Here is a 111,909-nt window from a genome sequence, read left to right on the forward strand (position 1 = left end):
GCTATGTCGGACTGGCCAAGGCCGCAGCCCAAGTGACGATGGCAGCGATCGCCTTCAACATGCGCCGATGGGCCGCCATCACGCCATAGGTGCGTCCAGCATCCGGCCTAAGGCCGCATCGCCACCCTCAAACTCCACCCCAAGAGCCAAAACAGAGCGAGACCTCACGGCCAAACCGCTCCGCGCGCTAGGTCGCGATGACTGCGCAACAGGCCCCTTGTGGGAGAAAGGTGGCCGCGAAGCGGCCGGATGAGGGGTGCTGGAAGGAACGAGGCGACGGCGGTTTGCCTGATGCACCGCTTGTAGCGAGCGTCTTCGCCAGGCTGGAGCACCCCTCATCCGTCTCGGCGCTGCGCGCCGAGCCACCTTCTCCCACAAGGGAGAAGGGAAAGCCTGCCCATCCTCTCAGCTTGACGCCCCTCTCACCGCCGCCCTAGCCTCGTCTCCACGCCAACAGGAGACCCACCCAAATGGCAGGCACGGTCGAAAGCGAGAAAATCGCCGTTTCCTTCAGCGGCAAGCGCTGCATCCATTCGCGCAATTGCGTGCTCGGCAACCCGCATGTCTTCGTGCCCAACGCGCCGGGCGAGTGGATCCACCCGGAAGCGGCCAGCGTCGAGCAGGTCGTGGCGCTGGCGGAGAACTGCCCGTCGGGCGCGATCACCTATCGTCGCAAGGATGGCGGGCCGCAGGAGAAGCCGCCGGTCGTCAACACGGTGCGTCTCAGGGAAAACGGCCCGCTGGCGGTGCATGCCGAGATCGTGCTCGGCGACGAGACCTTCTTCCGCGCCACGCTCTGCCGCTGCGGCCTGTCGCAGAACAAGCCGTTCTGCGACAACAGCCACATCAAGGCCGGCTTTTCCGCCACCGGCGAGCCGCCGCTGAAGGAAGCGCAGGTGCTGGAGGCCCGTGACGGCCCGCTGAAGGTCACGCCCACCGTCAACGGCCCGCTCAAGGTCGAAGGCAATGCCGAGATCGTCACCGGCACCGGACATACCATCGCGCGCACGACCAAGGTGTTTCTGTGCCGCTGTGGGCATTCGGCCAACAAGCCGTTCTGTGATGGGAGCCATAAGCGGGTGGGGTTTGTGGGGTAATCGAGGAGGCTGGCGCGACGGCCCCCTCTCTGCCCTGCCGGGCATCTCCCCCTCAAGGGGGGAGATTGGCAGTTTCGGCGCCGGCGACTCTTCTGCAACATTGGCGATTGGCGAAAGCCGGCGTGAATTTCGATCTCCCCCCTTGAGGGGGAGATGGCCGGCAGGCCAGAGAGGGGGGCCTCGTGCCGACGTCTCAATGAACGCCCCGACGCCCCCTGGCCCATCCCTCCCGTCTTTATCCGCCAGCCCGTATCGGCTAAGGGCACGCATCAAACTCTTTGCCCGGATCGCCGCCCAAAAATGACCGCCAAGCCTCACCCTCTCTTCCTCGGCATCGACACCGGCGGCACCTACACCGATGCGGTGCTGTGGTCGGAAGAGGGCAGCCCGAAGGGCAAGGTCTTGGCCAAGGCCAAGTCGCTCACCACGCGCCACGACCTTGCCGTCGGCATTTCCGGCGCGGTCGACGCGGTGCTGGAGACATCCGCCACCGATCCGGCCGCGATCAAGCTGGTCTCGATGTCGACGACTTTAGCCACCAACGCGCTGGTCGAAGGCCAGGGCGGGCGCGTGGCACTCATCATGATCGGCTTTTCCGAGGCCGACCTTGCCCGCGACGGGCTGAAGATGGCGCTCGGCACCGATCCGGTGGTGTTCTGCCCCGGCGGCCATGACGTGCACGGCAATGCGGCCAAGCTCGACCTCTCCGGCTTCGAGGCAGCGCTGCCGGAGCTTGGGCGTTCAGTGTCGGGCTTTGCCGTCTGCGCCTATTTCGCCACGCGCAATCCTGCGCATGAGCTCGCCGCCCGCGACCTGATCCGCGAAAAGACCGGCCTGCCGGTCACGGCCAGTCACGAATTGTCGGCCAAGCTCGGCGGCCCGCGCCGCGCGCTCACCACCTTGCTCAACGCCCGCCTCATCTCGATGATCGACCGTCTGGTCGCGGCCACCGAAGGCTTTCTCGCCAGGCGCGGCATCGCGGCGCCCCTGATGGTGGTGCGCGGCGACGGTGCGCTGGTCTCGGCGGCCTTCGCTCGCCAGCGGCCGATCGAGACCATTTTGTCCGGCCCGGCCGCCTCTCTTGTCGGCGCCCGCCACATGACCGGGCTGGACGACGCCATGGTGTCGGACATCGGCGGCACCACGACCGATGTCGCCGTGCTCGATGGCGGCCGGCCGCGGCTCGATCCGGAAGGCGCCACAGTGGGCGGCTTCCGCACCATGGTCGAGGCCGTCGCCATGCGCACCTTCGGCCTTGGCGGCGATTCCGAAGTGGCGCTGGAGGACGGGGCGCTCGACCCGAAAATCCTGCTCGGACCGCGCCGCCTGGTGCCGCTGGCGCTGGCCGGCATGGTGCATGGCGAGGCGATAATTGTCGAACTGGAAAGACAACTCCGCGCGAATAATCCCGGCCGCATGGATGGGCGCTTTGCCGTGCGCACCGGCGTGCCGGATCGCCTCGCCGCCGGCCTCACCGCGCCGGAAGCGAAGCTCTACGAGGCGATCGGCGCCACGCCGCTGGCGCTCGACCGGCTGCTTACCTCCAACGCCCAGAATGCCACGCTGAACCGGCTGGTCGCGCGCGGTCTCGTGCATATCTGCGGCTTCACGCCATCGGACGCCGCCCATGTCGTAGGAAAACAGTCGAACTGGGACGCCGCGACGGCCAGGCTCGGCGCCGAGCTGTTCTCGCGCCGCCGCGACGGCCGCGGCCAGGCGATTGCCGCGACGCCGGAAGCGATCGCGGAGCGCGTGCTCGTCACGCTGACCCGCTGGTCGGCCGAATACATCCTTGAAACCGCTTTCGCCGAGGACGGACTGGATGGCGCGGCGACAGTCGCGCATGCGCTGGTGCAGCGCGCCGTCGATGCCCATCCCGGCATCGCCCGCTTCACCGTCGCGCTCGATCGCCCGGTCATCGGCCTCGGCGCCTCGGCGCCGCTGCATTATGCCGGCCTGCCGCCGCTGATCGGCAATGGCTGCATCGTGCCGGAAGACACCGACGTCGCCAACGCGCTCGGCGCCGTGGTCGGCCAGGTGCGCGTCTCGGCCGAGGCCCGCGTCAGCCAGCCCAAGGAAGGCCTGTTCCGCCTCGCCTCGGGCCAGACGGTGCGCGACTTCACCGACGAGGCGAAGGCGATCGAGGCGGCGGAGACCGATGTGCGCGCGCTCGCCGCCCAGCGCGCGAAAGACGCCGGCACCGACAGCGCCGAGATCGACGTCGCCACCGAGTTCAAGGTCTCGACCATCGAAGGCCAGCGCATGTTCATCGAGGCGCATGTGGTTGCAGTGGCGTCGGGACGGCCGCGGATTGCGGTGTAGCACAGCCTCCCCCTTCCCCCCTTGTGGGGGAAGGTGTCGCCGAAGGCGACGGATGAGGGGTGTTCCAGGGAAAGCCAGCGTCTCACTCCGCTGGCACACCCCTCATCCGTCTCGGCGCTTGCGCGCCGATCCACCTTCTCCCACAAGGGGAGAAGGAGAAGGCCGCGCTCCCTACACCCTAAGCCGAATTGACCCCGCAACCCCAAACATGCCAAAGGCCCGGCGAGCTACCTATCTGGAGACGTGCTGATGACCGACCGCATCGAGATCGCCGGGTTGCGGATTGCCCGGGAGCTCCATGACTTCGTGGCCAAGGAAGCCGCGCCCGGCACCGGCATCGATCCGGAAAAATTCTGGGAGGGCGTTTCGGCGATCGTCCACGACCTAGCGCCGAAGAACCGCGCGCTGCTCGCCAAACGCGATGTTATGCAGGAAAAGCTCGACGGCTGGTATCGCGAAAACGGCGCGCCGATCGACATGGAGGCTTACAAGACCTTCCTGACAGAGATCGGCTATCTGGTGCCGGAAGGGCCGGCCTTCAGCGTCTCGACGGAGCATGTCGATCCCGAGATCGCCGTCGTGGCCGGGCCGCAGCTGGTCGTGCCGGTGATGAACGCGCGCTATGCGCTCAATGCCGCCAACGCCCGCTGGGGTTCGCTCTATGACGCGCTCTACGGCACCGACGCCATTCCCGAGACGGGCGGCGCCGAGAAGGGCAAGGGTTTCAACCCCGCGCGCGGCGCCAAGGTCATCGTCTGGGCAAAGGATTTCCTCGACCAGTCCGTGCCGCTCACCACCGGCAAATGGGCGGGGGTCAACGGGCTTTCGGTCGCCAATGGCGCGCTGAAACTCGGCGAGGGCGCCGGCGCCACGACGCTGGCCGACCCAAAACAGTTCGCCGGCTATCGCGGCGATGCCGAGAATCCCGAAGCCGTGCTGCTGGTCAAGAACGGCCTGCATATCGAGATCGTGATCGACCGTGCCAATCAGATCGGCAAGACCGATCCGGCCGGCATCGCCGATGTCATCCTGGAATCTGCCTTGACCACCATTCAGGACTGCGAGGATTCGGTCGCGGCCGTGGATGCCGAGGACAAGGTCGTCGTCTACCGCAACTGGCTCGGCCTGATGAAGGGCGACCTCGCGGAAGAAATCACCAAGGGCGGCAAGACCTTTGTCCGCAAGCTCAATTCGGACCGCCGCTACACGGCGCCGAATGGCGGCCAGCTGCTTTTGCCTGGCCGCTCACTGATGCTGGTCAGGAATGTCGGCCACCTCATGACCAACCCGGCGATCACCGACCGCGACGGAAACGAGGTGCCGGAAGGCATTATGGATGCCGCCATCACCGCGCTGATCGCGCTGCACGATGTCGGCGAGGGCGGCCGTGGCGCCAATTCCCGTGCCGGCTCGATGTATGTGGTGAAGCCGAAGATGCACGGGCCGGAAGAGGTCGCCTTCGCCGTCGAGATTTTCGACCGTGTCGAAGCCCTGCTCGGTATGGCGAAGAACACCATCAAGATGGGCATCATGGACGAGGAACGGCGCACCACCGTCAACCTCAAGGAGGCGATCCGCGCGGCGAGAGAACGCGTGGTGTTCATCAACACCGGCTTCCTCGACCGCACCGGCGATGAGATCCATACCTCGATGGAAGCCGGCCCGATGATCCGCAAGGGCGACATGAAGCAGGCCGCGTGGATCTCCGCCTATGAAGCCTGGAATGTCGATACGGGGCTGGAATGCGGGCTCGCCGGCCACGCCCAGATCGGCAAGGGCATGTGGGCGATGCCGGATCTGATGGCGGCGATGCTGGTTGAGAAGATCGCGCATCCCAAGGCCGGCGCCAACACCGCCTGGGTGCCGTCGCCGACGGCCGCCACGCTGCATGCCACGCATTATCACAAGGTCGATGTGCACGCCGTGCAGGCAGCGCTGAAGAGCCGGCCGAAGGCCAAGCTCGACGACATATTATCGGTACCGGTCGCGGTGCGGCCGAACTGGACGCCGGACGAGATCCAGCGCGAGCTCGACAACAATGCGCAGGGCATACTGGGCTATGTCGTGCGCTGGATCGACCAGGGCGTCGGCTGCTCGAAAGTGCCCGATATCAACGATGTCGGCCTGATGGAGGATCGCGCCACGCTGCGCATCTCCTCGCAGCACATCGCCAACTGGCTGCGCCACAAGGTGTGCTCGGAGATCCAGGTCAGGGATTCGCTGCAGCGCATGGCGGCGATCGTCGACCGCCAGAATGTCGGCGATCCGCTCTATAAGCCGATGGCGCCCAACTTCGACAATTCCATCGCCTTCCAGGCCGCCTGCGACCTGGTGTTCAAGGGGACCGCGCAGCCCAACGGCTATACGGAGCCGGTGCTGCATGCGCGGCGGCTGGAGCTGAAGGCGCGGGACAGGCAGGGCTCTGCCTGAGTCTGCCGGCTGGTCGACGGCTGCGGCCCTTACGCGCCTTTGACCGCCCGCGACAGGAAGACATCCGTGTGCCTGACATGCGGCGGGGTGTCGCGAAACGGCGCGCAGGGCCTGAAGCCGAATGCCTCGTACACGGTGATCGCGCTTTCCATATAAAAGGTGGTGTGGATCAGCACCGTGCGGGCCGGGCCTTTGTCGATCTCAGCCAGGACGGTGCCCATCAGCGCACGGCCTATGCCTTGCCCCCGGAAGGAAGCGTCGACGAAGAACCTGTGAAGCTCCACCGTGCCTTCGCCGAACGGATCGAAGGCGAGGCAGCCCGCCGGCAAGTCTCCGGAGCGGGCAACGAACGCCATGGCATCCGGCGCGCCGAATTGCGCGGCCAGCTTGGAGCCGCTGGTTTCGGGGTGAAAGAGGGCTCTCACATCCGCCGCCGAGACGCCGTGCGGCGCCGAAGCGTCGACATCCCACTGGGCGAGCTTGCGGCAGAGCCCTGCCAAGGTCTCGAAATCTTCGGCGCTGCGTGCCGGCAGAACTGAAATCATCCCTCGCCCCCGCGCGGATCCGCTCCATTCATACCACGCAGCTTTTCGGGGTGCGAATGCGAACGTGGTCAAAGATTCAAAGAGGAGCGGACGCCCATGCCTCGCCCCACAAATTTCTTGACGGATTGTGATATACCTACTAGTAGGTAGGCAACAACATCAAAGAAAGGTTGTCCGTCATGTCTGCACAAACAAGCTTTGAAAGCCCCGCGCGATCCTCAAACGCCTGGCTCAAAAGCTATTACTATCTGCGGTTCGCCGTATCGGCGGCCTGGGTCCTGGCGGCCTTCACCGTCGCCAAGACTGTGTCACCGCTCGCCGCCGTCATGCTGGTCGCCTACCCCTTGTGGGACGCGCTTGCGAATTATGTCGACGCGCAGCGCAGCGGCGGGCTCGGCCGCAACAGGTCGCAGCTGCTCAATTTCGTCGTCAGCATCATCACCGCGATTGCGGTCGCCATCGCGCTTGGCCACAGCATGAACGCGGTGCTCGCGGTCTATGGTGTCTGGGCCGCGATGTCCGGCGCGTTTCAGCTCCTGACGGCGGTTCGTCGCTGGAAGACCAACGGCGCTCAGTGGGCGATGATCCTGAGCGGTGCCCAATCGGCGCTGGCCGGCCTGTTCTTCGTCAAGATGGCCGGCGACACGGAGGCCATAAGCATCGCCAACGTGGCGCCTTATGCCGCTTTCGGCGCCTTCTACTTCCTCGTATCCGCCGTGTGGCTGTCGGTAAGCGATATCCTCCGCAAGTCGCCGCAGGCCGCGCGTTGAGATTTTCTCAGCCGGAGGTTAGGCAGGCCTATGGACAAGCCCTCGAACACCGCCGACGACATCCTGGCCGCCGCGCGACGCTTCATCGTCGCCGGCGGCTATAACGGCTTCAGCTACGCCGATATCGCCGAAGTGGTCGGTATCCGCAAGGCGAGCATCCATCATCATTTCCCGAGCAAGGTCGACCTCGTGCAAACCCTGGTCAGGCGCTACCTCGAGGAGGCCGTCACGGGCATGACGGAGCTGGAGCGCAATGTGCCCGAGCCGCCCGAGCTGCTTAGAACCTATGCCGGCTTCTGGGCCCAGTGCATCGAGGACGCGAGCCGGCCGTTTTGCGTGTGCGCGTTGCTGGCGAGCGAGCTTCCGGTCCTGCCGCCGGAAGTTGCCGCCGGAGTCCGGGCCTATTTCCAGTTTCTGTCGGGCTGGCTGACAGGCGTCATCGAGCGGGGCGCCGCGCAAGGCACGTTGACGATCGCCGCCGCGCCGCGCGTCGAGGCGGAGGCCTTCATGGCGACCGTGCACGGGGCGATGCTTTCCGCGCGGGCCTATGGCGATGTCTTGACCTTCGGCATGATCCTTGCGCCGACCCTGCAGAAGCTGATCCCGGCAACCGATTGACGTGAAATCGGTCAGGGCGGATCCGGCGTGCCTTCGGGCTCACGCCGCCTGCGCCATCCGCTCGGCGCTCATTCGGTAGGAGATCGCCTCGGCGAGATGGATGCGGCCGACGGTCTCGCTGGCGTCCAGATCGGCCAGCGTGCGCGCCACTTTGAGCACCCGGTGATAGGCTCGCGCCGAAAAGCCGAGCTTCTCGCTGGCGTCCTTGAGCAGTGTCAGGCCGGCCGTATCGGGCTTTGCGATCTCCTCGATGATCGAAGGCGGGCAATGCGCGTTGGTGGTGGCGCCGGCGCCGAGCTTTTCCAGCCGCTCGCGCTGCATGGCCCGCGCCCGGGCCACACGCTGCGCCACCGAAGCACTTGTCTCGGCCTTGTCCGGCCGGATCAGGTCGCCCGCCGAGACCGCCGGCACCTCGATCCGAAGGTCGATGCGGTCGAGCAGCGGACCGGAAATCCGCGCCTGGTATTCGGTGCGGCAGCGGTCGCCGCGCAGGCAGCGATAGCCGGGCTCTCCCGACATGCCGCAGCGGCACGGATTCATCGCCGCCACCAGCTGGATGCGCGCCGGATAGGTGACGCGGTGGTTGGCGCGCGCGATCATGCAGTCGCCCGTCTCTAGCGGCTGGCGCAATGCGTCTAGCGTCTGCGGCGAGAATTCCGGAAACTCGTCGAGGAACAGCACGCCGTGATGGGCGAGCGACACCTCGCCCGGCCGGACCCTCAGGCCTCCGCCGACCATCGCCGCCATCGAGGCGGAATGATGCGGGGCGCGGAACGGCCGCCGGTCGGTCAGCTTGCCCTCGCCGAGCTCGCCCGCCACGGAAGCGATCATGGAGACTTCCAAGAGTTCCTTCGGCGCCAGCGGCGGCAGGATCGAGGGCAGGCGCTGCGCCAGCATCGACTTGCCCGAACCCGGCGGCCCGACCATCAGCAGATTGTGGCCGCCGGCGGCCGCCACTTCCAGCGCCCGCTTGGCGCTTTCCTGGCCCTTGATGTCGGCGAGGTCCGGCAGGTCGCGCGCTGCCAGCTGGATGCCGGCTTCGGGCCGCGACAGCACTTGCGTGCCGCGAAAATGGTTGGCGATGGCGATCAGACTGCGCGGCGCCAATATGTCGAAATCCTTGCCCGCCCAGGCCGCTTCCGGTCCGCAGGCGAAGGGGCAGATCAGGCCCTTGCCTTCGGCATTGGCGCCGATCGCAGCCGGTAGCGCGCCGGCGACACCGGCGATGGTTCCGTCGAGCGACAATTCGCCGAGCACCACATAGCCGGTGAGCATATCGCCCGGTATGGCGCCGAGCGCCGCCATCAGCCCGAGCGCGATCGGCAGGTCGTAATGGCTGCCCTCCTTGGGAAGATCGGCCGGCGCAAGGTTCACCGTCACCTTCTTCGACGGCATCGAAAGGCCCGATGCATGCAGCGCCGCCTGCACGCGCTCGCGGCTCTCGGCCACCGCCTTGTCCGGCAGGCCGACGATCTGCATGCCGACTTTGCCCGGCCCGACCATCACCTGGACATCGACCGGTAAGGCCTCGATGCCCTGGAAAGCCACCGTGCGAACCCGCGCCACCATTTGTCCAAAACCCCCGGATACCGGCTCGCATGACCCTGCGATCAGGCCGCGAATGAAATCACGCTAGACAACCACAGATTTTCGCTTTGGGCAAGAACATTACGAGAACGTAGGCAACTCTGCGTCTCGTTCCCGCACGGCAGTCGAATGCTGCGGCGCCGACGGAATCTTCGAGAACATCCTACCCAGGCCTCGCAGGTGCGGCTTGGTAAATCGACGGCGATAGTAGTGAGTCGCCAGGGCGGAGGACCAGTATTTTCTGCGCAGGCCCATAAGGCCAAGGATCATCTTGCGCCTCCGGGCGGATTTCAAAATCAGCGTCCCCTCCGGGATATCCAATCCCGACAGGGTTCTGTAGAAATTGAAAACATCCGCAAAAGGCACGCGCCTGTAGCGCCAGGGCTTGGCCGATCCCGCATAGTGGATCACCTTGGGAAGCCGCCGTTCGATTTCCACATACCGCTCTGAAAAGAAATTCCATTCCCGGCCGAGGAAAAGAACGCGTCCGCGCACCACAGTATTCAAGGCTGTCTGATCTAGATATCGCGGCTTGGCGGTTTCGCGAAGCTTTGCGAAGACCCTGTCCGCAATGCCTTCCCTGCGCCAGGCGACGAGGTTCATCGCCAGAACGCCGGCATTTATATATTCATTCCGGGACGTTTCGGTGTCGTCGAGTTCCTCCTGCTCGACGAAGCCGTCAATCACGCCGGCGACCAGATTGTCGCCCAAGTCCGCCGACCAGAGCGCACTGAGATCGGATACCACCAGCGTATCTGCATCCATGTAGATGGCCTTGTCGCAACCAGGCAATATCTCGGGAATGAGTATTCGGGCATATGTGGCAGTCGTCAGCAGCTTGCCTCTTGTCGGCAGGTCGGAAATCCGCTTGGCGTCAGCTTGGATGAGCTGACAGTCAATTCCATTTCGTTCACAAAAACGGCGAAGCTCTGTCACGCTCGCAGGCTCTATTCCTGCGTCGATGACGACGAATTTCGCCTCGCGATTGTGAATCCAAGCAGAGAAGATGAATAAAAAAAGTCCGGGCACAAAGTTATTGTCGCTTGCCGTAACGATTATCACGAAACTGCGACTCCTCGAAAACGAGGGGCCAGGCCCTGCCGTGGCGGGTAGAGGGCAAGAGCGGTCCCGGTCATAGCCTGCACGTTGGCATTTCACCCCTCAAAATAGCCCATCGTCCACTCAATGCGCGGGCTCACCGTTGCCTCATCCGGCGACATCGAGGGCGCGATGCACGGAGCGCCACCTGCACTATGGAGAGAATTACCCCCGCTTGCCTTCCACGCAATCCCAGAACAGGCTGGCGATATCCGCGCCGCCGAAACGCTGCACTTCGCGCACGCCGGTGGGCGAGGTGACGTTGATCTCGGTCATGTAATCGCCGATCACGTCGATGCCGACGAGGATGAAGCCGCGTTCCCTGAGCGCCGGTCCGATGCGGGCGCAGATCTCGCGTTCGCGCTCGGTCAGCTCGGTTTTTTCGGCGCGACCGCCGACATGCATGTTGGAGCGGGAATCGTGCTCGGCCGGTACGCGGTTGATGGCGCCCACCGGCTCGCCGTCAATCAGGATGATGCGCTTGTCGCCCTTGCGCACGTCCTTGAGGTAGCGCTGCACGATATAGGGCTCGCGGAACAGCTGGCCGAACATCTCGAGCAGCGAGGCAAGGTTGCGGTCGGCCTCGTGCAGGTGGAAGATGCCGGCGCCGCCATTGCCGTAGAGCGGCTTGACGATGATGTCGCCGAATTGCTTGCGGAAGGCCGCCACTTCCTGGGGGTCCTTGGTGATCAGCGTCTCCGGCATCAGGTCCGGAAATTCGGTGACGAAGATCTTTTCCGGGCTGTTGCGCACCCAGGCCGGGTCGTTGACCACCAGCGTCTTCGGATGGATGCGCTCGAGGATATGCGTGGTGGTGATGTAGTTCATGTCGAAGGGCGGGTCCTGCCTGAGCAGCACCACGTCCATCTCGGAGAGATCGGTGCGCACCTTCTCGCCGAGCGAATAGTGGTTGCCCTTTTCGTCGCGCACCTGCATCTCCTCGACGCGCGCGAACACCTTGCCGCCCAGCATCGACAGGCGGTCGGGCGTGTAGTGGAACAGCTTGTGGCCGCGCCGCTGCGCCTCCAGCGACAGCGCGAAAGAGGTGTCGCCGGCAATCGACACGGTGGAGACATGATCCATCTGGACGGCGATTTTCAGCGGCATTTTCCTCTCCGGCGAACTCAGCCGCCGATATAAGGAAAACGAGGGCGTCTGCCAATCGTGCTTTGCTTGGTGCAGAAGCTCAGCGGTCGAAGACCAGCCTGGAATAGCCCAGAAACGAGAGCGCCATGGCGGCGGTCGAGGCGGCGGCTAGCGCCACGAGCGGCGGCAGGGTCGGCAGCGCGAACAGCACGGCGCAATAGACCAGGTAGTTGACGATGCCGGTGGCGATGCCGACCCCGCCATAGCGCGCGCCTTCCTGCGCCATGCCCCGGCTCGACGGCGCGAAGGTGAGATTGCGGTTGATCTGCCAGGTGACGCAGAGCGCGAACCCGATCGACAGCACGCGCGCCGAGAGCGCGCCGAGCGGCGTGGTGGACAACAGCAGCCAGAGCGCCGCAGCGTCGGCGACGAAGCCGACGCCGCCGGTAAGGGCGAAGCGGACGAGGCGGCTCACTATGCCGCTCGCGAGGCCTTGCCAGGCTCGCTCTTCGGTAGGGTCGGCCCTGATGCAGCGCGCTCGGCCCGGCCCGACGAGATCGACAGATAGAAGATACGCTTCTGCTCGGCCCGGCCGCGCGATACCGAATCGAGGATGAACCCGGTCATCATCGAGAGCATCGCCAGAAGCAGCATGCCGATCGACAGCACCCAGGTCGGCATGCGCGGCACCAGTCCCGTCTCGGCGAACTCCACCAGCACCGGGATCATCAGGCCGATGCTTGCCGCCAGGAAGAACAGCGCGAACGTACCGAAGAAGCGCAGCGGCTGCGTCTCCTTCACCAGCATGGCAAACATCCACAGGATCCTGGCCCCGTCGCGGAAGGTCGACAGCTTCGACGACGAGCCCTTCGGGCGGCGGCCGTAATCGAGCGCCATCTCGCTCACCGGCAGCTTGAGCTGCGAGGCATGCACCGACATCTCGGTCTCGATCTCGAAGCCGCTGGAGACAGCCGGGAAGCTCTTGACGAAGCGGCGCGAAAAGACCCGGTAGCCGGAGAAGATATCGGTGAAATCGGTTCCGAACAGGCCCTTGTAGAGCCGGTTGAAGATGCGGTTGCCGAAGGCGTGGCCGTTGCGGCCGGCATCGTCGGTCACGCCGCGCCTGGTGCCGACCACCATGTCGCAGCGCTCGGTCTGCAGCACGTTGATCAGCTGCGGCGCATCCTCCGGCGCATAGGTGCCGTCGCCATCGGCCATCACATAGATGTCGGCGTCGATGTCGGCGAACATGCGCCGCACCACATTGCCCTTGCCCTGGCGCGGCTCGCGCACCACGATCGCGCCGGCGGCGCGGGCTTTCAGCGCCGTGAGATCCTTGGAATTGTTGTCGTAAACATAGATCGCGGCCGACGGCAGGGTCTCGCGGAAGCGCTGCACGGCCTCGCCGATCGTCAGCTCTTCATTGTAGCAAGGCAGGAGCACGGCGATGACCGGCTCGTGGCGGACTGCATGCGGCATGTCTGGTCTCCGGACGCCCGACCAGCCTCAGGCCGTCCTTACGCCGGCCCCGTCGAGCCGTTTTACTATTTATTGAAGCCGTTAAGGCTAGGTTTAAGCCCATCCTTTCCCTTCAAAGGCCACGGCAATGGGCACAGCTGAGACCGGCGTCGCCACCTGGAAGTCCGACCTCATACTGGCGCTGCTGGCTGCCTTGCTCGCTCTTGCCATCGATGCTTGGTCCGGTTTTGGCCAACTGACCGATCCCGGCGGCGACAACGACAACATGCTGCGCCTTGTTGAGGTCCGCGACCTGCTTGCCGGCCAGGGTTGGTTCGACCTGCACCAATACCGCATGGGGCTGGAAGGCGGCTTCGTGATGCACTGGTCGAGGCTGGTCGACGCGCCGATCGCGGCCATCGTGCTTGTCGCCTCGGCGCTCACCGGCAGCAAGCAGCTTGGCGAGGACGTGGCGCAGGTGCTGTGGCCGGCGCTGCTCCTTTGGTCGACGTTGTTCTTCACCGCCCGCGCCGCGCGCAGCTTCGGCGGCGGCAGCGCGGTGCTGCCCGCCATCCTGATCGGTGGCGCCGGCTGTTATTTCATCGGCATCTACGATCCCGGCGCGCTCGATCACCACAACGTTCAGCTAATGCTCACCATGGCGAGCCTCGCTCTGCTGCTCGAGGCGCCTTCCCGGCGCTGGGCCGCGCTGTTTTCCGGCCTATGCGCCGCGCTGACGCTCGCCATCGGCATGGAGACCGTTCCTTATGTCGCCACCATCGGTGTTTGCGTGACGCTGCTGTTCGTCGCCGATGCGGATGGCGAGCGGGCGATCGCCTGGGATTTTGGCCTCGGCTTCGCTAGCGTCGCGGCGCTTGTCTTCGTCGCCACCATCCCGCCTTCCGCTTGGGGCGCTGCGCAATGCGACGCCTTCTCGGTCGCGCAATTCGCCGTCGCGGCCATCGCCGGCATCGGTTTGGCGGCGATTGCCTCCATCGAGCCCGCGGCCGGCAGCTGGCAGCGCAGGCTGGCGTCGGTGGCCGCGCTGGGCGTCATCCTCGGCGTGGTTGTAGTGGCGCTGTTCCCGCAATGCCTCGCCGCGCCTTATGCCTCCCTCGACCCGCGTCTCAAGGAATTGTGGCTCGACCACATCGACGAGGCCCAGTCGCTATTCACATTGCTTGTGCGCGATCCGACGCGCGTGGCGGCGCGTTACGCGACGCCGCTGGTGGCGATCATCCTGATGGCGCTGCGCTTCCGGCGCGGCGGCTGGCGCCGGCAGGACAGCCTCGTCGCGGCGCTGCTCATCGTCGCTTTCGTGGTCGCCGCCTGGCAGGTGCGCGGCACCACCTTCTCGATCGCCTTCGCGGTCATTCCGCTCGCGGCGTGGATCGCGAAATGGCGCGCCCGGGCCGAAGCCAGCCCGTCGCTCGGCGTGGCGCTGCGCCTGGCGGCCGTCTGGCTGGTCTCGATCAACCCGGTCTGGACCGGCGTTGCCGCCGCCGCCTCGGTGGCGTTCGATGAAGGCAAGGCTGTCGCCGACGGCGGCGCCATGGACAAGACCTGCGAGAAGAAGGCCACCTTCGCGCCGCTCGGCGCCATGGCCGGCACCACCGTGCTGACGATCTCCAATCTCGGGGCGCCGGTCCTCCTCTATGGCGGCCATCGCGTCTTTGCCGGCCCTTATCACCGCAACGTCGACGGCAACCTCATGGCGCTCGACGCCTTTCTCGGCTCGGCCGATGACGCGCGCGCGATCGTCGAGGCGCATCGTGTCGGCCTGGTCGCCATCTGCCCCGGCAATGTCGAAAGCCAGATCCTGACCCGGAAGGCGCCGCAAGGCTTCCTCGCCGGCCTGTTGCGCGGCAGCGTGCCGGACTGGCTCGAGCCGGTCAGCGCGACCAGGGGCGGCCCGCTCGAGCTCTACCGCGTCAGGCTAGCCGGCTGAAAGCAAATCTGAAGAACAGTGTCAGCGACTTATTGCGCGCGATTGCGCAAACGGAAATCAACTTCCAGGAAATGCGGTTCGACATTTCCATTAGAAATTGTGCATAAACGAAATATTTGGGGTAGATCAGCGATCCTCTTGAGAGCTGATCCGGCACCAGTGATGCGAGCAACCTTCAGGCCGAAGGAAAATCGTTTTTCCGATACTTTTCCTAAACGCTTTGATGCCAGTCTGGCCGAAAATACCGACATAAGAACAGAGGCATGATGCAAACGACGTTTGGCACCGGTCAGCCAGGCAAGGAAAACACGGATCTGGCCCTCACGGATTCGTTGACCGGGCTCGGCAACCATCGTCGCTTCTTCGACAAGGTCGATCGCCTGATCAGCGACCGCGCCGACGATCCCGCGCCCTTCACTGTCGGTATCCTCGACCTCGACGGCTTCAAGCCGATCAACGACTTGTTCGGCCATAAGGCCGGCGACGACATCCTGATCCAGGTGGCGATGCGGCTGCGCGCCTCGATGGACGGCTATTCCACCGTCTGCCGCATCGGCGCCGACGAGTTTGCCTATCTGTACCCGATGGTGTTCTCGGAGGAGCAGGCGGCCGAGAAATCGCGCATGCTGATCGAGATTCTGTCGGCGCCCTATGATGTCGGCGAGCGCACGGCGAGATTATCGGCCTCGGTCGGCTGCTCGCTGTTCTATTCCGGCGACGAGACCACCGAGATCCTGGTCAACAAGGCCGAGACCGCGCTCTACCATGCCAAGCGTTCGGGCCGCGGCCGCGTCGTCGTCTACACCCGCGAGATGGAAGAGGCGGCCAAACGCGTCACCCGCATCGAGCAGGCGCTGCGCCGCGCCGTCTCGGCCGGCGAGGTCGAGCCGCATTTCCAGCCCATCGTCGATTTGAACAGCCGCCGCACCATCGGCTTCGAGACCCTGGCGCGCTGGACCGACCGCGACCTCGGCGTCGTGCCGCCATCAGTCTTCATCCCGATCGCCGAGGAGCGCGGCATCATCGGCCCGCTGTCACAGCTGGTGCTGCGCAAGGCGACCGAAGCGGCGCGCAGCTGGCCGAAGGAGCTGTTCCTGTCCTTCAACCTTTCGCCGTCGCAGCTCGTCGACCAGAACACCGGCCTCCACATCCTCGCGATCCTCGACCGCACCGGTTTCGATCCGCGCCGGCTGGAGATCGAGATCACCGAGACCGGCCTGATGAACGATCCGGCCTCGGCCGAGAAGATCGTCGAGGATTTGCGCCGCGTCGGCATCCGCGTCTCGCTCGACGATTTCGGCACCGGCCAGTCCTCGCTCGGCCGGCTGCGCGAATTTCATTTCGACAAGCTCAAGATCGACCGCGCCTTCGTCTCCTCCATCCTCGACGACCGCCCGTCGGAGCACATCATCCGCGCCATCCTTGCCATGTGCGAGGGATTGGGCATGGATGTCGTCGCCGAAGGCATCGAGGACGAAGCGCAGGCCGATCGTCTCGTCCAGTTCGGTTGCGCCGGCGGGCAGGGCTACCTGTTCGGCAAGCCGGCCGATGCCGACGCCACGCTCGGCTATCTGCGCGATTCCTATCGTGGCGCGCTGCACGCCAAGGCGATCTGACAAGGTCTGTTGATATTCAGGCGAGGCCGGTCTGCGTGCAGACCTCATTTGTCGGACATAAGCTGCCAAAATCCGACGTTTCTCCCTTGCCCCCGCGCTTTGTCTGGCTAGGATGCGCGCCGGCCAAAGGGAGAGAAATCATGATGCCATCGGCGCGTTTCGCCGACCTCGACGGCGCCTCGGTGCTGATCACTGGCGGCGGCTCCGGCATCGGCGCGGCGCTGACCGAAGGCTTTATGCGGCAGGGGGCCAGGGTCGCTTTCATCGACATCGCCGAGAAGGCGAGCACGGCTCTTGCCGACCGGCTGGAGAAAGAGCTTGGCCGCCGCCCGCTTTACCTCAAGGCCGATCTGCGCGACATCGAGGCGTTGCGCGTCGCCGTGGCAAAGGCGGCCGAAGCGCATGGCGACGTCACGACGCTGGTCAACAATGCCGCGCTCGACGACCGCCACGCGGTCGAAGACGTCACGGTCGAGTACTGGGACCACAATCTCGCCATCAATCTGCGGCCGCATTTCTTCACCGCCCAGGCCGTGGCGCCCGGCATGAAGCGCGCCGGCGGCGGCTCGATCATCAACTTCACCTCGACCTCCTACCTGATCAACCACCCTGACATGCCGGCCTACACGGCGGCCAAGGCGGGCATACTCGGCCTGACCAAGGGCTTGGCCGGCAAGCTCGGCGACGATCGCATCCGCGTTAACGCGGTGGCGCCAGGCTGGGTCATCACCGATCGGCAGCGCGAGCTCTGGGTCACCGATCAAGGGCTCGCCGCCCATGTCGCCAAGCAGTGCATCAAGGACGTCATGCAGCCCGACGACATGGTGGGTACCGTGCTGTTCCTGGCGTCGGACGCCTCGCGCATGCTGACCGCCCAGATGCTGATCGTCGATGGAGGTTTCCTGTGAGCCCGGCACCAGCGGTCGCCGCGCTCGACTGGGGCACGACCAGGCTCAGGGCCTGGCTGCTCGACGCCAGCGGCAACGTGCTTGCCGAGCGGCGCGGCGACGACGGGCTGATCACCGCCCGCGAAAAAGGTTTTTCAAACGTGCTGGAAGGCCATCTGGCGGCCATGGGCGCGCCGGAAACGCTGCCGGTGATCATCTGCGGCATGGCCGGCTCTCGTCAGGGCTGGATCGAGGCGCCCTACGTCACCGTGCCGGCGCCGATCGGCGCCATTTTGCGCGGCGCTGCCCGCATCGAGGGATCGAGCCGCGACATCCGCATCGTGCCCGGCCTTGCCCAGCGCCTTGCCGACGCGCCCGATGTCATGCGCGGCGAGGAGACCCAGCTCGCCGGCGCCGGTTTGCCGGCAAAGGGGCGCCACCTCGTCTGCATGCCGGGCACGCATTCGAAATGGGTTTCGGTCGAGGATGGCGCGGTCGCGGGCTTTGGCACCTGGCCGACCGGCGAGCTCTATTCGGTGCTCGCCGCGCACTCGATCCTGAAACATTCGCTCGGCGAACATCCGGCACCGGTCGCCGCCGACAGCCCGTTCTTCCGCCAATGGTGCCAGCGTGCGCTGAGCGAGGGCGGCGACGTCACCTCAAAACTGTTCGCCATCCGCGCCGCCGGGTTATTGCAGGATTTGAAGCCGAACGAAGCGGCGGCATGCCTGTCCGGGCTGCTGATCGGCGGCGAGATCGCCTCGGCAAAGCGCCGCTATGGCGCAAGCGATGCGCCGGTGGTGCTGGTTGCCTCCGGCGCGCTGGCCGCGCTTTATGGCGCGGCGCTTGGCTTTGCCGGTCTTGCCTTCCGCACCGTCGACGCCGATGAAGCGGTGCGTGCCGGCCTCGTCGAGGCTGCACGCGAGAACGGCATGATTGGAGACGCCCAGTGAGCCAGACTGCACCCTTCCCGAAGCTCAAGCGCGGCCTTGTCGCCATCCTGCGCGGCCTGAAGCCGGCGGAAGCGATCTCAATGGGCCAGGCGCTGTTCGATGCCGGGATCGAGGCAATCGAGGTGCCGCTCAATTCTCCGGAGCCGTTTTCGTCGATCGCCAGGATCGTCGAGGTCCTTCCAAAGACCGCACTGATCGGCGCCGGCACGGTGCTGACCGCCACCGATGTCGATGCCTTGCATAGGGCCGGCGGGCGTTTGCTTGTCAGCCCCAACATCGATGCCGAGGTCATGGGCCGCGCGATGCAGCACGGCATGGTGACGATGCCCGGCGTGTTCACGCCCACCGAGGCTTTTCAGGCGATCCGACTCGGCGCTTCGGCGCTCAAATTCTTCCCGGCAAGCGTGCTTGGCGCCAGCGGCATTGCGGCGATCCGCGCGGTGTTGCCGGCAACGACGCCGATCGGCGCCGTCGGCGGCGTTTCCGACAAGGATTTTGCCGGCTACAAAGCCGTCGGTGTCAGCGTTTTCGGCCTGGGGTCGAGCCTCTACAAGCCGGGCGCCAGCGTTGAGGACGTGGCGCAACGCGCCCGCGCCGCGGTCGCGGCCTGGGACGAAGCCTTCGGAGGATGAGCATGGACGGCGTTTCGGTTTTTTCCGACCATATTTGCGAACTCGGCGAAGGCCCGAGCTATGATCCCGCCACCGACACGCTGTTCTGGTTCGACATCGTCAACGGCAAGCTCCTGGAAAAGCCGCTTGCCGGCGCGCTGAAGGTGCACGATCTCGGCGTCATGGCAAGCGCCATCGCCGTCATCGATGACGACCGCCAGCTCATCGCCACCGATATCGGCCTGCAGGTCCGGGACGTGAAAACCGGCAGGCTGACGCTGCACACGCCGATCGAGGCCGACAATCCGCTGACGCGCTCCAACGATTCCCGCGTCCATCCCTGCGGCGCGCTGTGGACCGGCACGATGGGCAAGGGCGAGGAGAAGGGCGCGGGTTCGATCTACTGGTTCTTCAAGGGCGAATTGCGCCGGCTATTTTCCGGCATCACCGTCTCGAATTCGATCTGTTTTTCCGAGGACGGCACGGTCGCCTACTACACCGACACAGCGACCGGGCTTCTGATGCGCGTCGCCTGCGATCCGGCGACCGGGTTGCCGGCAGGCGAAGTCAAAGTGTTCGTCGATCATCGCGCCTCGAAGGGCTATATCGACGGTTCGGTCGTCGACCGCGACGGGGTTCTGTGGAACGCCGTCTGGGGTGGCAAGGCGGTGAAGGCCTATGCGCCGGATGGCACGCTGCTGCGCGAGATCGCCGTGCCGGTGACGCAACCGTCCTGCCCGGCTTTTGTCGGCGCCAAGGGCGACCGCCTGGCCGTGACTTCGGCCTGGAGCGGCAAGGACGAAAAACAGCGCGCTCTCGATCCGCAGGCCGGCATGACTTTCCTGCTCGATATCCTGGTCAAAGGCCGCTTCGAGCCGCGCGTGCTGATCGCATAAGGCACTATCAGACAATCGCCTTAGTCCGGTCGATTTCCCGCAAGCCGGCCGCGGCGGCCATGCGATGGTAGCGCCTGATTTCGCCCGGAGCATTTGATGCCGCACAACACGCCGACGCTGGTTCTGGTCTACGAGCCGGAAAAGGCCTGTCTCGACCGCCTATCCGCCGATGGATACACCGCGGATCGTGCCCTGGAAATTTCGTCCTATCTGGCGCAGTCAACCGACCTTGCGCCCGAATTCAACCTGCTCGCCGCCGCCTGCGAGAAGCGAGGCCTCGCTTTCAAGCCTGTCGAGCTCGACGACGCGGCGCCGGTTCTGGCAAAGGCCGATCCCGCAACAACGCTGGTCTGGACGCTGACCGACGGCGTCGCCTATTTCCGTGGCGGCGCCTCGCCGGCACTTGCCCGCCTCAATGGGCTGCGCACCGTCGGCGCCGACGATTCCCTGTTCGCGCTCTGCCAGGACAAGCTGCGCTCGGGCGCGGTCTTGGGCGCGCTCGGCCTGCCGGTGCCGCAGGCCGGCCTGGCTCGCAATGGCGAATGGCTGGTCGAACCGCCGGGCTCGCTCAAGGGCTGGTTCGTCAAACCCAACCGGCTCGGCGCCAAGATCGGCATCTGGCCGGATTCGCGCATCACCGATCTCGGTCATGCGCTACAGCTTAGCCGGCGCGTCTTTTCCCACTACCGCGACGACGTCGTCGTCCAGCCCTATGTCGCAGGCCGCAACGTGCGCGCGAGTTTCCTTGGGCTGAAGCCCGAAACCGGCGTCGAGGCGCTCGGCATTTTCTTCGTCGATTCCGGCGGCGATTTTCAGACCATGGCCGACTCGATGGCGCTCTATGGCGAAACCGGCCAGGCGGCGAGGGATGCGGGCACCTATATGGAACCGGAGCTGGAGCAGGTCGGCGCCAGCCAGCCACACGCCGACCGGAAAATCCGCGTCATCGCGCAGAAGCTGATCAATGGTCTCGGCTTGCGGGACGTTTTTTCCGTCGATTTCAGGGTCGAGGCCGACGACACCGTCCACCTCATTGAATTCGAAGTCTGCCCTGGCCTGCCCTGCTTCGACTTTCGCGACTATTGCCGAAAACAGTGGGGGATGAGCCTTGCCGATGCGATCGCGCAGACGGCAGCCAACAGATTGCTCCGTTAGATTCCCTCGACCAGCACGATCTCGCCGTCGGCCACCTTCTGGCGGATGGCGGCGGCGCGCTGGTATTCCGGCGAGTGGTAGCAGTCATGCGCCGCCGCCAGCGATTCGAATTCGATGATGACGTTGCGGGCGCGGCCCGGCCCTTCGGCCTTCTCATGCTCGCCGCCGCGCGCCAGGAACTTCGCGCCGAAGCGGTCGAAGGCGAGCTTCGCGGCGGCGACATAGTCCTTGTAGCCCTCGGCATCGCGCACATCGACGCGGGCGATCCAATATCCCTTTGGCATTTTTCTTCTCCTTTTTTGTTGCCCCAACGAGGATTGGTCCTCAGGCCGATCGCATTTCAGCGAGGATCGCCTCGGCCGCGGCGCGGCGGTCCGGCGCCTTGACGATCGGCCGGCCGACGACGAGATGGCTGGACCCGTTGCGGATCGCTTGCGCGGGCGTCACCACGCGTTTCTGGTCGCCATGGTCGCTGCCCGACGGGCGGATGCCCGGCGTCACCACCGCCATGTCGGGGCCGACGATCCGGCGCACCGCTTCTGCCTCCTCCGCCGAGCAGACGATGCCGCCCATCCCGGCATGCAGCGCCTGCTCGGAGCGTCTGAGCACCAGCGTGTGCGGGTCGTATTCATAGCCGGCGTCGATCACGTCCTGCTCGTCCATCGAGGTCAGCACCGTCACGGCGAGCAGGCATAGCTCGCTGCCCTTGGCCGCCTCGACAGCCGCTCTCATGGTTTTGGGATAGGCGTGCAGCGTCAGCATCGAGACACCCATCTTGACGATGTTCTCCACGCCCTTGGCCACCGTGTTGTCGATGTCGAGCAGCTTCATGTCGAGGAACACTTTTGTGCCGCCGCTCGCCAATTCCCGCGCGAAATCGAGCCCGCCGGCGAAGGCGAGCTGGTAGCCGATCTTGTAAAAGGAAACGGCGCCTTCGAGCTCGCGCACGGCTCTCTCGGCTTCCTTCAGCGTCGGCAGATCCAGCCCGACGATCAGCCTGTCTCGCATCGTGTCGGCTTCCGCGAAATGCATCACGCCTCGATCCGGGTCGACAGCATGCGCGAGGTTTCGATCAGTGTACGGCATAGGCGCTCCATCGATTGGTGTAGTCTGTCGTCCCTGAATTGTCCGTCCTCGGCGAAGGCTTCGTCGGCCCCGGAGACCGAGCATTCCGGCGTGATCACCTCCATCTGGCAGCGCACCAGCACCGCGCGCAAATGGTTGATGCAGCGTATGCCGGCGAACTTGCCTTCCGAGGACGAGCAGAGCCCGACCGGCTTGCCGGCCAGGGGCCTGAACGTGCGGCTGCCCTCCCGGCGTATCCGGCTCACCCAGTCGATCGCGTTCTTGAGCAGCGGCGGGATCGAGCCGTTATATTCGGGTGTCGCGATCAAGAGCCCGTCATGCGCGGCGATTTGATGGCCAAGCCTGAGCGCGTTCTCGGGGATGCCTTTTTCCTTTTCGAGGTCCTCGTCCATGATCGGCAGCGGATAGTCGCCGAGCGAGATGCGCGTCACCTCCGCGCCCTGCATGGCGAGCTCCTTCTGCGCCACATCGGCGGTCCGGCCGCTGAAGGCGCCCGTCCGGACCGAACCGGCAAAGACGAGGATTCTTGGGATTACTGCCATCGGCCTGCTTCGCTAAGGGAGTAGGGGAGTAAGGGAATAGGGCAGTAGGGATAGTGCGGAAACTGAACGTTCATTCCCTATTCCCCTACTGCCTTACTCCCCTACTCCCTTATCCCTAATGCGCGCGCCGGTAGATCCACAGCTGCGTCGGCGGGATGTTGCGGATGATGAAATCGAAATGCTCGACCGTGTAGTCGCCGCGCCCGGCCGGGATCGGCGACAGCGGGCCGTAGGTCAGCTGCACGATCGGCCGTCCGTGCGGAATGCGGTCGAGCAGGCTTTCTATATAGGCGATGCGCTGGGCGACCGGGAAATTGAGCAACGGCACGCCGGACACGACCGAATCGAACACCATGTCGCGCTTGTCGCCGAGCGTGGCGTCGAGATTGAAGGCGTCGCCCTCGATGACGTTGACGCCCGGATAGAGCCCGCGCAGATGGCGTACGAAATCGGTCGAATATTCGACCGCGTAGAGGTCTTCCGGCTTCACGCCCAGGGCGAGGATAGCGCGGGTGATGACGCCGGTGCCGGGCCCGACTTCCAAGACCGGCAGGCCCGATTTCGGATTGACGATCGACGCCATCTTGCGTGCGGTGATGGAACTCGTGGGAACGATCGAGCCGACGGTTTTCGGCTTGTCGATCCAGCCTTTGAAGAACTTCAGCTCGTCGTCGAATTTTTCGGCCAGCGCTTTGCGCAACCCGGGACTACGTGCCATGCGAGCTCTCCTCAATGCTCCGCCCCCGATCCGCTACTTAGCAGGTGGGTGGGACAAGGCAAGGCGTCAAGCTGGCATAAGGTGTTGATGACGCTTGGGAAGCGTCCGCACCTCCCGATGCCGGTGCGAAATACGGGCACGGTCATCAGCCTTCGCCGAACGACTCGAAAAAGTCCTTCATGCGGGCGAAAAAGCCGCTCGATTGGGGCGAGTTGTCTTTCGAGGACAGCTGCTCGAACTCTTCCAGAAGCTCGCGCTGGCGGCGCGAAAGGTTCTGCGGCGTCTCGACCGCCGTCTGGATGTAGAGATCGCCGACATTGGGCTGGCGCAGCACCGGCATGCCCTTGCCCTTCAGCCGGAACTGGCGGCCGTTCTGCGTGCCTTCCGGCACTTTCACCTTGGTCTGGGTGCCGTCCAGCGTGGTGACCTCGAAGGAACCGCCTAGGGCGGCCGTCGTCATCGAGATCGGCACCTTGCAGTAGAGATCGGCGCCGTCGCGCTGGAAGAACTCGTGCGGCTTGACCGCCAGGAAAATGTAAAGGTCGCCGGACGGTCCGCCGCGCAGGCCGGCCTCGCCCTCATTGGCCAGCCGGATGCGGGTGCCGTCTTCGATGCCGGCCGGGATGTTGACCGACAGCGAGCGCTCCTCGGTGACGCGGCCCTGGCCGGCGCATTTCGGGCAGGGATCCTTGATCGTCTGGCCGCGGCCCTGGCATTGCGGGCAGGTGCGCTCGATGGAGAAGAAGCCTTGCGTGGCGCGCACCTTGCCATGGCCGTGGCACATCGAGCAGGTCACGGGCTGCGTGCCGGGCTTGGCGCCGCTGCCGGAGCATTCCGAGCAGGAGATCGAGGCAGGCACGCGGATCTGCGCCGTCTTGCCGGAGAAGGCTTCCTCCAGCGTGATTTCCATGTTGTAGCGCAGGTCGGCGCCGCGTTCGCGTCCGCCCGACGAGCGGCGCTGGCGACCGCCCATCATGTCGCCGAAAATATCCTCGAAGATGTCGGCGAAGCCGCCGGCGCCAAAGCCGTGCGCCGCGCCGTTCATGCCGCCCTGCTCGAAGGCGGCGTGGCCGAAACGGTCATAGGCGGCGCGCTTCTGCGGGTCCTTCAGCGTCTCGTACGCTTCGTTGATTTCCTTGAACTTGTGCTCGCAGGCATGGTCGCCGGGATTGCGGTCGGGATGGAACTGCATGGCGAGCTTGCGGAAAGCGCTCTTGAGTTCCTTGTCGTCGGCGCCTTTTTGCACGCCCAGCGTTTCGTAGAAATCAGCTTTCATTTTTTCCCGCTGTCCGGATGCTCAATGTCTTCAAGCATTGTTGGCGACGTTTGCCGGCATGGTCTTGGATTTAGGAGTGATGTTTCCCGGATGCTAGTGGCAAGCCGGGCCCGGTCCAGGTTTTTCCGTCACATTTTCGTCGGGGGTTGCAAAAAAGCCCGGCTTTGCGCCGGGCTTTTCGCATAATTTGCCGTCAGCCGGCTCAGGCCGACTTCTTCTTGTCGTCGTCTTCGTCGATTTCCTCGAAGTCGGCGTCGACCACGTCCGAATCCTTGGCGGCATCCGCCTTGGCGTCGGCTTCGGCCGCTTCCTTCTGCGAGGCTTCGTACATCGCCTGGCCGAGCTTCATCGAAGCTTCCGCGAGCGACTGCGACTTGGCCTCGATATCGGCCGCATCGTCGCCTTCCGCGGCGCTCTTCAGCGCGGCAATGGCGTCGGCGATCGCGGTGCGGTCAGCCTCCGAGACCTTGTCACCATACTCCTTGAGCGACTTCTCGGACGAATGCACCAGCGCTTCCGCCTGGTTGCGGGCCTCGACGAGGCCACGGCGCTTCTTGTCCGCCTCGGCATTGGCCTCGGCGTCTTTCACCATCTTCTCGATGTCGGCGTCGGACAGACCGCCCGAAGCCTGGATGCGGATCTGGTGCTCCTTGCCGGTGCCCTTGTCCTTGGCCGAGACGTTGACGATGCCGTTGGCGTCGATGTCGAAGGTGACCTCGATCTGCGGCACGCCGCGCGGGGCCGGCGGGATGCCGACCAGGTCGAACTGGCCGAGCAGCTTGTTGTCGGCCGCCATTTCGCGCTCGCCCTGGAAGACGCGGATCGTCACCGCCGACTGCGAATCCTCGGCAGTCGAGAAGGTCTGGCTCTTCTTGGTCGGGATCGTCGTGTTGCGCTCGATCAGTCGGGTGAACACGCCACCCAGCGTCTCGATGCCCAGCGACAGCGGCGTCACGTCGAGCAAGAGCACATCCTTGACGTCGCCCTGGAGCACGCCGGCCTGGATGGCGGCGCCGAGAGCGACGACCTCATCCGGATTGACGCCCTTGTGCGGCTCCTTGCCGAAGAACTGCTTCACGATCTCCTGGATCTTGGGCATGCGGGTCATGCCGCCGACCAGAACCACTTCGTCGATCTCGCCCGCCTTCAGGCCGGCATCCTTGAGCGCCGCCTTGCAGGGCTCGATCGTGCGCTGCACGAGGTCCTCGACCAGGCTTTCGAACTTCGCCCGGGTGAGCTTCATCGTCAGGTGCTTCGGACCGCTGGCGTCGGCAGTGATGAAGGGCAGGTTGATCTCGGTCTGCGTCGTCGACGACAGCTCGATCTTGGCCTTTTCCGCGGCTTCCTTGAGGCGCTGCAGGGCAAGCTTGTCGTTCTTCAGGTCGATGCCCTGTTCCTTCTTGAACTCCGCCGCCAGATATTCGACCAGGCGCATGTCGAAGTCCTCGCCGCCGAGGAAGGTGTCGCCATTGGTCGACTTCACCTCGAACACGCCGTCGCCGATTTCCAGCACCGAAATATCGAAGGTGCCGCCGCCAAGGTCATAGACGGCGATGGTCTTGCCGTCCTTCTTCTCCAGGCCATAGGCAAGTGCCGCGGCCGTCGGCTCGTTGATGATGCGCAGCACCTCGAGGCCGGCGATCCTGCCGGCGTCCTTGGTCGCCTGGCGCTGGGCGTCGTTGAAATAGGCCGGAACGGTGATGACCGCCTTCTCGACCTTCTCGCCGAGATAGGCTTCCGCCGTTTCCTTCATCTTCTGCAGGATCATGGCCGAGATCTGGCTGGGCGACTGCTTCTTGCCGCCGGCCTCGACCCACGCGTCGCCATTGTCGCCCTTGACGATCTTGTAGGGGACAAGCTTCTTGTCCTTCTCCGTCACCGGGTCGTCATAGCGGCGGCCGATCAGGCGCTTGACCGCGAAGATGGTGTTTTCCGGATTGGTGACCGCCTGGCGCTTGGCCGGCTGGCCGACGAGACGTTCGCCGTCATTCGAGATGGCGACGATGGAAGGCGTCGTGCGCGCGCCTTCAGCGTTCTCAATCACCTTGGGGTCCTTGCCATCCATGATGGCGATGCAGGAATTGGTGGTGCCGAGATCGATACCGATAACTTTTGCCATTGTTCTAGTCTCTCCTCTAAGCAGGCTCTCAGGACCCTTCAAAAGGCGTTCCGACGAAAGCCCCTGTTCACAAGAAATCCCGCCCCGGTCCCCGCTTTTCGGGGTCGGACGGCTTGGCGCGTATATAAGAACAGCCGACACGGGGCGCAAGCATTCTGCGCAAGGTGTCCATTGTCTCGACAGCGGCAGGGAGGCGACCCGCCGCATTTTGCGGCAGGGTCGGCGGGAGATCGCACTAACGCATTGTTCCGAATGACTTTTTTGGAATCGATGCCGCTGGCGCCGCACAGGTCGGGCATTTGGCGGGGGCAAGGCATGCCTTGGCGGGCGTGACTTTCGGTCGCGAAAGCGGCGGAAAATCAGGCTGCCGCCAGTATTTGGAATCTGGCGGCAGGCTGTTCAGATTGCCCGGCGCTCGGGCAAAACCTCTGCCGGCGCGTTCGCCTCGCAGGGGCTCCGGGCCTAGAGCCCGTTGTCCTTGAGGATCTTGGCGGCATTCTCCTTGGTGATCTTCTCCGTCGGCAGCGTGATGGTCTTCTCGACCTTCTCGCCGTTCAGGAACTTGATCGCCTGGCGCAGGCCCTCGGCCCCCGGCGTGACATAGGTGAAGGTCGCCGTCAGCTCGCCCTTGTTCACCATCTGCACGCCTTCATTGGGCAGGCCGTCGATGCCGATGAACTTGATGTCCTTTTCGCGGCCGACGTCCTTGGCCGCGAGATAGGCGCCATAGGCCATCGGATCGTTGTGGCCGTAGACGAGGTCGATCTTTTCGTTGGTCTTCAGCGCATTGGCCATGATGTTGTAGGCCTGGTCCTGCTTCCAGTCGCCCGACTGCTGGTCGAGCAGGTACTTGATGCCCGGCTCCTTGTCGGTGAATTCATGGAAGCCGTCATGGCGGTCATGCGCCGGCTGCGTGCCCATGCCGCCCCAGATCTCGACGACATTGCCGGCGGCCTTGCCCTTGCCGCCCAGGAGCTCGACAGCATATTCGCCGGCCGCCCGGCCGATCAGCTTGTTGTCGCCGCCGACGAACTGCGTGTAGTCCTTGGTGTCGACATTGCGGTCGAGCACGAAGACCGGAATCTTGGCGTCGATCGCCTGCTGCACCACGCCGGTGAGACCAGCCGATTCCTTCGGCGACACCAGCAGCGCGTCGACCTCCTGGCGGATCAGGTTCTCGACGTCGGCGACCTGCTTTTCGGTCTTGTCCTCGCCATCGGTGATGATCAGCTCGACTTCCGGATGCTTGGCGGCTTCGGCGATGATGTCCTTGTTGAACTGGGCGCGCCAGGGTTCGATTGTCGTCACCTGCGAGAAGCCGATCTTCCACTTCTTGTCCTGGGCAACGGCATGGTTGCCGGAAAAGAGCGCGGTGGTCGTAAGAAGTGCCGCCGCGAAAGTGGCGAGCTTCAGCATATCACGTCGTTTCATGGTCCTGTTTCCTCCAGATTATAGAGACGAGGTCTCCTGTGACGGCCGCTTGGCCGCGGCCGTTTCCTTTTGCGCCGCCCGTCTGCCGGGCAGGCGCAGATAGCTTAATATGTCGCCGGCATTGCGCTCCTGTACGAGCACGGTGCCGATGATGATCGCCCCCTTCAGCACCAGCTGAAGGTTCGAATTGATGTTGTGCAGCTGCAGGATGTTGGACAGCAGGCCGAAGATCAGCACGCCGCAGAAGGTGCCGATCAGGCTGCCGCGCCCGCCCATCAGGCTGGTGCCGCCGATGACCACGGCGGCGATGGCGTCGAGCTCCAGCCCGGCGCCGGCATCCGGCTTGCCTTGCCGGTATTGCGCCACGTAGAGCACCGCCGCGACGCCGGCGAGCAGGCCCGACACGGCATAGGTGGCAATCTTGACGCGCCCGGCCGCGATACCCGAAAGCCGCGCCGCCTCTTCATTGCCGCCGATGGCGTAGACATAACGGCCGAAGGGCGTGAAGCGCAGCACCGCGCCGTAGATCACAACCGCGCCGAGGAAGAAGAGGCCCGGCATCGGCACGACGCCGAATACCGGCGAGCGCAGGATCTCGAAGTCCTCGGTGGCGTTGGAGCCGGTATAGACCGGCAGCACGGCATTGTTCTGCCCGGCAGTCAGCCTGGCGATGCCGAGCGCCGTCACCATCATCGCCAGCGTCACGATGAAAGGCTGCAGGCGGCCGGCGACGATGATGAAGCCGTTGATGGTACCGAACAGGAGGCCGACGCAAGGCGCCACCAGAAGCACGCCGAGCACGCCGAACTTGGTCTCGACCTGCGGCAGCAAGTACCACAGCGAAAGGCAGCATAGAATGACGCCGACCACGCCCGGGATGACCAGTCCGCGCGTCGTGTCCAGCCGAGTGTCGCGCCCGGCGTCCGCGCCGGCGCGCGATTTCTGGATGTTGAGCAGGATGAAGCGGGTGACGAGCGCGCCGAGGCACAAGGCGACCAGCGCGGTCGTCGGCACGCCGAGCGCCGCCGAAGGCGTGACGCCCGGCACGGTCAGAAGCATGGCGCAGACCACCGAGCAGATCGCCATCAGCGATCCGACGGAAAGATCGATGCCGCCGGTCAGGATAACGGCGGTCATGCCGGTGGCGATCAGCCCTGTGGTCGACACCTGGCGCAGCACGTCGAGCAGGTTGCCGTAGGACAGGAAGATATTGTTGCCCTTGGAGCTGATTGGCGAGCCGAACACGCCGATCAGGAAGATGGCGATCAGCCCCCAGTAAAGCTTGGTGCGGGAGACAAGGCTGATGAGGTTCATGCGGCAGGTCTCGCAGTACGTCGCGGCGCGGCAAGCCGCATGATCGCCTCTTCGCTGGCTTCAGTGCGGGACAGGATGCCGCGCTGGCGGCCCTCCGCCATGACCAGGATGCGGTCGGCCAGATGCAGAAGCTCGGGCAGCTCGGAGCTGATCACGGCGATCGCCAGCCCGTCGCCGGCCAGCTTGAAGATGAGGTCGTAGATCTCGCGCTTGGCGCCGACATCGATGCCGCGCGTCGGCTCGTCGAGCAGAAGCACGCGCGGCCGCGTCGCCAGCCACTTGCCGATCACCACCTTCTGCTGATTGCCGCCGGACAGCGTGCCGGCGGCCTGCTCGATGCTTTCGCAGCGTATGCCCAGAGCGCTCACCGCCTGCCGCGCCAGACCCTGCTCGCCCGAGCGAGAGCGCAGCCCGAAGCGCGCCAGCGCGCCGACCAGCGGCAAGGCGACATTGTCGGTGATCGAGGCCGTGAGATGCAGCCCTTGCGTCTTGCGGTCCTCGGTGACCAAGGCAATGCCCAGCCGGCGGGCGTCGCGCGGCGAGCCGATCTCGACCGGCGTGCAGTCGAGCTTGATCTCGCCGCCAGTGCGGCCGTCGCTGGAGCCGAAGATCGCTTCCAGGATTTCGGTGCGGCCGGAACCCAGCAGCCCGCCTATGCCGAGGATTTCGCCGGCCGAAAGGTCGAAACTGACGTTCTCGATCACCGTGCGCCAGCCATGCCGGTCGGGCTTCGATAGCGACAGGTCCCTGACCGACAGCACCGCCTTGCCGCCGGGCCCGCGCTCGTGATCGGATGACGCCAGAAGGTCGCGCCCGACCATGGCCGAGATGATGGCGTCTTCGCCCAGCCCAGCCATGTCTTGCGTCAACACATGACGTCCGTCGCGCAGCACCGTCACCCGGCTCGCCAGATGCATGACCTCGTCGATCCGGTGCGAGATGTAGACGATGGCGACAAGGCTTTCGGCGAGCTGCCGGATGATGCGGAACAGCCGCTCGCATTCGGCCGGCGACAGCGCCGAGGTCGGCTCGTCCATGATCAGGATGCGCGCCGATTTCGACAACGCCTTGGCGATCTCCACCAGCTGCTGCTCGCCGACCCTGAGCTGGCCGACACGCGCCTCCGGATCGAGCTCGATGCCCAGCCGCTCAAGCAGCGTTTTTGCCGCGCGGCTGCTCGCCCTACGGTCCACCACCAGCCCGGCGATCAGCTTCTCGCGGCCGAGGAAGATGTTGTCGGCGACGCTGAGTTCCGGAACGAGGTTGAGCTCCTGGTGGATGATGGCGATGCCGGCGTCCTCGGCGTCGCGAACGCCGGCGAAACGGACCGCCTGATCGTCGATGGCGACAGTGCCTTCGTAGTCGGTATAGACGCCAGAGAGGATCTTCATCAGCGTCGACTTGCCGGCGCCGTTCTCGCCCATCAGCGCATGCACCTCGCCGGGCCTGAGGTCTAGGCTGACATCGGATAGCGCGGTGATGCCGCCAAACCGCTTGAAAATGCCGGTCGCGCTGAGGACGACGGTCGGACCGTCGGCCGTCACGTTTTCCGTCGTGATGGAGCCAGCGCGCTGCATGACAAAGGACGGCCTCCCTCCGTCGTCTTCGGCGGCGTGAACGCTAATCTAAACGTTTCGAACGTGTCAAGCGCCTATCTGTTCTCTGAGGATTGATGCATTTCAATTCTTGCGAAAAATGCCGGGATTACGTAGGCTTAGCCAGATAGGGGCGGCTAAACGTTTCGAAAATGACGGCGTCAGAGCGGAAAAAGCAGCGGAAATCCACGGCGCCGACCATGCTGCATGTGGCGGAGGCGGCGCGCGTGTCCGTGGCCACGGTCTCCGCACTGCTCAACGGCACGGCGACCGTTAGTCCCGAGCTGACCCAGCGCATCGAGCAGGCGATCCGCGACATCGGTTACAAGCGCAATGCCATTGCCCGCAGCTTGAAGATGGGCACCACGCGCACCATCGGCCTCACTGTGCCGCACATCACCAATCCGTTCTTCACCGATGTCGTTTCGGTCATCCAGCAGGCCTTCGACCGCGCCGGCTATGCCGTCATGCTGTGCTGCACCGACGAGGATTTGAACACGCAGGATGAGCAGATCCGCCTGCTGCTCGACCGCATGGTCGACGGGCTGATCGTGGCGCGCGTCGGCGACGGCGGCATTCTGAAAGGCATCGTCGAGGACACCAACGTGCCGGTGGTGCTGCTCGATCGTCTCTGCGAAGGCGTCGACACCGACGCGGTTGTGCTGGACAACCAGCGCGCCGTGTTCGACGCCGTCACCTATCTGATCCATCTCGGCCACCGCCGCATCGGCTACATCACCGGCACGTCTGACATATCCCCCATGCATGGCCGCATGATCGGTTATCGCGAGGCGCTGCAGGCGGCTGGCCTGCCGGTGGCGGAGGAGCTTATACGCTCCGGCAATTTCCACGAGATCGACGGCTATAACGCCACCATGCAGCTTTTGTCGCTGCACGACCGGCCAAGCGCGATCTTCTCGGCCAACAACCCGATGGTGATCGGCACCATGAAGGCGATCCGCGACATCGGTCTGTCGTGCCCCGAGGACATTTCGGTCGCCTGCTTCGACGATTTTCCGTGGTCCGACGTGTTCGTGCCGCAACTGACAACCGTGGCGCAGCCGGTGCAGGCTATCGGCGAGCAGGCGGCGAATCTCCTGCTCGACCGGCTGGCCGGCAACCGCGACGCGCCGCCGCGCAAGCTGGTACTCAAGGGCCGGCTGATGATCCGCAATTCCTGCCGCCCGCTCGGCGCGGTCGTTCAGAGCGTCAGCGCGTAGGCAAGAAGGAACTCTGGCAGAGCAGCTGCAGCGTGCGGAAGATGCGCCTGCCGCCGGCAATCACTTGCGTGCCCTCGCCGACCACCGTCTTCGGATCGGCCTTGAGCACCGTGCCGCCGGCCTCTTCGACCAGCAGCATGCCGGCCAGGCAATCCCAGGCGTTCATATGCTCCTCCGCATAGCCGAGCAGCCGGCCGGACGCCGCATAGGCAAGCATCAGAGCGCCGGAAGCATTGCGGTAGAAGACGCCGCCTTCGGCCATAATCCTGCCGATGAGCACGACGACATGCTCAGTCGCGGCGCGGTTGGAGAGCCCGGTGCCGACCGAGCCCTCGGAAAGCGACGCTGCATTGCTGGCCTTGATCGGCTTGCCGTTGAGAAAGGCGCCGCCGCCGAGGCGACCGTAGAACGTCTCGTCGGTCGAGGGTTCATGGATGACGCCGACAACCGTCTCGCCCTCCCTGGCGCAGGCGATCACCACGCACCAGGCGGGAATGCCGCGCACGAAATTGGCGGTGCCGTCGATCGGGTCGATCACCCAGACATGACCGCTCTTTCCAGTCACGGCCGCGTGCTCCTCGCCGACGATGCCGTCGTCCGGATAGGCTGCGGCGATGGCCGCTCGGATGAACAGCTCGACCTGGCGGTCGCCCTTGGAAACCAGGTCCTGATGGCCCTTGCTCTCGACGGCCAGGTTGTCGAGGTCGCGAAAATATTTCAGCCCCAGCTCGCCGGCGCGGCGCGCCAGGTCGATAGCAAAATGCATACGGTCGTCGAGATCGTCGGTCACTGAAAGGCTCTCTGTAAGGGAGGGCGCCCGTGCCCTTAGCAGAGGAATATGTCAGGCAAAAGCGACGCACACGATCACGCCGCCTTCGACATCGATTTGTGCACGTCGGCGAGTATCTCGTAGGAGCGCAAGCGCGCCGCGTGATCGAAGATCTGCGCCGTCACCATCAATTCGTCGGCGCCGGTGCGGCGGACGAAAGCGTCGATGCCCTGGCGCACCGTCTCCGGCGAACCGACGACGGCGCAGGACAGTGCCTGGGCAAGCATGGTTTTCGCCATCGGGTCGAGATCGCGGTCGTAATTTTCGACCGGCGGCGGCAATTGCCCGGGCCGGCCGCTGCGCAGGTTGACGAAGGCCTGCTGCAGCGAGCTGAACAAGAGCTTCGCCTCGGCATCCGTCGGAGCGGCGGAGACGTTGAGGCCGAGCATGACATAGGGCTTGTCGAGCTGCGCCGACGGCTGGAAGCGCGTGCGATAGACCTCCAGCGCATGGTCGAGCTCGGCCGGCGCGAAATGCGAGGCGAAGGCGTAAGGCAGGCCGAGAAGCGCGGCGAGCTGCGCGCCATAGAGGCTGGAGCCGAGGATCCAGACCGGCACCGTCTGGCCCTCGCCAGGCACGGCGCGGATGCGCTGGCCGTCCTCGGCCGGCTGGAAATAGCCCATCAGTTCGACCACGTCCTGCGGGAAATTGTCGGCGGACTCCAGATTGCGCCGCAGCGCCCGCGCGGTCAGCATGTCGGTGCCCGGCGCGCGGCCGAGACCAAGGTCGATGCGGCCTGGAAAAAGCGCCGCCAGCGTGCCGAACTGCTCCGCGATCACCAGCGGCGCGTGGTTGGGCAGCATGATGCCGCCGGCGCCGACGCGGATCGTCTTGGTGCCGCCCGCGACATGGGCGATCACGACGGACGTCGCGGCGCTCGCGATGCCCGGCATGTTGTGGTGCTCGGCCAGCCAGTAGCGCTTGTAGCCCAGGCGCTCGGCATGGCGGGCGAGGTCGAGCGAATTGGCCAGCGACTGCGAAGCGGTGCTGCCTTGGGTGATCGGCGACAGGTCGAGAACCGAAAGGGCGGTCATTGGTCAGGTCTCCACGATGCATTTTTCCTTGAGCCTCGCCTCGAAGGTGGCGCGGTTGGGAATAACGATGGCGAGCTGGTTCTCCAGTACGTCGGCGAGCTCGGCGGTCGTCGCTATCTCGCGCTGCTCGCTGCGGCCGCCGGCATGATGCGTCGACAGCCGGTTGTTGCGCAGCGCATAGCGCCGGTCGGGCAAAGCGAGCGCCGCCACCAAGGTCGAGAGAAAGTGCGAACTCGGATGGGTCGACAGAAAATGGCTGGCGACCCGGTAGTCGACCTCGAAGGCCTGGCTCATGTCGAAGCGGTAGAGCGTGCGCCAGTTATCGGCGATATTGGCACCGCCGATATTGGCCTGCAGGAAAAAATGGTCGCCGCGCTCGACGACGCGGAAGGTCTCGTGCGGCGTTTGTTGCTCCAGTCCTGGCTCGAGCAGCAACGGCGCCGTCAGCGTCAAGCCGCCGAAGCCGACATCGGCAATGTAGGTGCGGCCGCCAAGCTCGACGCGCAACAGCATATGGCTGCGCGCGGTGATAGCGTCGTCCGGCTGGCCCCAGAGCACACGGGCGGCGAGCCCACCGACCGTGAAACCCAGCGCCTTCAGCGCATGCATGAAGATCAGATTGTGCTCGAAGCAATAGCCGCCGCGGCCCTGGCGAAAAATCTTGTCCTGCAGCGAGCCGACGTCCAGCCCGACCGAAACGCCCATCAAGGCGTCGATGTTCTCAAACGGGATCGTCCGGGGGTGGGCCGCGTGCAGCGCCTGCAGAGTGGCGAGCGAAGCGTCGGTCGGGCCGCCATAACCGACGCGGGCGAAATAGCCATCGAGATCGAAGTCGCTCATTAAGGGCAGGTCCGGCTTGACCGGTCCGATATAGGCACTGGTCACGGGTGTCGCAAACAATGGGCGAGGTTTGAGATTGGGCCAGCGTTTCAGGATTTGTGATTGTTTTCGGTGGGCTCTTCCTCGATCGCCATGGACTGCTGCGCGGCCAGGAAATTGCCGAACGGGCTCAGGCTTTCGAAATGATCGCAGAAAACCTTGATGACGACCAGCAGCGGCACCGCCATCAGCGCCCCGACGAAGCCCCATAGCCAGGACCAGAAGGCGATGGCGATGAAGATCGCCACCGCGTTGATCTCGAGGCGCCGCCCGACCACCATTGGCGTCACGAACTGGCCTTCGATGACGTCGCACAGCACCACGAAGGCCGGCGCCAGCAACGCATAGGCGATGGTGTCGAAGCTGATCAACGCAATGACGGCGACGATCAGGATGGTCATCAGCGCTCCGATATAGGGCAGGAAATTGAGCAATGCCGCCATCGCCCCCCAGACCAGCGGGTTGGGCATGCCTAGCCCCCAAAGGCCGAGCCCGATCACCGTGCCGAGGCTTACGTTGATGATGGAGACCGTTAGCAGATAGTGCGAAATCTCGCGCTCGACGTCATAGACGACGCGCAGCGCCCGCTTCTTCTGCGTCATGCTGGCGAAGGATTGGACGATCTTCTCGTAGAACAGCGTGCCGGAGGCGAGCAAAAACAGCGACAGCACGAAGACGATGGTGATCGCGGTGCCGGCTTCCACGATGTTGCTAGCCGCCGAGGACAGCATGCCGGACGGCGCCACCGCGACCCGCTGCACGCCCGGCTCCTGCGAGGTCTCGGTCAGCGCTTCCAGCTGATGCGCGAGATCCATCGCCCGTTCGAGCGGCCGCCTGAACGGCGCCAGCCGCTCGGTCAGCTGCTGGCCGATCGAATAGGAGTTGTTGATGAGGTCGATGACAGGGCCGCTGAGCAGATAGCCGGCGGCGGCGAAGATGACGATCGACAGCAGCACCAAAAGCGTCGCCGAAACCACTTCCGGCATCCCGTGTTTTTTCAGGAAGCGCACGATCGGCGTCAGCGTCAGCGCCAGCAGGAAAGCAAGCATCACCGGCATGAAGAAGGCGCGGGCGAAATAGAGCGCGGCGGCCGTCATCAGAATGAAGATCCCGATCACCAGCGACCGCATCACGCGCATATCCGCTCTGGCATCGCCACGTGAGTCAGGGCTTTCGGCAGCGCTTGCGCCCGAAGCGATCTGTTCGGCTTTCATCGGTTCCCTTGCAAGCCGCCAGCCGACAATGAACGCATGGCGGCGGGCCTGCGCTCGAAACGCGGGAGTTCCCGGCAAGGTTCCAAGAGCCGGCCTTCCCGGCATCCGAAGGCCGGTTTCGAGCGGCCGCTCGTCAGGCAGCCGGCGCTGGTGCCGTCTTGGCCGTCTCCTTGCGCACGAGCGGCGCCACCTTGGTGCCGTAGAGCTCGATCGCCTTCATGATCTTGGCGTGCGGCATCGTGCCGATCGCCATCTGCAGGAGGAAGCGGTCGTTGTTGAAGATCTTGTGCTGGGCGACAATCTTTTCCGCCACTTGCTCGGGGTTGCCGACGAAAAGAGCCCCGCTGGGCCCCCGCGCGTGATCGAAATGCGCGCGCGAGGTCGGGCCCCAGCCGCGCTCGCGGCCGATGCGGTTCATCACCTCGGCCTGTGGCCCGTAGAAATCGTCGGCCGCCTGCTCGGTCGTCTCCGCAATGAAGCCGTGCACGTTGATGCTGGTGGCGAGGCTGGTCGGGTCGGTGCCCGCCCGGCGCGCCGCCTCGCGATAGATATCGAACAGCGGCGCGAACCGCGCCGGTTCGCCGCCGATGATGGCTAAAGCCAGCGGCAGGCCGAGCACGCCGGCGCGGGCGGCGGATTGCGGCGTGCCGCCGATGGCGATCCAGATCGGCAGCTTTTCCTGGAACGGACGCGGATAGACGCCTCGGCCGTTGATCGGCGCGCGCAGCTTGCCCTGCCACGTCACTTTCACCTGGTCGCGGATGGCGAGCAAGAGGTCGAGCTTCTCGGCGAAGAGCTCGTCATAGTCTTCCAGATTATAGCCGAACAGCGGAAAGGATTCGATGAAGGAGCCGCGCCCGGCCATGATCTCGGCGCGGCCGTTGGACAGAAGGTCGAGCGTTGCGAATTGCTGGAAGACGCGCACCGGATCGTCGGAGGAAAGCACGGTGACCGCACTGGTGAGGCGGATATTCTTGGTGCGCTCGGCCGCCGCGGCAAGCGCCACGACCGGCGCGGAGGCGGCATAGTCGGGGCGGTGATGCTCGCCGAGCCCGAACACGTCGAGGCCGACCTGGTCGGCCAGCTCGATTTCCTCGATGAGGTTGCGCAGCCGCTCATGCGGACCGATGGCGCCGAGATCCGGCTCCGGGCTGACGTCGGCGAAAGTGTAGAGACCGAGTTCCATCTGATTGCGTCCTGAACCTGTTCGTGTGGGCTTTTGCCCGTTGGTGCTCTAGGTAGCCGTATGCCTTGCCGCCCGCCAGAGGCGCGATCGGTGAACAATGCATCGCGCATCGCGGGGCCGTATCCCTGCGGCAACAAGCCCGGTTTTTTCATGGCTGGCATACCGTTTTGACGCTTGAACTCGGCGCTTTCACGCGTATGTAAGCGTCGCGAATAGACTGCAGGGAAGTACACTTGGCTATCTACAGGGAAAAAGACATTTTCGAGCGGCGCAATGCCGCGAACGAGGCAAAGAAGGCGCTGCTCGCGCGCTTCAAGGCAAAGCCGGCGGCGGATGATCCCGCTGTGCTGGCGCGCCAGGCCGAACGTAAGGCGATCCTTGAGGCCCGCGCCATCCGCGAAGCGGAGAAGGCAAGGCTGAAGCAGGAGAAGCTGGCTCGCGAAGCGGCAGAGAAGGCCGAGCGCGAAGCCGCCGCCGAAGCTGCGCGTATCGCCGCCGAAGAGGCTGCTGCCGCCGAGGCTAAAATCCGCGAGGCCGAGGAAGCAGAGCGCATCGCGCTCGAGCTTGCCGACGAGGCCGCGCGTAAAGCCAAGCGTGACGCACGCTACGCCGCCCGCAAGGCCCGCGTCGGCAGGACGCCTCCGGGCTTCTCCGCCCGCTAAGTTCGGGTTCGTTGGAAAAAATTGTCAGGGTCGCCAAAAGCGGCCCTGAACGCATTTGTGCTGTCAGCTTTAATTTAGGCTACCAGCTTCAGCCCGACGATGCCGCAGACGATCAGGCCGATGCAGGCCAGCCGGACGACTGTCGCAGGTTCGCCGAGCAGCCAGATGCCGAGCAGTGCCGTGCCGACGGTGCCGATGCCGGTCCATACGGCATAGGCCGTACCTACAGGCAGCTCCTTCAGCGCCAGGCCGAGCAGGCCGAGGCTGACGATCATCGAGGCGACGGTGAGAGGGGTCGGCAGCGGCTTGGAGAAGCCGTCTGTATATTTGAGGCCGATCGCCCAGCCGATCTCGAACAGGCCGGCGAAAAAGAGAAAAATCCACGACATCAAAACACTCCGTCATTCCGGCATCGGTTGGGATGCTCGGGTGGCGGGTCGTCCCGGCCGGTTTTTCGGGGAAGCGAGGTCGTCCTCGCCCCTTGATATGGGAGTGCCCTGTCCCTCGATCAACAAAACACCGGCAGCACTGTCGTGCCGCCGGTTCAGATTCTGCAGAGAGCCGGATCGACCGAATTCGGCCGCTTACTTTTCCTTGATGCGCATCGCCTTGACCGGCGGCGCCTTCGGAGCCGGGGCCGCGGCGGGCTTCTTGGCGTCCTTCTTCGGCTTGCGGGCTTCCTTGCCTGCCTTCATCGCGCCTTTTGCCATGATTCGCTCCTCCGATTGTGGGCAGTCCGAGTGAAACAAGAGAAATGACGGACTGCAAGAGCCAGTGCGGCTTTGCTAAGCCGGCCGGCCGGCTGTCAACCGATTTTGCGGCCGCGACGCCAGTTCGAAACCTCGCACGGACTGGCGCATTGTCTGTAGAGCTTAGCCGGGCGGGCCGCTAAGCTCGCGCGCGGGGCAAGCCGGGGATCGCATGGCAGGACATAGCGGATCGAGACGGGTGATCTACGCCGCGCTCGCCGGCAATCTGGCGATCGCGGTCACCAAATTCGTGGCGGCAGCCTTCACCGGCTCGTCCGCCATGCTGTCGGAAGGTGTGCATTCGCTGGTCGACACCGGCAATGGCACGCTGCTCCTCTACGGCATGCACCGTGCCGCGCGGCCACCTGACCGCGCACATCCGCTCGGTCACGGGCGCGAGCTCTATTTCTGGAGTTTCATCGTCGCGCTTCTGGTGTTCGCGCTCGGCGCCGGCATTTCCTTCTATGAAGGCGTCATCCACATCATGGCGCCCGAACCTGTCGTCAACGCCAGGGTCAATTACATCGTGCTCGGCCTTTCGTTCCTGTTCGAGGGCAGCTCATGGCTGGTGGCGCTGAGGGAGTTCCGCCAGCAGAAGGGCAAGCAGGGCTGGTTCGAGGCCGTGCAGTCGAGCAAGGATCCGAGCATCTACACCGTGCTGTTCGAGGATAGCGCCGCGCTGCTTGGCCTTGTCGTCGCCTTCGCCGGCATCCTGTCGGCGCAACTCCTGGAAAGGCCGGAGCTCGACGGCGTCGGCTCTCTCGGCATTTCAGTCATTCTGGGGGCGACGGCGGTTTTCCTGGCGCGCGAAAGCAAGGGCCTGCTTCTGGGTGAACCGGCGTCGCCCGAGGTCCAGAAGAAGGTTCTGGCGATCGTCCAGCAGGACCCGGCGGTGCAGCGGGCGAACGGCATATTGAGCGTCCATGTCGGTCCGGAGGAGATCGTTGCTGGCTTGAGCATCGAATTCGAGGATCACCTCACCGCGCCCGAGATCGAAGCCTGCGTCGAGCGGCTGGAGGCACGGCTGAAAAAGGAGATGCCGCAAATCTCCAGGCTCTTCGTCAAGCCGCAGGCCACTGGCACATGGGAGCGGCGGCGCAAGGCCATGGCCGAGGCTTCGGACGAGAGTTAGGTTGAACGGGAGCGAAGTTTGTGAGGAGCACAGCCTATGAAGATCGACGGCGGATGCCATTGCGGCGCGATCACCTATGAGGCGGAGGTCGATCCGGAAAAGACCTCGATCTGCCACTGCACCGACTGCCAGCAACTGACCGGCACGGCCTTTCGCGTAACCGTTCCGGCGCCGGAAAGCGACTACAGGATCACCAGCGGGACACCCAAGGTCTACATCAAGACAGGGTCGAGCGGCGCCAAACGAGCGCAGGGTTTTTGTGGTGAGTGCGGATCGCATCTCTATGCGACGTCAGTCGGCGATGGGCCCAAAATTTATGGCATCAGGGTCGGCACAGCGCGCCAGCGTGAGGATCTCGTTCCGAGAAGACAGGTCTGGCACCGCTCGGCGTTGCATTGGCTACCGGAATTTGAAGGCATGACGACGATCGAGGAGCAGTAGGATCTGCCGAATCGGCCGATGGGCAAGGACCTACTCGTCGCCCTCGACGACCCGCAGCCTGAGCTGTCCCGTCTTTGAATCGGCCACCCGCGCGCCGGCTTCCGCCTTAACGGGACCGCCGCGCGGCGTCTCGGTTTCGCCCTCGGCGAACTCCAGCGCCTCGATCTTCTGGCCGCGCTTGGTGACCTTCGACGTCGAGACCAGAATGTCGTCGATGTCCTTCGCCGCCTGGCCGAAATGCGTCTGCAGCCGGCGCACCCGCTCGTCAACCCTGGCCACATCCTCCATCAGCCGGATGACCTCGCCCTGGATCAGATGCGCCTGCTCGCGCATGCGGGCATCCTTGAGGATCGCCTGGATCACCTGGATCGACAGCATCAGGAGCGAGGGCGAGACGATGACGACGCGAGCGCGATGAGCCTTCTGCACCACCGCCTCGAAATTCTCGTGGATCTCGGCGAACACCGATTCAGACGGCACGAACATGAAGGCGGTGTCCTGCGTCTCGCCCTGCAACAGGTATTTTTCCGCGATATCGCGGATATGCACCTCGATGTCGCGCCGGAACGCCTGCGCCGCCACCTTCTGCATGTCGGCGCCTTCGGCGGCGCGGATGGCGTTCCAGGCTTCCAGTGGGAATTTCGCGTCGATGGCCAGCATCGGCGCGCCGTTCGGCATCCGCACCAGGCAGTCGGGCCGGCTGCCGTTGGAGAGGCTGGCCTGGAATTCATAGGCGCCGTGCGGCAGGCCGTCGGCGATGATCGCTTCCATGCGCGACTGGCCGAAGGCGCCCCGCGTCTGCTTGTTGGAGAGGATCGCCTGCAACTGCACGACCTGGCCGGCCAAAGACTGGATGTTGCCTTGCGCGGTGTCGATCACCGCCAGCCGCTCCTGCAGCTTGGCCAGGCTTTCATGCGTCGACTTGGTCTGCTCGGCCATGGTCTGGCCGAGACGGCCGGTCATGGCGTCGAGCCGCTGCCCCAGCGACTGTGTAAGCTCCGCCTGCCTGGCGCCGAACACCTCGGCGATCGCGCCCATGCGCCCATGCATCTCGGCCTGCGCCTGCAGGACGTCGGCAATGCGCGCCTCGGTGTCACGGGCATGGTCCGCGGCCTCGGCCGCGGCAATCGCCCGCGCCTTGCCCGCCCGCCACAAGGCGACGGCCAGCGCCACAAACAGCGCCACCAGCAGCAATGCGCCGAAACTCAGCGCCTGGCCGAGCGTGATCGTGGTGGCGCCGAGCCGCGCAATGGGTTGCGAAAGGATGGAGGTCATGTCGTTCATGGAAGGCAGCATAACCGATTCGGCCGCGTGGCACAGATCAAAACGTGAACAGGGCAATTGCGCACCGGTTGACGCTTCTCAAGCGAGGTCTTAGGTGAGACGCCATGTCGATCAAGCCGCTCATCATCCTTCCCGATCCCATCCTGCGCCAGGTTTCCAAGCCGGTGGAGCGCGTCGACGCCGACCTGCGCAAGCTCGCCGACGATATGCTGGAGACCATGTATGACGCGCCGGGCATCGGCCTTGCGGCGATCCAGGTCGGCGAGCCGCGACGGCTTCTGGTCATCGATCTCGCCAAGGAAGGGGAGGAGCCTCAGCCGCATGTCTTCATCAATCCGGAAGTGCTCGAGAGTTCCGACCAGCGTTCGGTCTATGAGGAAGGCTGCCTCTCGATCCCCGACTATTATGCCGAGGTCGAGCGCCCGGCTTCGGTGCGGGTAAAATATCTCGACCGCGACGGCAAATTGCAGGAGTTGCAGGCGGAAGGCCTGATGGCCACCTGCCTGCAGCACGAGATCGACCATCTCAACGGCGTGCTGTTCATCGACCACATTTCGAAGCTGAAGCGCGACATGGTGGTGCGGAAATTCAAGAAGCTCGCCAAGGACAAGGCGCCGGGCAAGATGGTGGGCTAAGGGCCGTTTCGGCCGCGCGAGCACCTGAGCCTACCGCAAAACAGGATCGCAGGACCTCATGCCGCTTCGCGTCATCTTCATGGGCACGCCGGATTTTTCCGTGCCGACCTTGCGCGCCATCGCCGAGGCCGGCCACGAGATCGTGGCCGTTTACACGCAGCCGCCGCGCGCCGCCGGCCGGCGCGGGCTGGAGCTGACGCCCTCGCCGGTGCAGCGCGAGGCCGAGCGGCTGGGGCTCGAGGTGCGCACGCCGGCATCGTTGAAAAGTGAGGCCGAACAGCAGGCTTTCGCCGCCTTGCGGGCCGATGTCGCGGTCGTCGTCGCTTACGGCCTGCTGCTGCCGAAAGCGGTCCTGGAGGCGACAAGGCTCGGCTGCCTCAACGGCCATGCCTCGCTTTTGCCACGCTGGCGTGGTGCTGCTCCCATTCAACGCGCCATCATGGCCGGTGATGCCGAAACCGGCATGATAATCATGAAGATGGAAGAAGGTTTGGACACCGGGCCGGTGGCATTGGTTGAAAAAGTGGCCATCGCACCCGATATGACGGCCGGCGAATTGCATGACCGCCTGATGGCTGAAGGCGCTTCGCTGATGGTGCGGGCGCTCGCGCAGTTGGGGATAAATTGTCTGACATTTACCCCGCAGGCGACGGAAGGGGTGACCTACGCCCGAAAGATCGATAAATCGGAGACACGCGTAGACTGGACGCGGCCTTCTGGCGAAGTCCACAATCACATTCGCGGCCTCTCGCCCTTCCCGGGCGCGTGGTGCGAGGTCGAAATTGGCGGCCGCATGGAGCGGCTGAAACTGCTTCGCTCGACGCTCTCGGATGGCGTCGGCGAGTCGGGAGGAATTCTCGATGACCGGCTGACGGTCGCCTGCGGGTCGGGCGCGGTCAGACTGGTCGAAGTTCAACGGGCGGGCGGAAAGCCTGCCGCCGCGCAGGAGTTCTTGCGCGGAGCCAAGATCGAAAAAGGAACGAAACTGACATGAGCATGATGTCGATACGCGCGGCGACGCCGCGGGATCGCGAGGCCATCCGCCTCGTCGAAGAGCATGCCTTTGGCCAGCAGGCGGAAGCCGGCCTGGTCGACGCGCTGGTCACCGGCGGCGACGCCGTCGTCGAGCTGGTGGCTGAAGAAGACGGCCAGGTCGTCGGCCACATCCTGTTTTCCAGGCTTTACGTGCAGAATGGCGGCAAGCGTTTCGCGGCCGTCGCGCTGGCGCCGCTGGCGGTCGAACCCTCCTTCCATGGCACCGGCATCGGCGGCGCGCTGATCCGTGAGGCGCATGTCCGCCTCAAGGAAGCGGGCGAGACGCTGGGCGTTGTTCTGGGCGATCCGGTCTATTACGGCCGCTTCGGCTACACCCATGACCGAGCCGCAAAGTTCGAGAGCGAGTATCAGGGCGAGGCGCTGCAGGCTCTGGCCTGGGGCGACGCGCCCGAGACCGGCAGACTGGTCTACGCTTCCGCCTTCACCGCTTTAGCCGCCTAGGCCAGGGCGAAAGCACAAGCTGGCATGCCGCGTTTTCGGCTCGATATCGAATATGACGGCAGCCAGTTCGCCGGTTGGCAGCATCAGGCCGACCAGCCCTCGGTGCAGCAGGCGATCGAGCAGGCGATCGAGAAGTTTTGCGGTGAAGACGTAAGAATACGTGCCGCCGGCCGCACCGATGCCGGCGTGCACGCCACCGCGCAGGTCGCCCATGTCGACCTCGCCAGGGACTGGCCTGGCGACAAGGTGCGCGACGCCGTGAACGCCCATTTGCAAGCGGCCGGGGCGCGTGTCGCCATCCTCAAGGCGGGAGTCGTCGCCGACGGCTTCGACGCGCGCTTTTCCGCCACCGGCCGCCACTACCTCTACCGGATACTCAACCGCCGGGCGCCCTCGGCGCTGGAAAAGGGCAAGGTCTGGTGGGTGCCGAAGCGGCTCGACGCCGAGGCCATGCATGAGGCGGCGAAAGTGCTGCTCGGCAAACATGACTTCACCACCTTCCGCTCCACCCAGTGCCAGGCCGAAAACCCGGTCCGCACACTTGACCGCCTCGATGTCCACCGCAATGGCGATTTCATCGAGGTGCGGACCTCGGCGCGCTCCTTCCTCCACAACCAGGTGCGCTCGATGGTCGGCTCCTTGCGCCGTATCGGCGACGGCTCCTGGGGCGCAGTCGATCTCAAGGCGGCGCTCGAAGCGCGCGATCGCGCCGCCTGCGGCCAGGTTGCCCCGCCCGACGGGCTCTTCCTCGTCGGCGTAGATTATGCGGCGTCGACACAAGAGGCAACCGCCACGGGCGACGACACCACGACCTAGCCCTTCATGCCATCAGGGAAGTCGATGCCGAGCAGTGCCTGCAGGCCGAACAGGACGAGCAGCGAAGCAACGAACATGCCGACAAAGACGGCGGTGCCTACGGCGGCACCCTTGCCGATCGATGCATTGGTCATGCGCCAGGTCAGCACCATCGACAGCGCGAACAGGAACAACGACACAAGGCTGTTGACGTCGCTGGTGGGGGGCAGGAAGAGCCTGAGCAGCGCCGAGGGCAGCATGAGCCAGGCGATGATCGCCGAGGCCCAGTTGGACGCGACCACATAATGGACGAAACGGCCGCCGATGCCGGCGCGCGGCGCGACCAGCGCCAGCGCCACCAGCGGCAGCACCCAGGAGCCGAGATCGACCGTCGCCAGCCTGATCAGCATGCCGAGGCGCCCGGCGAAGGCATCGGGGTCGCCGATCTCATTGGCGATCCCGACCCAGCCGACGATCAGCGCCGGCGCCGCCACGACAATGGCAAAGAAGGAATTCCAGAAACCGTCCGCCGAAAGGTCGAGCAGCCGCAGCCCGTCGGCCTTGCCGAACATCAGCCGCCAGGCTCCGGCCAGCGAAGCATAGGTTTCGTCCGCCGATAGCATGGTCACGAAAGGCCCCGTCCGAACCAGTCTTCGATGAAGCGTTCGTAGATTTGCGTCAGCGTCTCGAGGTCGGCAAGCGCGACGCGCTCGTCCACCATATGCATGGTCTTGCCGACCAGCCCGAACTCGACCACCGGGCAATAATCCTTGATGAAGCGCGCGTCCGACGTGCCGCCGGAGGTGGAGAGCGCCGGCGTCTTGCCGACCACCGCCTTGACCGAGCTGCTCAGCGTGTCGATCAGCTTGTCGTCGCGGGTGAGGAAGACATGGCTCGGCCGGTCGCGCCAGACAAGATCGTAGTCGACCGGCGTCTTCTTGCCCGGCCGGTATTTTTTGCGCCGGGCGGCCTGGTCGAGCCGGTTGTGGATCTCGGCCTGGACCGTTTCGGCGGTCCACGTGTCGTTGAAGCGGATGTTGAAGGTGGCGGTCGCCTTGGCCGGTATCACGTTGGTCGCCGGGTTGCCGACGTCGATTGACGTCACTTCGAGATTGGTCGGCTGGAAATCCCTGGTTCCCTTGTCGAACACCGGATGCAGCAGCGCGTCGACGAGGCTCATCAGCCCGCGCACCGGGTTGTCGGCAAGCTGCGGATAGGCGGCATGGCCCTGGCGTCCATTCACGGTCACGCTGCCCGACAGCGAGCCGCGCCGGCCGATCTTGATCATGTCGCCGAGCGCATCCGGATTGGTCGGTTCGCCGACGATCGAGGCGTCCCACTTCTCGCCCTTGGCCACCGCCCAGTCGAGCAGCTTGGTGGTGCCGTTGATGGCCGGACCTTCCTCGTCGCCGGTGATGAGCAGGGAGACCGAACCTTTCGGCCCGCCATTTTTCGCGACATGGCGCGCTACGGCAGCGACGAAGCAGGCAATGCCGCCCTTCATGTCCACGGCGCCGCGGCCATACATCTGGCCATCGGCGATCTCGGCGGCGAAAGGCGGATGCGTCCATGCCGACTCGTCGCCCACCGGTACGACGTCGGTATGGCCGGCAAACATCAAATGCGGGCCGTTGCCCGAGCGCCGCGCATAGAGGTTTTCGATGTCCGGCGTGCCGTCTTCCGAGAAGACTGGACGTTCGACCGAGAAGCCGAGTGGCCTCAGCATACCCTCCAGTGCGGCGAGCGCGCCGCCTTCGGCGGGCGTTACGGAAGGGCAGCGGATCAGGGCGGCGAGGTTCTGGGCGGGGTCCGTAGGCAATGTCATGGGCAAAGCGATAGTCGAAAGTGTTTGTCGTGTCACGGTGGCAGATGATCGCCGGTGATGCCGCCGACAATATGGTTTTCACCAGGTATAGTTGCGGGCCAAGCGGGGACGAATGCATGGCCAGCGAAGCAAGCACCATCGCGATTGCCGGCGCCGGCAGCATCGGCTGCTATGTCGGCGGTTGCCTGGCGCTCGCCGGACGCAAGGTTGTCTTCCTCGGCCGCGGCCGCGTCGTCGAGGCCATGCGCCAAAGCGGGTTGCGCGTCAGCGATCTCGACGGCCGCGACCGCCGTGTCGAGGCGAAAGCGATTTCGGCCACCGACGATCCGGCGATCGCTTTGCGCGAGGCAGACGTCGTCCTGGTGACGGTGAAGGGCGGCGCAACCGAGGAGATGGCCGGACTGATTGCTGCCAACGGACGCCCGGATGCGGTTGTGGTCAGCCTTCAGAACGGCGTCGACAATGCCGACAGGTTGCGCGCCGGGCTTCCCGGCCGGCGGGTGCTGACCGGCATGGTGATGTTCAACGTCGTCCAATCGCCCGACGGCGAAGCACCGTTTCGCGTGCATCGCGCCAGCCAGGGCGAGGTGATGATCGACCAGGGCGTCGATGGCCTTGCCGACCTGCTCGATGTCGACGGGCTTCCTGTCGAAGCGCGCGCCGACATGAAGGCGGTGCAGTGGAGCAAACTGCTGATGAACCTCAACAATGCGCTGGTTGCGCTCTCCGACCTGCCGCTGGCGAGGCAACTGGCCGATCGCCGTTGGCGCGTCATCCAGGCCGCCCAGATCGACGAGGCGCTCGCCGCGATGAACGCGTCGGGCATAGTGCCGGCGCGCATCGCCAGCCTGCCGCCGGCGCTGCTGCCGAAAGTGCTGCGGCTCCCCGACTGGCTGTTCGGGCTTCTCGCGCGCCGCATGCTGGCGATCGACCCCGAAGCGCGCTCGTCGATGTGGGACGATCTCAAACGCGGCCGTCCGACCGAGATCGACGAATTGCAGGGCGCCGTCATTCGCCTGGCCAGGCAAACCGGCGTGCCGACGCCGGTCAACGAACGTGTCACGGCGCTGGTGCGTCAGGCCGAAGCGGAAAAGCGCGGTCCGCCTGGTCTCAGACCGGAAGCGGTCAGCGCTCGATCAGCGTGATCTTCTGCCAGATCTTGCGCGACAGGTTGGAGCTCAGGTTCTCGATGTCGTTGACCCCGTCGATGACCACATCGTCATTGACCGACTGCGCGAACAGCGCCGCGACCTTGCCGGTGATCGACAGCATCTCCGAGCAATAGTCGAGGTAGCGCGCAAGGTCGGCGGCGTTGGTGATGCGCTGCGGCGAATGCGCGGTCGGCTTGAAGTCGGCCGACAGCGCCGCCGGATCCTTGGTCAGTTGATGCATGTCGATGACATGAATCAGCGAGCGCAGCCCGTGCAGCTGGCGGAACACCTTCTTGCGTTTGATCCGCTCCTCGGTGCGCACCAGCGCCAGCAAACCGAGCACGGCGAGGATGACGGTGTTGATCGTCGCCTCGATGCCTTGCATCGACTGCACGGCGTCGTCGGCGCCGGAGATGCGGTCGAGCGGCAGGATGGTGCCGACAAACAGGAACACCGCCACGCCGGCGGCGAAGGCGGCGATGATGACGCCGCGCAGCCACCAGATCGGCGCCTCCAATGCCTTGGCGGCCTTGGCCAGGTCCCGCGACAGCGACACCAGCTCGCCCGCGACGCCGCGCAGGCCTGCTTCCGGAAAACGCTCGCCGATCCGCCCCTCCAGCCTTTCGGCCGTTTCGATGATCAGTTGCGGATCGAGCGCGCGGTAGCGCATCGCGGCCTCAGGAATCGCCTGGCGCGTTGGTGCGCCTGCCGTATCGGTTCGGCCCCGGGTCGCTACGGAAACACGCGAGGATGACGAGCAGAATAGGGCCGATAACCAGCGAGATCAGCGCAAAATAGGTCGGCTTGCCGAAATCATGGAAGCGTTTCGCCGTCACCGCGAACGTGGCCCAGGCCGAGATCAGCAGCACGCCCCAGCATATCATCGCCCAGTTCTGGCTGGCGGAGGAATTCAGCTCCACCCGCGCGAACTGGTAGAACGGAAAAAACTGGACAAGCACCAGCAGAACGCCAGCCAGCGCATAGGCGACCGGGCTCAGTCGCCCTGAAAGGCTGAAGAACAGCCAGAGGAATTGCGATCTTTCAGACAATCGGATCCGCTCCGTTGTGGAGGATCAATCGCGCAGCAATTCGTTGATCGAGGTCTTGGACCGGGTCTTGGCGTCCACGCGCTTGACGATCACGGCGCAGTAGAGGCTCGGGCCCGGTTCGCCATTGGGCAGCGGCTTGCCCGGCAGCGATCCGGCGACAACCACCGAATTCGGCGGCACCTCGCCATAGAAAACCTCGCCGGTGGAACGGTCGACGATCTTGGTCGACTGCCCGATGAACACGCCCATGCCGAGCACCGAGCCTTCGCGCACGATGCAGCCTTCGACCACTTCGGAGCGCGCGCCGATGAAGCAATTGTCCTCGATGATGGTCGGGCCGGCCTGCATCGGTTCCAGCACGCCGCCAATGCCGACGCCGCCGGAAAGATGCACGTTCTTGCCGATCTGGGCGCAGGAGCCGACCGAAGCCCAGGTATCGACCATGGTGCCCGAATCGACATAGGCGCCGACATTGACGAAGGACGGCATCAGCACGGCGCCCGGCGCGACATAGGCCGAGCGGCGCACGATGGAGGACGGCACGGCGCGGAAGCCGGCCTTCTCGAAGTCGACCGCGCCCCAGCCGTCGAACTTCGACGGCACCTTGTCCCACCACACCGCCTGGCCGGGGCCACCCTTGATGATCTCCATGGGATTCAGCCGGAAGGAGAGCAGCACCGCCTTCTTCAGCCACTGGTTGACCTGCCACTTGCCGTCATCCTGGCGCTCGGCGACGCGAGCGACGCCGCGATCGAGCAGGTCGAGCGCCGCCTGGATGGCCTCGCGCGTCTCGCCGCGCGTCGCGGTCGAAATCGTGTCGCGCTCCTCGAAGGCCTTTTCGATGGTCTTTTCGAGGCTCGCCAGATCAGGCTTCGACATGATTTCGCTCCATTACCAAGCTGTTAAGGGGCTACGCCTTAACCTGTTTAAAAGTCGCGCGGACCCTATGTTAAGGCTTAATGAGGGTCAATCGCGCCAGCGTCACGGGACGGCGCAAGTAAGGGAATTGGACGGGTGGATTCGATGACTCCCATGGAAAAGGCGGGCTGGACGCCACTGCCGCATTCGGACGAGGACCTGGAACGCTCGAAAAGCGTGCCGGATACCCCGCAGACACGCGCCGAAACCTACCGGCTGGCCTGGAACGATCCCGACTTCATGACGCGGCGCGAACTGCGCGCAGTACGGCTGCAGCTAGAGCTTTTGAAGCCGGAAATGATCCTGGCCGAACGCGGCATCCGCTCGACCGTGATCCTGTTCGGTGGCGCCCGCCTGCCGGAACCCGGCGGCGAGGCCTGGGCGGCCAAGAACGAGACGCAGAAGAAGAACCTCGAGGCGAACAGCAAATATTACGAGGAAGCGCGCAAATTCGCCCGTCTGTGCTCGCGGCAGTCGGCCACCTCCTACTATCGCGAGTATGTCGTCGTCACCGGCGGCGGGCCCGGCGTCATGGAGGCGGGCAACCGCGGCGCCGACGATGTCGGCGCGCCGTCGATCGGCTTGAACATCGTGCTGCCGCACGAGCAGGCGCCCAACGCCTATGTCACGCCGGAGCTCTGCTTCAACTTCCACTACTTCGCCATCCGCAAGATGCATTTCGTCATGCGGGCGAAGGCGGTCGCGGTGTTTCCGGGCGGCTTCGGCACCATGGACGAGTTCTTCGAGACGCTGACGCTGATCCAGACGGGGCGCATGGAGCGCGTGCCGGTGATCCTGTTCGGCAAGGCGTTCTGGCAAAGGGCGATCGATCTCGATTTCCTCGCAGAGCAGGGCACAATCTCGCCCGGCGATCAGGACATCATCGATTTCGTCGACACCGCCGAGGAAGCCTGGGAGATCATCCGCCGCTTCTACAAGTTGGGGGATTAGGAACTGATGAATTGAAGAACTGAAGAATTGAGGAAAAAGGACGTCCGGATCGTTCGTCTGTTCTCCAGTTCTTCAATTCCTCTATTCGGGACGGCATCCCGGCTCGGTCCGCTTATACCGGCAGCTCGACCAGCCAGCCATTCGAGTGCGCGAAGCGCACGATGGCCGCCCGTGAGCGGAGCTCGAGCTTCTCGGTCGCCCTGGTGCGATAGGTCTCGATCGTCTTTATGCTGAGGTTGAGCCGGGACGAGATTTCCTTGTTGCTGTAGCCGAGCGCCACCAGCTGGATGACCGACCGCTCCCGTTCGCTGAGATTGCCGGGATCGCCCTGTGGGGCGCTGCGCGGGCTGAGCAGGCGCGCCGCAAGCGCCGGATCGACATAGTTGTCGCCGGCCAGCACGCAACGGATTGCCTGCAGCAGATCCGTAGCGGTCGACCGCTTGACCACGAAGCCGCGCCCGCCGGCCGCAAGCACCTGGCGCAGGCAGCCGGGGTCCTCATGCGCCGTCAGCGCTATGCAGCTGACCTCGGGAAAGCGCTCGCCGAGCCGCTCGATCAGCGTTACTCCGTTGACGCCCGGGAGCGATATGTCGACCACGGCGACATCGGGCAGCACCTTGCCGATCCCTTCGAGGGCGTCGTCGGCATTCCCGGCAAGCCCGACGATCGTCAGATCGGCCTGGCTGTTGATCATCGCGCCGACCCCGGAAAGGATGATCGGGTGGTCATCGACCACAAATATCCGCCTGCAGCACACCTTTAAAACCTCCATCAGTCGATGAAAGAGCCCTTCACCTGGAAGAGGCCCTCTTGTTCTTGATGGTCTAGGCAACTGCCCCGCCTCATGCGGGACGCCCGTCTGTCTCGGCAAGCCGCGAGGCGGCCGCTGCGGGTAAAGCCATCCCCCGCCTAACCCCTGATGCCCGGACTATAAGCTGGGACTAAAGTCCGGGATGTGCGGCGCTTCACGTAACCTTACGTTTACGGAAGAAGTCATTTCCGGCTTGATCACATTGATCGTGCGAAAACTGTCTTTCAGCCGGCGAGCGGCGCATCGGCATAGAGGGTGGTCCCCTTGCCCTTGGCGGTCTCAACCGACAATTTGCCGCCCACCAGCGCAAGGCGCTCTCTCATTCCGGCAAGCCCCAGATGGCCCGGACCGGGCTCGGCGCCGCCATCGAAGCCGCGGCCATCGTCCTCGATCGTCAGGCGCATCCGATCGTCCTGGATATGCGCCGTGACGCTTACGCGGCTCGGCGCGGCATGTTTGCCGATATTGGTGAGAGCCTCCTGCGCAATCCGGTAAAGCGTGAGCGCGACTTCGGCGGGCAGCGGGCTTGAAAGGGCTTCGAGGTCCATCTCGCATTGAATGCCGAGCTGGCCGCAAAGCACGCTGGCCAGGTCCTCGACCGAGGCTCGCAGGCCGAGACGATCGAGATCCGCGGGTCTAAGGCTCCAGGCGGCGTCATGCACCCGGGCGCTAAGCCGGTCGACAAGCATGGCGGCGCGCGCGAGACGCGTGTCCATCTCATGCGAATCGGCGCGAACGATGTGCAATTCGAGCGCGATGCTGGCCAGCATCTGGCCCAGATCGTCATGCAGCTCGCGCGACAGGCGCAGGCGCTGCTCTTCCTGTGCGGCAATCAAACGCCGCGCCAGCCGACGGCGCAGGGCCTTGTCGTCCTTGCCAGCAGTCATACCCACCCACATCAACCTTTCTCTTCCCATTGCCGCCGCGGGGGTCGCAAGCCACCTGCGGGTCGGCGAGAAAAGGCATGAATGTCCGCGCAATATACACCCGCCAGACGCGGTTGTGCCTGTCAGTTTTTTCCCGATCTCTTCGAATTTTCCTGACAGGAGCATCAGCAGAAAAACCGGCAGGGCCTGCCGATCAGCCCGAATGTCTCAGCGTCGCTTCTCGGCGCATCCTTTTTGCGTCCTCCCGGTCATCTTGAACTGGCTGGGAAGCTCAACGCAAACCAAGGAGAACGTCATGAGAAAGATCATCCTGGCCGCGGCTGTCCTGGCGGCTCTGACTGGCACGGCATCCGCAGTGTCCATCGGTAGCGGCAACGGCAACGGCAACGGCAATGTCGGCGTCGGCAACGGCAACGGCAACGGCAATGCCAATACCGGCGCCTTCAACGGCAACTTCAACGGCAACGGCAATTTTGGCATCGGCAACGGCAACGGGAACGGCAATGCCAACATGGGCGCCTTCAACGGCAACTACAACGGCAACCTGAATGCCGGCATCGCCAACGGCAACGGCAACGGCAACGCCAACTTCGGCCTCGGCAACGGCAACGTGAACGGCAACGCCAACTTCGGCCTCGGGAACGGCAATGCCAACGGCAACGGCAACTGGGGCGCCGGCAACGGCAACTACAACGGCAACGCGAACCACTAGGCGCCGCCGAAACAGCCAGCGTCGCTCTAACTTGGAAAGACGCTGACGTCTCTGGGACCGCCGAGCCACGCGCCCGTCCCCCGCGCAAGGCTATCGCGACATGTCGCCGGCGGTCCCAGTCCCCTTTTCAGCAAAGCCCTTTCGAAGCCAGCCATGGAAGGAGTTCGCACATGAAACGCTATGTCATACCGGCGCTATGCCTAGGACTGTTGAGTGCAACCGCGGCGAGGGCCGACGGCACGACCGGCAGCCAGGCCTTCAGCATGTCTCGCGTCCAGCAAAGCGTTGGCCAATATGGCCAGTATATCGGTTCGAATGTCAGGAGCATGAACCCGCTCGGCAACTTCGGCGGCAATGTCGGCTACAAGAACAGCGGCACCGGCAATGTCGGCGCCTTCAACAGCGGTACCGGCAATGTCGGCTCGTTCAACGGCAACGCCAACACGTCCTCGACCAGCGGCAACGGCAATATCGGCGCGTTCAACGGCAACGGCAACACCGGCGAATATGACGGCAACGGCAACATCGGTGCCGGCAACGGCAACTTCAATGGCGGCTCGTTCAACGGCAACGGCAATGTCGGCGCCTTCAACGGCAACTTCAACGGCCGGGGAAACCGATGACCGGCCTGAAACCATTTGGATCCGCCCGGGCTGACAACCGGCGAGTGGCGGCGCGGTTGCTTGATGGAAATGGCCTCGCGGTCGGCACTTTGCTTGCCGCGATGCTGGTCGCCGACGCATCGACCCTGGTCAGGATTGCCGACCTTCCGATCGGCGTCGCCAATGGCCTTGGCAACACCGGCAGTTTCAACGGCAACGGGAATTCCGGCAACTTCAACGGCAATGGCAATCGCGGCAATTTCAATGGCAACGGCAATGCCGGGAGCTTCAGCGGCAACTTCAATGCCGGCAACTTCAACGGTAACGCCAATTGCGGCGACGGCTTCGGCAACGGCTATTCGTCCGACGGCAATGGCAACGGCAAGGCAGCCGCCGGCGCTCCGGATTGGTGCCGGTTCCTGAAGGATCTGAATGGCCGATTGGGACTGCCGCCAGGGACGATTCCGGATTTCGATTAGGGTTCCGTCATAGGTCCTGCCGTTCGCGCCAACGGAACCCCGTTGCGTGCGGACGGCGTACCGGCAACCCGGGCTTATTCAGGCCACGACTTCGACGATCGCCGTCAGGAAGCCGGCGAGATCGTCGGTGACGAAATCGACGTCGTCTTCGTTTGCCGGGTCGCGTTCCCAAATCTCCGAAAAGGTCGGTTCGAAATTGCGCGGCACCACCAGCACCGTCGTCATGCCGAGCGTTTTCGGAACGGCCAGATTGCGCGCCAGATCCTCGAACATCACAGCGTTGTGCCCGGTCACAGAGTGCAATTCGGCAAAGCGCTCGTAAGTCTGGCGCTCGGGCTTGGGATTGAGCCCCGCCGCGACGATGTCGAAGATGGCGTCGAAATGCTCCAATATGCCGAGCTGGCGCGCGGTGCGCTCGGCATGCCGGCGGTCGCCATTGGTGAAGATGAATTTGCGTCCGGGAAGCTGGCGGATCGCCGCGCCCAGCACCGGATCCGGCACCAGCCTCGAATAGTCGATGTCGTGCACCTTCTCGAGAAAATCGTCGGGATCGATGCCGTGCCGCTTCATCAGTCCGTTCAGCGTCGTGCCGTATTCGAGGTAGAGCTCCTTCTGCAGCTTGCGCGCCTCGTCACGCGAAAGCGTCAGCAGCTCGCCGACATAGGCGGTCATCTTGACGTCGATCTGCGCGAACAGATTCGAGTGATGCGGATAGAGCGTGTTATCGAGGTCGAACACCCAGTCCGTGACGTGGGCAAAGCGGGCGGGATCGGGTGTCGTTGTCATAGGTTTCTTATGGCATGCCGACGCCGGACTTATCCACAACTTATACGCGTCGCGAAGTGTGAAAATGGCGTCTCACTTCAAATTTTAGATGTCCCGGAAAGGTCGCCTTTAACGCTTGCTGGCACACAAGCTTTCCGCTGGGAGCAAGTGATGAGTCGCATATTTCTGAGGGCCGCTGCCGTGGCGTTCGCTTCGGTCGCTGCTTCGCTTTTGTTGACCCTGATTGTCGTTCCGGCAATGGGCTTTCCGATGAGCCGCAGCGTCTGGCTGGCGTCGACGGTTTGCCCGCTCGTGCTCGCCTGGGCAGCCAGCGCCAGCAGCTTCTGGCAGAGCGACCGGCTGCAGAATGCGCATCGCGAGCTTGCCCGCGCCCACGCGCAACTCGCCGCCGCGCACAGGCGCTTGTCGGAGAAGGCAAGCCGCGACGACATGACCGGCATGCTCAACCGCGAAACCTTCTTTGCCGCGCTCGACGGTTCGCGCCGTAAGAGCGATCGTGGCGCGCTGCTGATCATCGATGCCGACCACTTCAAGCGGATCAACGACAGCTACGGTCATCTGACGGGAGACGAAGCGCTGCTGCTGATCGCCGGCGCCATCGAACGCGGTATTCGCAGTGGCGACGTGCTCGGCCGCATCGGCGGCGAGGAGTTCGCGGCCTTCCTGGTCGGCGCCACGGAAGTTGAAGCCAAGCATGTCGCCGAGCGTATTCGACGCGAGGTAGAGCTGATCCGTTTTCGCCCTGCCGACGAACGCACCGTGCCACTCACCGTGTCGATCGGCGGCATAACCTGCGGCGAGAGCGCGACCGTTTCCGATCTGATGCGTGCCGCCGATCGCAGGCTCTACGAGGCGAAGAACCGGGGCCGCAACCTCTCAATTCTCGACCGCGAGCTTCCGGAAGCGGCATGAGGCTTTGCCATCGGCGTTAGGAAGGCCCTAACCATGTCCATATTCAACCGCGCTAAACTTCCGGATGTAACGCCGTTTTCACCTGGGTTTGACACGGAATTGGCCTCCCCGGAGGCATCTGTGCCGTTCAGGAACGGCATCCGTGGATCGAGGCCCCTATCGAAAGGCGTTGTCATGGGCAGTTTCATGAAAAGAATGTCGCGCCGCGCCATCGTGCAGGCGCTGATGGCGCTGCCCACGCTGTCGCTGTTCCGCAACCAACCGGCCGTGGCCGAGCCCGACGAAATCGTCGAGGTCAATGGTTGGATCCTGCGGCGGAGCGACCTTGCATGATCTTCGACAGCTACGAAGCCTATAAGCAGGCCGGCTTCAAGCCCAAGGCCTGCATTCTTGGCTCCGGCCCGGCCGGCACGACGATCGCCAGGAAGCTCGACGCTGCCGGCATTCCGGTCGTCGTCCTCGAGGCGGGTTCGCGCGAATTCAGCGACGAGTCGCAGGATTTCTACCGCGGCAAGACGGTCGGCGATTTCTATTTCGACCTCGACATCACCAGGCTGCGCTTCATGGGCGGCTCGTCCAACCACTGGGCCGGCTGGTGCCGCGTGCTCGACAAGCAGGATTTCGAGCCCAAGGCTTGGGCGCCGGACACCGGCTGGCCGATCAGCCGCGCCGACATCGAGCCCTATCTGGCGGAAGTCCACGACATCCTCGAGCTTCCCGATTTCCGCCCCGACGTGCCGGTTTCGGACGACATACGCTGGGTGCAATTGATCAAGAGCCCGGCGGTGCGTTTCAGCGAAAAATTCGCCGACGAGCTCGACCGGAGCAGGAACATCGCCGTCGTGCTCAACACCTACGCGACCGAGCTTACCGGCGACGGCAAGCGCGTTACCGGCGCGAAGCTGTGGTCGAACGGGCAGGACGCCGGCACCTTCGGCGCGGACTATTTCGTCACCTGCACCGGCGGGCTGGAGAACTCGCGGCTGCTGTTGTGGTCGAACCAGCGTTCGAATGGCGGCGTGGTGCCGAATGCGGCGGCGCTCGGCCGCTACTGGATGGAGCATCCGACCTTCGAGGGCGGCAATGCCATCCTCGCCAACTACTCGGAGTTCGAGGTCGACGGTTCGAACGAAGCCTTCTTCTCGCCGACGCTTGCCGCGATGGAGCGGCTGCAGATCATGAATTTCGGCATCCGCCTGATCGAGTCGCCCTATCCGAACGTCAAGAAGCTGATCGCCGACCTCGCCTGCACCGCGCCCAATATGGCGGAGTGGATGTCGTCGCAGCTCGACCAGCGGCTGCGCTGCGCCGCCCAACTCTACGTCGCCTGGGAACAGGCGCCGCTTGCCTCGAACCAGATCGAGCTGTCGAAGACCGATGTCGATCACGCCGGCGTGCCGCGCATCGAACTGCACTGGAAGAAGTCGCCGCTGGAGCGGCGGACCTTGCTGGAGGGCTTGAGGCTTTTCGGCACCACCATGGCGCAGAAGAATCTCGGCCGCGTCCGCATCGACGACTGGATCAGCAATGGCGGCGATTACCCGACCAATGAGGAAACGGCCGGCCACCACCATATGGGCGGCACCCGCATGGGCACCGATGTGCTGAAGAGCGTCGTCGACGCCAATTGCAAGGTGCATGGCATGGACAATCTCTATGTCGGCGGCTCCTCTGTGTTCTGCACCTCCGGCCAGTGCAACCCGACCACCACCATCACCGCGCTCGCCTGCCGGTTGGGCGAGCATCTCGGCAAAGTGATCGCCGTCTGATCGCACGAAGAGCAGACGGCGCCGGCGCCTGGATTGGCAACCGGCGCCGCCTCGGCGCGCCTTTGGGTGAAATTGCGATCGCTCTACAGCCCGAATATCGCGATGCGCGCCAGAACAGCCGCGGCGGCGAGCGCCACCAGCAGGATGCCGAGGTCGATGGGCGAACCCCAGCCGTACCATTCCATCGCCAGCTTGGCGTATTTGTATTCCTCGGCCGGGGTCATCGGCGCGCGGGTGGAGGTTTCGAACATTGCATGTCTCCGTGTTGGCGGCCGCTTCTGGCTCTTGCGTTGCGGGAGTCGCGGTCGCATATTGCTATTCTCGTCTTAATGTTAGACAGATTGATAGTTAGATGGTCGAAATAAATTCGTCAAGCACGAAACGCGCCGAAATGACCCGGAACGTCGGCCTTGCCGTCATGCGCTGGCAGGACGCCACTCAGGCCTACGACGAAGCGGTGGGGGCGCGGCTGGGCCTGATCGCGGCCGAGCGGCATTGCCTGGGGCTGCTCCATGCCGGGCCGCAATCGGCGGGCGCCGTGGCAGCTGCGACCGGACTGACGCCGGCGGCGGTGACGGCCCTGATCGACAGGCTGGAGGCGCGCGGCTACGTCACCCGGACCCGCAGCATGCAGGACAGGCGCAAGGTGGTGATCGAGGCGACCGCGCTGACCAGGGAGTTGTCGGAGCGCTATTACGGCACCATCGCGCGGGAGGGCGAGAAGGTGGTGGCGAGCTTCAGCGATGCCGAGCTCGCAACCGTGCTGCGCTTCATCAATGCAGCTCTGGACCTGCAGAGCGAGCAGCTCGCCAGGATCAAGGCCGAGCCCGATAACAGCTGATGTTCCGCGAAAAGCTCAAAGCGGCTCAGACGCCTGCCGGCAACTGAACCGCCCTGAATGTCGGTTGGGCGAAAACCGACCTCAGACCGTCGCCGGATCGAGCGCCGGCTGACCCTTGAACCGAGCCACGATGCCGGCAAGGTCGCGATTGGCGAAGGCATCGCGCAGCGCATCGAAGGACGGCAGCACGAAATAGGCGCGCTGGAACTTGTCGATCTCATAGCCGGTGCGCATCACTGTCTCGAGGTCGAACGGCACATGGTGGGCATCCTTGCTCTCGACCGCGAACTGCAGCTCGGTGAAGGACGACATCAGCCCGGCGCCGAAAGCCTTCAGCGGCTGGCCGGGCTCCTGGATGAGGCCGTATTCGGCGCTGTACCAGTAAAGCCTGGTGATCATCTCGTCGCCGCCGAGCGCAATCACGTCCTCGGCCTTCTCGCCATACATCTGCATGAAGTCGGCGAACACCGGCTGGGTCAGGATCGGCACGTGGCCGAAGAAATCGTGGAACATGTCCGGCTCGACGATGTAGTCGAGCTCTTGTCTCGTCCGCAGCCAGTTGGTGACCGGGAAGCGCCGGTTGGCGAGATGATCGAAGAATGGGCCGGCCGGGATGAGGCCAGGCACCGCGACGATCTCCCATCCGGTCAGCTTGTTGAGCTTTTCGCTGACCGCGTCGAAATCCGGAATCCTGTCGAGCAACCCAAGCGTCGCGACGCCGTCCAGATAGGAACGATGCGCGAGCTTCCTGGTCAGCTTCGTCTGGCGGTCGCATAGCGTGCGCCACACCGCCTGTTCCTCGGCCGAATAGCCGTAACCTTGGGCCACGGTGAAATCGCTGCGGCACACCGAATAGTCGCCACGAAGACCCTGCGCCGCGCATTCGGCGGCGTAATCGGCAACGCTGATCGTCATCGTTTCCTCCTCGAAGATCGTGATCCGTGGATAGTGAGGGAAGTGTAGGAGCGATCGCTGAGGCAAATCAGCCCTTGTTTGTAGCTCGTCCGTTGATTTTGAGGTAAAATCACTCCGAACAACGGGAAATCGAGAAGACATGCCTCAATTCGACGATTTCGAGATAAAGATGCTCGACATCCTGCAGCGCGATGGGCGCAAGCCTGTGTCGGAGCTGGCGCAGGAGATCGGCCTGTCGACCACGCCATGCGCGCGCCGCTTCGAGGCGCTGCAGGAAACCGGCATCATCAAGGGCTTTGCCGCCGTGCTCAGCCGCCGCGCCGTCGGCCTGACGGTCGAAGTGTTCATCCAGGTGCGGCTGGTCAGCCACAGCGACGGCTCGCCCGAAAGTTTCATAGCCGCCGTGCAACGCATGGACGAAGTCTCGTCCTGCTGGACGATGACCGGCGACCACGATTTCCTGCTGCATGTCATGGTGCCGTCGGTGGACGATCTGAACGCCTTCGTCATGCACCGGTTGATGCGGCTGCCCGGCGTGCGCGACGTACACACCCAGCTGGTGCTGCAGAACATCAAGGGCCCCGGCCACGTGCCGCTCAGCCATCTGCGGCGCTGAAGCAATTCCAGGAAAAGTGTGAAGCGGTTTTCCGTCCGGAATTGCTTCAAAACAAAGTTCTCCCGAAAAGCTGCTTGGAAACTGCTGAACCGCGCCAAGGCGGCTTCGACATCGGCAATTAGCACAGGCGGACCAACATGGAGGTCCGCCTTGAACATCGTGCTGATTAATCCGCCGCACACGGCCATCGGCAGCCGCGTGCCCGACGATCATTTGCCGCCGCTCGGACTTTTGGCGATCGGCGGTCCGCTGATCGATTCCGGCCATCAGGTTCGCCTGGTCGATGCCGAATTCGGACCGATGCCGCTTCCTGTGCTGGTCGACGATGCTCTCGGCGGCGATCCGGATTTCATCCTGATCGGCCATTCCGGCTCGACCTCGGTGCATCCGACGGCCTTGAAGATCGCTGAAACGATCAAGGCCCGCGCGCCGGGCGTCATTATCATCTATGGCGGCGTCTTTCAGACCTACCACTGGCGCGACATCCTGACCGCGACCGACGTCTTCGACTTCATCGTGCGCGGCGAGGGCGAGGCGACCGCGACGGCGCTGGTCGAGGCGATAGAAATGCGCCAGCCGGTGGGAAGTGTCGCAGGCATCGCCTATCGCGACGACCTTGGCCGCGCCGTCGCCACGCAAGCTGCGATGACCATTGCCGATCTCGATGCCTATCACGTCGGCTGGGAGCTGATCGACCATCGCCGCTACTCCTATTGGGGCGGCAAGCGGGCGGTGGTCATGCAGTTCTCGCGCGGTTGTCCGCATCTGTGCAACTATTGCGGCCAGCGCGGTTTCTGGACCCGCTGGCGGCATCGCGACCCGGTGAAATTCGCCCAAGAAATCGCCTGGCTGCATCGCGAGCACGGCGTCGAGCTGATCAACCTTGCCGACGAGAATCCGACCTCCTCGAAGAAAGCCTGGCGCGCCTTCCTCGATGCCATGATCGCCGAGAACGTGCCGGTGCTGATCGTCGGCTCGACACGCGCCGACGACATCGTGCGCGACGCCGACAGCCTGCATCTCTACCGCAAGGCGGGCGTCATCCGTTGGCTGCTCGGCATGGAGAACACCGACGAGGAAACCTTGTCGCTGATCCGCAAGGGCGGCAGCACCAAATCCGATCGCGAGGCGATCCGGCTGCTGCGCCAACACGGCATCCTGTCGATGGCGACCTGGGTCGCCGGCTTCGAGGACGAAACCCTGCGCGACCTGTGGCGCGGCTTCCGCCAACTTATCGCCTATGATCCCGACCAGATCCAGGCGCTCTACGTCACGCCGCATCGCTGGACGCCGTTCTTCCGCATCGCCAGCGACCGCAAAGTGATCCAGAAGGACGTCCGTCTCTGGGATTACAAGCACCAGGTGCTGGCGATGACCCGGCTGAAACCCTGGATGCTGTTCTTCGCCGTCAAGCTGATCGAAGTCGCGGTGCAGTCGCGGCCGAAGGCGTTGGCGCGGATTCTTTTCCACCCCGATCCCGAGCAACGGCATTCGATGCGCTGGTACACGAAGATGGGCCGCCGCGTATGGTTCCGCGAGGTCTGGGGGTTTCTTGCCCGCGACCGCCGCGTCACCGATGGCTCGACCCTCGCCGAATTCTGGGGCGCGCCGCAGGACGCCGAGGAGGAATCGATGATCGTCCGGCGGCCGGCCGGAAAGCCGGTCGTGCCTGTCAACGAAGAACAGAGAAGATTAGCCGGCTGATTGCGGCGGTTCAAACGGCGAACTCGCCTGCTCTTGTTTACGGAACGATCAGCGTGCCGGCGCCGTGCTCGGTGAAGAGCTCCAGCAGCACGGAATGCGGTGTCTTGCCGTTGAGGATGACGACGCCCTCGACGCCGCGCTCGATCGCCTCGATGCAGGTCTCGACCTTCGGGATCATGCCGCCCGACACCGTGCCGTCCTTGATCAGCGCCTTGGCTTCGGCCACCGTCAGCTCGTCGATCAGCTTCTTGTTCTTGTCGAGCACGCCGGGCACGTCGGTGAGGAAGAGCAGGCGCGAGGCGCGGCACGCGCCGGCAATCGCTCCGGCAAACGTGTCGGCGTTGATGTTGTAGGTGTGGCCGTCGCGGCCGGGCGCGACGGGCGCCAGCACCGGGATCATCTCCGAACGCGCAAGGAGATCGAGCAGTGTGCGGTCGACCTCGACCGGCTCGCCGACGAAGCCGAGATCCAGCACCCGCTCGATGTTGGAGTCAGGATCAATCATGGTCTTGCGCGCCTTTTCGGCGAACACCATGTTGCCGTCCTTGCCGCAAAGCCCGATCGCCCATTCGCCTTCGGCGTTGATCAGCGCCACGATTTCCTTGTTGATCGAACCGGCCAGCACCATCTCGACGATCTCGACCGTCTTCTGGTCGGTGACGCGGAGTCCCCCCTCGAACTTGGATTCGATGCCCATCTTGTTGAGCATCGCGCCGATCTGCGGCCCGCCGCCATGCACGACGATCGGGTTGACGCCGGACTGTTTCAGAAGCGCGATGTCGCGGGCGAACGCCTTGCCGAGCTCATGGTCGCCCATGGCATGGCCGCCATATTTCACCACCACGGTCTTGTTCTCGTAGCGCTGCATGTAAGGCAGCGCGCGTGAGAGCAGCGCGGCCTGCATTTCGGCGGTGGCGGCGATGTCCGTCATCGGTATCGATCCCAGCTAGCTTGATTGGCGGCCTCTTAGCGGGAATTGCCGCAGGCCGCAAACGGCTTTGCGGTCACAATAACGAAATCGTGCGGGGATGTTCTAATGCATGTCGCCCAAAAGTGCGCGCAGCGGTTTTGGGACAACGACATGCACAAAAAAAGCGAACCTAAGGCGCATCGCATGAGGCCGTTCAGACGCGACGCGCTTTAGGCCGGCACCTTGAGCGGCGCTCGCCGTTTCAGCCATCCCGAAAGCTTCTCCATCTGCGCGGCGAAGGACAACAGCGTCTCCTCGTCGCCCGGCCGGCCGGCGGCCTGGATGCCGAGCGGCAGGCCGTCGGCGGTAACATGCACCGGCAGCGCGATCGACGGCTGGCCGCTGACATTCTGGATCGCCGGCCAGTGCGTGAACCACAGGCTCTTGTCCATCAGCTGGCCGAAGAACGACTTGATCTTGAGCAGGCCGGTGAGATGCAATTTGTCGAGCAGGTTCTCGATGAATTCGTCGGCGCCCTTGGGGTCCATCGAACCGCAGGCCAAAGGCGGATGCGCGATGATCGGCATCAACACGGCGTCGTAGCGCGCGGTCTCTTCGATCAGCCGCCGCGCCGTGGCGTTGAGACGCTGCACGCCCTCATAGACCTCGCCGGCGGACAACATTTCGCCCAGACGTCCAAGCACGCGCGTCGCGCGCTCGACCTCGCCGGTCACCGGCCGGCCGACGCGCTCAGCCTCCGAACGCATCGTGCCGGCGACCGCCGAGGCCACCGTCTTGCAGAAGTCGGCCATGAAGTCGCGGCCGATGAAAGGCAGGTCGATCTCCTCCACCGTGTGTCCGCCCTCGCGCGCCAGCGCCACCGCGGTGTCGAGCGCCTGAAGCGTCTCGGCCGAGATCGGCAGGCCGAGCGGCGACTTGCGGTAGACGGCGAGGCTGAGCTTGCCCGGCTCGCGCGCCGCCGCCACCGCGAAGAAGCCTTTCGGTTCCCGCGCCGCGTAAGGCGAGAGCGGATCGACGCCATGCGTCAGGTCGAGCAGAAGCGCGGTGTCGCGCACCGAGCGGCTGACGGCGTGGTCGACGACCATGCCGTACCAGCTTTCGCTGGTCAGCGGCGTCAGCGGCACGCGGCCGCGCGAGGTCTTCAAGCCCACCAGCCCGCTGCAGGCCGAGGGCACCCGGATCGAGCCGCCGCCGTCGGAAGCGTGCGCCGCCGGAACCACGCCGGCCGCCACCAGCGCCGCTGCGCCGCCGGACGAGCCGCCCGTGGTGTGGCCCGTGTTCCAGGGGTTGCGGGTGATGCCGAAGCGGGCCGACTCCGTCATCAACCGCAGCCCGTGCTCGGGCGAGGTGCTGGTGGCAATCGGGATCAGGCCGGCGGCGAGATGGCGCTCGACCATCACCGAGTTGAAATCGGCGGTGAAGGGTGAAATGCGGCTGCCGCCATGGATCGGCACGCCCTTGAGGCCGATGCCGAGATCCTTGAGCGCGAACGGCACGCCGGCCAGCGGCAATGTGCGGTCGACGGTCTGGGCCCGCGCCCGCGCGGCGTCGTAAAGCGGCGTGGCGATGGCGTTGATGTCGGGCCTTGTCGCCTCGGCCCGCGCGATCGCCGCATCGACCAGCTCCTGTGGCGCGATTTCGCCCCGATGCACGAGCTCGCCAAGCCCCGTCGCATCCTGCTCCCAAAGCGCGCGCTCGATTGACATCCGCACCCCCGATTTTTGGAAAGGCTAGAGCAATTCCAGGAAAAGTGTGAGCGGTTTTCCGTCCGGAATTGCGTCAAGACAAGGAGGAGGGAGACAGAGCGGTTGGCCGTTTTGGCGAAACGGTGAAACGCTCTAGCAGTGGCCGATTTCCTTGGCAACGACCGAGTGCACAGCACGTTCGGCACCCGTTGCAAATAAGTTGCAATCTTCTAATTTGCCGCCATGGCGCCGCAGGACATCAGCAAGCTGATCGTCCGGACTTCGATGAAGGACCGGGCTGCGTTCGATCTGCTCTACAAGCAGACCAGCGCGAAACTTTTCGGCGTTTGCCTTCGTGTCTTGAACGACAGGGGTGATGCGGAAGAGGCGCTGCAGGAGGTCTTCGTCAAGATTTGGACGAAGGCGGATCGTTTCGCGGTTTCCGATCTGAGCCCGATTTCCTGGCTGGTGGCCATTGCGCGCAACCATGCGATCGATCGCATCCGGGCGCGGCGCAGTCCTTCTGCCAACATCGATACGGCTCTCGACGTCGCTGACCCGACGCCAGGACCCGAGGCTATGGCTGTGGCGGGCGGCGAGACCGAACGCATCTATCATTGCCTCGACGAATTGGAGAAAGACCGGGCGGCGGCCGTCCGGGGTGCCTATTTGAGCGGCGAAAGCTATGCCGAGCTGGCGGAGCGCTTCAAGGTTCCGCTGAACACGATGCGGACTTGGCTGCGGCGAAGCCTGCTCAAACTGAGAGAATGCCTGGAAAGATGACGCTGGCGGAAGACAACGGACCGGAACGTGGAGGCGACGACCTGCTCGCCGCCGAATACGTTCTCGGCGTTCTGCCGGCCGACGAACGCCAGATCGCGTCCCGTCGCATCGATACCGAGACGGCGTTCGCCCGCCTGGTCGATGCCTGGGAGGTCCATTTCGCGCCGATGGCGGCCGCCTATGCCGCGGTCGAGCCTCCGGCTTCGGTCAAGGTCGCGATCGACCGCAGCCTGTTCGCATCGTCCGCTTCCACCTCCGCCGCGCCCAGCACCAGCCTCTGGTCGAGCCTTGCTTTCTGGCGTGGCCTCGCCGCCGCTGCCATTGCTGCTTTGGCAGTCTACGTCGCCCTGCCTTTCGTCAATCCGCCGGTCACGCAGCCTCAGACCAGGTTGGTCGCCTCACTGGCCGCCGACAACAGCCCTGTCAAATACCTCGCCGTCTATGACGCCGCCCGCCATGAGGTCGGCCTGTCGCTGGTCTCCGGCGAGCGTAGCGCCGGCAAGGACTTCGAGCTGTGGATGATCGAGGGCAAGAACGCGCCGGTGTCGATGGGCGTCATCCCCGCCGGCCAGACCGCGCGCATGGCCGTTACTCCGGCTGTCCAGCAGAAGCTCGCGCAAGGCGCTGTGCTCGCCGTCAGCCTCGAGCCTGCGGGCGGTTCGCCGACCGGCCAGCCGACCGGTCCGGTGGTCGCAGCGGGTGACCTGAAGGGCATCTGACGACGGCCACTTCGGCATAATCACGTCCATAGAGACCAATCGAAGTCTATCTTCTTCCAGTCGCAGGCCGGGAAAGTCTGCTGCCGTAATCAGTCGCACGAACGAAAATAAATCGCACCAAGAAAAAATTTGGACGGCCGTGAAACTAACTTTTCGGCGTGCCCGTATCTCATCGCGTTCCCAAGGACGGGAAAAACAACCAGAGGAGACTGACACAATGCGTAAACTCGCCACCCTTTTGCTCGCCTCTACGCTCGGCCTTTCCGTGATCGGCGCCGTTGCCTATGCCAATCCGATGGTCGGCGGCGCGCCGATGTATGCCAAGAAGAACATCATCGAGAACGCCGTCAATTCGAAGGACCACACCACGCTGGTCGCCGCGGTCAAGGCCGCCGGCCTGGTCGACACGCTGCAGGGCGCCGGTCCGTTCACCGTCTTCGCGCCGACCAACGAAGCTTTCGCCGCGCTGCCCCCAGGCACGGTCGATACGCTGCTCAAGCCCGAGAATAAGGGCAAGCTGACCAAGGTGCTGACCTGCCATGTCGTCGCCGCCAAGGCGCTGGCCGCCGATGTCGCCAAGATGGCCAAGGCCGATGGCGGCGCCCACCAGGTCAAGACGGTCGGCGGCTGCGAGCTGACGCTTAAGGCGCAGAAGGGCAAGGTCACCGTCACCGACGAGAACGGCAATGTCGCCCACGTCACCATCGCCGATGTCCGCCAGTCGAACGGCGTCATCCACGTCATCGACAAGGTTCTCTTGCCGAAGATGTAACAAAGCGGGCCTGGCCGGCGAAGACATTGCTGAGCGCCGGCCGCTTCGTTCAAGACCCGCGCCGCCGGCAAGGGTGCGCTCCGCGTCGCGCCGCAAGGGCGGCGCGGAGCAGCATGCTCAAAACAACAACGGATAGGGCGTCACCGGCTTTTGATTTCCGGGCGGTGTTCTATCTTGGCAAAATGCGTCAGGAGGAACGGCCATGAACCGTCGCGATTTTCTCTGGAGCGGCGCCGCCGCCACCGCTCTCATCGTCGGAACCGGGGCGATGCTGCGCGCCGGCGGACCGAAGCCTGCTCTCGCCGCCGAGACCTTCGAGGTCACCAAAACCGACGCCGAATGGCACGCCATCCTTTCCGACGAGGCCTTCGACGTGCTGCGCAAGCAGGGCACCGAATATCCCGGCACCAGCCCGCTGCTCAACGAACACCGCAAGGGCATTTTCGCCTGCGCCGGCTGCGACCTACCGGTCTATCCGTCGGAGACGAAATTCGATTCCGGCACCGGTTGGCCGAGCTTTTGGCAGGAGATCCCCAAGGCTATCGGCGAGACCGTCGACCGCTCGCTCGGCATGACGCGCACCGAAGTTCACTGCCGCCGCTGCGGCGGTCATCTCGGCCACGTCTTCGACGACGGTCCGCCGCCCACCGGCCTGCGTCACTGCATCAACGGCGTGGCGCTGAGCTTCAAGCCGGCCGCCGCCTGAGCGGCCTCCATCCTCTCGAAAAGAAATGACCCCGGAAATCGTCGCCGATTTCCGGGGTCACGTGTTGAGGTAGCCAGGCGGGGGTTCCGGCTCCTCAATGACCTCCGCCGCCACCGCCGCCCTGCTGGCCCGGCTTGTTGATGAACAGCACGAAAAATCCAAGTGAGGCGAACAGCACGGTCAGCATCATGAACACGTCCATGAAGGACAAGAGCGCCGCCTGCTGATGCACCATGCCGGACAGTTTCGAGATCGCGGCGCTGCCCGCGTCGAGGCCGGCGGTCTGTCCGAAGTTCAGCGTCATGTTCTGCAGCTTGGTCAGCGCGGCCTGGCTGCCCCACTGCACATGCTCGGAAAGCCGTGCATAGTGGAAGGCGTTGCGGTCGATCAGCACCGTGTTGATGACCGCAAGGCCGACGGCGCCTCCGAGATTGCGGGTCAGGTTGAACAGGCCTGATGCATTCTTCAGCCGTTCCGGCGGCAAGGTGCCCAGCGCAATGTTGTTGATCGGCACCATGCACAGCATCATCGAGCAGCCGCGCAGGATCTGCGGGATCAGCAGCTCATAGAAATCCCAGTCGGCGGTGAGATGCGTCATCCACCAGGTGCCCGTGGCGAAGCCGACGAAGCCGATCATCATCATCAGCCTGAGATCGATCTTGTTCGACAGAATGCCGGCAACGGGCGCGGTGAAGAACATCGCCATGCCGCTGACGAACAGCGCCTCGCCGATCATCATCGAATCGTAACCGCGGATACGGCCGAGGAACACCGGATAGAGATAGGTCAACCCGTAGAGGCCGATGCCGACGACGAAGGAGAACAGCGAGCCGAAGGCGAAGTTGACGTTGCTGAAGGCCCTGAGATCGACGATCGGTTCCTCGGCGGTGAAGACGCGCCAGAAGAAGATGATGCCGCCGATGGTCATGACGATGGCGCAGGCAAAGACTGCCGGCTCCTGCAGCCAGTCATGGTTCGGGCCTTCCTCCAGCACATATTCCATGCAGCCGAGGAAGGCGGCCATGCCGATCAGGCCCCACCAGTCGAACTTTGAGAACAGCTTGAGGTTGGGCTTGTCGAAATCGATCAGCGACCACGCCGCCGTCGCCACCAGAATGCCGGGCACGACATTGATCAGGAACAGCCAGTGCCAGGACATGGCGTGGCTGATGTAGCCGCCCACCGTCGGGCCGATCGTCGGCGCAAGCGTCGCCACCAGGCCGATCATCGGCGAGACGACGGCGCGCTTGGAGGGCGGGAAGATGGTAAAGGCGGCCGCGAAGACGCTGGGGATCATGCCGCCGCCGATGAAACCCTGGATGGCGCGGTAGACGATCATCTGGTCGATGTTGGTGGCGGTGGCGGCCAGCGCGCTGGCCGCGGTGAAGCCGGCCGCGGCAGTGGTGAACAGCACGCGCGTCGACAGCATGCGGCTGAGGAAACCCGACAGCGGGATCATCACCACCTCGGCGATCAGATAGGCGGTCTGCACCCACGGGATCTCGTCGGAACTGGCGCTCAAGCCCGCCTGGATTTCGGCAAGCGAGGCCGAGACGATCTGGATGTCGAGGATCGCCATGAACATGCCGAACACCATCGCCAGGAAGGCGACGACGCGGCGCACCGGCATATGGTCCGCGGGCAGCGCCGGCCCGGCAGCTGCCGGACGTGCGGGGATTGATCCTGCGGTAATGGTTGCGGTTGCCATCTCATGGCCTCCCTATGCACTCCCAGGACATGCGCGTGGCGGTCCCGGATTGCGTCGAAACGAATAAAGCAGGCTGGGCGGCTCGGCGCTCAAATGGCCACCGAACCGCCCCCCGATTGTTTAGTTGGTGGTCGAGGCCGGCGCCGTGCGGCTGTCGACCGCGACGACGACGCTCAGGCCCGCGCGCAGCTTGCCGGTCTTCAGGACGTCGGCCGGCACGTCGATGCGCACCGGCACGCGCTGCACCACCTTGGTGAAGTTGCCGGTGGCGTTTTCCGGCGGCAGCAGCGAGAACACCGCGCCCGAAGCCGGCGCTAGCGAAGAGACAGTGCCTTCGAAGGTCTGGCCGTCGATGGCGTCCACCGTGATGCGCACCTTCTCGCCGGGCACCATGCGGCCAAGCTGCGTCTCCTTGAAGTTGCCGACGATGTAGAGCTTGTCCATCGGCACGACGACGGCGAGCTTCTGGCCGGGGCTGACGAGGTCGCCTTGTTCGACCGAGCGGTTGCCGACGACGCCGTCATATGGCGCCTTCAGCACGGTGAAGGACAGGTCGCGCTTGGCCTTGTCGCGGGTGAGCTGCAGCGAGGCAAGCGTCGAGGCCGATTCCGCCCGCTGGGCCTCCAGCACGCCGATATTGGCCTGCGCCGCGGCGATCTGCGCATCGGCGCCGACGAGCGCCGCCTTGGCCTGGTCGAGCGCAGTCTGCGCGTCGTCGAGCTGCGCCTGCGTGCCGACATGGGTCTTGAGCAGCTGCGCGGCACGATCCTGGGCGCGCGCTGCATTGTCGGCGGCGGCCTGGTCGGCGATCTTCTGCGCCTGGGCCTGCGACAGCGAAGCCTGGGCTGCCTTGGTCTGGGCATCGATGCGGTCGAGCGTCTTTGCCAGCGTCGCGATCTGCGCTTCGGCCTGGCCGACGGCGATCTTGTAGTCGCCATTGTCGATGACGAACAGCGGATCGCCGGCTTTGACCTGCTGGTTCTCGCTCACCAGCACCTTGTCGATATAACCGGAGATTTTCGGCGACACGAACGACATATCGGCCTGGACATAGGCGTCGTCGGTGGCGATCATGAAGCGGCCGTCGGTCCAGTAGTTATAGCCATACCAGGAACCGGCGCCGAGCAGGGCTAGACCGATGATCGGCAAAAGGAACGAGCGCACCGAGCGCTTCTTCTTGGCGGGTGCTTCAGCCGCAGGCGGCGCAACCGGGGTGACCGGCTGGGCGGGGACTTCCGGCGCTTCGGTCGACGGCTGGACCTTGGCATTGGGAAACGTGCGGACTTCGGCGGTAGCGGGCGCGTTCGAGGACATGGTAATCTCTCTAGGATTGTCAGTCAGACTGAACCGTTCGGTTCGAATTGGTGATTGACATAGCGCGGAAACGGGACCATATCAAGAGGAAATCGAACCGGGTGGTTCGAAATATTTTCTAAGGAACGACTTCCATGGTCGACACGACAGCGGACAGCGATCTGCTCGACTTGCGCAAGGGCCGTCCGGCGGCAGGACAGGACCCGGTCAAGCGCGCCCAGATTATCGAAGGCGCGCGCCGCGTCTTCATAGACAAGGGCTTTGAAGCCGCCTCGATGAACGACATCACGCGCGAGGCCGGCGTCTCCAAGGGCACGATCTACGTCTATTTCGAAAACAAGGAAGAGCTGTTCGAGGCTCTCATCGAGGAAGAGCGCGGCACCATCTTCAAGAACATGTATGAGGTGCTCGATCATTTCGAGGACCTGCGCAAGACGCTGGTGAAGTTTGGAACGGGGCTGTCGATCAAGATCACCTCGGCCAAGGTCATCCAGGCGCAGCGCACCGTGGTCGGCGCCGCCGACCGGATACCCGAGCTTGGCGCGCGCTTCTACGAGCGCGGCCCGAAACGTGGCCACGACAAGGTCATGTCCTTTCTCAACGAAGCCGTCGCACGCGGTCTGCTGGAGATCGCCGATGTCGATCTCGCCGCCTATCAGTTCACGGAGCTTTGCCTGGCAGGTCTGTTCCGCCAGTGCATCTTTTCCTACCGCACCAAGGCGCCGAGCCAGGCGGAGATCGAGCACATCGTGACCTCCGGCGTCGATGTGTTTCTCAAGGCTTACGGCACGGAAAAATTCTTCGCCGAGGAACGGGCTTCTGCATCGGCCTGATCGTGGCGGCCCGCGAAGTCCGTTGCGGGTAGCGCAAGCCCTGAGAATTCGCGCCCGCGACTTGAAAACTTCGCCGTATCGCGGCTGGCCTCACATGCCGTGAAGACCTGTCTGACGGCCTTTTTCAAACGTCGATCGGCATCGTCCGCGGGCGCTTTCGGAAGGACCTGTTAACCATCGCTTTCTATGTCTCGGGAGACGTTCAACCGGCGAGTCTCGAGTATGACATCCATGCGCTTTCCCCGTGCCAATCTCTCCGGCGATTCCGCCTATCAAGGCGACAGCGATCACCGCGCGGACGGGCGTCGTGGCGGGGTTCCACAGGCGCAAGCCGGTCAAGTGGTGACGTTGCGCTCCTCGATCCAGGCCGAATCGAACCCCGCTCGCGGCGCGTCGCTCGATTCGGCCGATGGCGGGGAGTTCGGCCGCCCGGCCTGGCAGGATTATTTCTTCCTGGCGCCGAATGTGCGTTTCACCCGCACGCCGGACACCGATCTCGCCAGGCGAGCCCCGCCGGCTGAAAATGCCGACCAGGCAAAGGCAACCGTCCGTGAGCCCGTCCGCCCCGCGCCGCCGGCCCCGGCAGCGATCAATCCAGTCCGGCCGACGCCAGCAGGCGCCGCCGCGGTCACGCCGCCGCAAGTCAAACCGGTCCGCGCAGCTCCTGCTGTCGTCCCTATTGCCCCCGCCGCTCCGGTTGTGCCGCCCCAAGTGGCCGCCGCTCCGATGCCAAAGCCACGCTCGACCGGATTGCGCTGGTCCTATCTCTCGGACCATGCCTTTTTCGAGTTCGGCATGCCCTTCCTCGCCGAGCGCCTGGCACGGGCGAAGGCGAACGAAACGGGGCAGGCGCCCGCCGCTCCGGCGCAGCCGCCCGTCAATCCTGTGCCGACTCATCGTCCAGCGGCGGTCCAACCGATCCAGCCCCGTGCCGCCTTCCTGGGTGAAGCGACGTCATTTTACCGGGTCATCGAATGGCGCTCAGACGCGGTGGACTCAAGCCCTGTTGCGACGGCGGTACCGGCTCCGGCCGCCCCCCAGCCGACAACTGTCGACGCCATGCCGATCTCAACCCCGGCTAGCGCGAGGAAAACCAGGCAGGCACCCTCGTTGCCCATGGCCGGCGAGGTCGTGCCGTTGCCGGCGTCCGTCGGCTACGAGCTTCCCTCGGAAGATCTTTTGCAGATGCCGCCGGAAGGCCAGGGCTTCTACATGTCGCAGGAGCGCATGGAGCAGAATGCCGACCTGCTGGAAAGCGTGCTGGAGGATTTTGGCGTCAAGGGCGAGATCATCCATGTCCGCCCCGGTCCGGTCGTCACGCTCTACGAGTTCGAGCCGGCGCCGGGCGTGAAGTCCAGCCGCGTCATCGGGTTGGCCGACGACATCGCCCGTTCCATGTCGGCGATCTCGGCGCGCGTCGCCGTGGTGCCGGGCCGCAATGTCATCGGCATCGAGCTGCCCAACGAAACCCGCGAGACGGTCTATTTCCGCGAGCTGATCGGATCGGCCGGCTTCCGCAACACGTCCTGCAAGCTGGCGCTCGGCCTCGGCAAGACGATCGGCGGCGAGCCGGTCATCGCCGAGCTCGCCAAGATGCCGCATCTGCTGGTGGCGGGCACCACCGGCTCCGGCAAGTCGGTCGCCATCAACACCATGATCCTGTCGCTGCTCTACCGGATGAAGCCGGAGGAATGCCGCCTCATCATGGTCGACCCCAAGATGCTGGAACTCTCCGTCTATGACGGCATCCCGCATCTGCTTACCCCGGTCGTCACCGATCCGAAGAAGGCGGTCACGGCGCTCAAATGGGCGGTTCGCGAGATGGAGGACCGCTACCGCAAGATGGCGCGCCTCGGCGTGCGCAACATCGACGGCTACAACCAGCGCGCTGGCAGCGCCCGCGACAAGGGCGAGGTCGTGACCATGCAGGTGCAGGTGGGCTTCGAGAAGGGCACGGGCGAGCCGCTGTTCGAGGAACGCACGATCGACCTCGCGCCGATGCCTTATATCGTCATCATCGTCGACGAGATGGCCGACCTGATGATGGTCGCCGGCAAGGAGATCGAAGGCGCCATCCAGCGGCTGGCGCAGATGGCGCGCGCCGCCGGCATCCATCTGATCATGGCGACGCAACGCCCGTCGGTCGACGTCATCACCGGCACGATCAAGGCGAACTTCCCGACCCGCATCTCCTTCCAGGTGACGTCCAAGATCGACAGCCGCACCATTCTCGGCGAGCAGGGCGCCGAGCAGTTGCTCGGCCAGGGCGATATGCTGCACATGGCCGGCGGCGGCCGCATTTCGCGCGTGCACGGCCCCTTCGTTTCAGACCTGGAGGTCGAGCACGTCGTGGCGCATCTGAAGGCGCAAGGCCGTCCCGAATATCTCGACACCGTCACCGCCGACGAGGAAGAGGTTGAGGAAGCTGCGGACACCGGTCCGGTCTTCGACAAGGGTTCGATCGCCGAGGAGGACGGCGACGCCCTCTATGAGGAAGCGATCAAAGTGGTCAAGCGCGACAAGAAATGCTCGACCTCCTATATCCAGCGCCGCCTCGGCGTCGGCTACAACCGCGCAGCCTCGCTGGTCGAGCGCATGGAAAAGGAAGGTCTGGTCGGCGCCCCCAACCATGTCGGCAAGCGCGAGATCCTCACCGGCCGGCGCGATCGCGAGCCGGAGCGCGACGAGACGGACTGATCCCTGATGGAATCTGGTGGGCGGCGTCAGCCGCCGTTCGCCACCAGGGCGATGGCCGCGCGCAATTCGTCCAGCCCCGCGGCTTTCTCCGACGAGGTGGCAAGGACCACCGGAAAAGCCGCCGGCCGTTTCTTGATCTTGGCCAGCGTCTCCTCGATCAGCCTCGGCACGCCGGCGGCCTTGATCTTGTCAGTCTTGGTCAGCACCACCTGGTAGGACACCGCGGCCTTGTCGAGCAGCGTCAGCACTTCCTCGTCCTTGGCCTTGACGCCGTGGCGGGCGTCGATCAGCACATAGACGCGCTTCAGCGTCACGCGGCCCTGCAGATATTCGTAGATGAGTTTCGTCCACTCATCGACCTTGTCCTTCGGCGCGCTGGCGTAGCCGTAGCCTGGCATGTCGACCAGCGCCATCGGCGGCAGGTCGGCGCCCTCGCCGGAAAAACCGTCCGGCACGAAATAGTTGAGCTCCTGCGTGCGCCCCGGCGTGTTGGACGTGCGCGCCAGCCCCTTGTGACCGACCAGCGCGTTGATCAGCGACGACTTGCCGACATTGGAGCGGCCGGCAAAGGCGATCTCCGGCGGCCCTTCCGGCGGCAGGAATTTCATCGACGGCACGCCGCGGATGAAAATCCAGCCGCGTGTGAACAGCTCCGGGCTGATCGCCGTGTCGTTCGTGCTCTTGTCGGGCGCGCTCAAGCCGCAGCCTCCAGCTTTGAGATGTCGGCGCCGCGAATGGCGTTGAGGTTGCGGCTGATCTTGTCGACCGGCCAGTCCCACCAGGCCGCCTTCAAAAGCCGCCGCACCGTGAATTCGTCAAAGCGCATCTTCACTATCCTTGCCCCATTGCCGGCGACGATCGCATAAGGCGGCACGTCATGCGTGACAACCGATTTCGCAGCGACGATGGCGCCGTGGCCGATATCGACGCCCGGCATGATCACCGCGTCCATGCCGATCCAGGAAAGGGCGCTGTCGAAGCCGCTGCTCTGGTAGACCTGGACGTTCGACGCGCCGGGCGGCAGCGAGAAGCTCCCCTCGACGATTTTCTGCTCGCCGGCCGTCGTGCGGAGAGCCCAGCTGAAGGTGCAGAATTGCGGCGCCGCCTTGGGTTGCACATGGCTGCAATTGAGCTGCGCGCCGCCGAGCATAGCCGCTCCGCCGCAGCTCACCGCGTCCTTTGCCGCGGCCGGAAAAGCGTATCCCGTCAGCAGCGCCAGCATGGTGATCTTGAGCCGGTTCATCGTGTTGTCCTTGCCGCGATAGAGGCCGGTCCGGCCGGGTTCTGGCCCATGCGATATTTTTGGCAAGCGGCTTAGTCGGTCTTGCGCTGCGCGTCCAGCAGGATTATGTGCATGATGATAATAAGCATGCTCACGAAAGATTGTCGCCGACTCGCCGACCTCCCATGCCCACCTCGTCCAGTATCAGCTTCGTGCTGCACGACGCCGCGCGCCTTTTCGGAACACGCTTGACCTATTGCAATCTGCTCGAGACCTGCGCCCAGCCGGCCGTCGACCGGGAGAAAGTCCATGTCTGAAGGAACCTCATCCAGAAAGCCCGCCGACCAGGAAGGCGAAAGAGTAAGTGACCAAGTCATTCGCCTGGACAGCCAGCGCGAGCAAAGGCGCGGCAACCCGCCTGTCGTCGAGGACGATGAGCTGGAAGCGCCCGTGGCGCCGGAGCCGGCGAAGCTGGAGGCGCCCTCGGCGCAACCGAAGCCGGCTTCAGTCACCGTAGCTCCGCCGGCTCCCGCCCAACCGCGCCGCAGCCTGATGCGGCCGATCCTGTTTGCGTTGCTTCCCGTCGCGCTGGTGGCCGGCGGCTACTACTATGTGGTCGGCGGCCAGGTCATGACCACCGACAACGCCTATATCCAGGCGCAGTCGCTCGGCGTTTCCACCGACGTCTCCGGCACCGTCGACGAGATCGATGTGCACGACAACCAGGCGGTGAAGAAGGGCGACGTGCTCTTTCGGCTGCGGCCGGCCTCGTTCGAGACGGCGCTTGCGGGCGCCGAGGCGCAGCTCGGCACGGTGCGCAACCAGGTGCTGACGCTGCAGGCGAGCTACAAGCAGTCGCTGGCCTCGATCGACCAGGCCGAGGCCGACATCCCCTATTACGAGTCCGCCTTCCAGCGGCAGCAGGACCTGCTCAAGACCTCGACCGCCTCCAAGGCGACCTTCGACAGCGCCCAGCACGACCTCGTCGCCGCTCGCCAGAAGGTGACGGTCGCCAAGGCACAGGCGCAGGCGATGCTTGCCCAGCTCGGCGGCGACGCCAGCCAGCCGGTCGAGAAGAACCCCTTCTACCTGCAGGCCCTGTCGGCGGTGGACGATGCGCAGCGCAACTTGAACGTCAAGGCGCCGTTCGACGGCATCGTCACCAATGTCGACGCGCTGCAGGTGGGAAAGTATCTGCCGGCCTCGCAGCCCGCCTTCAGCCTGGTGTCGTCGACCGACATCTGGATCGCGGCCGAGCCCAAGGAAACCGAGCTCACCTATGTGCGGCCCGGCCAGAAGGCGACGATCAGCATTGACGGCTATCCGGGCGAGGTCTGGCACGGCACGGTCGGCTCGATCAGCCCGGCGTCGTCGTCGAGCTTCTCGCTGCTCCCGGCGCAGAACACTAGCGGAAACTGGGTCAAGGTCGTGCAGCGCATCCCGATGCGGGTGACGATCGATGATCAGGACGGCAAGCCGCCGCTGCGCGGCGGCATGAGCGCCGTGGTCGACATCGACACCGGCCATGCGCGCGGCCTGCCCGACTTCGTCACCGACCTCCTCAAGCGTTTCGGACAAAAGTCATGACCACCGCTTCCGCGACAGGCGCGCCCGTGGTCGCCAATCGCGGCGCCATCACCGCTTGCGTGATCCTGGCGGTCATCATGCAGGCGCTGGACACCACCATCGCCAATGTCGCGCTGCCCTATATCCAGGGCAGCGTCTCGGCGAGCGCCGACCAGATCAACTGGGTGCTCACCTCCTATATCGTCGCCGCCGCGGTGATGACGCCGCCGTCAGGCTATCTCGCCAACCGCTTCGGCCGCAAGCGTATCCTTCTGGTAGCGATCACCGGCTTCGTCGTCGCTTCCGTGTTGTGCGGCTTTGCCCAGTCGCTGCCGCAGATCGTCGGCTTCCGCCTGCTGCAGGGTCTGTTCGGCGCCGCCCTCGTGCCGCTGTCGCAGTCGATCCTGCTCGATATCTACAGCGCCGAGGAGCGCGGCTCGGCCATGGCGCTGTTCGGCGTCTCGGTCATGGTCGGGCCGGTGCTCGGCCCGGTCATCGGCGGCTGGCTGACCGAAAACGTGTCCTGGCGCTGGGTCTTCTACATCAACGTGCCGATCGGCATGCTGGCCTTCGCCGGCGTCTCGATGTTCGTCCAGGAAACCAAGCTCGACCTCAAGGCGCGGCTGGACTGGCTGGGCTTCGGCATGCTCAGCCTCGCCATCGCCTCGCTGCAGATGTTCCTCGACCGCGGCGAGCAGCTCAACTGGTTCTCCTCGGTGGAAATCATCGTCGAGGCGCTGGTCTGCGCGTCGGCCTTCTACATCTTCATCATCCACATCTTCACCGCGCGCGACACCTTCGTGAACCCGCGGCTGTTCCTCGACCGCAACTTCGCCGTCGGCATGATCTTCATCTTCATCATCGGCATCACCTATCTCGCCTCGCTGGCGCTGATGACGCCCTATCTGCAGACGCTGATGGGCTATCCGGTGGTCACCGCCGGCATCGTCATGGGGCCGCGCGGCCTCGGCACCATGGTCTGCATGTTCCTCGTCGGCCGTCTGGTCGGCAAGGTCGACACGCGCTGGCTGCTGTTCATCGGCCTCGCGATCACCGCCTGGGCGATGTACGACATGACCGGCTGGACGCCGGACGTCTCGCAATGGACCATCATCAGCACCGGCTTCGTCCAGGGCGCGGGGCTCGGCTTCCTATTCGTGCCGCTCACCACAATCACATTCGCCACGCTGGCGCCGGAGCGGCGCGCCGAGGGCACAGGCCTTTTCAATCTGTCGCGCAACATCGGCTCCAGCGTCGGCATCTCGGTGGTCACGGCGCTGCTGACGCAGAACCAGCAGATCAATCACGCCAACATCGCCACCTATGTGACACCCTACAACCCGGCCTTCGGCGATCCGGCGATCTCCCGGGCGTTGAGCCCTTACAGCGCCGCCGGCCGCGCCGCGCTCGACGGCCTGGTCACGCTGCAGGCGACGATCATCTCCTATGTCGACGACTTCAAGCTGATGATGATCCTGTCGCTCGTCGCCATCCCGCTGGTGCTTCTGCTGCGCAAGCCATCCACGCCGGCCAAGGTCGATCACAGCGCGGCCATGGAATAAAGGACCGGGATCCCGCCGCCCGCGGGACCCCGGCCTGCCGGACGACCTCCCAAACACCGGCGTCGCTGCGCCGGAAGCCGTCCGGCCATTTTTGGGGAGGACTGAAATCATACGAATCGAGCCAGCGCGGAGTTTCACCAACCCCGACAATTTGCCGAAAATTATTCCCGTCGCCAGCGAATCGAGCGGGCAACAAAAAACCCCGGCCAATGAAGGCCGGGGTTTTGGTTGTAACTCGATGTGCCGGCTATTCCGCCGGTGATGGTTTCTTGCGGAACATCGCCGCCAGATTGTCCCACAATTCGATCTTGGCGCCCTGGCGCTTCATGATCACGCCCTGCTGCAGGATCGACAGCGTGTTGTTCCAGGCCCAGTAGATGACGAGGCCGGCCGGGAACGAGCCCATCATGAAGGTGAAGATCACCGGCATCCAGGTGAAGATCGCCGCCTGCGTCGGGTCCGGCGGTGCCGGGTTCATGCGCATCTGCAGGAACATGGTGATGCCCATGACCACCGCCCAGGCGCCCATATGCGGCAGGAAGGCGGGCGCCGCGAACGGCAGCAGGCCGAACAGGTTGAAGATCGACGTCGGATCGGGCGCAGCAAGGTCGTGGATCCAGCCGAAGAACGGTGCATGCCGCATCTCGATGGTGATGTAGAGCACCTTGTAGAGCGAGAAGAAGACCGGGATCTGCAGCGCCACCGGCCAGCAGCCGGCGAGCGGATTGATCTTCTCGGTCTTGTAGAGCTCCATCATCGCCTGCTGCTGCTTCATCTTGTCGTCCGCGTATTTCTCGCGGATCTCGATCATCTTCGGCTGCACCTTCTTCATGTTCGCCATCGACGCGTAGGACTTGTTGGCGAGCGGGAAGAAGATGGCCTTGACGATGACGGTCGTGGCGAGGATCGCCAGGCCGAAATTGCCGAAGAATTTGTAGAGCGTGTCGATCAGCCAGAACATCGGCTTGGTGATGAAATAGAACCAGCCCCAGTCGATCAGCAAGTTGAACTGGCGAATGTGACGGTCAGCCTCATAAGCGTTGATCTTGGCGACTTCCTTGGCGCCGGCGAACACCTCTGTCTCGACGGTCGCCGACTGGCCGGCCCCGATGTTGATCGGGTCGGTGAGGAAGTCGGACTGATAGCGATGGCGCCCGTCCTCGAAATAGGCATAGCGCGGCTGGAAGGGCTGCTTCTCGGTCGGCACCAGGGTGACGGCCCAGTATTTGTCGGTGATGCCGAGCCAGCCGTCGGTCGACTTGCCGGGCTTGACTTCCTTGTCCTTTTCGATGGCCGCGTATTTGTATTGGGCCAGCCCCTCGGTGCCGGTGACGCCGATCAGGCCTTCATGCAGCACATAGGTGCTGGCGACGGCAGGCTTGTCGTAGCGCGTGACGCGCCCATAGTTGAACAGGCTGACGGCGGCGCTGCCCGAATTCTGCACCGTGTCGGAGACAGTGAACATGTAATCATTGTCGACCGAGATGGTGCGCTTGAACGTCAGGCCCTTGTCGTTGGTATAGGTCAGCGTGACCGGCGTCGACGGGGTCAGCGTCGGGTTGCCTTCGGCGGTCCACACCGTGTCCGAGCTGGGCACGGCACCTGTCTTGTCGGTGCCGACGAAACCGATCTCGGCGAAATAGCCGGAGGGCAACGCCTGTGGGTTGAGAAGCTGGATCTCGGGCGAGTTCTTGTCAACCGTCTCGGTGTAGTGCTTGAGCCTCAGGTCATCGAGGCGCGCGCCGGTCAGGTTGATCGAACCCTCGAGGCTGGGCGTGTCGATCTTGATGCGCTTGCTCGCGGCAACAGCCTGGTCCCGGCTGGCCGCCGTCACCGTATCGCCTCCGGGCGCATTGGGGATGGCGCCAGCGGTGGGAGCCGGCGTTCCGGCGGCGCCGGGATTGCTCCCCTGCGCTTCCTTCTTCTGCGCTTCGACGCGCTGCTGCTCGATGCGCGCCTGCTCGCGCTGCTGCTCCATCTTGGGGTTCATGTAGAACACCTGCCAGAGCGTCAGGATCAGCACCGACAGCGCGATGGTGATGAAGAAATTGCGGTTGTTTTCCATCGAAAGCCCTTGGCCTATCGTGTTCCGCGCAGCCGGCGGGAAAGCTCGGCCTTCAACTGGCCGAACGGAATGGCAAGCACGTCTTCACGCCCCACGATGACATAGTCATTGCCGGGCGCCATGTCATCGGCGGCATGAACGCGCACGGCTTCCCGCAGCCGCCGCCGGACGCGGTTGCGCACCACGGCGTTGCCGACCTTCTTGGTGACGGTGTAGCCGACGCGCGGCGCAAGATCATCGCCGCGGTCGAGAACTTCAACGAGAAAAAGCCGTCCGCGGCGTTTTTCGCCGCCGCGCACAGCCAGGAAATCCGCGCGTTTCAGAAGCCGCCCGGGAGCTTGTCCCTTTGGCTTGCCGGTTGCGGGCAACGATCTCGTCTTTCGTTCAGGCACTGAGCCGCTTGCGGCCGCGGTTGCGGCGGGCAGCAACGACGCCACGGCCACCCTTGGTGGCCATGCGGGCACGGAAACCATGCCGGCGCTTACGGACGAGCTTGGACGGTTGGTAGGTACGCTTCATTTGTTTTAATACCGCGGGGTGCGGCCCTTCTTGATTCTGTCACTCTGTAACAGGAGCTTTGCCGGGCCGGCTTAGGCGCGATCGAAACCGCGCCGGGACGAATGGCCCGAGCGTGAGCGGGCTTATAGAAAGAAGGTTTTTGGAAGTCAATCCAGCGTGGCCGCCGGACATTTTTTCGCGGGACCAAGGTTGAAATTGGCAAAAAGGCTCCAAATCGCATAATCTTGGCCGTTCAAGGCTTCGTGAAGACCGCGTCATGACGAGTGAAGCTCTGTCCACCGATGAAAAGGCAAGGCCGCCGGCGAATTCGACGCGCCGGGTGCCGCTGTCGCGCGGCCTGTCGACCAAGCTCCTGCTGCTCACCATCGCCTTCGTGCTCCTGGCCGAAATCCTGATCTTCCTGCCCTGGATCGCCAGTTACCGGGTCAACTGGCTGAAGGAGCGGCTGAGCACCGCCGCCGCCGTGTCGATCGTTTTGTTGCAGGGCGAGCCCAACTCGCTATCGCACAACGCCCAGAACGACGTGCTGATGGCGATCGGCGCCAAGGCGATCGCCGTGCGCGATGGCGGGGTGTCGCGGCTGCTCGTCGTTTCCGACATGCCTCCGCAGGTCGACGAGCATATCGACATCGCCAATGTCGGCCTGGTCAATGGCATGACCGGCGCGCTCGACACCTTGTTCTTCGGCGGCAAGCGCATGCTGCGCGTGTTCGGCCCGGTCGGCGATAGCGACAAGGAGTTCGAGCTGATCATGCCGGATTACCGGCTGCGCGACGCCATGCTCAGATATTCGCGCAACGTCGCCGTTGTCTCGCTGCTCATCTCGCTGTTCACCGCCATGCTGGTCTACGCGGCAATCGACCTGATCATGATCGGGCCGATCCGCACCATGACGCGCTCGATCCTGTCCTTCTCCGAGCAGCCCGACGATCCCGGCCGCATCATCTCGCCGACGGAGCGATCCGACGAGATCGGCGTGGCCGAGCGCGAGCTGGCGCAGATGCAGGACCGGCTGCAGAAGATGCTGTCGGAGCAGAAGCATCTCGCCGATCTCGGCCTCGCCGTATCCAAGATCAATCACGACATGCGCAACATCCTGGCTTCCGCGCAGCTGATGTCGGACCGCCTGCGCCTGGTGAAGGACCCGACCGTGCAGTCCTTCGCGCCGAAACTTGTGCGCGCGCTCGACCGCGCGGTGTCCTATTCCGAAGGCGTGCTTCACTATGGCCGCACGCAGGAGCCGGCGCCGTCACGCCGGCGGCTGAGACTCCGCCAGCTGGTCGACGACGTGCACGGCCTGCTCGATATCGAGGAAGGCATCGAATTCATCAACGCCGTCGAGCATGCCTTCGAGGTCGACGCCGATTCCGACCATCTCTTCCGCGTGCTCACCAATCTCTGCCGCAACGCCATTCAGGCGATGGCCGCCGACACGGAGAGCGCGGTGGTGCGCCGGCTGGCGGTCGCGGCCGAGCGCCAAGGCAGCGTCAGCCGCATCACCGTCACCGACACCGGCCCCGGCCTGCCGCCCAAGGCGCGCGAGAACCTGTTCGCCGCCTTCCGCGGTTCGGCGCGCAGCGGCGGCACCGGGCTTGGCCTGGCGATCGCCCACGAGCTGATCCGCGCCCATGGCGGCACGGTCGAGCTCGTCGAATCGATCGGCGGCCGCACCGTCTTCGCTGTCACGATTCCCGACCAGCCGGTCAGGCTCGATCAAGCGCGCGGAAGTTTGCGCCGCCCGGCTTGAAGTGTTCCCCGTCGGGCTCAGCCCTGACCCAAGTCGCGCCACACCTCGACACGGGCAAAGACCGCCTGCGACAAAACTTTTGCCGGATCGGCTTGCAATTCTCAAATTCAGTCGTTAGGGAACACTCCACATCGCGGCCGGCCGTCTCGACCGGATCGCGGGGCTTGTGTCACACACGGCCTGTTGCGCGCCCGTAGCTCAGCTGGATAGAGCACCAGACTACGAATCTGGGGGTCAGGAGTTCGAATCTCTTCGGGCGCGCCATTTCGGTAAATGCCTCATGGTGCTCTTCAAGCAGTCTACCTTCACAGCAACCGGCATAAAGTCGCTCTGCTGGCGCGGCGATGAACTCGTCGATTGGGTCGGTGGCGGACGCTCCTTCGCCGCCGACGGCACTGAGCGCGACCCAAGTGTAAACTACGCCTACCGTTTCGACGCCGCGACTGCATCGCCTGATGGGCGCTATGCCGTGATCTACGAAAGGCTCGGAACCAAGGGGCTTCTGCTTCGCAAAGGACGGATTCTTCGTGAGCTCAACCGCAGCTTCTATCAAGCCGAGGCCTACGAATATCCGATTGCCCTTTTCAATGGCCCCGACGGCCGCGTTCTTCTCGCCCATTGCCCCAAGGACTATTGCCGCATCGACTTTGAGGAAGCCGAGACTGGTCGGCTGCTTACCGAATCGGCGGATCGCAAGCCGTCCGACTTCTTCCACTCACGATTGACGGTAAGCCCTGGCGGGACGCGGCTGCTCAGCGCCGGTTGGGTCTGGCATCCGCTAAGCCTCGTGAAGTCGTTCGATGTTGCGGAGGCGCTAACGACTCCTAGCCATCTCGACAACGGCCAGGGTCTTCCCGCGCCGTCCAACCCGGGATTGGTCGAAGAGAACTCCGCCTGCTGGCTCGACGATCGTCGTGTCGCGGTGGCGGCCTCGACAGAATACCAGGAAGACGATGTCGGGGATGACGGCGAGCCGCGCCTGCGACCGCTTGGATTGGCCGTCTTCGACGTGACCCAGCAAACCTGCATCCGGTCGTTCCAACTGGAGGAACAGGCCGGAACGATCTTCCCGGTCGGCGAAAACTTTGTTCTTTCGCTGTATAAACATCCGAAGCTGATCAGCCTTGCGACCGGCAATGTCGTCCATGTGTGGACGGAGCTTCGATCAGGCCTTCAGGACAACAGCATTATGTGGGGCCTCGATGACGATGCGATGCCTCCGCCCATGGCATTCGAAGCCTCGACCCGCCGGGTCGCAATTGTGAACGGCGATACCGTCACCCGTATCGAGTTCGATCTCGCTGGGAACTGATGGTGGCCTGTCCCTTCCCGCCGTCAGAGGGCAAGGCGCCATCCGAAACCGCTATTTCAGCGGTAGAAACAGCTCCACGATGATTTCAGGTGCCGGCGCCTGTGGGCGAAGGACAGCCGCCGCTGGCAATAGATCGGGAAGTCGCGTGCTTCCTCTGCATCAGCGGCCCCAACAAGGATCTCGCCCGGGTCACCAGGCCCGGGCAACTCGACAAAGTTCAATCATGTCTGCCTTGCGCGTTTATCCCGGCCGCTTTCATTGTGATGCCTTCGTAGCAGCCTTCTCGATCAGCCGCGCCACGGGCTCAGGGTGCGACACCATCACCACATGCGAGGCGCCCTTGATGACCACGGTACCCTGTGAGTGGGCCCGAGCAGCCATGAATGCCAAGGCTTCGGCCGGTATGTTCTTGTCGCCGTCTCCATAGATGAACCAGCTCGGAACCTTCTTCCACGCCGCTTCAGTTTGGACTTCGTTCAGCGCGGCTTCCTCGATAGGCCTCTGCGCCGCGGCCATAAGCCTGGCTTCGGCTTTGGGGACGTCGGCGGCGAACTGCTCGTGGAACTTGTCCTGCTGGATGTAGAGGTCCTTCCCACCGCTTGACAGGGTGACCGGCGGCGCGAGGGTCGGACCGAGCGAGCTGCCGGGAAATTTGCCGGCGAGCTGCGCGGCTGTTTCGCCCGCATCCGGCGCGAAGGCCGCGACATAGACCAGCGCCTTGACGGTCGCATGGCCGTCAACCGCTTCGCTGATGACCGAGCCGCCGTAGGAATGCCCAACGAGGACGACAGGCGATTTGATGGAGCCAAGGATGTCGGCGACGTAGCCGGCGTCATTTTTGACGCCACGCAACGGATTGGCGACAGCCACGACCGGATAGCCATCCTTCTCCAGGATTTTGACGACGCCGTTCCAGCTCGACGAATCCGCGAACGCGCCGTGAACCAGGACGATGGTGGGTTTGTCGGCCTGCGCGTACGCATTGCCGAGAAAGGCGCTGGTGATCGCCAAGGCTGCAAACAGTATTTTCATCTGAATGTCCTTCGTGAATGTTTTCGTCTGAACGTGTTCATGATTGAACTACGGCGCGAGCCGCGTGAAGACGTAATCGTGACCCTGAACGCGCGCCTCATGGCAGGCGAAGCAGGTCTGGTGCCGAGCTTCATCGACCGGCTTGCCGTCGACGAACCTGCCGAAGCCCCATCCGCCAGTAGCCGCGTATTTCTTCGAGTCCTTGACCATGACCTGGACCGTCGTCGCCGCGCCGGGAACGGAAGCGGGTTCGAACTCGGCCGATTGCACCCGTTTCCACGCGAGCTTGACCAGGACAGTGCCGTCCGGAAACGGCAGCCTGCCAGCCTGGTATGCTTCGATCGCAACCCTGTTCGCGACGACTGCGCGAAGCTCGTTCAGCGGGTCCGCTTCGAGTGCCGGCGCGACCAGTTCCCACCCGCGGTAGCCCGCGGGGATCGTCACGCCGTAGATCGGGGAGGCATTGGTCGTGTCCGGACCCGCACCGGCTTCACGCGTAGCCCACGCCCCTGCAGCCAATATCGCTGCCAGCCCGGCCAAGGCGATACCAAAGCGTCTCATCGCAATCTTCCTTCTGCCGAGCGGTCAGAGCCGGTCGACGTCGATGACTGCCTGAGCGAAAGCCTGGGGGGCTTCCTGCGGCAGGTTGTGGCCGATGCCGCCCGTGATCAGCCGGTGCTCGTATTTGCCGGAAAATCTCTTGGCGTAGGCGCCGGGGTCCGGATGCGGCGCTCCGTTGGCATCGCCTTCCATTGTGATCGTGGGAACGCCGATCATCGGAAAGGTGGCGAGCTTTTTCTCGATCTCGTCGTATTTGGGTTCGCCTGCGGCGAGGCCGAGACGCCAACGGTAATTGTGGATGACGACGTCGACATGGTCCGGATTGGCGAAGGCTGCCGCGCTGCGCGCGAAAGTGGCGTCGTCGAACTTCCACTGCGGGGAGGCGAGCCGCCAGATCAGCTTGGCGAAGTCGTCCGTGTTTTTCGCATAGCCTGCACGGCCGCGCTCGGTGGCAAAATAGAACTGATACCACCATTGGAGCTCAACCTGCGGCGGTAGCGGCGCCACGTTGGCGGCCTGACTGCCGATCAGATATCCACTGACGGACACCATGGCCTTGCAGCGCTCCGGCCAGAGCGCGGCAACGATATTGGCGGTCCGCCCTCCCCAGTCGTAGCCCGCGACGACCGCCTTCTGAATCCCGAGGGCATCCATCAAGGCGATGATGTCGACGGCGACCGCCGCCTGCTGGCCGTTTCGGACAGTGGCGTCCGAAAGGAAGCGCGTCGTGCCGTACCCGCGCAGATACGGCACGATCACGCGGTAACCCGCATCCGCAAGCAGCGGTACGACGTCGATATAGCTGTAGATGTCATAGGGCCAGCCATGCAGAAGGATGACTGGGGGGCCGTCCGAAGGGCCGTCCTCGGCATATCCAACGTTCAGCAGGCCCGCGTCGATTTGCTTCAGCGATGCAAATGAAGTCCGCGGCTTTATGGAGCCCGAGGCGATGGTTTTCGGTTCGCCCCCTTGTGCGCTCGCACCACTGATCGCGCCGAGTTGCGCAACCGCCAAGGTCGCGGCGGCGATGCCGAACAGGCGCCGGCGGGAATGGTCGATCTCTTCCGGAGTTCTGAATGCATTCATTGGTGCACCGCCTTGCTGTGAGGTTTGGTCAGGTCCAACCGACAGTCGGGACCGAGCTAGATCAGGCTAATTTCGACATCGATGTTGCCACGTGTGGCCTTCGAGTAGGGACAGGTCTGATGGGCCGCGTCGACGACCGCTCGCGCGACGTCGGGGTCGAGACCCGGCAGGCTCACATTGAGGCGCGCGTTGAGGAAGTATGCACCTTCATCAACGTTCAGATCCACCTCAGCGTCGATTGCTGTGCCGGCAGGCAGCACGACGTTCATCTTACGGGCGGCGATCGCCATCGCTCCCTCGAAGCAGGCCGACCAGCCGGCCGCAAACAGCTGTTCGGGATTGGTGCCGCTGCCCTGGCCTCCGGGTGTCGATAGCCGGATATCCAGCCTCCCGTCGGAGCTGCGGGACGCCCCCTCCCGACCACCGGTAGTGCGGACTTTGCCGGTGTAGAGCCGTTTTGCTTGTGCGGTCATGTCATTGTTCCTTGCTGGAAGCTTGGCTGCTTCGACACATAGACAGACGTCGCCCGGCTGGCCCGTTATGGGTTATGAGGAGGTGTTAGTGCTCACCAGCAGGAGCAAGTCCTGAAGCAGAGTTACCGTTACGTCCCGCCATCGGTCGTCGCCCGGCGCGACGAATCCGTCCTCAGCGGAGGCCTTCTGCGAGCCAGGAGCTTCCCTTACTCAGTCGAAGGATGATTCCATGACACGGTCAGAGCCGCGGACGGCGACGTGATATCGTTTGGTCCTTTCACTCTGGTTGCGAACGAACGGCTCCTCCTGCGCCAGGGTGCGCCGGTTGATCTAGGCGCACGCGCCTTCGACATCCTGACCATTTTAGCTGCCCGCCCAAACGAGGTCGTCAGCAAGAAGGATCTGCTGGCTCATGTCTGGCCCGATGTCACTGTGGAGGAGGGCAGCCTGCGATTTCATATGGCCAACCTGCGAAAAGCCTTGGGCGACGGCAAGGACGGCGCGCGCTACATCGCTACCCTGGCCGGACGAGGCTACTGCTTTGTGGCACCGATCTCGCGATCGGGCAGTCGAATCGATGTGCACAGCGAAGTCGCCGCCAGCCATCACGCCAATCTACCAAGCCGGCTCATTCGGATGGTGGGGCGGGCCGATGATGCCATGGCGCTTTCAACCCAGCTCATTGCCACGCGCTTCGTCACAATCGTTGGCACGGGTGGGGTCGGCAAGACCACTGTTGCGGTGGCGGTGGGACATGATCTGATCGAGGTGTTCGATGGCGTCGTGGCTTTCGTCGATCTAGGCGCGCTCAGCGATCCCAGCCTGGTCGCGACAACAGTGGCCTCGACGCTCGGGTTGTCACCACAGTCCGACGACGCCATCTCCGAGCTGATCGCCTATCTCGCGGGGCGGCGGACCCTTCTGATCCTCGATACCTGCGAGCATGTCATCGATGCGGCTGCAGACCTGGCAACCCGCATCTTCGCCAACACGCCGCAGACCCACATCCTCGCGACGAGTCGTGAGCCGCTCCTGGTCGAAGGGGAGCACGTCTACAAGCTGGCGCCGCTGGCATGTCCGCCGGACGATCCGGAACTCACGGTGTCGGTTGCGCAGGGCTTCCCCGCATCCCAGCTGTTCGTGGAACGTGCCGCGGCGAGCGGCGCTCGCCTCGATCTTGACGACGCGGATGCCAAGGTCGTGGCCAACATATGCCGGAAGCTTGACGGCATGCCGCTCGCGATCGAGCTGGCGGCCGGACGGGTTGCGAGCTACGGCCTTCATAAGACCGCGGCCCTTCTCGACGAGCGGCTTACCCTGCTGTGGCCGGGGCAGCGCACCGCCCCGCCGCGCCAGAAGACCCTCCAGGCCACTTTGGACTGGAGCTTCGGGCTTCTGTCCGAGTTCGAGCGTCTGGTGCTTCGCCGGCTCGCCGTGTTCGTCGGCCACTTTTCGATTGAGGCCGCTCTGGCGATCGTGACGAGCCCCATCGCTGACGAGACTCTGGTGTTTGGTGCCCTCGACAGCCTCGTAGCCAAGTCGATGATCGCGACAAGACCGGCCGGCGCAACAATGCGTTATCGGCTGCTCGATACGACGCGGGCCTATGCTCTCCAGCTCGAAGTCCACGATGCCGAGCTGACGGAGCTGGCCGTCCGCCACGTCACCTACCATCTGCGATGGCTGGAGGAGACTGGAACTGAATGGCCGACCTTGTCGAGCGCGGCGCAGCGCGCTCTTCACCTCGCCGGCATAGCGAATGTGCGAGCGGCCCTGGAATGGTGCTTCGGGGCTAGCGGGAACGCCCAGCTCGGCATCCGGCTTGCCGCTGCCGCAGCTCCAGTCTTCCTGTCGATGTCCCTGCTCACCGAATGCCACCGCTGGGCTGCACGGGCAATTCTCGCTTTGGACAACAGCACGCGTGGAGGGCCCGACGAGATGCGCCTTCAGGCGGCCTCGGGTGTATCCCTGATGTTCACGCGCGGAGGACAGGACGCTGCACGCGCGGCATTGAACAGAAGCTTCGCCATTGCCGAAGAGCGAGGCAATGCGCTCGATCAGCTCCAGGTTTTGGGCCCATTGCAGATGTTCCACTTGCGCACAGGAGGGTTCAGGACGGCGCTCAGCTATGCGGAGCGCTGCTCCGTCATCGCCGGCACCATCAAGGACTCCGTGTCCACGATATTGGCGCACTCGTTGATGGGAATCTCGCTCCATCTGAACGGGGAGCATGGCCGTGCGCGGACTGCGCTCGAGGAGGCGCTGCGATACGGCCCTCGTTCTGACCGGACGACGACGAACTATCTCGGCTTTGACGGCAGAATTCTCGCCGACGCGATTCTGGCCAGGACACTCTGGCTGCAAGGCTACCCGGATCGGGCGGTGGAGCGTGCGCTGCTGACAGTCAAGGATGCGGAAACCGTGGACCATCCGCTAACGCTCTCCATCGCTCTGGTCTGGGCAGTTTCCGTGTTGGTCTGGGTCGGTGATTTCGACCGCGCGGAGGAGCACATCAATCGTCTTTTCTCCTGCGCCGAGCTGCACTCGCTCAGGCCTTACCTCACGGTCGGGCGAGGCTTCCAAGGAGAACTCGCCATTCGACGAGGCGATGCAGAAAGCGGGGTTCGGAGCTTGCAACGCGTTCTTCAGGACCTTCACGCGGCCCCATACGAACTGCTCACAACGCCGCTCAGCATCGCGCTCGTTCAAGGCTTCGCCGCAACGGGCCGTTTCGCGGAAGCCCTCGCACTGGTCAACGAGACGATCCGATCGGTCGAGACAAATGGGGATCTTTGCTATATGCCGGAGTTGCTGCGGTGGAAGGCAAACCTCGTCCGCGAGACGAAGCCGGGTGCTGATGACGAGGCGGAATTGCATCTCAGGCGGTCGCTCGAAATGAGCCGCGGTCATGGTGCACGGGGTTGGGAGCTGCGCGCCGCGATGGACCTGGCTGCCCTTCTGGCAGCCCGCAGCCAATACGAAAGCGCCCGAGCTTTACTTCAACCGCTGTTGGAGCGTTTCGCGGAGGGCTTGGATACGGCTGATCTGAAGTCTGCTGCACGCCTGCTGGCGACGCTGCGTTAGAGATGGCAGTTCACCTTTCCGTGAAACGCTGAACTGCTCCAGGCTTTACATCTCTTTTTCCCACCAGCCGCGGGTGTTCACGTTGGTGGCGCCGGCAAGAGCTTCCAACTGTGCGATGTCGTCGCTGGTGAGCGCGATGCTGCTGGCCCGGACCAGACCATCGACATGATAGGGCTTGGTGACGCCGACGATTGGCGTCGTGCTCTTGGCGATGGCCCAGGCTGTCGCGACATCGGGCGCTGCGGCGCCCTGGCTCTGCCCGATCGAGGCGAGCTTGTCCGTCAGCGCCTTCAACTGAGGCAGCATGTCATTGTAAGTTTCCGCCCGGCTGCTGCCTTCCGGCAGCGGGTTTTCCGGGCTGTACTTGCCGGTCAAGGCGCCCTGTTCGAGCACCATATAGGCGAAGAACGGGATGGCCCGGTTGCGGCAGTAGTCCAGGATGCCGGCATCCTCGGAGCTGCGGTAGAGGAGGCTATAGTGGTTCTGGACGGCTTCGACCCGGAACCCGGCTTCTCCAAGGATCTGGTTGGCGAGCTCGATTTCGCTCAAATTGTGATTCGAGACGCCGACATGCTTGACCTTCCCGCTCCTCAGCAACGGGATCAGGCGCGGCGTCCATCGCGCTACATCCGCTGGATTGTGAATCCAGTAGAGATCGATGTAGTCGGTGCCGAGGCGCGCCAGGCTCTGCTCCAGCATGTCCGCCACCGGATCGTCGCCGGTCCCCGCGGCCTGCGGGGTGAACTTGGTGGAGAGCTGGTAGTCGCCGCGGGCGTAGCGTTTCAGGACCTCCCCGAGCACGGTCTCTGAACGGCCCATGCCGTATACCGCGGCGGTGTCCCATAGGGTGAAGCCGGCCGCATGGGCTTTGTCCGCGACCTCTTCCAGGCTAGCCCGAGTGAGGGGGCTGCCGAAATAGCCATCGCCGGTCTCGCCGCTGTCGCCCCAAGCCCAGGTCCCCAGTGCGATCGTGGGGATCTTCAGATTGTCGATAGTCATGTTCGCTCCATACTTGCTCTGCAGCCAGGTTTGCTGTGACCCAGGCGCTGCCGACACTATGATAGGCGACGACGCCGGACCTTAGCCCGATGCGCCGGGATTGCTGCCTAATCCTCCGGAAGCCGCGGTTCGCATTGCCGCGTTTCCGCACGCGTGCGATGGTGCGATCCATGGAAACATTGACCGAAATCGCGGCCGTGATTGCCCGGCACGTCTCGAAGGATGGCTTCCACGCCGCTCCCATCGAACGCGTGACGCTTGCACGATCCTCCACGGTGACGATGCCGATGCCGAATGTCTACCGGCCGCAGCTGTGCCTCGTCGCGCAGGGGCAAAAGGAGGTAACGCTTGGCGACCGCGTGTTCAGCTATGCACCGGGCCGCTATGGGATCGTGACCTACGACCTGCCGGTGACGGGCCAGGTAGTCGAGGCGACGCCTGACAAGCCCTATCTCTGCCTGTTCCTGGATTTCGATCCGGTGATGCTGGGGCAGTTGGCGTTGCGCGTGCCGGCGCCGCCGGGAGCGCCCTCTCCGCCCATAGGCAAGACGGTGTCCGACGCCTCCGCCGGTTTGCTCGACGCGGTCCTGCGCCTGCTGCGCCTGCTCGAAGATCCGGCGGCGCTGCCCGTGCTCGGGCCGCTTGCCGAGCAGGAAGTTCTCTATCGCCTGCTTGCCGGTCCGGACGGCGCCAGGATGCGCCACATCACCTCCAGCCAGGGTCGGGTGGCCCAGGTCGGCCGCGCCATCGCCTGGATCGGGCAGAACTTCCGGGAACGGTTCAGCATCGATCGGCTTGCAGCGGAAGTAGGCATGAGTCCGTCGAGCCTGCACGAGCATTTTCGCGCCGTGACGGCGATGACGCCGCTGCAATTCCAGAAGCAGCTAAGGCTTCAGGATGCGCGCAGCCTGATGCTGGTCCAGGACATCGACGCCACGACCGCGGCCTTCCAGGTGGGTTACGAAAGCCCGACGCAGTTCAGTCGCGAATATCGCCGCCACTTTGGCGAGCCGCCGGCCCGCGACATAGCCCGCTTGCGCGCTTCGCCGGGCTTGGCAGTGGTCGCCTGAGATCAGCCTACTGCGGTCTCATTTCCAAAAACCGATTGCGAAATAAAAGCAGTAAGGTTAACCTGAACCGATTGCACAACGCAATCGGATTGCGCGGATGCCATGTGAGGAACGGCTATGGCCAAGCTTGTCTTCGGAATGAACCAGTCGCTGGACGGCTACGTCGATCATACGGAGTTTGGGCCAAGCCCCACGCTCTTCCGCCATTTCATCGAGGATGTGCGGCGAAAAGCGGGGAGCGTCTACGGTCGCCGCATGTATGAGACCATGCGTTACTGGGACGACGATCATCCTGAATGGGATGCCGATCGACAGGCCTTCGCGGCGGCGTGGCGGAACCAGCCGAAATGGGTCGTCTCGCGTACGTTGCAATCGGTCGGCCCCAACGCCCGCCTCGTTGGAGATGACCTTGAGAGCGCGATGCGCAAGCTGAAGGCCGAGCGCGACGGCGAGATTGCTGTTGCCGGCCCGGATCTGGCCCGGAGCCTCACCGACCTCGGCTTGATTGATGAGTATCGGATCTACCTGCACCCGGTCGTGCTTGGCCGCGGAAAGCCGTATTTCGCCGGACCCCGGCCGCCGCTGCGCCTCATGGCCAATGACCGGATCGACGAGAATGTGATCAGGCTGAGCTATGCTCCTGCCTGATCTCGCGAGATGCGCCCGCGCCGGGAAGCAGCCCCCGCGTGTCATTACAGGAGCGCTCTATTCCCCTCGACGCCACCGTCTGTCGAGGCGAAAATGAGGTGCCGGGACGCGGCGGAAAATTGGTAAGAATCTCAGCCCACCTGTGGTGCCGTTTGGGCCTGCAAGAGCAGCCGGCGTTCGAACTCCCACAAAAGGACCGGGCAGGCTAGAAGAGCCGCCGCGCCGAGGCCGAGGGCCGCGCCGGCACTGCCCGTCCAAAGCGCAAGCTTGCCGCCGAGCCAGGGCGCGACCAGCATCGTGGCGTAGTAGACCGTATAGAACAGGCCCATTCCCAGCGCGCGTGTCGCCGGCGCCAACGCCCGCGCCGGCAGGCTCATGATCGCTCCGGCTGGGAGCCCGCAGACCAGGCCGAGCACAACCACTGTGGGCAGCACCGCTGAACCGCGCCAAAACAGGAGGACCAAAGCCGCGAAGGCGAGACAGCTTGTCGCCAGCATGGTGTTGCGGCTCCTGGTCTGGTCCGCGAGATAGCCTCCGAGCGGAACCGAAAGAGCCGCGAGCCACAGCACGATGCTGACAGCCTGGCCTGCGGCGGCGGTCGACCAGCCGCGCTCGACCAGCATCGACGGACCGAAGCTGAAGATCATGGCGAAGCCGACATTGTAGAAGGCCCATATCAAGCCTGCCAGCAGCACGGCCCAGACTGCCGGTTTCGCGAGCTGCGAGCCTTCCGCTGAAGCCGGAGCGGCGGCGGTTCCGGGTGGCCGGTACAGGAACCCCACCAGCGCGAGCGCCGCGGCGATGAGCGCCATCACCGCGACCTGCGTCCCCGCTATGCCGAATTGCGCCTGTATCAACGGCAGGCCGGCGAGCGTGAGGGCGATGCCCAGGGGCCATGAGTTGATGAAGATCGCCATCGCTGTGGCGATCCTCCGGCCCGCGAACCAGTCGACGACCATCTTGGTCATCAGCACGTTCAGCAACACGCCTCCGACCCCGGAGATCAGCCGTCCCGCGATCTGCGCGCTCCAGGCACTCGAGACGAAAAGCAGCATCTCGCCCGCCAGCATCATTACCAGGCCGGCGAGCACGCTTGCCCTGTCGCCGAAGCGCCTGCCGATCGCGCCGCCGGGAAGCGCGATCGCAACGCCTGGGGCGAAATACAGGCCGATGAGCAAGCCGATGTCGGCGAGGTTCGAATCGAGCGCCTTGCCCAGTTCCGGCGCAACGGCCGCTATGCTCTGGAATTGCACCGCCATCGCGGCGCGGGCGACGAAGAGAACGGCAAGGATCGTCCAGCGGCTGCGCATCACGATCGGGCCCTGTGCGACAGGAGTGCCGGCCGGTGCATCGGTCGGATAGTGCTACTTTCGCCCGGCCCGCGACGGCCGGCGTTCCGGCGCTGCGTGCAAGCCAGCTCCAGCCTTGGCCCTATGGCCGAACTGCCCCCTGCCATCTTTTGCCCCACCGGATCGGCCGCCGCCCGCTACGGCCGGCCTACTTGCGCAATAGAGCTTTTCGGGTTTGCGGCCCGGACCTGTCTTCAAAATCCTAGCATGGCTCGGCTCGGACTGAAATGCGATTGCCGAGCTCGTCGCCTCCGGGGGCTGCGCCTCGCTCTGCAATCGGCACATCGTCATCGTGCCGGGCAACGGACGGTCGCCGTTACCAGCCCACAATTCGACACCGACTCAGTAGCCTGAAATCTCCTCGGTTGCCCCACCAAGCAGCCTGACATTGAGCCGGCCGCCGGTGAACAGCATGTCGTCCAGGGCCTCGGCGAGATCACTGGAGGTCACGGCCTCTCCGTCGCCCTGCATGATGCTGGTCTGCGCGGCGCGGCGCATCAGTTCCTTGATGAAGGCTGCGCTGACGCCCTTCGTGCGCGCCACCGCCTCGCTCACAATCTCGTCGGGAAGTTTCAGCCCGCCGCCATAGAGGCGCACCAGTTTTTCCCGGCAGACGTCGTCCGGCAGCGGCACCTCGATGGCCTGGTCGATACGTCCCGGCCGCCCCGTGAGCGCCCCTTCCAGCTGTTCGGGTCGATTGGTGGTCAGCACGAACAGGATGTCGGCATTGTCCTTCAATCCGTCCATCTCGTTGAGCAGCGTGTTGAGGAGGGATTCTTCGCATGGACTGCCCATCGTCTCGCGGTCGCGGGCGATGAGATCCACGTCCTCGATCACCACCGTTGTCGGCTGCAGCAGGCGCGCCAACGTCATGTATTGCGACAGAAGACCCATCTGCCCCGCCGTTATGATCAGCGTCGTGTGGCCGGGGAGATTGGCGGCGAGGTAGCGGATGGTGTGCGTCTTCCCGGTCCCCGGAGGGCCGTAGAGCAGGATGCCCTTGCGGGTGGATTGCCCAAGCCGCCGCAGCGCCTCCCGGCTTTCGATGAATCGGATCACGTTGCGGTCGAGAAGCCTCAAAGTCTGTTCCGGCAGGATGACCGCGTCGCGCTGCACCTGCGGCAGCCGATGCACCATCACGCCTTTGGAGCGGCCCTGATAGTCGCCTTCCGTTTCGAGCGAGAGAACCTTGCCGCGATAGGAGCGCGCGGCGTTGATGGCAGCCTCCAACTGCGCAAAGCAGCGGTCCACCAGCGCCACGCCGGCCTCGCCGGCCGGCACGGCGATCTCGACGCAGGTTCCGGCTTCGCGGCCATATTCCCGGTGAAAGGACAATACCACCGCGTAGTGCAGGTCGCCGTCGCGGTTGAGCCATAAGCCGTTGTTGAGGCACTTGACCGGCTCACTTTCGCCGATATCGACCTCCTGGAATTGCGCCGCCGAGATGGTGACGGCGTATTGTCCGTCCTTTGTCAACGCGGCATAGGTCAGCGTCTCATAGCGGTGCTGCTCGTATAGGCCGAAGAAGCGAATGGGCGAGGCCGAGAACAATTTGTCGAGCGCCACCTGCACGTCGGCGCGCATATGGCCGGGAAACTGGCGCGAGGTCGCAATGATCTCGTCATGTGCCAGCCCCGAAAAATGCCAGGCGATTGCCTCGTGAGCGTATTTGAACTTCCTGTCGCGTGAATCCTGTGTCGGATGGCCGATGGCGGCCGCGGCTCCGTCGGAAGTCGCGGTGACGCGAAGAGAAACCTGTGTCGGCCGGCCAGTGGGGGCTACGGCATCGGTTCCTCCGCCGGTTGCCACGGTGATGCAAAGCGGATGACCGGCCGCTCTGATGCGCTGCTCAGCCGTCTCCAGCATCGCCTTCGCGACCGCGGATGGATAGCTGCCGCACACGGCCTCTCCCTGTTGCGATATCGTCGCGGTCAAGGCTTCGGCCTCCGCCTGAGATCGGCTGAACACCGAGCGGATGAGATCGACGACAAACGCCCACGGCGTCTGGTCGTCATTATGAATGACAAGTTGTAGTGAATCGTCGGATGTGTGGCGCATTGTAACGGCTCACTTTCCCAGACTGCTTTGGGCCGGCAATAATTTTGCAATATCGCATGATTTGTTAATAGATCGCCGGTCGAAAGCCTCGAAATTGTTCGAATGGCCGTCTCAATGGTGGGCAGAGGACTAGGCATTCTCGCGGGGCTTCTTTTGGGGCATCACTTTCTCGACGGCCAAAGCGAATAACGTCATCGCGGCCATCTTTCATATCGAAACAAGGTTCGGCCCGTGGTGAAGGCCTAAGGATTCCTCGACAGGCCGCCGGATCAGTTGTGCTTCAAGAATTCCCGAACGGCGCTGATTGTCGGTCCGGGAGCCTCTTCCATCAGCCAGTGCCCTGACTCGGGGATGACGACCTCGGTCACTTTGGTGGCGGCGTTGCGCATCACGACCGCCTCTGTCTCGCCAAAGGATTTCGCGCCGCCGACGGCGAGCACAGGCATCGGCAATTTCTTGGCCAGGGCAGCCTGGTTGTCGACTGCGTCCTTACGAATCGATCGGAACTGGGCGAAGGCGGCGCGCATGGCGCCGGGCCTTGCATAGAGTTTCGCGTAGTGCCGGCGGGTCGCCTCGTCGATTTTCGCCGGCGTGCCCGCGAAGTCGTTCCAGAACCTGTCGAGATAGATGCGTTCGCGGCCGCGCACGAGGCGCTCCATGTCGGGACCGCCGAAGTCGAAATGCCACAGCCTTGGATCCCGTACGATATCGTTCCAGGGCGGAATGCCCGGCACCGGCGCATCCATGACGACAAGCTTCTCTGTCTTTTCAGGATAACGGGCCGCGTAGGCGTAAGCGACCATCGTGCCGATATCGTGTCCGATGATGTCGGCGTTCCCGATGCCCAGATGATCGAGCACGGCCCGGATGTCGGCGGCCTGGTTCCATTTTTCGTAGCCGCTCTCCGGGATCGAGGAAAGCCCCATGCCGCGCAGATCGGGAACGATGACGGTATGATCCGTGGCAAGGTCGAGAGCCAGCGGCTTCCACATGTCGCCGGTGTCGCCAAATCCGTGGATCAGCACCACGGCCGGCCCCGATCCGCCGATGCGCGCATAGATTTTGGCGCCGTTCGCGGTCACCATTTCCGTGTGGAAACCCGGAAAGGTGCCGCCTTCCGCGTGAGCAGTCATCGGCGCTGACATTGCCAGGAACAACGAGAGCGCCATCACCTTGCCGAGCATCTTTCCTCTCACCATCTCACCTCATAGGATCCGAAATGTAGAACGATCATTCTACATTAGGCAAGCACTGTTATGAAGGCGAGTCGGAGAGTTGATATGGGAGCAGGACGACCACGCGAGTTCGACATCGATCAGGCGCTCGACCGTGCGGTGCAGCTCTTCTGGCGCCATGGCTACGAGGGGACTTCAATTGCCGACCTCACCGAAGCGCTCGGCATCACCCGCGCCAGCCTCTACGCCGCCTTCGGCAGCAAGGAGGCCTTGTTCCAGCGCGTCATGGATCGCTATGAGAGCCGGGCCGGCGGTTACAGGCAGGCGGCCCAGCAAGCCTCCGCCCTTGAGGACGCAATCAGACTCCTGATGACCGGGCCTGTCGAGCTGCACGGAGACAGCCGCAATCCGCAAGGCTGTCTGGGCGTCCAAGGAGCGCTGTCTGTCAGCCCGATTTCGCAGGCGGTCAGAGGCGATTTGGCCGCTCGGCGTCGCCGCGGGGAGGCAGGCATTCTAAAACGACTGCAGCGCGCACAGGCTGAGGGCGAGTTGCCGGCCAGCGCGCAACCCGCGGATCTCGCCCGGTACCTTTCCGCGCTGATATACGGAATGGCGATATTGTCGGCTGATGGGGCGAACAAGAAGGAATTGGAAGCTGTCGCGGATATCGCTTTTCGGGGCTGGCCGAACGTTCGTTAGGCGACGGCGATTGTATGAACCCGTAGCGGCATAGGAACACTGCCGCGACTCGTGGCCTAGGACACCTCTCCTGCCCAGACGGCATTCCAACCGCTTGTCCGGCGGAAGTGTCCGTTGACATATATGCAAAACAGATATATGTAATTTGCATATTAGGGTATGCGATGAACGAGACCGATCTCCTCAAAGACTACGACCCGAGCGCCTTCCAGCGGCCGTCGGTGGCGGTCGACCTTGTGCTGCTCGGCATCCGCGCAGGCCGGCCGACCGTGCTGCTGGTCAAGCGCGATCAGCTTCCGCATGCGGGGCGCTGGGCGCTGCCGGGCGGTTTCGTCGGCATCGACGAGTCCCTCGACGCGGCCGCCGCGCGCGTGCTGCGCGAAAAAGCTGGAATGGCCGAGGCGCATCTCGAACAGCTCTACACGTTCGGCGCGGTGGATCGCGATCCGCGCATGCGCATCATCAGCGTCGCCTATCTGGCGCTGCTCACGGAGCGGGTCTTCGACGCGGCGCTCGCCGCGAAGCCCGCGCTGCTGCCGGCCGCGATCCATGTGCCCTGGGCCGGAGAGAGCGGTGGGCCGGTCGATGTGCTTGCGCCTCAAGGCGAAAAACTGACGCTCGCCTTCGATCATGCCGCCATCCTGGCGATGGCTATGCTCAGGCTGCGCGGCAAGCTCGATTATTCCGATGTCGCCTTCGCGCTGCTGCCCGAACTCTTCACATTGCGGCAGCTGCAAGACGTGCATGAGGCGATCCTGGGCACGTCGCTCAACAAGCCGGCCTTCCGCCGGCGCCAGCTCGACAGAGGATGGCTCGCGGCAACCGGCGCATATGAATCGGGCGCCGCTTTCCGCCCAGCTGAGCTTTATCGTTTCCAACCTTCCACGGCCGATTGAGGGAGAGACCACCATGGCCACCATTCGCAGTTTCGGCTTCATCGCCCAGCTTCGCAGTGAGGCAAGCAGCCACGTCATCCGCCACCGCAACGGCCGGGCGATCGAAAGCGGCCGCGGCCTGGTCTTCTGGTTCGTGCCCGAGACCGCCAGCATCGCCGAGCTGCCGATGGACGACCGCGAGATGACGCTCTTCGTCAAGGGCCGCAGCCAGGATTTCCAGACCGTCGCCGTGCAGGGCACGATCGGCTGGCATGTCGTCGATCCGGCGCGGCTCGCCGAGCGCGTCGATTTCAGCATCGATCTCAGGACCGGCAAGCTGCGCGGCGAACCGATCGAAAAAATCCAGGCCCGCATTGCCGGCATCGCCAACCAGGCGGTGCAGCAATATCTCGGCCAGGCCCCGGTGCGCACGCTGCTCGATGCCGGCCCGGCGCCCTTGCGCGAGCGGCTGCAGGCCCTGGTCGCGACCGATCCAGCGCTGACCGACATCGGCGTCGCTGCCGTGGCGGTCAGGCTCACCAATCTGACGCCGACCAGCGAGCTCGAGCGTGCCCTGCAGACACCGACCTTCGAGGCGCTGCAGCAGAAGGCCGATGAGGCGACTTTCCAGCGCCGAGCGCTTGCCGTCGAGAAGGAGCGCGCCATTGCCGAGAACGAGCTGGCGAACAAGACCGAGCTGGCGCGGCGCGAGAAGCTCCTGATTGCCGAAGAGGCGGAGAACGCCCGCAACCGCGCCGCCGGCGCAGCCGAAGCCCAGCAGATCGAAGCCGGTGCCGAGGCCGAGCGTATCCGCGCCATCGAAGGCGCCAAGGTGGAAGCCGAACGGCAGCACATCGCCATCTATCGCGATTTGCCGCCCGCGATCCTGCTTGGCCTTGCCGCGCAGCAGTTTGCCGGCAAGCTGGACAAGATCGAGCACGTCAACGTCACGCCCGACCTGCTTGCCACGCTGCTTGGCGAGTTCCGCAAGGGTCAGGCGGTGATCGAGGCCCGGTGAGGGAACGGACATGGCCGCGAACCGACCCCGCGCGGTCTTCGTGACGCGCGAGACCGACTACGAGCTGCTGATCGCGCGTCACGCGACGCGCGGCCAGGCCCGCTTCTTCCTCGAGACGCGCGGCCAGCGGCTGGAGGACGTCGAGGCCCGGCACGACCGCTTCCACGCGGTGCTGGGCACGGCCCGCGCCGCGGTGCCCGCCGACTGGCGGCAAACCCTGGTGACGCGCGCCGACCTCAACCGCTTCCTGTTCGCGCCCGACGACGTCATTGTCGCCGTCGGGCAGGACGGCCTGGTTGCCAACGTCGCCAAATATCTGAACGGCCAGCCGGTGCTGGGCGTCAATCCGGCGCCGGATCTCTATGATGGCGTCCTGGTGCGCGTCGGCATCGGCAGGCTGGCAAAACTGCTTGTCGCCAGCACCGCCGGCGATGTCGACATGGAATCGCGCACCATGGTCCAGGCCGAGCTCGAAGCGGGTGAGATGCTTCTCGCCCTCAACGAGATCTTCGTCGGCCATCGCAGCCACCAGTCGGCCCGCTACCGCATCGAGGCGGAAGGCGAGGCGGAGGATCACACCTCCAGCGGTCTCATCGTCGCCTCCGGCACCGGTGCGACCGGCTGGGCGCGCTCGATCATGGAAGCGACGCATCTGGAGCTGTCGCTCGGCCGCGAGGAACATGCGGTCGGCTTCTGGGTGCGCGAGCCCTTCCCGAGCATCGCCACCGCCACGAAACTGCGTGCCGGAAAGATCGCCGAAAAACCGCTCTTTATCACCTCGCGGATGAACGAGGGCGGCGTGATTTTCGCCGACGGCATCGAGCAGGATTTTATCGCCTTCGACTGGGGCAGGCAGGTGCGTCTGTCGCCGGCGTCAAGGGTGCTGCGCCTGGTCGTCGACCGGTAGGGCCGGGAGGCGCAGCGCCCGCCACTCAGCTCCTGGCAGCACCGGTCTTCCCGTTGGCGCCGTCGAGCAGCGCGATCAATCCCTTGAGGATCTCGATCGGCCGCGGCGGGCATCCCGGAATGTGCAGGTCGACAGGCACCACGTCCGACACGCCACCGACCACAGCGTAGCTGCCGGCGAAACAGCCGCCATCCTTGGCGCAATCGCCCAATGCAACCACCCATTTCGGGTTGGGTGTCGCCTCATAAGTCCGCTTCAGCGCCTCGCGCATGTTCTTGGTGACCGGCCCGGTGACCATCAGAACGTCGGCATGGCGCGGCGAGGCGACGAAGCGGAAGCCGAAGCGCTCTATGTCGTAAAAGGCATTGTTGAGCGCGTGCATCTCCAGCTCGCAGCCATTGCAGGACCCGGCGTCGACCGCGCGGATCGACAGGCTCCGGCCGAGTTTCCTGCGAGCCATGCCGTCGAGCGCGAGCGCCAGCTCGTCGACGGCAGCATTGCTGGCTCGTGGCGGGCGTTCCGTCAGGGGCGGGCGGATCAGGCTTTCGAAGAGCAGTTTTCGCATGGTTTTACAGGTCGTGGCCGGAATAGGAGCAGTTGAACGATTTGTTGCAGAGCGGGAAATCGGCGACGATGTTGCCTTCGATCGCCGCTTCCAGCAGCGGCCACTGGAACCATGATGGGTCGCGCAAGTGGCAGCGCTCGATCAGGCCGTCCTCGCCGATGCGCAGCCAGGCAAGGATGTCGCCGCGAAAACCCTCGACCAGCGCCATGCCCTCGCGCGGCCCCTCTGGCGCTGCGGCCTCGACGAGGGTCGGGCCGGCGGGCAGCCGCCCGAGAATCTGCTCGACCAGCGACAGGCTTTGCTCGACCTCCCGCACGCGGATCCAGACGCGCGCGTTGACGTCGCCCTCCTGCAGCACCGGCACATCGAAGGTAAGCTGGTCATAGGGGGCGTAAGCAAGATCGCGCCGCGCGTCGAAATCGCGGCCGGAAGCCCGGCCCACATAGCCGCCGGCGGCATATTGCCGGGCAAGCTCGCCCTTGAGCCGGCCCGTCGCCACCGTCCGGTCCTGCAGCGAGGCGGTATTGTCGTAGAGTTCCACCAGATGCGGGAAGCGCCGCCGGATCTCCGCGACCAGCGATCGGATGGCATCCGTCCCCGCCTCGTTCGGATCGCTTGCCGTGCCGCCGGGCAGGATGCGGTCGCGCATCAGGCGATGGCCGAAGGCGGTATCGGCGGCGCGCAAAACGCGCTCGCGCAACACGCCGCAATGCGCGTGCATGATCGCGAAGGCGGCGTCGTTGCAGATGGCGCCGATGTCGCCGAGGTGATTGGCCAGGCGCTCCAGCTCGGCCATCAGCGCCCGCAGCCAGATCGCACGCGGCGGCGGCGCGACGCCGAGCGCCGCCTCGACCGCGCGGGCGAAGGCCAGCGAATAGGCGACCGTACTGTCGCCTGACGTCCTGCCCGCCAGCTTGGCGGCACGTTCGATGGGCGCTCCCGCCATCAGGCTTTCAATGCCCTTGTGAACATAACCCAGCCGCTCCTCCAGCCGCACCACCGTTTCGCCGCCCGCCGTGAAGCGAAAATGCCCCGGCTCGATAATGCCGGCATGCACCGGCCCGACCGGAATCTGGTGGAGGTTCTCGCCCTCCGCCGTCAGGAAGCGGTAGGAGGGGGCGACCGCCGGCACGCCGGGCCGCGCCGTCAGCGGGTGGCTGATGCCCCACTGGCCATGGTCGAGCCAGCGCCTTGTATCGGGAAGGCCTTGCGGCGCCAGCCCGAAAAGATCCGCCCCGGCGCGTTCCAGCCGCAGGGCCGGCGGGTGATACTGGCCGATCGACGGGTAGCGGCCGCCTCGGCAGTCCAGGCTGATCACGCCGATGCCCTGCGCTTCGTCGAGGAGCGCCATGTGCACTTTGCCCGGCTCTCCCCACAGGCCGAGCAGGCTCCAGCGTCCGGCGACTAGCTGCTCGACGGCGAGGTTCCAGGCCTTCGGGGCGACCACAGCGCGCCGCCAGGGCGCGTGATGTTCGACCTGGCGGTCGGCCTCGATGAGATCGGCGAGCGCGGGCATGTTTTTCCTGCTCATGCGCCTACCCCAGGATCCCGGCGACATGCTGGAACCACGCCACCAGCGGCGCCGGCAGGTAGATGCCGGCGGCAAACACCAAAGCGAGGTGCGAATACATCGGCACATAGGACGCCTCGACCGGCGCCATGCCGCCGCGCGGCTCGCCAAAGGCGACGCCGGTCAGCCGCAGCAGCAGCGCCCCGAAGGCGATGAGCAGCCCGAACACCAGCGGGATCGCCAGCCACGGATGCCTGGCGAAGGTCGAGCTGACGACCAGGAACTCGCTCATGAAGATGCCGAGTGGCGGCAGGCCGGCGATGGCGACGACGCCGATCACCAGCGCCCAGCCAAGCCCGGGATGGCTTTCGGTCAGGCCCCTGATCTCGGAGATACGCTGCGTGCCCTTGACCTGCGCGATATGGCCGACGGCGAAGAAGATCGCCGATTTGGTCAGGCTGTGCATGACCATGTGCAGCAGGCCGGCGAAGTTGGCGAGCGGACCGCCCATGCCGAAGGCGAAGACGATGATGCCCATGTGCTCGATCGACGAATAAGCGAACAGGCGTTTGATGTCGCGGCGGCGGTAGAGCATGAAGGCCGCGAAAATCAGCGAGGTCAGTCCCATCGTGACCATCAGCGGCCCCGGCCCGATCGCTTCGGGGCTCGCGGCAAGCAGAAGCTTGAAGCGCAGCAGGGCGTAGAGTGCGACGTTGAGCAGCAGGCCCGACAGCACCGCCGAGATCGGCGTCGGGCCCTCGGCATGCGCATCGGGCAGCCACGCATGCAAGGGGGCAAGGCCGACCTTCGTGCCGTAGCCGAGCAGCAGGAAGATGAAAGCGACGCTGAGCAGAGCGGGGTCGAAACGCGCCGCCTTTTCGATCAGCACCGACCAGACCATGGCATTGGTCCCCTCGCCGACGACTGGCTGCGCGGCCATGTAGACAAGGATGGTGCCGAACAGGGCCAGCGCGATGCCGACGCTGCCGAGGATGAAATACTTCCAGGCCGCCTCCAGCGCCTCATGCGTGCGGTAGATGCCGACCATCAGCACGGTGGTCAGCGTGGCGAGTTCCACCGCGACCCACATCAGGCCGATATTGTTCGACACGAAGGCCAGGTTCATGCCGAACATCATGATCTGGTACATCGCGTGGTAGAAGCGCAGGTTCGGCGCGGTCAGCCGGCCGGTATCGAGTTCATGTGCGATATAGGACGCGCTGAACACGCTGGTAGTGAAGCCGACGAATGTGTTGAGCACGATGAAGACGATGTTGAGGTCGTCGACCAGCAGATATTGTCCCGGCGCCGGTCGCTCGGTGACGAACAGCGACAGCGCCGCGAGCAAGGTGAGCAGGCTGGCAATGACGTTCACGAGGGCCGTCATCTTGTAGTTCGGCAAGGCCGCCAGGATGGCAGCGGCGGCGGCCGGAATGAAAAGGATCGCGGCCACGGCGTCGAAGGAAAATGCGCTCACCGGCGTTCTCCCCGGTAGTCGTCGAGCGCGCCGATATCGACCGAATCGAACCGTTCGCGGATGCGGAACAGGAAGACGCCGATGACGATGAAGGCGATCAGGATCGAGAAGGCGACGCTGATCTCGACGACCAGCGGCATGCCCTTGGCGCCGGTGGCGGCCAGCACCAGGCCGTTCTCCAGTGACATGAAGCCGACGACCTGGCTGACGGCGTTGCGCCTTGTCACCATCACCAGCAGCCCCAAAAGGATGATCGACAGCGCGAAGGCGAGATCCTCGCGGGCGAGCGGGTCGGCCTCCGGCGTCACCCGAAGCATCAGCACCATGGAGAGCGTCACCAGCCCGATGCCGGCAAGCATGGTCGGGCCGATGCCGACGGCTGTCTCGATGTCGCGGTGGATGCCGAGCCGCTGGATGATGCGATGCAGGCCGACGGGAATGACGATCGCCTTAAAGACCAGCGCTATCGCCGCGGTGATGTAAAGATGATGCGCGTCCTGGATATAGGCCTGCCAGGCCACCGACAGCGCCAGCACGACCGCATGCAGCGCAAAGACGTTGATCAGCGCGAACAGGCGATCCTGGTAGAGCATCATGAAGGAGATCAGCACCAGGCTGCCGGCGAGCAGATGGGCGATGTCGAAGGTAAGACCGTTCATCACAGGCTCCGCGAGACGAACAGCAAAAGCGTGCCGAGCAGCGCCAGCATCAGCGCCGCGCCCAGGAAGTCGGGCACGCGGAAGACACGCATCTTGGCGACGGCCGTCTCGAACACGGCAAGCAGGATGGCAAGCACGGCCAGCTTGCCGAGATAGGCGGCAGCGCCGACGGCCAGCGATTTCGGCCCCGCGCCCGCGCTCTCCAGCCCCCAGGGCAGGAAGACGCAGGAGATCAGCGACATGTAGAGCAGGAGCTTGAGAAAGCTGGCGAGCTCGATCATCGCCAGATGACGGCCGGAATATTCCAGGATCATCGCCTCATGCACCATGGTGAGCTCCAGATGCGTGGCCGGATTGTCGACCGGAATGCGCGCATTCTCGGCGATCGCCACCATCACCAGGGCGATCAGCGACATGCCGAGCGACACCCGCAAACCGACCTCGGGCGAGCCCATGAAGGCGGCGACCGTCGAAAGCTGCGTGGCGCCGGCCACCAGCGCCAGGCTGAAGACGATGAGCAGCATCGCCGGTTCGGCGAGCGACGCGATCATCACCTCGCGGCTGGCGCCGATGCCGCCGAAGCTGGTGCCGACATCCATTCCGGCCAGCGCCTGGAAGAACCGCGCGCTGCCGAGCAGCGCCACGATGACGATCAGATCGGCGGCCCAGCTGAACTCAAGGCCGGTGGCGAAGGTCGGAACGAGCGCCGCCGCGACCCAAGTGGCGGCGAAGATCAGGTAGGGGGTCACCCGGAACAGCCAGGACGCATTGTCGGCCAGCACGACCTCCTTGCGCATCAGCCTGGCGAGGTCGCGATAGGGTTGGATCACCGAAGGTCCCTGCCGCCTGACCAGCCTGGCCTTCACCTTGCGCACGAAGCCGATCAGGAGCGGGGCCAGCAAAAGCACCGAAAACATCTGCGCGCCCTGCACGGCCAGCTCGAAGATCACGGCCATAGCGCAAGCACCAGAAGCAGGATGACGAGGTAGAGGAAGACCAGCGTCAGGTAGCGGCGGATTGTCAGGAACTGCAGGTGGTTCAGCCGCTCGGTGGCGAAATCGATCGCGCCGGTGATCGGCTGGTAGAAAATCTCCCAGGCCAGATCGTGCATGTCCACCTTGAGGCGCGCCGGTTCGAGGGCGCCCGGCGCCGGAATGTCCACCGTCTCGCGCGCCCTGAACGCGAAGCCGCCGAAGACGCGGCGAATGGGCTGCGCGAAGCTGACGGCCGTGTATTGCGCGGCGGGCACCGCGTCCACGAAGCCGCACCCCCATGCGATGCCCCGGCGCACGGCATGCGAGGCGAAGCGGTGGATGAAGAAGGCCGCGAGCGACGCCGAGATGGTGATGAAGGCGAACACCAGCAGGCCGTTATAGGAGCTGCGGCTCTCGGCGATCGGCACGATCGACAGCCAGGGCTCAGCTATCTGCACCGGCATGCGGTCGCCGACGAGCGAGAGCGCCACCGGCGACAGGCCGTCGATGACGAAGCCGGGCAGGATGCCGGCGAGCAGGCAGAAGGCGGCAAGCACGGCCATCGCCGCCAGCGACCAGCGGTCGACCTCATGCGCCCGCTCCACCGCCGCCGAGCGCGCCCGGCCAAGGAAGGTGATGCCGAATGCCTTGACGAAGCAGGCCGCGGCAAGTGCGGCCGACAGCGCCAGCATGCCGCCCACAGCCGGCACGATGACCTTCAGCCCCCATTGCGGCAGCTCGGGGCTGCGCAATATGGCCTGGAAGACCAGCCATTCGGAGGCAAAGCCGTTGAAGGGCGGCAGCGCCGAGATCGACACGCAGCCGACGAGGAAGACGAAGCTGGTCACCGGCAGGCGATGGATGAGACCGCCGAGCTTTTCCATGTCGCGTTCGCCGGTCGCCGTCAGCACGGCGCCGGCGCCGAAGAACAGCAGGCTCTTGAAGAAGGAATGGTTCAGCACGTGGAAAAGCGCCGCGGTGAAGGCCAGCGCGGCCGCCGACGGCATGGCGTTCGCCTTGAAGGCCAGCGCAAGGCCGAGGCTGGCGAAGATGACGCCGATATTCTCGATGGTCGAATAGGCAAGCAGCCGCTTGAGGTCCTTTTCCATCAGCGCATGCAGGATGCCGAGCACCGCCGTCACGCCGCCGATGAGGATGACCGCGACGCCGGACCACCATGCCGGCTCGCCAAGCAGGTCGAACACCACCCGGATGAAGCCGTAGATGGCGACCTTCGTCATGATGCCGCTCATCAGCGCCGAGACGTGGCTGGGTGCCGCCGGATGGGCAAGCGGCAGCCAGGCGTGCAGCGGCACGAGGCCGGCCTTGGAGCCGGCGCCGAGCAGCATGAGGACGAGCACCGCGCCGGCGGCGAAGGGTCCGGGATGCGCCGTCCGCATCGCGTCGAACGCATAGGTTCCCGCCGGCCCCGCCAGCAGGCCGAAGGCAAGCAGCAGCGCCAGCGTGCCGAAGCTTGCCATCACCAGGTAGATATAGCCGGCGCGCCTGTTGGCCTCGTCGCGGTGATGCGCCATGACCAGCGCCCAGGAGGCGAGCGACATGAACTCCCAGCACAACAGGAAGCTGAAAGCGTCGTTGGCGAGCACGACGAGGTTCATGCCGGCGAGGAACGCCGGATAGAACGGCAGCACGCGACGTGGCGTGGCCTCATGCCGGCCGTAGCCAAGACCGTAGAGGCTGGTGATGGAGCCGCCCAGGTTGACGACGACGAGGAAGAACGCAGACAGGCCGTCGAGACGGAACCGGGCGCCGGTCCAGGGCAGGCCGAGCGGCAAGGTGACGGCGGACACTTCGCCGGGATTGCCGGCGAGATGCCCGGCAACCGTCGCGAGCAGCGCGGCTGAAATGAAGAGCGCCGCGCCATAGACCAGACGCGTCGCGGCGGCGAGCCGGCTGATGGCAGCAGCCAGTATGGCTGTCGCCAGAAGCGCGGCAGGGCCGCACAGCAGAAGGGCGACGGTCGACATCACGGCAGGCTCCCGCCGAGCTCGGGGTCGCCGGTTTCGCCCGCCTTGGCCGGATCGAAACCAGCCTTCAGCCGTACGCCGCGACCGCCGCCTTGGCTGGCCGCGCCTTCGCCGATCAGTTCGATGCCGGCCGCCTCGAGCGCCGCGATCAGCTTCATCAGCGAATCGACATTGCCCCGGATGATCGAACTGCTGGCTTCCATGCGCTGGATCGTCGGCACCGACAGGCCGGACAATTCTGCAAGCCGGCGTTGATCGATGCCGAGCAGCGATCTGGCGGCGCGCAATTGCGGTGCGGTTATCACCGGCGACTCTCTCGTTCAGTTCTGAAATATGAGGTCTCGGTGCTGTAGCCTACATAAAAACGTTCTATCGTCAAGGATTGATGTCTCAAACATCTATGTTGATGGTACGACAGTGCGGGCGGTAGGCGCAGAAGCCCCGCCCAGATACCACGCCCGGCCAATCAAGCCGGCGTTTAAAGTGCCGCGATGCGGAAGGGCTTCAGCGCTCCGACGCCGTGTAGGCTATCGCCAGGATGTGTGGAGAAGCGGCAAAGCGCACGGTCAGGCGCTGGCCAAATGAAGTGACCGCTTCGCCCTTTTCGAAATCGACCGCGATGTCCTCGAATCCCAGCACGCGACCGTCGAGCGGAAACGATGCCTTGTAGGCAGCCTCCTTGACCGCGAACAGGATGCGGTCGCCCAGATTTGGATCGAGATCGCCCAGGCGATCCTCCGGTGCGGCAACCACGGCCCGGAGGTCGTGAGGCAATGGCAAGGCGGGTTCGATGTCGACACCGACGCTCTTCAGCGCGTCGGATCGCGCGGCGACCGCCACGGCCATCTCGTCGTCATGCGCGATCGAGCCGACAATTCCGGCCGGCCAGACCGGGTTGCCCGACTGGCCGCGCAATATCGCGGGTTCCCTGCATTCCAGGCGCCGCAGCAATTCGTGCGCGATGTGGCGGCCCGCCCCCGTGGCGGCGCGCGCGCCGGGTTCGCGGGTGGCCATCGAGGCATTTTCCTCCGGCAGCAAATATTGCTCGTCGCCGGCTTGGATGCGACGGCAGCCGACGACGAGGCAGGATGGCGCGAGGCCGGCCAATGCCTGCTCGACGGCGCGTTCGATGCCTGCTGACGTGCCTTGCGGCCGGGTGCTCAAGGCTCTACCCGCCCAGTTCGAGCACGGCAATCATCTCGCCGTCCTCGTCCAGTCCCTGCTCGACGAAACCGAAGCCGGCATAAAGCCGGCGCGCCGCCTCGTTCCCCGGGTCATAGCAGATCGTGACGCAGCGGATGTGGCTGAGCTTCGCAATCTCTTCCAGCGCCTTGGCGACGGCGGCGCGGCCAAGGCCTTTGCCCTGATCGCGACGGTCGATCATGAAGCGATAGATGATCGCTTCGTCATCGTCCTCGGGCGCGCTGTACATCAGAAATCCGACGACGCGCCCAGCGGCAACCACGGCACGGGCGATCGCCTCGTCATCCTGCCTGGCCTCCGCCAGCGATTCGGCATTGGAGGCAACGAATCCCTGCTGCCGCGGCAACAGTTCGAGCGCCAGGATCGCCGCCCGGTTGCCCTTGCCGACGGGTTCCAGCGCAACCGGCTGATCGCTGATGCCGGCGGAACGCGTCACGGGGCGTGACCGATTTCCATCGCGCGCGCGTCGATCGGCGTCACGACGCCGTAAAGCTTCGCCGGGTTGCCGCGCCAGACCGTGTTCGGCTCCAGCACCTCGCCCTTCATGACGAAGCAGTCGACGTCGGCCACGGATCCCTCGCCCATCACCACCGCGTAATGAACGAAGGAGGACGGCGCCAGCGTGCAGCCATTGCCGATGCGGATGTAATCAGACTTGAACGCGCCTTCCTCGAGCGAGTGCGGCTGGATCACGCAGCCTTCGTTGAGCGTCACGTCGTCGCCGATCTCCACCAGCGACCGCTCGGTGATGATGCAGCCGCCGTCATAGAGGCGCAACCCGACCTTCACGCCCAGCATGCGCAGGATGATCGGCCGGAACGGGGTGCCGGTGAACAGGCCCATGATCGGCGAATCGGACAGCTTCCAGTGACGTTCGTGCCGCCAGAAGACAGGGTCGTAGATTGTCGCCATCCTGGGCTTCAGACGGCGGAAGCCGAGGCTGGCGCGCTCCAGGAAGATGTAGAACGGGATGCCGATCGCCGTGGTCAGCATCACCGCCGCGAACATCGCTGTCTGCCCCCATTCGGTATAGTAGTTGAGCGCGCGGTCCCAGATGGCGAGCGTCAGGAACAGGATCAGCCACTGCGCGGCCACGAACATCAGCGCGGTGACGAGATTGTGCAGGTTCTTCAGCGGCAGGCGACGGCTGCGCTCCTTGTCGGAGATCAATCCGAGAAGCTCCTTGTCGCGATTAACCATGCGCGGAATCTCGAACGGCGGCGAACCTAGAAGCCCTACATTCTCGCGCATCGGGCCGTCCACCGGCACGTGCACCTTGGTGCCGAGCAGGCAATTGTCGCCGACGCGGGAATCCGGTGAATAGATGATGTTGTTGCCGAAGAAGTTGCGTTCGCCGACCCGCGTATGTTCGAGCCGGAAGGAGTTGGCCGACTTCTGCATGTTGACCATGAACAGGCCGTCCGACACCATCGTATGCGAGCCGATCTCGCTCAGCTGCGGGTTTTCATGCCGCTGGTTCGTGCCGAAATTCGACCCGGTCTGATCCACCTTGTTCAGCCGCCACCCTATGGCGCGCAGGTAATATATGATGGCCGAACTGTCGCCGAACAGCACGTTCAGCAGCCGCACATTGCTGATCAGCTCCAGCATGGTTTGCAGCCAGTAGTGGAAGCCGTAGAGCGAATAGTTCCGGCCGGGCTTCAGCATGAGGTTGAACAGCCGCGGCACGATGGCCGCCAGCAGAACCCCGCCGATGATGAAGCCCGCCACCGTGACCGTGGTGCCGATCGCCACGACGCCGATGGTCTCATCATAGTCGTCGCCGACATTTTCCCAGTAGCTGTGGAACAGAAGCGGGAACGGTGTGACGATGGCAAACAAGATGAAGAGCTGGATCGCCTCGTAGATGACGCGGCGCGCCCTGGACAGCGGCACGTTGGGGACGGTGCAGTAATTCGCATCGGTAGGGATCGCCGGCGATCCATGCCACCGCTCGCCGGCAGGCACGGCCTGTCCGCGATGCAGCGACGAGGCGTGGCCGAGCTGGGCGCCGTCGCCCATGCGGGTGTCGATGTCGAGCGTCGATCCGACGCCGACAAAGGCGTTGTTGCCGATATTGACCGGCCCGGTATGGATATAGCCCGCCTGCGCGCGGAACCCGAGGATCGTCGAGTCCTTGCGCAGGATCGAGTTGTCGCCGATGGCGATCAGGTCGGTGCAGACCGGAACCGCCCTGCACTCGACGACGGTGCGGCTGCCGAGCCGCGCGCCGAGCAGGCGCAGATAGAGGCTGTAGAGCGGGCTGCCGCGGAACAGCACGACCGGAGCGCTGCGGACCAGCGTCTTCACGATCCAGAAGCGGTAGTAACGCCAGCCCCAGATCGGAAAGGTTTCGGCCTTCCAGCGGCCGACCAGCAGCCATTTGGCGGCGATGGCAAAGCCGCTCAACCCGAAGAACACCCCGGCCGATAGGACGACGCAGCGCATATAGAGAACCGGCGCGTCGTCCAGCGCATCATAGACCCAGTCGAGGCCGTCATTGATCAGCCAGAGCGCGGCATACCAGTAAGCCGCGTAAAAGATCAGCTGGCCGAAGCCCGTGGCCCAGATGGCAAGATTGGAGGCCCGATGCGTCAGCATGGGTTCGCTCGCGGCAACCGCTGCCATCTGCGGCGCCCGCAGGTAATCGGCGAGCTTCGCCACCGTCGGATGCAGGTAGATGTCGCGCATCGACGTCGTCGACCAGGCCTTGCG

General features: G+C 64.5%; 108 protein-coding genes and 1 tRNA gene (1 of these 109 only partly in view). 49 read left to right on the plus strand and 60 right to left on the minus strand.

Annotated features, from left to right (window positions below; all coding sequences use genetic code 11):
* Positions 1 to 470: 470 nt before the first annotated feature.
* From EN869_RS10140 to EN869_RS10155, 3 genes are all read left to right on the plus strand, one after another.
* Complete coding sequence (locus EN869_RS10140) at positions 471 to 1,097, plus strand: CDGSH iron-sulfur domain-containing protein (protein WP_127226885.1); 627 nt, start codon at positions 471 to 473, stop codon at positions 1,095 to 1,097.
* Positions 1,098 to 1,397: 300 nt separating this feature from the next.
* Positions 1,398 to 3,419 carry a hydantoinase/oxoprolinase family protein gene (locus EN869_RS10150; protein WP_127226884.1) on the plus strand — a complete coding sequence of 674 codons (2,022 nt, stop codon included), beginning with the start codon at positions 1,398 to 1,400 and terminating at the stop codon, positions 3,417 to 3,419.
* 249 nt (positions 3,420 to 3,668) lie between these two features.
* Complete coding sequence (locus EN869_RS10155; protein ID WP_127226883.1) at positions 3,669 to 5,849, plus strand: malate synthase G; 2,181 nt, start codon at positions 3,669 to 3,671, stop codon at positions 5,847 to 5,849.
* Positions 5,850 to 5,878: 29 nt separating this feature from the next.
* Here the strand turns inward: EN869_RS10155 and EN869_RS10160 are convergent, their stop codons facing one another.
* A complete protein-coding gene (locus EN869_RS10160; protein WP_127226882.1) occupies positions 5,879 to 6,394 on the minus strand; it encodes a GNAT family N-acetyltransferase in 516 nt (171 codons plus the stop codon).
* A 179-nt stretch (positions 6,395 to 6,573) separates the two neighbouring features.
* Here EN869_RS10160 and EN869_RS10165 point away from each other — a divergent pair, with 179 nt between their 5' ends.
* Both EN869_RS10165 and EN869_RS10170 read left to right on the plus strand, forming a co-directional pair.
* Positions 6,574 to 7,164, plus strand: a complete 591-nt coding sequence (locus EN869_RS10165; protein WP_127226881.1) for a DUF308 domain-containing protein — start codon at positions 6,574 to 6,576, stop codon at positions 7,162 to 7,164.
* A gap of 30 nt (positions 7,165 to 7,194) precedes the next feature.
* The gene (locus EN869_RS10170) at positions 7,195 to 7,782 is read left to right on the plus strand and encodes a TetR/AcrR family transcriptional regulator (RefSeq protein ID WP_127226880.1); all 588 of its coding nucleotides are present in this window, start codon (positions 7,195 to 7,197) and stop codon (positions 7,780 to 7,782) included.
* 39 nt (positions 7,783 to 7,821) lie between these two features.
* Here the strand turns inward: EN869_RS10170 and EN869_RS10175 are convergent, their stop codons facing one another.
* From EN869_RS10175 to EN869_RS10195, 5 genes are all read right to left on the minus strand, one after another.
* Entirely contained in the window at positions 7,822 to 9,351 is a 1,530-nt protein-coding gene (locus tag EN869_RS10175; RefSeq protein ID WP_127226879.1) for a YifB family Mg chelatase-like AAA ATPase, read from the minus strand.
* Between the two features lie 99 nt (positions 9,352 to 9,450).
* Complete coding sequence (locus EN869_RS10180; RefSeq protein ID WP_167507024.1) at positions 9,451 to 10,431, minus strand: glycosyltransferase family 8 protein; 981 nt, start codon at positions 10,429 to 10,431, stop codon at positions 9,451 to 9,453.
* A 201-nt stretch (positions 10,432 to 10,632) separates the two neighbouring features.
* The gene (gene gshB / locus EN869_RS10185) at positions 10,633 to 11,574 is read right to left on the minus strand and encodes a glutathione synthase (RefSeq protein ID WP_127226877.1); all 942 of its coding nucleotides are present in this window, start codon (positions 11,572 to 11,574) and stop codon (positions 10,633 to 10,635) included.
* Positions 11,575 to 11,653: 79 nt separating this feature from the next.
* Positions 11,654 to 12,028, minus strand: coding sequence for a GtrA family protein (locus EN869_RS10190; protein WP_127226876.1), 375 nt, complete (start codon positions 12,026 to 12,028; stop codon positions 11,654 to 11,656).
* A complete protein-coding gene (locus tag EN869_RS10195) occupies positions 12,028 to 13,032 on the minus strand; it encodes a glycosyltransferase (RefSeq protein ID WP_127226875.1) in 1,005 nt (334 codons plus the stop codon). Before EN869_RS10195 ends, EN869_RS10190 begins: the two co-directional genes overlap by 1 nt.
* Before the next feature lie 127 nt (positions 13,033 to 13,159).
* Here EN869_RS10195 and EN869_RS10200 point away from each other — a divergent pair, with 127 nt between their 5' ends.
* From EN869_RS10200 to EN869_RS10230, 7 genes are all read left to right on the plus strand, one after another.
* A complete protein-coding gene (locus EN869_RS10200; RefSeq protein WP_127226874.1) occupies positions 13,160 to 14,959 on the plus strand; it encodes a GtrA family protein in 1,800 nt (599 codons plus the stop codon).
* Between the two features lie 266 nt (positions 14,960 to 15,225).
* Positions 15,226 to 16,575, plus strand: a complete 1,350-nt coding sequence (locus tag EN869_RS10205) for an EAL domain-containing protein (protein ID WP_127226917.1) — start codon at positions 15,226 to 15,228, stop codon at positions 16,573 to 16,575.
* 140 nt (positions 16,576 to 16,715) lie between these two features.
* Positions 16,716 to 17,483, plus strand: coding sequence for an SDR family oxidoreductase (locus EN869_RS10210; protein ID WP_127226873.1), 768 nt, complete (start codon positions 16,716 to 16,718; stop codon positions 17,481 to 17,483).
* Entirely contained in the window at positions 17,480 to 18,415 is a 936-nt protein-coding gene (locus EN869_RS10215) for a 2-dehydro-3-deoxygalactonokinase (protein ID WP_127226872.1), read from the plus strand. Before EN869_RS10210 ends, EN869_RS10215 begins: the two co-directional genes overlap by 4 nt.
* A complete protein-coding gene (locus tag EN869_RS10220; RefSeq protein ID WP_127226871.1) occupies positions 18,412 to 19,047 on the plus strand; it encodes a 2-dehydro-3-deoxy-6-phosphogalactonate aldolase in 636 nt (211 codons plus the stop codon). Before EN869_RS10215 ends, EN869_RS10220 begins: the two co-directional genes overlap by 4 nt.
* A complete protein-coding gene (locus EN869_RS10225; RefSeq protein ID WP_127226870.1) occupies positions 19,044 to 19,922 on the plus strand; it encodes an SMP-30/gluconolactonase/LRE family protein in 879 nt (292 codons plus the stop codon). Before EN869_RS10220 ends, EN869_RS10225 begins: the two co-directional genes overlap by 4 nt.
* Before the next feature lie 96 nt (positions 19,923 to 20,018).
* Positions 20,019 to 21,077, plus strand: coding sequence for a D-alanine:D-lactate ligase-like protein (locus tag EN869_RS10230; protein ID WP_127226869.1), 1,059 nt, complete (start codon positions 20,019 to 20,021; stop codon positions 21,075 to 21,077).
* Here the strand turns inward: EN869_RS10230 and EN869_RS10235 are convergent.
* From EN869_RS10235 to EN869_RS10275, 9 genes are all read right to left on the minus strand, one after another.
* Complete coding sequence (locus tag EN869_RS10235) at positions 21,074 to 21,361, minus strand: DUF1330 domain-containing protein (RefSeq protein ID WP_127226868.1); 288 nt, start codon at positions 21,359 to 21,361, stop codon at positions 21,074 to 21,076. The two genes, EN869_RS10230 and EN869_RS10235, sit on opposite strands and share 4 nt — an antisense overlap.
* 40 nt (positions 21,362 to 21,401) lie before the next feature.
* On the minus strand, positions 21,402 to 22,109 hold the full coding sequence (pyrF, locus tag EN869_RS10240) for an orotidine-5'-phosphate decarboxylase (protein ID WP_127226916.1): 708 nt from the start codon (positions 22,107 to 22,109) through the stop codon (positions 21,402 to 21,404).
* Positions 22,109 to 22,705 carry an NADPH-dependent FMN reductase gene (locus EN869_RS10245; protein WP_127226867.1) on the minus strand — a complete coding sequence of 199 codons (597 nt, stop codon included), beginning with the start codon at positions 22,703 to 22,705 and terminating at the stop codon, positions 22,109 to 22,111. The genes pyrF and EN869_RS10245 overlap by 1 nt, the downstream gene beginning before the upstream one ends.
* A 115-nt stretch (positions 22,706 to 22,820) precedes the next feature.
* The gene (gene pmtA / locus EN869_RS10250; protein WP_127226866.1) at positions 22,821 to 23,423 is read right to left on the minus strand and encodes a phospholipid N-methyltransferase PmtA; all 603 of its coding nucleotides are present in this window, start codon (positions 23,421 to 23,423) and stop codon (positions 22,821 to 22,823) included.
* 145 nt (positions 23,424 to 23,568) lie between these two features.
* On the minus strand, positions 23,569 to 24,699 hold the full coding sequence (dnaJ, locus tag EN869_RS10255) for a molecular chaperone DnaJ (RefSeq protein WP_127226865.1): 1,131 nt from the start codon (positions 24,697 to 24,699) through the stop codon (positions 23,569 to 23,571).
* Positions 24,700 to 24,901: 202 nt separating this feature from the next.
* Positions 24,902 to 26,818 (minus strand): molecular chaperone DnaK, encoded by a 1,917-nt coding sequence (gene dnaK / locus EN869_RS10260; protein WP_127226864.1) that lies wholly within the window; start codon positions 26,816 to 26,818, stop codon positions 24,902 to 24,904.
* Between the two features lie 462 nt (positions 26,819 to 27,280).
* Positions 27,281 to 28,249, minus strand: coding sequence for a substrate-binding domain-containing protein (locus EN869_RS10265; RefSeq protein ID WP_127226863.1), 969 nt, complete (start codon positions 28,247 to 28,249; stop codon positions 27,281 to 27,283).
* 18 nt (positions 28,250 to 28,267) lie between these two features.
* Entirely contained in the window at positions 28,268 to 29,563 is a 1,296-nt protein-coding gene (locus EN869_RS10270) for an ABC transporter permease (protein WP_127226862.1), read from the minus strand.
* Positions 29,560 to 31,140, minus strand: a complete 1,581-nt coding sequence (locus EN869_RS10275) for a sugar ABC transporter ATP-binding protein (RefSeq protein WP_127226861.1) — start codon at positions 31,138 to 31,140, stop codon at positions 29,560 to 29,562. The genes EN869_RS10270 and EN869_RS10275 overlap by 4 nt, the downstream gene beginning before the upstream one ends.
* Positions 31,141 to 31,358: 218 nt before the next feature.
* On the opposite strand from EN869_RS10275, the gene EN869_RS10280 reads away from it, so the two are divergent.
* The gene (locus EN869_RS10280) at positions 31,359 to 32,378 is read left to right on the plus strand and encodes a LacI family DNA-binding transcriptional regulator (protein WP_127226860.1); all 1,020 of its coding nucleotides are present in this window, start codon (positions 31,359 to 31,361) and stop codon (positions 32,376 to 32,378) included.
* On the opposite strand, the gene EN869_RS10285 is transcribed toward EN869_RS10280, so the two are convergent.
* The 5 genes from EN869_RS10285 to EN869_RS10305 all read right to left on the minus strand — a co-directional run bounded on the left by EN869_RS10285 (position 32,368) and on the right by EN869_RS10305 (position 37,520).
* The gene (locus EN869_RS10285) at positions 32,368 to 33,168 is read right to left on the minus strand and encodes an inositol monophosphatase family protein (RefSeq protein WP_127226859.1); all 801 of its coding nucleotides are present in this window, start codon (positions 33,166 to 33,168) and stop codon (positions 32,368 to 32,370) included. The genes EN869_RS10280 and EN869_RS10285 overlap by 11 nt on opposite strands.
* Positions 33,169 to 33,242: 74 nt before the next feature.
* On the minus strand, positions 33,243 to 34,241 hold the full coding sequence (locus EN869_RS10290) for an LLM class flavin-dependent oxidoreductase (RefSeq protein WP_127226858.1): 999 nt from the start codon (positions 34,239 to 34,241) through the stop codon (positions 33,243 to 33,245).
* 3 nt (positions 34,242 to 34,244) lie between these two features.
* The gene (locus tag EN869_RS10295; RefSeq protein ID WP_245489660.1) at positions 34,245 to 35,126 is read right to left on the minus strand and encodes an arylamine N-acetyltransferase; all 882 of its coding nucleotides are present in this window, start codon (positions 35,124 to 35,126) and stop codon (positions 34,245 to 34,247) included.
* Between the two features lie 44 nt (positions 35,127 to 35,170).
* A complete protein-coding gene (locus tag EN869_RS10300; RefSeq protein ID WP_127226857.1) occupies positions 35,171 to 36,334 on the minus strand; it encodes an AI-2E family transporter in 1,164 nt (387 codons plus the stop codon).
* Positions 36,335 to 36,467: 133 nt separating this feature from the next.
* Positions 36,468 to 37,520 (minus strand): LLM class flavin-dependent oxidoreductase, encoded by a 1,053-nt coding sequence (locus EN869_RS10305; RefSeq protein ID WP_127226856.1) that lies wholly within the window; start codon positions 37,518 to 37,520, stop codon positions 36,468 to 36,470.
* Between the two features lie 233 nt (positions 37,521 to 37,753).
* Between EN869_RS10305 and EN869_RS10310 the strand changes: the two genes are divergently transcribed.
* A complete protein-coding gene (locus EN869_RS10310; protein ID WP_042647354.1) occupies positions 37,754 to 38,182 on the plus strand; it encodes a DUF6481 family protein in 429 nt (142 codons plus the stop codon).
* Between the two features lie 74 nt (positions 38,183 to 38,256).
* On the opposite strand, the gene sugE is transcribed toward EN869_RS10310, so the two are convergent.
* The gene (gene sugE / locus EN869_RS10315) at positions 38,257 to 38,571 is read right to left on the minus strand and encodes a quaternary ammonium compound efflux SMR transporter SugE (protein WP_127226855.1); all 315 of its coding nucleotides are present in this window, start codon (positions 38,569 to 38,571) and stop codon (positions 38,257 to 38,259) included.
* A gap of 195 nt (positions 38,572 to 38,766) precedes the next feature.
* Positions 38,767 to 38,892 (minus strand): hypothetical protein, encoded by a 126-nt coding sequence (locus EN869_RS35475; RefSeq protein ID WP_095819016.1) that lies wholly within the window; start codon positions 38,890 to 38,892, stop codon positions 38,767 to 38,769.
* A gap of 211 nt (positions 38,893 to 39,103) precedes the next feature.
* On the opposite strand from EN869_RS35475, the gene EN869_RS10325 reads away from it, so the two are divergent.
* On the plus strand, positions 39,104 to 40,063 hold the full coding sequence (locus EN869_RS10325; protein ID WP_127226854.1) for a cation diffusion facilitator family transporter: 960 nt from the start codon (positions 39,104 to 39,106) through the stop codon (positions 40,061 to 40,063).
* 36 nt (positions 40,064 to 40,099) lie between these two features.
* The gene (locus EN869_RS10330) at positions 40,100 to 40,504 is read left to right on the plus strand and encodes a GFA family protein (RefSeq protein WP_127226853.1); all 405 of its coding nucleotides are present in this window, start codon (positions 40,100 to 40,102) and stop codon (positions 40,502 to 40,504) included.
* Positions 40,505 to 40,534: 30 nt separating this feature from the next.
* Here the strand turns inward: EN869_RS10330 and EN869_RS10335 are convergent, their stop codons facing one another.
* Positions 40,535 to 41,788 carry a DNA recombination protein RmuC gene (locus tag EN869_RS10335; RefSeq protein ID WP_127226852.1) on the minus strand — a complete coding sequence of 418 codons (1,254 nt, stop codon included), beginning with the start codon at positions 41,786 to 41,788 and terminating at the stop codon, positions 40,535 to 40,537.
* A 104-nt stretch (positions 41,789 to 41,892) separates the two neighbouring features.
* Here EN869_RS10335 and def point away from each other — a divergent pair, with 104 nt between their 5' ends.
* From def to truA, 4 genes are read left to right on the plus strand one after another with little or no spacing between them, the layout of a single operon-like run.
* Positions 41,893 to 42,423 (plus strand): peptide deformylase, encoded by a 531-nt coding sequence (gene def / locus EN869_RS10340; RefSeq protein ID WP_127226851.1) that lies wholly within the window; start codon positions 41,893 to 41,895, stop codon positions 42,421 to 42,423.
* Positions 42,424 to 42,481: 58 nt separating this feature from the next.
* The gene (fmt, locus tag EN869_RS10345; RefSeq protein ID WP_127226850.1) at positions 42,482 to 43,417 is read left to right on the plus strand and encodes a methionyl-tRNA formyltransferase; all 936 of its coding nucleotides are present in this window, start codon (positions 42,482 to 42,484) and stop codon (positions 43,415 to 43,417) included.
* On the plus strand, positions 43,414 to 43,920 hold the full coding sequence (locus tag EN869_RS10350; protein WP_127226849.1) for an N-acetyltransferase: 507 nt from the start codon (positions 43,414 to 43,416) through the stop codon (positions 43,918 to 43,920). Before fmt ends, EN869_RS10350 begins: the two co-directional genes overlap by 4 nt.
* A 24-nt stretch (positions 43,921 to 43,944) precedes the next feature.
* Complete coding sequence (gene truA, locus EN869_RS10355; RefSeq protein WP_127226848.1) at positions 43,945 to 44,736, plus strand: tRNA pseudouridine(38-40) synthase TruA; 792 nt, start codon at positions 43,945 to 43,947, stop codon at positions 44,734 to 44,736.
* Here truA and EN869_RS10360 read toward each other — a convergent pair.
* Together EN869_RS10360 and dapE are read right to left on the minus strand one after the other, a co-directional pair.
* Positions 44,733 to 45,338, minus strand: coding sequence for a transporter (locus tag EN869_RS10360; RefSeq protein ID WP_127226914.1), 606 nt, complete (start codon positions 45,336 to 45,338; stop codon positions 44,733 to 44,735). The genes truA and EN869_RS10360 overlap by 4 nt on opposite strands.
* Before the next feature lie 2 nt (positions 45,339 to 45,340).
* Positions 45,341 to 46,540, minus strand: a complete 1,200-nt coding sequence (gene dapE / locus EN869_RS10365; protein WP_127226847.1) for a succinyl-diaminopimelate desuccinylase — start codon at positions 46,538 to 46,540, stop codon at positions 45,341 to 45,343.
* A gap of 116 nt (positions 46,541 to 46,656) precedes the next feature.
* On the opposite strand from dapE, the gene EN869_RS10370 reads away from it, so the two are divergent.
* The gene (locus EN869_RS10370) at positions 46,657 to 47,685 is read left to right on the plus strand and encodes a 2-dehydropantoate 2-reductase (RefSeq protein ID WP_127226846.1); all 1,029 of its coding nucleotides are present in this window, start codon (positions 46,657 to 46,659) and stop codon (positions 47,683 to 47,685) included.
* On the opposite strand, the gene EN869_RS10375 is transcribed toward EN869_RS10370, so the two are convergent.
* Genes EN869_RS10375 through dapD form a run of 3 tightly spaced genes read right to left on the minus strand, consistent with a single transcriptional unit; the run spans position 47,666 to position 49,619 of the window.
* Positions 47,666 to 48,361: a hypothetical protein gene (locus EN869_RS10375; protein ID WP_127226845.1), complete on the minus strand. Its 696-nt coding sequence runs from the start codon at positions 48,359 to 48,361 to the stop codon at positions 47,666 to 47,668. The genes EN869_RS10370 and EN869_RS10375 overlap by 20 nt on opposite strands.
* A gap of 7 nt (positions 48,362 to 48,368) precedes the next feature.
* Positions 48,369 to 48,740, minus strand: coding sequence for a DUF805 domain-containing protein (locus tag EN869_RS10380; RefSeq protein ID WP_167498684.1), 372 nt, complete (start codon positions 48,738 to 48,740; stop codon positions 48,369 to 48,371).
* Positions 48,741 to 48,764: 24 nt separating this feature from the next.
* Entirely contained in the window at positions 48,765 to 49,619 is an 855-nt protein-coding gene (dapD, locus tag EN869_RS10385) for a 2,3,4,5-tetrahydropyridine-2,6-dicarboxylate N-succinyltransferase (RefSeq protein ID WP_127226843.1), read from the minus strand.
* A gap of 144 nt (positions 49,620 to 49,763) precedes the next feature.
* Between dapD and EN869_RS10390 the strand changes: the two genes are divergently transcribed.
* Complete coding sequence (locus EN869_RS10390) at positions 49,764 to 50,609, plus strand: LOG family protein (protein ID WP_127226842.1); 846 nt, start codon at positions 49,764 to 49,766, stop codon at positions 50,607 to 50,609.
* A gap of 112 nt (positions 50,610 to 50,721) precedes the next feature.
* Here EN869_RS10390 and EN869_RS10395 read toward each other — a convergent pair whose 3' ends face one another.
* Positions 50,722 to 51,345, minus strand: a complete 624-nt coding sequence (locus EN869_RS10395) for a response regulator transcription factor (RefSeq protein ID WP_245489661.1) — start codon at positions 51,343 to 51,345, stop codon at positions 50,722 to 50,724.
* 299 nt (positions 51,346 to 51,644) lie between these two features.
* On the minus strand, positions 51,645 to 52,307 hold the full coding sequence (locus tag EN869_RS10400) for a sensor histidine kinase (protein WP_245489662.1): 663 nt from the start codon (positions 52,305 to 52,307) through the stop codon (positions 51,645 to 51,647).
* Positions 52,308 to 52,602: 295 nt separating this feature from the next.
* On the opposite strand from EN869_RS10400, the gene EN869_RS34365 reads away from it, so the two are divergent.
* From EN869_RS34365 to EN869_RS10415, 3 genes are all read left to right on the plus strand, one after another.
* On the plus strand, positions 52,603 to 53,019 hold the full coding sequence (locus tag EN869_RS34365) for a hypothetical protein (protein WP_189341286.1): 417 nt from the start codon (positions 52,603 to 52,605) through the stop codon (positions 53,017 to 53,019).
* Positions 53,020 to 53,189: 170 nt separating this feature from the next.
* Positions 53,190 to 53,642 carry a hypothetical protein gene (locus EN869_RS10410; RefSeq protein WP_127226838.1) on the plus strand — a complete coding sequence of 151 codons (453 nt, stop codon included), beginning with the start codon at positions 53,190 to 53,192 and terminating at the stop codon, positions 53,640 to 53,642.
* 56 nt (positions 53,643 to 53,698) lie between these two features.
* The gene (locus tag EN869_RS10415; protein ID WP_127226837.1) at positions 53,699 to 54,100 is read left to right on the plus strand and encodes a hypothetical protein; all 402 of its coding nucleotides are present in this window, start codon (positions 53,699 to 53,701) and stop codon (positions 54,098 to 54,100) included.
* A 78-nt stretch (positions 54,101 to 54,178) separates the two neighbouring features.
* Here EN869_RS10415 and EN869_RS10420 read toward each other — a convergent pair whose 3' ends face one another.
* Entirely contained in the window at positions 54,179 to 54,886 is a 708-nt protein-coding gene (locus EN869_RS10420) for a pyrimidine 5'-nucleotidase (RefSeq protein WP_127226836.1), read from the minus strand.
* Between the two features lie 150 nt (positions 54,887 to 55,036).
* On the opposite strand from EN869_RS10420, the gene EN869_RS10425 reads away from it, so the two are divergent.
* Genes EN869_RS10425 through EN869_RS10435 form a run of 3 tightly spaced genes read left to right on the plus strand, consistent with a single transcriptional unit; the run spans position 55,037 to position 57,567 of the window.
* Positions 55,037 to 55,798, plus strand: a complete 762-nt coding sequence (locus EN869_RS10425) for a GGDEF domain-containing protein (RefSeq protein WP_127226835.1) — start codon at positions 55,037 to 55,039, stop codon at positions 55,796 to 55,798.
* Between the two features lie 33 nt (positions 55,799 to 55,831).
* Positions 55,832 to 56,131 carry a hypothetical protein gene (locus EN869_RS10430; RefSeq protein ID WP_127226834.1) on the plus strand — a complete coding sequence of 100 codons (300 nt, stop codon included), beginning with the start codon at positions 55,832 to 55,834 and terminating at the stop codon, positions 56,129 to 56,131.
* Positions 56,128 to 57,567, plus strand: coding sequence for a GMC family oxidoreductase (locus EN869_RS10435; protein WP_127226833.1), 1,440 nt, complete (start codon positions 56,128 to 56,130; stop codon positions 57,565 to 57,567). Before EN869_RS10430 ends, EN869_RS10435 begins: the two co-directional genes overlap by 4 nt.
* An 83-nt stretch (positions 57,568 to 57,650) precedes the next feature.
* On the opposite strand, the gene EN869_RS34370 is transcribed toward EN869_RS10435, so the two are convergent.
* Positions 57,651 to 57,818 carry a hypothetical protein gene (locus EN869_RS34370; RefSeq protein ID WP_167507022.1) on the minus strand — a complete coding sequence of 56 codons (168 nt, stop codon included), beginning with the start codon at positions 57,816 to 57,818 and terminating at the stop codon, positions 57,651 to 57,653.
* Between the two features lie 101 nt (positions 57,819 to 57,919).
* On the opposite strand from EN869_RS34370, the gene EN869_RS10440 reads away from it, so the two are divergent.
* Entirely contained in the window at positions 57,920 to 58,408 is a 489-nt protein-coding gene (locus EN869_RS10440) for a MarR family transcriptional regulator (protein WP_127226832.1), read from the plus strand.
* A gap of 81 nt (positions 58,409 to 58,489) precedes the next feature.
* Here EN869_RS10440 and phhA read toward each other — a convergent pair whose 3' ends face one another.
* Positions 58,490 to 59,323, minus strand: a complete 834-nt coding sequence (gene phhA, locus EN869_RS10445; RefSeq protein ID WP_127226831.1) for a phenylalanine 4-monooxygenase — start codon at positions 59,321 to 59,323, stop codon at positions 58,490 to 58,492.
* Between the two features lie 139 nt (positions 59,324 to 59,462).
* Between phhA and EN869_RS10450 the strand changes: the two genes are divergently transcribed.
* Together EN869_RS10450 and bchE are read left to right on the plus strand one after the other, a co-directional pair.
* Positions 59,463 to 59,939: an Lrp/AsnC family transcriptional regulator gene (locus EN869_RS10450; RefSeq protein ID WP_040984916.1), complete on the plus strand. Its 477-nt coding sequence runs from the start codon at positions 59,463 to 59,465 to the stop codon at positions 59,937 to 59,939.
* Positions 59,940 to 60,089: 150 nt separating this feature from the next.
* Positions 60,090 to 61,643 carry a magnesium-protoporphyrin IX monomethyl ester anaerobic oxidative cyclase gene (gene bchE / locus EN869_RS10455; RefSeq protein WP_127226830.1) on the plus strand — a complete coding sequence of 518 codons (1,554 nt, stop codon included), beginning with the start codon at positions 60,090 to 60,092 and terminating at the stop codon, positions 61,641 to 61,643.
* 37 nt (positions 61,644 to 61,680) lie between these two features.
* On the opposite strand, the gene argB is transcribed toward bchE, so the two are convergent.
* The gene (argB, locus tag EN869_RS10460; RefSeq protein ID WP_127226829.1) at positions 61,681 to 62,574 is read right to left on the minus strand and encodes an acetylglutamate kinase; all 894 of its coding nucleotides are present in this window, start codon (positions 62,572 to 62,574) and stop codon (positions 61,681 to 61,683) included.
* Positions 62,575 to 62,783: 209 nt separating this feature from the next.
* Positions 62,784 to 64,280, minus strand: coding sequence for an amidase (locus tag EN869_RS10465; protein WP_127226828.1), 1,497 nt, complete (start codon positions 64,278 to 64,280; stop codon positions 62,784 to 62,786).
* Between the two features lie 222 nt (positions 64,281 to 64,502).
* Here EN869_RS10465 and EN869_RS10470 point away from each other — a divergent pair, with 222 nt between their 5' ends.
* From EN869_RS10470 to msrB, 4 genes are all read left to right on the plus strand, one after another.
* Positions 64,503 to 65,042, plus strand: a complete 540-nt coding sequence (locus tag EN869_RS10470; RefSeq protein WP_127226827.1) for a sigma-70 family RNA polymerase sigma factor — start codon at positions 64,503 to 64,505, stop codon at positions 65,040 to 65,042.
* Positions 65,039 to 65,761, plus strand: a complete 723-nt coding sequence (locus tag EN869_RS10475) for an anti-sigma factor (protein WP_127226913.1) — start codon at positions 65,039 to 65,041, stop codon at positions 65,759 to 65,761. Before EN869_RS10470 ends, EN869_RS10475 begins: the two co-directional genes overlap by 4 nt.
* A 295-nt stretch (positions 65,762 to 66,056) precedes the next feature.
* On the plus strand, positions 66,057 to 66,533 hold the full coding sequence (locus EN869_RS10480) for a fasciclin domain-containing protein (protein ID WP_245489663.1): 477 nt from the start codon (positions 66,057 to 66,059) through the stop codon (positions 66,531 to 66,533).
* A 202-nt stretch (positions 66,534 to 66,735) separates the two neighbouring features.
* On the plus strand, positions 66,736 to 67,239 hold the full coding sequence (gene msrB / locus EN869_RS10485) for a peptide-methionine (R)-S-oxide reductase MsrB (protein WP_127226825.1): 504 nt from the start codon (positions 66,736 to 66,738) through the stop codon (positions 67,237 to 67,239).
* Positions 67,240 to 67,333: 94 nt separating this feature from the next.
* Here the strand turns inward: msrB and EN869_RS10490 are convergent, their stop codons facing one another.
* A complete protein-coding gene (locus EN869_RS10490; RefSeq protein WP_127226824.1) occupies positions 67,334 to 68,947 on the minus strand; it encodes a DHA2 family efflux MFS transporter permease subunit in 1,614 nt (537 codons plus the stop codon).
* Positions 68,948 to 69,067: 120 nt separating this feature from the next.
* Positions 69,068 to 70,261: an HlyD family secretion protein gene (locus EN869_RS10495; RefSeq protein WP_127226823.1), complete on the minus strand. Its 1,194-nt coding sequence runs from the start codon at positions 70,259 to 70,261 to the stop codon at positions 69,068 to 69,070.
* Between the two features lie 134 nt (positions 70,262 to 70,395).
* Here EN869_RS10495 and EN869_RS10500 point away from each other — a divergent pair, with 134 nt between their 5' ends.
* Positions 70,396 to 71,094 carry a TetR/AcrR family transcriptional regulator gene (locus tag EN869_RS10500; protein ID WP_127226822.1) on the plus strand — a complete coding sequence of 233 codons (699 nt, stop codon included), beginning with the start codon at positions 70,396 to 70,398 and terminating at the stop codon, positions 71,092 to 71,094.
* A 231-nt stretch (positions 71,095 to 71,325) separates the two neighbouring features.
* Positions 71,326 to 73,791: a DNA translocase FtsK gene (locus EN869_RS10505; RefSeq protein ID WP_167507020.1), complete on the plus strand. Its 2,466-nt coding sequence runs from the start codon at positions 71,326 to 71,328 to the stop codon at positions 73,789 to 73,791.
* Positions 73,792 to 73,817: 26 nt separating this feature from the next.
* Here the strand turns inward: EN869_RS10505 and yihA are convergent, their stop codons facing one another.
* Together yihA and EN869_RS35040 are read right to left on the minus strand one after the other, a co-directional pair.
* Positions 73,818 to 74,489: a ribosome biogenesis GTP-binding protein YihA/YsxC gene (gene yihA / locus EN869_RS10510; RefSeq protein WP_167507019.1), complete on the minus strand. Its 672-nt coding sequence runs from the start codon at positions 74,487 to 74,489 to the stop codon at positions 73,818 to 73,820.
* Complete coding sequence (locus EN869_RS35040; RefSeq protein ID WP_245489470.1) at positions 74,486 to 75,034, minus strand: CatB-related O-acetyltransferase; 549 nt, start codon at positions 75,032 to 75,034, stop codon at positions 74,486 to 74,488. The genes yihA and EN869_RS35040 overlap by 4 nt, the downstream gene beginning before the upstream one ends.
* Before the next feature lie 288 nt (positions 75,035 to 75,322).
* Between EN869_RS35040 and EN869_RS10525 the strand changes: the two genes are divergently transcribed.
* Both EN869_RS10525 and EN869_RS10530 read left to right on the plus strand, forming a co-directional pair.
* Positions 75,323 to 76,600, plus strand: coding sequence for an HlyD family secretion protein (locus EN869_RS10525; protein ID WP_127226820.1), 1,278 nt, complete (start codon positions 75,323 to 75,325; stop codon positions 76,598 to 76,600).
* On the plus strand, positions 76,597 to 78,141 hold the full coding sequence (locus EN869_RS10530; RefSeq protein WP_127226819.1) for a DHA2 family efflux MFS transporter permease subunit: 1,545 nt from the start codon (positions 76,597 to 76,599) through the stop codon (positions 78,139 to 78,141). Before EN869_RS10525 ends, EN869_RS10530 begins: the two co-directional genes overlap by 4 nt.
* 247 nt (positions 78,142 to 78,388) lie before the next feature.
* Here EN869_RS10530 and yidC read toward each other — a convergent pair whose 3' ends face one another.
* From yidC to rpmH, 3 genes are read right to left on the minus strand one after another with little or no spacing between them, the layout of a single operon-like run.
* Positions 78,389 to 80,206, minus strand: coding sequence for a membrane protein insertase YidC (yidC, locus tag EN869_RS10535; protein ID WP_127226818.1), 1,818 nt, complete (start codon positions 80,204 to 80,206; stop codon positions 78,389 to 78,391).
* 14 nt (positions 80,207 to 80,220) lie between these two features.
* On the minus strand, positions 80,221 to 80,574 hold the full coding sequence (gene rnpA / locus EN869_RS10540; protein WP_127226817.1) for a ribonuclease P protein component: 354 nt from the start codon (positions 80,572 to 80,574) through the stop codon (positions 80,221 to 80,223).
* A gap of 16 nt (positions 80,575 to 80,590) precedes the next feature.
* On the minus strand, positions 80,591 to 80,725 hold the full coding sequence (rpmH, locus tag EN869_RS10545; protein ID WP_008833937.1) for a 50S ribosomal protein L34: 135 nt from the start codon (positions 80,723 to 80,725) through the stop codon (positions 80,591 to 80,593).
* Between the two features lie 256 nt (positions 80,726 to 80,981).
* Between rpmH and EN869_RS10550 the strand changes: the two genes are divergently transcribed.
* From EN869_RS10550 to EN869_RS10560, 3 genes are all read left to right on the plus strand, one after another.
* The gene (locus EN869_RS10550; RefSeq protein ID WP_127226816.1) at positions 80,982 to 82,472 is read left to right on the plus strand and encodes a HAMP domain-containing sensor histidine kinase; all 1,491 of its coding nucleotides are present in this window, start codon (positions 80,982 to 80,984) and stop codon (positions 82,470 to 82,472) included.
* Between the two features lie 187 nt (positions 82,473 to 82,659).
* A tRNA-Arg gene (locus EN869_RS10555) sits at positions 82,660 to 82,736 on the plus strand.
* 16 nt (positions 82,737 to 82,752) lie between these two features.
* Positions 82,753 to 83,784 (plus strand): hypothetical protein, encoded by a 1,032-nt coding sequence (locus EN869_RS10560; RefSeq protein WP_127226815.1) that lies wholly within the window; start codon positions 82,753 to 82,755, stop codon positions 83,782 to 83,784.
* A gap of 255 nt (positions 83,785 to 84,039) precedes the next feature.
* Here the strand turns inward: EN869_RS10560 and EN869_RS10565 are convergent, their stop codons facing one another.
* Genes EN869_RS10565 through EN869_RS10580 form a run of 4 tightly spaced genes read right to left on the minus strand, consistent with a single transcriptional unit; the run spans position 84,040 to position 86,936 of the window.
* Positions 84,040 to 84,816, minus strand: a complete 777-nt coding sequence (locus EN869_RS10565) for an alpha/beta hydrolase (protein ID WP_127226814.1) — start codon at positions 84,814 to 84,816, stop codon at positions 84,040 to 84,042.
* A gap of 48 nt (positions 84,817 to 84,864) precedes the next feature.
* On the minus strand, positions 84,865 to 85,377 hold the full coding sequence (locus EN869_RS10570; protein WP_127226813.1) for a cytochrome P460 family protein: 513 nt from the start codon (positions 85,375 to 85,377) through the stop codon (positions 84,865 to 84,867).
* A gap of 24 nt (positions 85,378 to 85,401) precedes the next feature.
* Positions 85,402 to 86,463, minus strand: a complete 1,062-nt coding sequence (locus EN869_RS10575; RefSeq protein WP_127226812.1) for an alpha/beta hydrolase — start codon at positions 86,461 to 86,463, stop codon at positions 85,402 to 85,404.
* Positions 86,464 to 86,519: 56 nt separating this feature from the next.
* Positions 86,520 to 86,936 (minus strand): organic hydroperoxide resistance protein, encoded by a 417-nt coding sequence (locus tag EN869_RS10580; RefSeq protein ID WP_127226811.1) that lies wholly within the window; start codon positions 86,934 to 86,936, stop codon positions 86,520 to 86,522.
* Between the two features lie 258 nt (positions 86,937 to 87,194).
* Here EN869_RS10580 and EN869_RS10585 point away from each other — a divergent pair, with 258 nt between their 5' ends.
* A complete protein-coding gene (locus EN869_RS10585; protein ID WP_127226810.1) occupies positions 87,195 to 90,020 on the plus strand; it encodes a winged helix-turn-helix domain-containing protein in 2,826 nt (941 codons plus the stop codon).
* Positions 90,021 to 90,065: 45 nt separating this feature from the next.
* On the opposite strand, the gene EN869_RS10590 is transcribed toward EN869_RS10585, so the two are convergent.
* Complete coding sequence (locus EN869_RS10590; RefSeq protein ID WP_127226809.1) at positions 90,066 to 91,019, minus strand: aldo/keto reductase; 954 nt, start codon at positions 91,017 to 91,019, stop codon at positions 90,066 to 90,068.
* Between the two features lie 170 nt (positions 91,020 to 91,189).
* Between EN869_RS10590 and EN869_RS10595 the strand changes: the two genes are divergently transcribed.
* Together EN869_RS10595 and EN869_RS10600 are read left to right on the plus strand one after the other, a co-directional pair.
* Positions 91,190 to 92,089, plus strand: coding sequence for an AraC family transcriptional regulator (locus EN869_RS10595; protein WP_127226808.1), 900 nt, complete (start codon positions 91,190 to 91,192; stop codon positions 92,087 to 92,089).
* Between the two features lie 117 nt (positions 92,090 to 92,206).
* A complete protein-coding gene (locus EN869_RS10600; RefSeq protein ID WP_127226807.1) occupies positions 92,207 to 92,737 on the plus strand; it encodes a dihydrofolate reductase family protein in 531 nt (176 codons plus the stop codon).
* A 131-nt stretch (positions 92,738 to 92,868) separates the two neighbouring features.
* Here the strand turns inward: EN869_RS10600 and EN869_RS10605 are convergent, their stop codons facing one another.
* From EN869_RS10605 to EN869_RS10615, 3 genes are all read right to left on the minus strand, one after another.
* Positions 92,869 to 94,047: an MFS transporter gene (locus EN869_RS10605; protein WP_127226911.1), complete on the minus strand. Its 1,179-nt coding sequence runs from the start codon at positions 94,045 to 94,047 to the stop codon at positions 92,869 to 92,871.
* Between the two features lie 381 nt (positions 94,048 to 94,428).
* A complete protein-coding gene (locus tag EN869_RS10610; RefSeq protein ID WP_127226806.1) occupies positions 94,429 to 96,144 on the minus strand; it encodes an ATP-dependent Clp protease adaptor ClpS in 1,716 nt (571 codons plus the stop codon).
* Between the two features lie 269 nt (positions 96,145 to 96,413).
* The gene (locus tag EN869_RS10615; protein ID WP_245489481.1) at positions 96,414 to 97,289 is read right to left on the minus strand and encodes an alpha/beta hydrolase; all 876 of its coding nucleotides are present in this window, start codon (positions 97,287 to 97,289) and stop codon (positions 96,414 to 96,416) included.
* Between the two features lie 111 nt (positions 97,290 to 97,400).
* Between EN869_RS10615 and EN869_RS10620 the strand changes: the two genes are divergently transcribed.
* From EN869_RS10620 to EN869_RS10635, 4 genes are all read left to right on the plus strand, one after another.
* Positions 97,401 to 98,018 (plus strand): TetR/AcrR family transcriptional regulator, encoded by a 618-nt coding sequence (locus EN869_RS10620; RefSeq protein WP_348630831.1) that lies wholly within the window; start codon positions 97,401 to 97,403, stop codon positions 98,016 to 98,018.
* Between the two features lie 164 nt (positions 98,019 to 98,182).
* Positions 98,183 to 98,914: an NUDIX domain-containing protein gene (locus EN869_RS10625; RefSeq protein WP_127226805.1), complete on the plus strand. Its 732-nt coding sequence runs from the start codon at positions 98,183 to 98,185 to the stop codon at positions 98,912 to 98,914.
* A gap of 13 nt (positions 98,915 to 98,927) precedes the next feature.
* A complete protein-coding gene (locus EN869_RS10630; protein ID WP_127226804.1) occupies positions 98,928 to 99,911 on the plus strand; it encodes an SPFH domain-containing protein in 984 nt (327 codons plus the stop codon).
* Positions 99,912 to 99,921: 10 nt separating this feature from the next.
* Positions 99,922 to 100,818, plus strand: a complete 897-nt coding sequence (locus EN869_RS10635; RefSeq protein WP_127226803.1) for an NAD(+)/NADH kinase — start codon at positions 99,922 to 99,924, stop codon at positions 100,816 to 100,818.
* Between the two features lie 25 nt (positions 100,819 to 100,843).
* Here EN869_RS10635 and EN869_RS10640 read toward each other — a convergent pair whose 3' ends face one another.
* The 10 genes from EN869_RS10640 to EN869_RS10685 all read right to left on the minus strand — a co-directional run.
* The gene (locus EN869_RS10640) at positions 100,844 to 101,383 is read right to left on the minus strand and encodes an NADH-quinone oxidoreductase subunit B family protein (protein WP_127226802.1); all 540 of its coding nucleotides are present in this window, start codon (positions 101,381 to 101,383) and stop codon (positions 100,844 to 100,846) included.
* Positions 101,384 to 101,387: 4 nt separating this feature from the next.
* The gene (locus tag EN869_RS10645) at positions 101,388 to 102,899 is read right to left on the minus strand and encodes an NADH-quinone oxidoreductase subunit C (protein WP_127226908.1); all 1,512 of its coding nucleotides are present in this window, start codon (positions 102,897 to 102,899) and stop codon (positions 101,388 to 101,390) included.
* A gap of 19 nt (positions 102,900 to 102,918) precedes the next feature.
* Positions 102,919 to 104,370 carry a hydrogenase 4 subunit F gene (locus tag EN869_RS10650; protein WP_127226801.1) on the minus strand — a complete coding sequence of 484 codons (1,452 nt, stop codon included), beginning with the start codon at positions 104,368 to 104,370 and terminating at the stop codon, positions 102,919 to 102,921.
* A complete protein-coding gene (locus tag EN869_RS10655; protein WP_095819077.1) occupies positions 104,367 to 105,029 on the minus strand; it encodes a hydrogenase-4 component E in 663 nt (220 codons plus the stop codon). Before EN869_RS10655 ends, EN869_RS10650 begins: the two co-directional genes overlap by 4 nt.
* Positions 105,029 to 105,985, minus strand: a complete 957-nt coding sequence (locus EN869_RS10660; protein ID WP_127226800.1) for an NADH-quinone oxidoreductase subunit H — start codon at positions 105,983 to 105,985, stop codon at positions 105,029 to 105,031. Before EN869_RS10660 ends, EN869_RS10655 begins: the two co-directional genes overlap by 1 nt.
* Complete coding sequence (hyfB, locus tag EN869_RS10665) at positions 105,976 to 107,991, minus strand: hydrogenase 4 subunit B (RefSeq protein WP_127226799.1); 2,016 nt, start codon at positions 107,989 to 107,991, stop codon at positions 105,976 to 105,978. The genes EN869_RS10660 and hyfB overlap by 10 nt, the downstream gene beginning before the upstream one ends.
* On the minus strand, positions 107,991 to 108,296 hold the full coding sequence (locus tag EN869_RS10670; RefSeq protein WP_127226798.1) for a helix-turn-helix transcriptional regulator: 306 nt from the start codon (positions 108,294 to 108,296) through the stop codon (positions 107,991 to 107,993). Before EN869_RS10670 ends, hyfB begins: the two co-directional genes overlap by 1 nt.
* Positions 108,297 to 108,495: 199 nt before the next feature.
* On the minus strand, positions 108,496 to 109,155 hold the full coding sequence (locus EN869_RS10675; RefSeq protein ID WP_127226797.1) for a 4'-phosphopantetheinyl transferase superfamily protein: 660 nt from the start codon (positions 109,153 to 109,155) through the stop codon (positions 108,496 to 108,498).
* Between the two features lie 4 nt (positions 109,156 to 109,159).
* Entirely contained in the window at positions 109,160 to 109,630 is a 471-nt protein-coding gene (locus EN869_RS10680; RefSeq protein ID WP_245489471.1) for a GNAT family N-acetyltransferase, read from the minus strand.
* Positions 109,627 to 111,909: the 3' portion of a Pls/PosA family non-ribosomal peptide synthetase gene (locus EN869_RS10685; RefSeq protein ID WP_127226796.1), read on the minus strand. The gene runs 1,788 nt beyond the window's last position; only the last 2,283 of its 4,071 coding nucleotides appear in the window; its start codon lies beyond the right edge, outside the window — the gene reads right to left on this strand; its stop codon occupies positions 109,627 to 109,629. The genes EN869_RS10680 and EN869_RS10685 overlap by 4 nt, the downstream gene beginning before the upstream one ends.

Origin of the sequence: Mesorhizobium sp. M2D.F.Ca.ET.226.01.1.1 (assembly GCF_004022705.2) — a bacterium.
Lineage (GTDB): Bacteria > Pseudomonadota > Alphaproteobacteria > Rhizobiales > Rhizobiaceae > Mesorhizobium.

What these genes read in the sequence shown, in the direction of transcription:
- EN869_RS10140 (WP_127226885.1), top strand. Translation starts at nt 471, where the DNA reads ATGGCAGGCACGGTCGAAAGCGAGAAAATCGCCGTTTCCTTCAGCGGC.
- EN869_RS10150 (WP_127226884.1), top strand. Translation starts at nt 1,398, where the DNA reads ATGACCGCCAAGCCTCACCCTCTCTTCCTCGGCATCGACACCGGCGGC.
- EN869_RS10155 (WP_127226883.1), top strand. Translation starts at nt 3,669, where the DNA reads ATGACCGACCGCATCGAGATCGCCGGGTTGCGGATTGCCCGGGAGCTC.
- EN869_RS10160 (WP_127226882.1), bottom strand. Translation starts at nt 6,394, where the DNA reads ATGATTTCAGTTCTGCCGGCACGCAGCGCCGAAGATTTCGAGACCTTG.
- EN869_RS10165 (WP_127226881.1), top strand. Translation starts at nt 6,574, where the DNA reads ATGTCTGCACAAACAAGCTTTGAAAGCCCCGCGCGATCCTCAAACGCC.
- EN869_RS10170 (WP_127226880.1), top strand. Translation starts at nt 7,195, where the DNA reads ATGGACAAGCCCTCGAACACCGCCGACGACATCCTGGCCGCCGCGCGA.
- EN869_RS10175 (WP_127226879.1), bottom strand. Translation starts at nt 9,351, where the DNA reads ATGGTGGCGCGGGTTCGCACGGTGGCTTTCCAGGGCATCGAGGCCTTA.
- gshB (WP_127226877.1), bottom strand. Translation starts at nt 11,574, where the DNA reads ATGCCGCTGAAAATCGCCGTCCAGATGGATCATGTCTCCACCGTGTCG.
- EN869_RS10195 (WP_127226875.1), bottom strand. Translation starts at nt 13,032, where the DNA reads ATGCCGCATGCAGTCCGCCACGAGCCGGTCATCGCCGTGCTCCTGCCT.
- EN869_RS10200 (WP_127226874.1), top strand. Translation starts at nt 13,160, where the DNA reads ATGGGCACAGCTGAGACCGGCGTCGCCACCTGGAAGTCCGACCTCATA.
- EN869_RS10205 (WP_127226917.1), top strand. Translation starts at nt 15,226, where the DNA reads ATGCAAACGACGTTTGGCACCGGTCAGCCAGGCAAGGAAAACACGGAT.
- EN869_RS10210 (WP_127226873.1), top strand. Translation starts at nt 16,716, where the DNA reads ATGATGCCATCGGCGCGTTTCGCCGACCTCGACGGCGCCTCGGTGCTG.
- EN869_RS10225 (WP_127226870.1), top strand. Translation starts at nt 19,044, where the DNA reads ATGAGCATGGACGGCGTTTCGGTTTTTTCCGACCATATTTGCGAACTC.
- EN869_RS10230 (WP_127226869.1), top strand. Translation starts at nt 20,019, where the DNA reads ATGCCGCACAACACGCCGACGCTGGTTCTGGTCTACGAGCCGGAAAAG.
- EN869_RS10235 (WP_127226868.1), bottom strand. Translation starts at nt 21,361, where the DNA reads ATGCCAAAGGGATATTGGATCGCCCGCGTCGATGTGCGCGATGCCGAG.
- pyrF (WP_127226916.1), bottom strand. Translation starts at nt 22,109, where the DNA reads ATGCATTTCGCGGAAGCCGACACGATGCGAGACAGGCTGATCGTCGGG.
- EN869_RS10245 (WP_127226867.1), bottom strand. Translation starts at nt 22,705, where the DNA reads ATGGCAGTAATCCCAAGAATCCTCGTCTTTGCCGGTTCGGTCCGGACG.
- pmtA (WP_127226866.1), bottom strand. Translation starts at nt 23,423, where the DNA reads ATGGCACGTAGTCCCGGGTTGCGCAAAGCGCTGGCCGAAAAATTCGAC.
- dnaJ (WP_127226865.1), bottom strand. Translation starts at nt 24,699, where the DNA reads ATGAAAGCTGATTTCTACGAAACGCTGGGCGTGCAAAAAGGCGCCGAC.
- dnaK (WP_127226864.1), bottom strand. Translation starts at nt 26,818, where the DNA reads ATGGCAAAAGTTATCGGTATCGATCTCGGCACCACCAATTCCTGCATC.
- EN869_RS10265 (WP_127226863.1), bottom strand. Translation starts at nt 28,249, where the DNA reads ATGAAACGACGTGATATGCTGAAGCTCGCCACTTTCGCGGCGGCACTT.
- EN869_RS10270 (WP_127226862.1), bottom strand. Translation starts at nt 29,563, where the DNA reads ATGAACCTCATCAGCCTTGTCTCCCGCACCAAGCTTTACTGGGGGCTG.
- EN869_RS10275 (WP_127226861.1), bottom strand. Translation starts at nt 31,140, where the DNA reads ATGCAGCGCGCTGGCTCCATCACGACGGAAAACGTGACGGCCGACGGT.
- EN869_RS10280 (WP_127226860.1), top strand. Translation starts at nt 31,359, where the DNA reads ATGCTGCATGTGGCGGAGGCGGCGCGCGTGTCCGTGGCCACGGTCTCC.
- EN869_RS10290 (WP_127226858.1), bottom strand. Translation starts at nt 34,241, where the DNA reads ATGACCGCCCTTTCGGTTCTCGACCTGTCGCCGATCACCCAAGGCAGC.
- EN869_RS10300 (WP_127226857.1), bottom strand. Translation starts at nt 36,334, where the DNA reads ATGAAAGCCGAACAGATCGCTTCGGGCGCAAGCGCTGCCGAAAGCCCT.
- EN869_RS10305 (WP_127226856.1), bottom strand. Translation starts at nt 37,520, where the DNA reads ATGGAACTCGGTCTCTACACTTTCGCCGACGTCAGCCCGGAGCCGGAT.
- sugE (WP_127226855.1), bottom strand. Translation starts at nt 38,571, where the DNA reads ATGTCGTGGATTTTTCTCTTTTTCGCCGGCCTGTTCGAGATCGGCTGG.
- EN869_RS35475 (WP_095819016.1), bottom strand. Translation starts at nt 38,892, where the DNA reads ATGGCAAAAGGCGCGATGAAGGCAGGCAAGGAAGCCCGCAAGCCGAAG.
- EN869_RS10325 (WP_127226854.1), top strand. Translation starts at nt 39,104, where the DNA reads ATGGCAGGACATAGCGGATCGAGACGGGTGATCTACGCCGCGCTCGCC.
- EN869_RS10330 (WP_127226853.1), top strand. Translation starts at nt 40,100, where the DNA reads ATGAAGATCGACGGCGGATGCCATTGCGGCGCGATCACCTATGAGGCG.
- EN869_RS10335 (WP_127226852.1), bottom strand. Translation starts at nt 41,788, where the DNA reads ATGAACGACATGACCTCCATCCTTTCGCAACCCATTGCGCGGCTCGGC.
- def (WP_127226851.1), top strand. Translation starts at nt 41,893, where the DNA reads ATGTCGATCAAGCCGCTCATCATCCTTCCCGATCCCATCCTGCGCCAG.
- fmt (WP_127226850.1), top strand. Translation starts at nt 42,482, where the DNA reads ATGCCGCTTCGCGTCATCTTCATGGGCACGCCGGATTTTTCCGTGCCG.
- EN869_RS10350 (WP_127226849.1), top strand. Translation starts at nt 43,414, where the DNA reads ATGAGCATGATGTCGATACGCGCGGCGACGCCGCGGGATCGCGAGGCC.
- truA (WP_127226848.1), top strand. Translation starts at nt 43,945, where the DNA reads ATGCCGCGTTTTCGGCTCGATATCGAATATGACGGCAGCCAGTTCGCC.
- EN869_RS10360 (WP_127226914.1), bottom strand. Translation starts at nt 45,338, where the DNA reads ATGCTATCGGCGGACGAAACCTATGCTTCGCTGGCCGGAGCCTGGCGG.
- dapE (WP_127226847.1), bottom strand. Translation starts at nt 46,540, where the DNA reads ATGACATTGCCTACGGACCCCGCCCAGAACCTCGCCGCCCTGATCCGC.
- EN869_RS10370 (WP_127226846.1), top strand. Translation starts at nt 46,657, where the DNA reads ATGGCCAGCGAAGCAAGCACCATCGCGATTGCCGGCGCCGGCAGCATC.
- EN869_RS10375 (WP_127226845.1), bottom strand. Translation starts at nt 48,361, where the DNA reads ATGCGCTACCGCGCGCTCGATCCGCAACTGATCATCGAAACGGCCGAA.
- dapD (WP_127226843.1), bottom strand. Translation starts at nt 49,619, where the DNA reads ATGTCGAAGCCTGATCTGGCGAGCCTCGAAAAGACCATCGAAAAGGCC.
- EN869_RS10390 (WP_127226842.1), top strand. Translation starts at nt 49,764, where the DNA reads ATGACTCCCATGGAAAAGGCGGGCTGGACGCCACTGCCGCATTCGGAC.
- EN869_RS10400 (WP_245489662.1), bottom strand. Translation starts at nt 52,307, where the DNA reads ATGACTGCTGGCAAGGACGACAAGGCCCTGCGCCGTCGGCTGGCGCGG.
- EN869_RS34365 (WP_189341286.1), top strand. Translation starts at nt 52,603, where the DNA reads ATGAGAAAGATCATCCTGGCCGCGGCTGTCCTGGCGGCTCTGACTGGC.
- EN869_RS10410 (WP_127226838.1), top strand. Translation starts at nt 53,190, where the DNA reads ATGAAACGCTATGTCATACCGGCGCTATGCCTAGGACTGTTGAGTGCA.
- EN869_RS10420 (WP_127226836.1), bottom strand. Translation starts at nt 54,886, where the DNA reads ATGACAACGACACCCGATCCCGCCCGCTTTGCCCACGTCACGGACTGG.
- EN869_RS10425 (WP_127226835.1), top strand. Translation starts at nt 55,037, where the DNA reads ATGAGTCGCATATTTCTGAGGGCCGCTGCCGTGGCGTTCGCTTCGGTC.
- EN869_RS10430 (WP_127226834.1), top strand. Translation starts at nt 55,832, where the DNA reads ATGTCCATATTCAACCGCGCTAAACTTCCGGATGTAACGCCGTTTTCA.
- EN869_RS10435 (WP_127226833.1), top strand. Translation starts at nt 56,128, where the DNA reads ATGATCTTCGACAGCTACGAAGCCTATAAGCAGGCCGGCTTCAAGCCC.
- EN869_RS34370 (WP_167507022.1), bottom strand. Translation starts at nt 57,818, where the DNA reads ATGTTCGAAACCTCCACCCGCGCGCCGATGACCCCGGCCGAGGAATAC.
- EN869_RS10440 (WP_127226832.1), top strand. Translation starts at nt 57,920, where the DNA reads ATGGTCGAAATAAATTCGTCAAGCACGAAACGCGCCGAAATGACCCGG.
- phhA (WP_127226831.1), bottom strand. Translation starts at nt 59,323, where the DNA reads ATGACGATCAGCGTTGCCGATTACGCCGCCGAATGCGCGGCGCAGGGT.
- EN869_RS10450 (WP_040984916.1), top strand. Translation starts at nt 59,463, where the DNA reads ATGCCTCAATTCGACGATTTCGAGATAAAGATGCTCGACATCCTGCAG.
- argB (WP_127226829.1), bottom strand. Translation starts at nt 62,574, where the DNA reads ATGACGGACATCGCCGCCACCGCCGAAATGCAGGCCGCGCTGCTCTCA.
- EN869_RS10465 (WP_127226828.1), bottom strand. Translation starts at nt 64,280, where the DNA reads ATGTCAATCGAGCGCGCGCTTTGGGAGCAGGATGCGACGGGGCTTGGC.
- EN869_RS10470 (WP_127226827.1), top strand. Translation starts at nt 64,503, where the DNA reads ATGGCGCCGCAGGACATCAGCAAGCTGATCGTCCGGACTTCGATGAAG.
- EN869_RS10475 (WP_127226913.1), top strand. Translation starts at nt 65,039, where the DNA reads ATGACGCTGGCGGAAGACAACGGACCGGAACGTGGAGGCGACGACCTG.
- EN869_RS10480 (WP_245489663.1), top strand. Translation starts at nt 66,057, where the DNA reads ATGGTCGGCGGCGCGCCGATGTATGCCAAGAAGAACATCATCGAGAAC.
- msrB (WP_127226825.1), top strand. Translation starts at nt 66,736, where the DNA reads ATGAACCGTCGCGATTTTCTCTGGAGCGGCGCCGCCGCCACCGCTCTC.
- EN869_RS10490 (WP_127226824.1), bottom strand. Translation starts at nt 68,947, where the DNA reads ATGGCAACCGCAACCATTACCGCAGGATCAATCCCCGCACGTCCGGCA.
- EN869_RS10495 (WP_127226823.1), bottom strand. Translation starts at nt 70,261, where the DNA reads ATGTCCTCGAACGCGCCCGCTACCGCCGAAGTCCGCACGTTTCCCAAT.
- EN869_RS10500 (WP_127226822.1), top strand. Translation starts at nt 70,396, where the DNA reads ATGGTCGACACGACAGCGGACAGCGATCTGCTCGACTTGCGCAAGGGC.
- EN869_RS10505 (WP_167507020.1), top strand. Translation starts at nt 71,326, where the DNA reads ATGCGCTTTCCCCGTGCCAATCTCTCCGGCGATTCCGCCTATCAAGGC.
- EN869_RS35040 (WP_245489470.1), bottom strand. Translation starts at nt 75,034, where the DNA reads ATGAACCGGCTCAAGATCACCATGCTGGCGCTGCTGACGGGATACGCT.
- EN869_RS10525 (WP_127226820.1), top strand. Translation starts at nt 75,323, where the DNA reads ATGTCTGAAGGAACCTCATCCAGAAAGCCCGCCGACCAGGAAGGCGAA.
- EN869_RS10530 (WP_127226819.1), top strand. Translation starts at nt 76,597, where the DNA reads ATGACCACCGCTTCCGCGACAGGCGCGCCCGTGGTCGCCAATCGCGGC.
- yidC (WP_127226818.1), bottom strand. Translation starts at nt 80,206, where the DNA reads ATGGAAAACAACCGCAATTTCTTCATCACCATCGCGCTGTCGGTGCTG.
- rpmH (WP_008833937.1), bottom strand. Translation starts at nt 80,725, where the DNA reads ATGAAGCGTACCTACCAACCGTCCAAGCTCGTCCGTAAGCGCCGGCAT.
- EN869_RS10550 (WP_127226816.1), top strand. Translation starts at nt 80,982, where the DNA reads ATGACGAGTGAAGCTCTGTCCACCGATGAAAAGGCAAGGCCGCCGGCG.
- EN869_RS10560 (WP_127226815.1), top strand. Translation starts at nt 82,753, where the DNA reads ATGGTGCTCTTCAAGCAGTCTACCTTCACAGCAACCGGCATAAAGTCG.
- EN869_RS10565 (WP_127226814.1), bottom strand. Translation starts at nt 84,816, where the DNA reads ATGAAAATACTGTTTGCAGCCTTGGCGATCACCAGCGCCTTTCTCGGC.
- EN869_RS10570 (WP_127226813.1), bottom strand. Translation starts at nt 85,377, where the DNA reads ATGAGACGCTTTGGTATCGCCTTGGCCGGGCTGGCAGCGATATTGGCT.
- EN869_RS10575 (WP_127226812.1), bottom strand. Translation starts at nt 86,463, where the DNA reads ATGAATGCATTCAGAACTCCGGAAGAGATCGACCATTCCCGCCGGCGC.
- EN869_RS10580 (WP_127226811.1), bottom strand. Translation starts at nt 86,936, where the DNA reads ATGACCGCACAAGCAAAACGGCTCTACACCGGCAAAGTCCGCACTACC.
- EN869_RS10590 (WP_127226809.1), bottom strand. Translation starts at nt 91,019, where the DNA reads ATGACTATCGACAATCTGAAGATCCCCACGATCGCACTGGGGACCTGG.
- EN869_RS10595 (WP_127226808.1), top strand. Translation starts at nt 91,190, where the DNA reads ATGGAAACATTGACCGAAATCGCGGCCGTGATTGCCCGGCACGTCTCG.
- EN869_RS10600 (WP_127226807.1), top strand. Translation starts at nt 92,207, where the DNA reads ATGGCCAAGCTTGTCTTCGGAATGAACCAGTCGCTGGACGGCTACGTC.
- EN869_RS10605 (WP_127226911.1), bottom strand. Translation starts at nt 94,047, where the DNA reads ATGCGCAGCCGCTGGACGATCCTTGCCGTTCTCTTCGTCGCCCGCGCC.
- EN869_RS10610 (WP_127226806.1), bottom strand. Translation starts at nt 96,144, where the DNA reads ATGCGCCACACATCCGACGATTCACTACAACTTGTCATTCATAATGAC.
- EN869_RS10615 (WP_245489481.1), bottom strand. Translation starts at nt 97,289, where the DNA reads ATGTCAGCGCCGATGACTGCTCACGCGGAAGGCGGCACCTTTCCGGGT.
- EN869_RS10620 (WP_348630831.1), top strand. Translation starts at nt 97,401, where the DNA reads ATGAAGGCGAGTCGGAGAGTTGATATGGGAGCAGGACGACCACGCGAG.
- EN869_RS10625 (WP_127226805.1), top strand. Translation starts at nt 98,183, where the DNA reads ATGAACGAGACCGATCTCCTCAAAGACTACGACCCGAGCGCCTTCCAG.
- EN869_RS10630 (WP_127226804.1), top strand. Translation starts at nt 98,928, where the DNA reads ATGGCCACCATTCGCAGTTTCGGCTTCATCGCCCAGCTTCGCAGTGAG.
- EN869_RS10635 (WP_127226803.1), top strand. Translation starts at nt 99,922, where the DNA reads ATGGCCGCGAACCGACCCCGCGCGGTCTTCGTGACGCGCGAGACCGAC.
- EN869_RS10640 (WP_127226802.1), bottom strand. Translation starts at nt 101,383, where the DNA reads ATGCGAAAACTGCTCTTCGAAAGCCTGATCCGCCCGCCCCTGACGGAA.
- EN869_RS10645 (WP_127226908.1), bottom strand. Translation starts at nt 102,899, where the DNA reads ATGCCCGCGCTCGCCGATCTCATCGAGGCCGACCGCCAGGTCGAACAT.
- EN869_RS10655 (WP_095819077.1), bottom strand. Translation starts at nt 105,029, where the DNA reads ATGAACGGTCTTACCTTCGACATCGCCCATCTGCTCGCCGGCAGCCTG.
- EN869_RS10660 (WP_127226800.1), bottom strand. Translation starts at nt 105,985, where the DNA reads ATGGCCGTGATCTTCGAGCTGGCCGTGCAGGGCGCGCAGATGTTTTCG.
- hyfB (WP_127226799.1), bottom strand. Translation starts at nt 107,991, where the DNA reads ATGTCGACCGTCGCCCTTCTGCTGTGCGGCCCTGCCGCGCTTCTGGCG.